The organism is Haloarcula taiwanensis (genome assembly GCA_002844335.1).
Taxonomy (GTDB): domain Archaea; phylum Halobacteriota; class Halobacteria; order Halobacteriales; family Haloarculaceae; genus Haloarcula; species Haloarcula taiwanensis.
In genome coordinates this window covers 230,687-346,029 of record CP019155.1, presented here as the reverse complement: position 1 = coordinate 346,029, position 115,343 = coordinate 230,687, and the positions used below count along the sequence as shown (strand labels likewise).

104 protein-coding genes and 1 pseudogene (2 of these 105 running past the window's edge) are annotated in these 115,343 nt (G+C 61.7%); 55 read left to right on the top strand and 50 right to left on the bottom strand.

Annotated elements, in window-relative coordinates; all coding sequences use genetic code 11:
* The 12 genes from BVU17_16710 to BVU17_16655 all read left to right on the top strand — a co-directional run.
* Positions 1-365, top strand: the end of a protein-coding gene (locus BVU17_16710) for a sugar ABC transporter ATP-binding protein (protein ID AUG49370.1). 733 nt of this gene lie to the left of the window's left edge; the window shows 365 of its 1,098 coding nt (coding positions 734-1,098); its start codon lies off the left edge, out of view; it ends in the stop codon at positions 363-365.
* Position 366: 1 nt separating this feature from the next.
* Complete coding sequence (locus BVU17_16705) at positions 367-1,167, top strand: creatinine amidohydrolase (GenBank protein ID AUG49217.1); 801 nt, start codon at positions 367-369, stop codon at positions 1,165-1,167.
* Between the two features lie 55 nt (positions 1,168-1,222).
* Complete coding sequence (locus tag BVU17_16700; protein ID AUG49216.1) at positions 1,223-2,581, top strand: ABC transporter substrate-binding protein; 1,359 nt, start codon at positions 1,223-1,225, stop codon at positions 2,579-2,581.
* 9 nt (positions 2,582-2,590) lie between these two features.
* On the top strand, positions 2,591-3,529 hold the full coding sequence (locus BVU17_16695; protein AUG49215.1) for a sugar ABC transporter permease: 939 nt from the start codon (positions 2,591-2,593) through the stop codon (positions 3,527-3,529).
* Positions 3,526-4,371: an ABC transporter permease gene (locus tag BVU17_16690; GenBank protein ID AUG49214.1), complete on the top strand. Its 846-nt coding sequence runs from the start codon at positions 3,526-3,528 to the stop codon at positions 4,369-4,371. Before BVU17_16695 ends, BVU17_16690 begins: the two co-directional genes overlap by 4 nt.
* Before the next feature lie 40 nt (positions 4,372-4,411).
* Positions 4,412-5,563: a hypothetical protein gene (locus tag BVU17_16685; protein AUG49213.1), complete on the top strand. Its 1,152-nt coding sequence runs from the start codon at positions 4,412-4,414 to the stop codon at positions 5,561-5,563.
* A 44-nt stretch (positions 5,564-5,607) separates the two neighbouring features.
* Positions 5,608-6,777 (top strand): N-acylamino acid racemase, encoded by a 1,170-nt coding sequence (locus BVU17_16680; protein ID AUG49212.1) that lies wholly within the window; start codon positions 5,608-5,610, stop codon positions 6,775-6,777.
* 49 nt (positions 6,778-6,826) lie between these two features.
* Complete coding sequence (locus tag BVU17_16675; protein AUG49211.1) at positions 6,827-7,669, top strand: 3-oxoacyl-ACP reductase; 843 nt, start codon at positions 6,827-6,829, stop codon at positions 7,667-7,669.
* A 5-nt stretch (positions 7,670-7,674) separates the two neighbouring features.
* Positions 7,675-8,049, top strand: a complete 375-nt coding sequence (locus BVU17_16670) for a reactive intermediate/imine deaminase (GenBank protein AUG49210.1) — start codon at positions 7,675-7,677, stop codon at positions 8,047-8,049.
* 1 nt (position 8,050) lies between these two features.
* Positions 8,051-8,689: a phosphoserine phosphatase gene (locus BVU17_16665; protein AUG49209.1), complete on the top strand. Its 639-nt coding sequence runs from the start codon at positions 8,051-8,053 to the stop codon at positions 8,687-8,689.
* A 330-nt stretch (positions 8,690-9,019) separates the two neighbouring features.
* The gene (locus BVU17_16660; GenBank protein ID AUG49208.1) at positions 9,020-9,952 is read left to right on the top strand and encodes an EamA family transporter; all 933 of its coding nucleotides are present in this window, start codon (positions 9,020-9,022) and stop codon (positions 9,950-9,952) included.
* Between the two features lie 301 nt (positions 9,953-10,253).
* The gene (locus tag BVU17_16655; GenBank protein ID AUG49207.1) at positions 10,254-11,558 is read left to right on the top strand and encodes a dicarboxylate/amino acid:cation symporter; all 1,305 of its coding nucleotides are present in this window, start codon (positions 10,254-10,256) and stop codon (positions 11,556-11,558) included.
* A gap of 190 nt (positions 11,559-11,748) precedes the next feature.
* Here BVU17_16655 and BVU17_16650 read toward each other — a convergent pair whose 3' ends face one another.
* Complete coding sequence (locus BVU17_16650; protein ID AUG49206.1) at positions 11,749-12,612, bottom strand: serine acetyltransferase; 864 nt, start codon at positions 12,610-12,612, stop codon at positions 11,749-11,751.
* A gap of 151 nt (positions 12,613-12,763) precedes the next feature.
* Between BVU17_16650 and BVU17_16645 the strand changes: the two genes are divergently transcribed.
* Positions 12,764-12,964 (top strand): hypothetical protein, encoded by a 201-nt coding sequence (locus tag BVU17_16645; GenBank protein AUG49205.1) that lies wholly within the window; start codon positions 12,764-12,766, stop codon positions 12,962-12,964.
* Positions 12,965-13,000: 36 nt separating this feature from the next.
* On the opposite strand, the gene BVU17_16640 is transcribed toward BVU17_16645, so the two are convergent.
* Positions 13,001-13,894, bottom strand: coding sequence for a bifunctional 5,10-methylene-tetrahydrofolate dehydrogenase/5,10-methylene-tetrahydrofolate cyclohydrolase (locus BVU17_16640; GenBank protein ID AUG49204.1), 894 nt, complete (start codon positions 13,892-13,894; stop codon positions 13,001-13,003).
* 315 nt (positions 13,895-14,209) lie between these two features.
* On the opposite strand from BVU17_16640, the gene BVU17_16635 reads away from it, so the two are divergent.
* Both BVU17_16635 and BVU17_16630 read left to right on the top strand, forming a co-directional pair.
* Positions 14,210-15,721, top strand: coding sequence for an aminodeoxychorismate synthase, component I (locus tag BVU17_16635; GenBank protein AUG49203.1), 1,512 nt, complete (start codon positions 14,210-14,212; stop codon positions 15,719-15,721).
* On the top strand, positions 15,718-16,290 hold the full coding sequence (locus tag BVU17_16630) for an anthranilate/aminodeoxychorismate synthase component II (protein AUG49202.1): 573 nt from the start codon (positions 15,718-15,720) through the stop codon (positions 16,288-16,290). The genes BVU17_16635 and BVU17_16630 overlap by 4 nt, the downstream gene beginning before the upstream one ends.
* Before the next feature lie 20 nt (positions 16,291-16,310).
* Here the strand turns inward: BVU17_16630 and BVU17_16625 are convergent, their stop codons facing one another.
* The gene (locus BVU17_16625) at positions 16,311-18,167 is read right to left on the bottom strand and encodes a glycine/betaine ABC transporter (GenBank protein AUG49201.1); all 1,857 of its coding nucleotides are present in this window, start codon (positions 18,165-18,167) and stop codon (positions 16,311-16,313) included.
* Positions 18,168-18,269: 102 nt separating this feature from the next.
* Entirely contained in the window at positions 18,270-19,514 is a 1,245-nt protein-coding gene (locus tag BVU17_16620; protein ID AUG49200.1) for a potassium channel protein, read from the bottom strand.
* Between the two features lie 172 nt (positions 19,515-19,686).
* Here BVU17_16620 and BVU17_16615 point away from each other — a divergent pair, with 172 nt between their 5' ends.
* A complete protein-coding gene (locus BVU17_16615) occupies positions 19,687-20,097 on the top strand; it encodes an EamA family transporter (GenBank protein AUG49199.1) in 411 nt (136 codons plus the stop codon).
* A 90-nt stretch (positions 20,098-20,187) separates the two neighbouring features.
* Positions 20,188-20,568, top strand: coding sequence for a reactive intermediate/imine deaminase (locus BVU17_16610; GenBank protein ID AUG49198.1), 381 nt, complete (start codon positions 20,188-20,190; stop codon positions 20,566-20,568).
* 21 nt (positions 20,569-20,589) lie between these two features.
* Here BVU17_16610 and BVU17_16605 read toward each other — a convergent pair whose 3' ends face one another.
* Positions 20,590-20,859 carry a hypothetical protein gene (locus BVU17_16605; GenBank protein AUG49369.1) on the bottom strand — a complete coding sequence of 90 codons (270 nt, stop codon included), beginning with the start codon at positions 20,857-20,859 and terminating at the stop codon, positions 20,590-20,592.
* Positions 20,860-21,025: 166 nt separating this feature from the next.
* On the opposite strand from BVU17_16605, the gene BVU17_16600 reads away from it, so the two are divergent.
* Together BVU17_16600 and BVU17_16595 are read left to right on the top strand one after the other, a co-directional pair.
* Positions 21,026-22,549, top strand: a complete 1,524-nt coding sequence (locus tag BVU17_16600) for an NADH dehydrogenase (GenBank protein AUG49197.1) — start codon at positions 21,026-21,028, stop codon at positions 22,547-22,549.
* Complete coding sequence (locus BVU17_16595; protein AUG49196.1) at positions 22,546-25,854, top strand: formate dehydrogenase subunit alpha; 3,309 nt, start codon at positions 22,546-22,548, stop codon at positions 25,852-25,854. Before BVU17_16600 ends, BVU17_16595 begins: the two co-directional genes overlap by 4 nt.
* A gap of 240 nt (positions 25,855-26,094) precedes the next feature.
* Here the strand turns inward: BVU17_16595 and BVU17_16590 are convergent, their stop codons facing one another.
* Positions 26,095-26,826 carry a creatininase gene (locus BVU17_16590; GenBank protein AUG49195.1) on the bottom strand — a complete coding sequence of 244 codons (732 nt, stop codon included), beginning with the start codon at positions 26,824-26,826 and terminating at the stop codon, positions 26,095-26,097.
* Between the two features lie 486 nt (positions 26,827-27,312).
* On the opposite strand from BVU17_16590, the gene BVU17_16585 reads away from it, so the two are divergent.
* Positions 27,313-28,437, top strand: a complete 1,125-nt coding sequence (locus tag BVU17_16585) for a cobalamin biosynthesis protein CobW (GenBank protein AUG49194.1) — start codon at positions 27,313-27,315, stop codon at positions 28,435-28,437.
* Positions 28,438-28,664: 227 nt separating this feature from the next.
* Here the strand turns inward: BVU17_16585 and BVU17_16580 are convergent, their stop codons facing one another.
* On the bottom strand, positions 28,665-29,822 hold the full coding sequence (locus BVU17_16580; protein AUG49193.1) for an aldehyde dehydrogenase: 1,158 nt from the start codon (positions 29,820-29,822) through the stop codon (positions 28,665-28,667).
* A 166-nt stretch (positions 29,823-29,988) separates the two neighbouring features.
* Positions 29,989-30,840: a protease gene (locus BVU17_16575; protein AUG49192.1), complete on the bottom strand. Its 852-nt coding sequence runs from the start codon at positions 30,838-30,840 to the stop codon at positions 29,989-29,991.
* Positions 30,841-31,394: 554 nt separating this feature from the next.
* On the opposite strand from BVU17_16575, the gene BVU17_16570 reads away from it, so the two are divergent.
* Together BVU17_16570 and BVU17_16565 are read left to right on the top strand one after the other, a co-directional pair.
* A complete protein-coding gene (locus BVU17_16570; protein ID AUG49191.1) occupies positions 31,395-32,696 on the top strand; it encodes a hypothetical protein in 1,302 nt (433 codons plus the stop codon).
* Positions 32,697-32,759: 63 nt separating this feature from the next.
* A complete protein-coding gene (locus tag BVU17_16565) occupies positions 32,760-33,371 on the top strand; it encodes a transcriptional regulator (GenBank protein ID AUG49190.1) in 612 nt (203 codons plus the stop codon).
* A 183-nt stretch (positions 33,372-33,554) separates the two neighbouring features.
* Here BVU17_16565 and BVU17_16560 read toward each other — a convergent pair whose 3' ends face one another.
* A complete protein-coding gene (locus BVU17_16560) occupies positions 33,555-34,880 on the bottom strand; it encodes a hypothetical protein (GenBank protein AUG49189.1) in 1,326 nt (441 codons plus the stop codon).
* Between the two features lie 380 nt (positions 34,881-35,260).
* On the opposite strand from BVU17_16560, the gene BVU17_16555 reads away from it, so the two are divergent.
* Positions 35,261-35,539: a photosystem reaction center subunit H gene (locus BVU17_16555; GenBank protein ID AUG49188.1), complete on the top strand. Its 279-nt coding sequence runs from the start codon at positions 35,261-35,263 to the stop codon at positions 35,537-35,539.
* Positions 35,540-35,742: 203 nt separating this feature from the next.
* Here BVU17_16555 and BVU17_16550 read toward each other — a convergent pair whose 3' ends face one another.
* The gene (locus tag BVU17_16550) at positions 35,743-36,333 is read right to left on the bottom strand and encodes a TetR family transcriptional regulator (GenBank protein ID AUG49187.1); all 591 of its coding nucleotides are present in this window, start codon (positions 36,331-36,333) and stop codon (positions 35,743-35,745) included.
* A 179-nt stretch (positions 36,334-36,512) separates the two neighbouring features.
* Between BVU17_16550 and BVU17_16545 the strand changes: the two genes are divergently transcribed.
* The 3 genes from BVU17_16545 (at position 36,513) to BVU17_16535 (ending at position 39,325) form a co-directional block, all read left to right on the top strand.
* Complete coding sequence (locus BVU17_16545; protein ID AUG49186.1) at positions 36,513-37,112, top strand: TetR family transcriptional regulator; 600 nt, start codon at positions 36,513-36,515, stop codon at positions 37,110-37,112.
* On the top strand, positions 37,112-38,581 hold the full coding sequence (locus BVU17_16540) for an MATE family efflux transporter (GenBank protein AUG49185.1): 1,470 nt from the start codon (positions 37,112-37,114) through the stop codon (positions 38,579-38,581). Before BVU17_16545 ends, BVU17_16540 begins: the two co-directional genes overlap by 1 nt.
* 75 nt (positions 38,582-38,656) lie before the next feature.
* Positions 38,657-39,325 (top strand): SAM-dependent methyltransferase, encoded by a 669-nt coding sequence (locus BVU17_16535; protein ID AUG49184.1) that lies wholly within the window; start codon positions 38,657-38,659, stop codon positions 39,323-39,325.
* A gap of 11 nt (positions 39,326-39,336) precedes the next feature.
* Here BVU17_16535 and BVU17_16530 read toward each other — a convergent pair whose 3' ends face one another.
* The 4 genes from BVU17_16530 to BVU17_16515 all read right to left on the bottom strand — a co-directional run bounded on the left by BVU17_16530 (position 39,337) and on the right by BVU17_16515 (position 43,736).
* A complete protein-coding gene (locus BVU17_16530; GenBank protein ID AUG49183.1) occupies positions 39,337-40,008 on the bottom strand; it encodes a hypothetical protein in 672 nt (223 codons plus the stop codon).
* A 140-nt stretch (positions 40,009-40,148) separates the two neighbouring features.
* Positions 40,149-42,662 carry a polyphosphate kinase 1 gene (locus BVU17_16525; GenBank protein ID AUG49182.1) on the bottom strand — a complete coding sequence of 838 codons (2,514 nt, stop codon included), beginning with the start codon at positions 42,660-42,662 and terminating at the stop codon, positions 40,149-40,151.
* Between the two features lie 3 nt (positions 42,663-42,665).
* Positions 42,666-43,376, bottom strand: coding sequence for a serine/threonine protein phosphatase (locus tag BVU17_16520; protein ID AUG49181.1), 711 nt, complete (start codon positions 43,374-43,376; stop codon positions 42,666-42,668).
* 114 nt (positions 43,377-43,490) lie between these two features.
* Complete coding sequence (locus tag BVU17_16515; GenBank protein ID AUG49180.1) at positions 43,491-43,736, bottom strand: hypothetical protein; 246 nt, start codon at positions 43,734-43,736, stop codon at positions 43,491-43,493.
* A 522-nt stretch (positions 43,737-44,258) separates the two neighbouring features.
* On the opposite strand from BVU17_16515, the gene BVU17_16510 reads away from it, so the two are divergent.
* Both BVU17_16510 and BVU17_16505 read left to right on the top strand, forming a co-directional pair.
* Positions 44,259-44,861 (top strand): SAM-dependent methyltransferase, encoded by a 603-nt coding sequence (locus BVU17_16510; protein ID AUG49179.1) that lies wholly within the window; start codon positions 44,259-44,261, stop codon positions 44,859-44,861.
* Positions 44,862-45,065: 204 nt separating this feature from the next.
* Positions 45,066-45,437, top strand: a complete 372-nt coding sequence (locus BVU17_16505) for a cupin (protein AUG49178.1) — start codon at positions 45,066-45,068, stop codon at positions 45,435-45,437.
* Positions 45,438-45,548: 111 nt separating this feature from the next.
* Here BVU17_16505 and BVU17_16500 read toward each other — a convergent pair whose 3' ends face one another.
* The 5 genes from BVU17_16500 to BVU17_16480 form a co-directional block, all read right to left on the bottom strand.
* Complete coding sequence (locus BVU17_16500) at positions 45,549-46,472, bottom strand: LLM class oxidoreductase (protein ID AUG49177.1); 924 nt, start codon at positions 46,470-46,472, stop codon at positions 45,549-45,551.
* Between the two features lie 49 nt (positions 46,473-46,521).
* Positions 46,522-47,268 carry a 3-beta hydroxysteroid dehydrogenase gene (locus BVU17_16495; GenBank protein ID AUG49176.1) on the bottom strand — a complete coding sequence of 249 codons (747 nt, stop codon included), beginning with the start codon at positions 47,266-47,268 and terminating at the stop codon, positions 46,522-46,524.
* 59 nt (positions 47,269-47,327) lie between these two features.
* Positions 47,328-48,323 carry an EamA family transporter gene (locus BVU17_16490; GenBank protein AUG49175.1) on the bottom strand — a complete coding sequence of 332 codons (996 nt, stop codon included), beginning with the start codon at positions 48,321-48,323 and terminating at the stop codon, positions 47,328-47,330.
* 146 nt (positions 48,324-48,469) lie between these two features.
* Positions 48,470-49,261, bottom strand: coding sequence for an aldehyde oxidoreductase (locus BVU17_16485; protein ID AUG49368.1), 792 nt, complete (start codon positions 49,259-49,261; stop codon positions 48,470-48,472).
* Positions 49,262-49,386: 125 nt separating this feature from the next.
* Positions 49,387-49,986, bottom strand: a complete 600-nt coding sequence (locus BVU17_16480; GenBank protein ID AUG49174.1) for a hypothetical protein — start codon at positions 49,984-49,986, stop codon at positions 49,387-49,389.
* Between the two features lie 116 nt (positions 49,987-50,102).
* Between BVU17_16480 and BVU17_16475 the strand changes: the two genes are divergently transcribed.
* The 6 genes from BVU17_16475 (at position 50,103) to BVU17_16450 (ending at position 56,518) form a co-directional block, all read left to right on the top strand.
* The gene (locus tag BVU17_16475; protein ID AUG49173.1) at positions 50,103-50,927 is read left to right on the top strand and encodes a protease; all 825 of its coding nucleotides are present in this window, start codon (positions 50,103-50,105) and stop codon (positions 50,925-50,927) included.
* Positions 50,928-51,075: 148 nt separating this feature from the next.
* The gene (locus tag BVU17_16470) at positions 51,076-52,080 is read left to right on the top strand and encodes an alcohol dehydrogenase (GenBank protein AUG49367.1); all 1,005 of its coding nucleotides are present in this window, start codon (positions 51,076-51,078) and stop codon (positions 52,078-52,080) included.
* Positions 52,081-52,202: 122 nt separating this feature from the next.
* Entirely contained in the window at positions 52,203-53,537 is a 1,335-nt protein-coding gene (locus BVU17_16465) for a phosphoesterase (protein ID AUG49172.1), read from the top strand.
* A 211-nt stretch (positions 53,538-53,748) separates the two neighbouring features.
* A complete protein-coding gene (locus BVU17_16460; GenBank protein ID AUG49171.1) occupies positions 53,749-54,321 on the top strand; it encodes a hypothetical protein in 573 nt (190 codons plus the stop codon).
* Between the two features lie 8 nt (positions 54,322-54,329).
* A complete protein-coding gene (locus tag BVU17_16455) occupies positions 54,330-56,084 on the top strand; it encodes a hypothetical protein (GenBank protein ID AUG49170.1) in 1,755 nt (584 codons plus the stop codon).
* A complete protein-coding gene (locus BVU17_16450) occupies positions 56,072-56,518 on the top strand; it encodes a hypothetical protein (protein AUG49169.1) in 447 nt (148 codons plus the stop codon). Before BVU17_16455 ends, BVU17_16450 begins: the two co-directional genes overlap by 13 nt.
* A gap of 30 nt (positions 56,519-56,548) precedes the next feature.
* Here the strand turns inward: BVU17_16450 and BVU17_16445 are convergent, their stop codons facing one another.
* The gene (locus BVU17_16445) at positions 56,549-59,593 is read right to left on the bottom strand and encodes an FAD-binding oxidoreductase (protein ID AUG49168.1); all 3,045 of its coding nucleotides are present in this window, start codon (positions 59,591-59,593) and stop codon (positions 56,549-56,551) included.
* 25 nt (positions 59,594-59,618) lie between these two features.
* Positions 59,619-61,397: a lactate permease gene (locus tag BVU17_16440; GenBank protein ID AUG49167.1), complete on the bottom strand. Its 1,779-nt coding sequence runs from the start codon at positions 61,395-61,397 to the stop codon at positions 59,619-59,621.
* A gap of 623 nt (positions 61,398-62,020) precedes the next feature.
* Here BVU17_16440 and BVU17_16435 point away from each other — a divergent pair.
* On the top strand, positions 62,021-62,761 hold the full coding sequence (locus tag BVU17_16435) for a trehalose utilization protein ThuA (protein ID AUG49166.1): 741 nt from the start codon (positions 62,021-62,023) through the stop codon (positions 62,759-62,761).
* Positions 62,762-62,851: 90 nt separating this feature from the next.
* Here BVU17_16435 and BVU17_16430 read toward each other — a convergent pair.
* Positions 62,852-63,420, bottom strand: a pseudogene (locus tag BVU17_16430) (hypothetical protein).
* Positions 63,421-63,638: 218 nt separating this feature from the next.
* Entirely contained in the window at positions 63,639-64,217 is a 579-nt protein-coding gene (locus tag BVU17_16425; GenBank protein AUG49165.1) for a thioredoxin reductase, read from the bottom strand.
* A gap of 113 nt (positions 64,218-64,330) precedes the next feature.
* Here BVU17_16425 and BVU17_16420 point away from each other — a divergent pair, with 113 nt between their 5' ends.
* Positions 64,331-65,371, top strand: coding sequence for an IMP dehydrogenase (locus BVU17_16420; GenBank protein ID AUG49164.1), 1,041 nt, complete (start codon positions 64,331-64,333; stop codon positions 65,369-65,371).
* A gap of 455 nt (positions 65,372-65,826) precedes the next feature.
* Here BVU17_16420 and BVU17_16415 read toward each other — a convergent pair whose 3' ends face one another.
* The 11 genes from BVU17_16415 to BVU17_16365 form a co-directional block, all read right to left on the bottom strand.
* Positions 65,827-67,044 carry a ferrichrome ABC transporter substrate-binding protein gene (locus BVU17_16415; protein ID AUG49163.1) on the bottom strand — a complete coding sequence of 406 codons (1,218 nt, stop codon included), beginning with the start codon at positions 67,042-67,044 and terminating at the stop codon, positions 65,827-65,829.
* The gene (locus BVU17_16410) at positions 67,041-68,246 is read right to left on the bottom strand and encodes an ABC transporter substrate-binding protein (GenBank protein AUG49162.1); all 1,206 of its coding nucleotides are present in this window, start codon (positions 68,244-68,246) and stop codon (positions 67,041-67,043) included. Before BVU17_16410 ends, BVU17_16415 begins: the two co-directional genes overlap by 4 nt.
* A gap of 133 nt (positions 68,247-68,379) precedes the next feature.
* Positions 68,380-69,312 (bottom strand): ferrichrome ABC transporter ATP-binding protein, encoded by a 933-nt coding sequence (locus BVU17_16405; GenBank protein ID AUG49161.1) that lies wholly within the window; start codon positions 69,310-69,312, stop codon positions 68,380-68,382.
* Positions 69,312-70,427 (bottom strand): ABC transporter permease, encoded by a 1,116-nt coding sequence (locus tag BVU17_16400; protein AUG49160.1) that lies wholly within the window; start codon positions 70,425-70,427, stop codon positions 69,312-69,314. The genes BVU17_16405 and BVU17_16400 overlap by 1 nt, the downstream gene beginning before the upstream one ends.
* Complete coding sequence (locus BVU17_16395; protein AUG49159.1) at positions 70,427-71,407, bottom strand: thioredoxin reductase; 981 nt, start codon at positions 71,405-71,407, stop codon at positions 70,427-70,429. The genes BVU17_16400 and BVU17_16395 overlap by 1 nt, the downstream gene beginning before the upstream one ends.
* 251 nt (positions 71,408-71,658) lie before the next feature.
* On the bottom strand, positions 71,659-73,119 hold the full coding sequence (locus BVU17_16390) for a beta-carotene 15,15'-monooxygenase (GenBank protein ID AUG49158.1): 1,461 nt from the start codon (positions 73,117-73,119) through the stop codon (positions 71,659-71,661).
* A gap of 52 nt (positions 73,120-73,171) precedes the next feature.
* The gene (locus BVU17_16385; protein ID AUG49157.1) at positions 73,172-74,161 is read right to left on the bottom strand and encodes an EamA family transporter; all 990 of its coding nucleotides are present in this window, start codon (positions 74,159-74,161) and stop codon (positions 73,172-73,174) included.
* A gap of 277 nt (positions 74,162-74,438) precedes the next feature.
* Positions 74,439-74,708: a hypothetical protein gene (locus tag BVU17_16380; protein ID AUG49156.1), complete on the bottom strand. Its 270-nt coding sequence runs from the start codon at positions 74,706-74,708 to the stop codon at positions 74,439-74,441.
* Positions 74,709-74,832: 124 nt separating this feature from the next.
* The gene (locus tag BVU17_16375) at positions 74,833-75,450 is read right to left on the bottom strand and encodes an SAM-dependent methyltransferase (GenBank protein AUG49155.1); all 618 of its coding nucleotides are present in this window, start codon (positions 75,448-75,450) and stop codon (positions 74,833-74,835) included.
* A gap of 140 nt (positions 75,451-75,590) precedes the next feature.
* On the bottom strand, positions 75,591-75,803 hold the full coding sequence (locus tag BVU17_16370) for a hypothetical protein (protein AUG49154.1): 213 nt from the start codon (positions 75,801-75,803) through the stop codon (positions 75,591-75,593).
* A gap of 219 nt (positions 75,804-76,022) precedes the next feature.
* Positions 76,023-76,457: a pyridoxamine 5'-phosphate oxidase gene (locus tag BVU17_16365; protein ID AUG49153.1), complete on the bottom strand. Its 435-nt coding sequence runs from the start codon at positions 76,455-76,457 to the stop codon at positions 76,023-76,025.
* A gap of 102 nt (positions 76,458-76,559) precedes the next feature.
* On the opposite strand from BVU17_16365, the gene BVU17_16360 reads away from it, so the two are divergent.
* Positions 76,560-78,395: a long-chain fatty acid--CoA ligase gene (locus BVU17_16360; GenBank protein ID AUG49152.1), complete on the top strand. Its 1,836-nt coding sequence runs from the start codon at positions 76,560-76,562 to the stop codon at positions 78,393-78,395.
* A gap of 54 nt (positions 78,396-78,449) precedes the next feature.
* Here BVU17_16360 and BVU17_16355 read toward each other — a convergent pair whose 3' ends face one another.
* Positions 78,450-78,923: a hypothetical protein gene (locus BVU17_16355; GenBank protein ID AUG49151.1), complete on the bottom strand. Its 474-nt coding sequence runs from the start codon at positions 78,921-78,923 to the stop codon at positions 78,450-78,452.
* Positions 78,924-79,029: 106 nt separating this feature from the next.
* Here BVU17_16355 and BVU17_16350 point away from each other — a divergent pair, with 106 nt between their 5' ends.
* Positions 79,030-79,800, top strand: coding sequence for a hypothetical protein (locus BVU17_16350; GenBank protein AUG49150.1), 771 nt, complete (start codon positions 79,030-79,032; stop codon positions 79,798-79,800).
* Between the two features lie 209 nt (positions 79,801-80,009).
* Here the strand turns inward: BVU17_16350 and BVU17_16345 are convergent, their stop codons facing one another.
* From BVU17_16345 to BVU17_16335, 3 genes are all read right to left on the bottom strand, one after another.
* Entirely contained in the window at positions 80,010-80,858 is an 849-nt protein-coding gene (locus tag BVU17_16345) for a hypothetical protein (GenBank protein ID AUG49149.1), read from the bottom strand.
* A gap of 83 nt (positions 80,859-80,941) precedes the next feature.
* Positions 80,942-81,862 carry a hypothetical protein gene (locus BVU17_16340; GenBank protein ID AUG49148.1) on the bottom strand — a complete coding sequence of 307 codons (921 nt, stop codon included), beginning with the start codon at positions 81,860-81,862 and terminating at the stop codon, positions 80,942-80,944.
* A 303-nt stretch (positions 81,863-82,165) separates the two neighbouring features.
* Positions 82,166-83,464 carry an N-ethylammeline chlorohydrolase gene (locus BVU17_16335; GenBank protein ID AUG49147.1) on the bottom strand — a complete coding sequence of 433 codons (1,299 nt, stop codon included), beginning with the start codon at positions 83,462-83,464 and terminating at the stop codon, positions 82,166-82,168.
* Positions 83,465-83,606: 142 nt separating this feature from the next.
* Here BVU17_16335 and BVU17_16330 point away from each other — a divergent pair, with 142 nt between their 5' ends.
* From BVU17_16330 to BVU17_16320, 3 genes are all read left to right on the top strand, one after another.
* A complete protein-coding gene (locus tag BVU17_16330; protein AUG49146.1) occupies positions 83,607-84,950 on the top strand; it encodes a dihydroorotase in 1,344 nt (447 codons plus the stop codon).
* Positions 84,951-85,108: 158 nt separating this feature from the next.
* Positions 85,109-86,368 (top strand): threonine synthase, encoded by a 1,260-nt coding sequence (locus BVU17_16325; GenBank protein ID AUG49145.1) that lies wholly within the window; start codon positions 85,109-85,111, stop codon positions 86,366-86,368.
* A 231-nt stretch (positions 86,369-86,599) separates the two neighbouring features.
* A complete protein-coding gene (locus tag BVU17_16320) occupies positions 86,600-88,003 on the top strand; it encodes a uracil permease (protein ID AUG49144.1) in 1,404 nt (467 codons plus the stop codon).
* Between the two features lie 2 nt (positions 88,004-88,005).
* Here BVU17_16320 and BVU17_16315 read toward each other — a convergent pair whose 3' ends face one another.
* The 4 genes from BVU17_16315 to BVU17_16300 all read right to left on the bottom strand — a co-directional run bounded on the left by BVU17_16315 (position 88,006) and on the right by BVU17_16300 (position 92,895).
* On the bottom strand, positions 88,006-89,040 hold the full coding sequence (locus BVU17_16315; GenBank protein AUG49143.1) for a monooxygenase: 1,035 nt from the start codon (positions 89,038-89,040) through the stop codon (positions 88,006-88,008).
* A 98-nt stretch (positions 89,041-89,138) separates the two neighbouring features.
* Positions 89,139-90,131: an ABC transporter permease gene (locus tag BVU17_16310; protein AUG49142.1), complete on the bottom strand. Its 993-nt coding sequence runs from the start codon at positions 90,129-90,131 to the stop codon at positions 89,139-89,141.
* The gene (locus BVU17_16305) at positions 90,131-91,231 is read right to left on the bottom strand and encodes a glucose ABC transporter permease (protein ID AUG49141.1); all 1,101 of its coding nucleotides are present in this window, start codon (positions 91,229-91,231) and stop codon (positions 90,131-90,133) included. Before BVU17_16305 ends, BVU17_16310 begins: the two co-directional genes overlap by 1 nt.
* On the bottom strand, positions 91,231-92,895 hold the full coding sequence (locus BVU17_16300) for an ABC transporter ATP-binding protein (GenBank protein AUG49140.1): 1,665 nt from the start codon (positions 92,893-92,895) through the stop codon (positions 91,231-91,233). Before BVU17_16300 ends, BVU17_16305 begins: the two co-directional genes overlap by 1 nt.
* 308 nt (positions 92,896-93,203) lie before the next feature.
* Between BVU17_16300 and BVU17_16295 the strand changes: the two genes are divergently transcribed.
* Positions 93,204-94,355, top strand: a complete 1,152-nt coding sequence (locus BVU17_16295) for a BMP family ABC transporter substrate-binding protein (protein AUG49139.1) — start codon at positions 93,204-93,206, stop codon at positions 94,353-94,355.
* 194 nt (positions 94,356-94,549) lie between these two features.
* Positions 94,550-95,668 (top strand): BMP family ABC transporter substrate-binding protein, encoded by a 1,119-nt coding sequence (locus BVU17_16290; GenBank protein ID AUG49138.1) that lies wholly within the window; start codon positions 94,550-94,552, stop codon positions 95,666-95,668.
* 85 nt (positions 95,669-95,753) lie between these two features.
* Here the strand turns inward: BVU17_16290 and BVU17_16285 are convergent, their stop codons facing one another.
* A complete protein-coding gene (locus BVU17_16285; protein ID AUG49137.1) occupies positions 95,754-97,466 on the bottom strand; it encodes an urease in 1,713 nt (570 codons plus the stop codon).
* A gap of 149 nt (positions 97,467-97,615) precedes the next feature.
* Here BVU17_16285 and BVU17_16280 point away from each other — a divergent pair, with 149 nt between their 5' ends.
* From BVU17_16280 to BVU17_16240, 9 genes are all read left to right on the top strand, one after another.
* A complete protein-coding gene (locus BVU17_16280) occupies positions 97,616-98,848 on the top strand; it encodes a Zn-dependent hydrolase (protein AUG49136.1) in 1,233 nt (410 codons plus the stop codon).
* 233 nt (positions 98,849-99,081) lie between these two features.
* A complete protein-coding gene (locus tag BVU17_16275) occupies positions 99,082-99,636 on the top strand; it encodes an isoquinoline 1-oxidoreductase (protein ID AUG49135.1) in 555 nt (184 codons plus the stop codon).
* Positions 99,629-102,079, top strand: coding sequence for a hypoxanthine oxidase (locus BVU17_16270; GenBank protein AUG49134.1), 2,451 nt, complete (start codon positions 99,629-99,631; stop codon positions 102,077-102,079). Before BVU17_16275 ends, BVU17_16270 begins: the two co-directional genes overlap by 8 nt.
* A 124-nt stretch (positions 102,080-102,203) precedes the next feature.
* Entirely contained in the window at positions 102,204-102,773 is a 570-nt protein-coding gene (locus tag BVU17_16265) for an isoquinoline 1-oxidoreductase (protein AUG49133.1), read from the top strand.
* Positions 102,770-105,250, top strand: a complete 2,481-nt coding sequence (locus tag BVU17_16260) for a hypoxanthine oxidase (GenBank protein AUG49132.1) — start codon at positions 102,770-102,772, stop codon at positions 105,248-105,250. The genes BVU17_16265 and BVU17_16260 overlap by 4 nt, the downstream gene beginning before the upstream one ends.
* A gap of 101 nt (positions 105,251-105,351) precedes the next feature.
* Entirely contained in the window at positions 105,352-105,723 is a 372-nt protein-coding gene (locus tag BVU17_16255; GenBank protein ID AUG49131.1) for a sulfur oxidoreductase, read from the top strand.
* Positions 105,720-106,073, top strand: coding sequence for a sulfur oxidoreductase (locus BVU17_16250; GenBank protein AUG49130.1), 354 nt, complete (start codon positions 105,720-105,722; stop codon positions 106,071-106,073). The genes BVU17_16255 and BVU17_16250 overlap by 4 nt, the downstream gene beginning before the upstream one ends.
* A gap of 2 nt (positions 106,074-106,075) precedes the next feature.
* Positions 106,076-106,321 carry a hypothetical protein gene (locus BVU17_16245; GenBank protein AUG49129.1) on the top strand — a complete coding sequence of 82 codons (246 nt, stop codon included), beginning with the start codon at positions 106,076-106,078 and terminating at the stop codon, positions 106,319-106,321.
* A complete protein-coding gene (locus tag BVU17_16240; protein ID AUG49128.1) occupies positions 106,318-107,898 on the top strand; it encodes a xanthine dehydrogenase in 1,581 nt (526 codons plus the stop codon). The genes BVU17_16245 and BVU17_16240 overlap by 4 nt, the downstream gene beginning before the upstream one ends.
* 17 nt (positions 107,899-107,915) lie before the next feature.
* Here BVU17_16240 and BVU17_16235 read toward each other — a convergent pair whose 3' ends face one another.
* Both BVU17_16235 and BVU17_16230 read right to left on the bottom strand, forming a co-directional pair.
* Complete coding sequence (locus BVU17_16235) at positions 107,916-108,953, bottom strand: selenide, water dikinase SelD (protein ID AUG49127.1); 1,038 nt, start codon at positions 108,951-108,953, stop codon at positions 107,916-107,918.
* 2 nt (positions 108,954-108,955) lie between these two features.
* Positions 108,956-109,204, bottom strand: coding sequence for a SirA family protein (locus tag BVU17_16230; GenBank protein ID AUG49126.1), 249 nt, complete (start codon positions 109,202-109,204; stop codon positions 108,956-108,958).
* A 94-nt stretch (positions 109,205-109,298) separates the two neighbouring features.
* Here BVU17_16230 and BVU17_16225 point away from each other — a divergent pair, with 94 nt between their 5' ends.
* The 3 genes from BVU17_16225 to BVU17_16215 are packed head-to-tail and all read left to right on the top strand — an operon-like array spanning position 109,299 to position 111,157.
* Positions 109,299-110,084 (top strand): dehydrogenase, encoded by a 786-nt coding sequence (locus BVU17_16225; protein ID AUG49125.1) that lies wholly within the window; start codon positions 109,299-109,301, stop codon positions 110,082-110,084.
* 42 nt (positions 110,085-110,126) lie between these two features.
* Positions 110,127-110,744 (top strand): UDP-N-acetylglucosamine pyrophosphorylase, encoded by a 618-nt coding sequence (locus BVU17_16220; protein AUG49124.1) that lies wholly within the window; start codon positions 110,127-110,129, stop codon positions 110,742-110,744.
* Between the two features lie 32 nt (positions 110,745-110,776).
* Complete coding sequence (locus BVU17_16215; protein AUG49123.1) at positions 110,777-111,157, top strand: reactive intermediate/imine deaminase; 381 nt, start codon at positions 110,777-110,779, stop codon at positions 111,155-111,157.
* Positions 111,158-111,177: 20 nt separating this feature from the next.
* Here BVU17_16215 and BVU17_16210 read toward each other — a convergent pair whose 3' ends face one another.
* The 5 genes from BVU17_16210 to BVU17_16190 all read right to left on the bottom strand — a co-directional run.
* A complete protein-coding gene (locus tag BVU17_16210; protein ID AUG49122.1) occupies positions 111,178-112,512 on the bottom strand; it encodes an ethylammeline chlorohydrolase in 1,335 nt (444 codons plus the stop codon).
* Between the two features lie 119 nt (positions 112,513-112,631).
* Positions 112,632-112,829 carry a 30S ribosomal protein S17 gene (locus tag BVU17_16205; GenBank protein ID AUG49121.1) on the bottom strand — a complete coding sequence of 66 codons (198 nt, stop codon included), beginning with the start codon at positions 112,827-112,829 and terminating at the stop codon, positions 112,632-112,634.
* 145 nt (positions 112,830-112,974) lie between these two features.
* The gene (locus tag BVU17_16200; GenBank protein ID AUG49120.1) at positions 112,975-113,823 is read right to left on the bottom strand and encodes an NAD(+) synthase; all 849 of its coding nucleotides are present in this window, start codon (positions 113,821-113,823) and stop codon (positions 112,975-112,977) included.
* A 471-nt stretch (positions 113,824-114,294) separates the two neighbouring features.
* Positions 114,295-115,119 (bottom strand): hypothetical protein, encoded by an 825-nt coding sequence (locus BVU17_16195; GenBank protein ID AUG49119.1) that lies wholly within the window; start codon positions 115,117-115,119, stop codon positions 114,295-114,297.
* Between the two features lie 156 nt (positions 115,120-115,275).
* Positions 115,276-115,343: the final stretch of an ATPase gene (locus tag BVU17_16190; GenBank protein AUG49118.1), read on the bottom strand. Its footprint extends 1,723 nt past the window's final position; the window shows 68 of its 1,791 coding nt (coding positions 1,724-1,791); its start codon lies beyond the right edge, outside the window; it ends in the stop codon at positions 115,276-115,278.

Here is a 115,343-nt window from a genome sequence, read left to right as displayed (position 1 = left end):
TGAGTGTGACGAACAGCGGCGGGCGCGCGACGGTCCACTCAGGAGCTGTCGAATTCACAGTCGACGTCGACATTCCGGATGGGGAGTACACGCTGGGCGTCCGCCCCGAAGATTTCGTTGCCGAGGACGCCGGCACGTACATCGAGACAGCCGTCGACGTCGTAGAACCCATGGGGTCTGACAATTTCCTCTATCTGGAGACTGAAGGCGGGTCGAAAGAAGTCGTAGCCCGAGTCGATAGCGAATACCGCCCAGAACGCGGCGACGAAATCGCGTTAGGGTTTCATACAGAGGATATGCATCTGTTCGATTCCGATGGCGAACGAGTGGAACTGACTCAGCTTCAGCGGACAGAATCAATCTAATATGTTGTACGATACTATCGGCCGGAAACAGAGCGAGTGGGCCGGAATGACTGCGAGTCAGATCCGCAGAGTCGGTGAACAGTCGGGGTCTGTTCTCGTTATTCCCGTTGGCAGCGTCGAACAGCACGGGGATCACCTCCCGGTCGTCACCGACACACTTCTGGTCGAGGCGATGGTCGACACTGCCATCGAGCGTCTGGACGACGTTCCTGTCGTGATGACACCGCCAGTCTGGAGCGGGTTCTCACCACATCATCTATCGTTCGGTGGGACCCTGTCACTCGAGTTTGCGCACTTGCGGGCGACACTTGAGGATATCGCGCACGCCGGCATCCAGAACGGATTTGATGCGGTGCTGTTCGTCAACGGTCACGGCGGGAACAGTCCGCTCATCGATGCCGTCGTGAGTACCGTGGGCGTCGATACTGATGCGGAAGTGCTCGGGACGACGTACTTCCATCTGGCATCAGAGAGAATCGAGGAACTCCGGACGACCGAGACGGGGGGAATGGCCCACGGCGGTGAGTTCGAGACATCCCTCATGCTTGCGCTCCGACCAGACCTCGTGGGCGACCCGGAGGTCCGCGACGGTATGCCGCTGGACGAACACTACAGATGGGGCGGACAAGACCTGCTCGACGGGGGTACCGTCGCCGTCTATCGGTCGTTCGACGAGTATTCCACATCCGGAGCCATCGGGACGCCGAAGCAGGCGAGCGCGGAAACAGGCGAACGAATCCGCTCAGTTATCGGCGAGGAACTCGCGGCCCTCATGACGGCGATTCACGAACACAATGCGTAACCAATGATGGACACAACACAAAGAATTATGTACATGGAAATAGGTGACATTAATGATGCAGCCCGATAACAACGACAGGTCTGTCGAGGACAGTATCGACCGTCGACGACTTCTTCAAGCACTCGGCGCAGGCGGTGCCATCGCCATCGCGGGGTGTAGCGGTGACGGTGGGAGCGGCGGTGACAGCGGTGATGGTGACAGTGGAAGCGGTGGTGACGGCAGCGGCGGCAGCACGCAGAGCGTGCAGTTCCTCACGATGGGCGTCGGAGACAACATCAAGCAGTTCTTCGAGGAGAACAACACGGCCTTCGAGGACGAGCATGACGTCGACGTGGAATTTACAAGCGTTACGTGGGACAACGCGCGGCAAACCGTGAACAACCGTGTCGACGGCGGCGAAGCGCCCGATGTCAGTCGCTGGCCGGCGCGCTGGATCCCACAGCTCGTGGGGAAAGACGCGCTCGAACCGCTTGACGACATGATGGACGGGGAGTTCGGTGAGCAGTTCTACGACGGCGTGGCCGAAGGGACGATGTACAACGGCTCCCACTACGGCGTGCCGTGGGCCGCCTCGAACAAGTGCCTGTACTACAACAAAGACGTCTTCGAGACGGCTGGGCTCGACCCCGAAGACCCGTCGCTCGATTCGTGGCAGGATATGCTGGATGCCGCAACGCAGATTCGCGACAGTGATGCGAGCGTCCCAGCACTGGGCCTTGCGGGGGCGGACGCAATCGAAACTGGGTCGCAGTACTACCACTACCACTGGTCACACGGCGCCGACCTCGTGAACGACGACGGAATGCCCGTCGTAAACTCAAGCGGCGCTGTCGACGCCCTCTCGTTGTACACCGACCTCCACCTCGAACACGGCGTCACTCAGTCGTCACCGCTTTCCTCGACTCGGCAGGACATCCGGCAACTGTTCGAAAACGGGGACCTCGGGATGGTTATCGGGCACGTGTACACGGGACTCAACATCACCTCCGCGAAAGAAAACGGTGATGTCGACTTCGACTACGGTATCGTGCAGGTGCCGCGTGGCCCAGAGGGCCGGTACAGCCTGTTCACTATCGACACGCTCGCCGTCCTGAGTCAGAGCGAGCACAAGGACCTCGCCCGGGACCTGATTCGGTTCTATTTCGACGAGGAGCGGCGGTTCCAGTACTCGAAGCAGAAAGGGTTCCTTCCCGTCGTTGAGGCCGTTGGCGAGCGCTCGTACTTCTCAGAGTCGAAGAACTGGGGACCGTTCGTCGAGGCGGGGCAGTACGCCCGCGCCCGACCGAAGCTCGGTAATTTCAGCGAGTTCAACGACCGGATGGTCCAGGCCATTCAGGAAGCACTGGCGGATCGGAAGTCACCGCAAAAGGCGCTCAACGATGCCCAGAGTGATCTCGAAGATGCTATGGAGTGACAGACAGGGATGAGTCTGGCAGAGGAATACACCGAGGCGTCCGATGACTCACGGCTCGAACGAGGGTTGGCGTACGTTCAGCGCAACAGCCGCGCGTACCTCCTCATCGCTCCCGCAGCGGTGTTCCTGCTAGCCGTCGTGGGGTACCCGATTATCGAGACGTTTCGGCTATCGCTGTACCAGTCGCCGGCTGACTCGAACATTGAGACGTTCGTCGGGCTCCAGCACTACGTCGAAATATTCAACAGCGATATCTTCTACCGCCTGCTCTGGCAGACCGGGCGCTGGGTCGTCGTCGGCGTCGCGGGCAAGACACTGCTGGGACTGCTTATCGCCGTTCACCTCAAGGGCGACATTCGCGGTCGGAAGTTCTTCCGAACGGCGTTTCTCATTCCGTGGGGCATTCCCTATGCGATCTCTGCCGTGGTGTTCCGGTGGATAGAGCACCCGCAGTTTGGCTACCTCAACGCGATCTTGCTGAAACTCGGCGTCGTCGAACAGGGTATCGGTATCCTCGGGAACCCGAGCATCGCGTGGCTCGGCGTCGTCGTGGCTGATATCTGGATCGGGACGCCGTTTATGGCGATTATTTTCCTCGCGGGGCTGCAGTCGATACCGCAGGAGCTGTACGAGGCAGCCGCCATCGACGGGGCCGAGAAGTGGCATCAGTTCCGGTATATCACGCTCCCACAGCTGAAAAGCGTCGTCCTGATTGCCACGCTGCTGTCGACGATATGGACGTTCGTCAGTTTCGACGTCATCTGGACGATGACCGGCGGGGGCCCGATCAGTTCGACGGCGACGCTCGTCATCCACATTTATCAGGTAGGCCTCCAGAACGGGAACCTCGGTCGCGGAGCCGCTTACAGTGTCATCGGATTTCTGTTCCTGTTCGTCTTCGCCATTATCTACCTGCGCATCTACACGCGCGGAGGTGACGAGCTATGACGATGGCAGGCCACGACCGGAGCAGTCTCCGCAAAGTCCGGCTGTACGGCGTGTTGATCGGACTGCTCGGACTCATGATGTTGCCGTTCTACGCGATGTTCTCGAGTACGCTCAAGCCGGAGTCAGAGATATTCGCTGCGCCAGCGACGCTGGTCCCCAGCGATCCCAGCTTCCAGGCCTATCTGCAGGTCTGGACACAGACCGACGTGTTGCTCTGGGTCGGGAATAGCTTCATCATCTCCGTGGGGACGGTCGTGCTGACGCTTCTGCTGGCGATACCGGCCGCGTACTCGTGTGCCCGGAACGACTTCGTCGGGAAGCGAACCTTCCTCCTCTCCGTGCTGGTCGTGCAGATGTTCGCACCGGTCGTGTTGATCGTCGGCCTCTTCGACGTTATTACCCAGATGGGGCTGTTCAACACCTATCTCGCTGTAATCGTCCCGGCAGCGGCATTCACGCTACCGTTCAACGTCTGGATGCTGTACGGGTATTTCAAGACGATACCCGTCGCGCTCGAAGAATCTGCGCGTATCGACGGCGCGAGCCAGGTACAAATCCTGACGAAGATTGTGCTCCCGCTCACGAAGCCGGCGCTGGTCGCCAGTGTCACCTACACCTTCCTCTATGCGTGGAATCGGCTACTGTTCGTGCTCACCTTCCTCACTGACAGCGCGAAGTACAACATCCCACGTGGGGTCTTCTCCATGGTCGGGGCGCTGCAGACCGACTGGCGGATGATGCTCACTGTGTCTGTCATCGGCATTATCCCGCTCTTGATTCTGTTCGCCTTCCTGGAGGAGTATATCGTGGCTGGCATGACGGCTGGCGCGGTCAAGGAGTAACCGCCTCTACTTTTATTATCGCCGCGATAGTTGTCCGTGTATGGAATTTGCGATGTGGGCCTACCCGTGGGACCTTCTGGACGAAGGGCCAGCCGAAGTGGAAACACGACTGCGCGGCGTCGGCATTGACGAACTGAACCTCGCCACGAACTATCACACGGTGCAGGCGTTTACGCCGCACAGTCCGGAGCGGCGGACGCTGTTTGCCCGGGCGAGTTCGTATTTCGAGCCCGGCTCAGAGTACGAGAACCTCGAACCGGTTCCGTACGAAGGGATGGACGGAGACTGGGTTGCGGACATCGCCGCCGGTTTGTCTGACCTGACGCTCAATTCCTGGACAGTCGGCTGCCACAACTCCCGGCTCGGGATGGCCAACCCCGAATACACGCTGGAATCTGCACACGGTGACGACCTGATCTTCGGCCTGTGTCCCTCCCAGCCCGCGGTCCAGACGTATCTCTCGGCGCTGGTTTCGGATCTGGCGTCCCGCGATGAGTTCGCTCGTATCGAACTGGAAACGTTCGATTACTTCTACGGAACGGGTTTCGGCTGGCATCACCAGAAGATCCACGCGCAACTGGGCACACTCGGCGAGTTCCTGCTTGGGTTGTGTTTCTGTCCACAGTGTCAGGAGAATGCGACGGCCGAGGGCGTCGATACTGAACGAGCGCGCGAGACGGTAGCCGACGCGCTGGACGATATCGTCGCCGGCGACGTGTCACACGAGCATCCACCGGAGGAGTGGCTCGCGGACCACAGCACCGTCGCCGCGTACGTCGATCTCCGCGAACGGACGCTGGCATCGCTGTACACCACGCTGGCTGACGCCGCGGGAACGACACCGCTTGGCTACTACGTCGGCGCACCGGAACCCGGCCGCGAGTGGATCGTCGGGGCCGACCTGCAAGCGCTCTCGAACCACGTCGATTACTACTGTCTGCCGGCCTACGAATCCACAGCTGACGCAGTCATAGAGGCGTACAACGCCGTTGAGACAGTAATCGATGACGTGCCACTCCACGTCGGTCTCCTGCCGGGCCACCCGGCCATCGACGACGAGGATACCGTGGTCGATATCGTGGAGACCCTCGACTCGACGGGAGTGCCGCGGCTCTCGTTCTATAACTACGGACTGCTTCCGGAGCAGTCACTGGAGTGGGTCGGAACCGCTGTCGAGGCGGCGCGCGGATAGGGGCAAGCGGTACTTTGATATCGGTTCCCGAACGACTGGAGTGCATGGAGATAACCGGCGTGTCAGCGGTCACTGTAGATGTACCGTTGGCCGACTTGGATGAGCATCTCGGAATCGGGCCGTACGTGACAAATCACGGGAGACTACACTCGATGGAGCGCGTCCTCGTCCGTGTCGACACGAACGAAGGGATTAGCGGCTGGGGTGAAATGCGTGTCTTCCTGTCACCGGCGGCCACCGAGTCGATTATCGAAGACGGCGTCGGACCGATGATTGAGGGCCAGTCGCCGTTCGAGATCGAGCGACTCCGTCGACAGGTGTTCGTCGAGTACACGAACGTGGATATGTTCTTTGCGGCGGTCGAAACAGCCTGCTGGGACATTGTCGGCAAAGCCCTCGATAGACCGGTGTATGAACTGCTCGGGGGGTGGACAGCACCGACACAGGGTACTCAGCAACACCGGCAGAGCGTCGACGGCAACAGTCCTGCACCCGCTGACGTCCCCGTCGCGTTCTGCCTCGGCATCCTCTCGCCCGAGGAGTCCCGTATCAAAGCACGAGAAGCGCTCGAAGCTGGCTTCACGGTTCTCAAAACAAAGGCGGGGCGGGACTGGCGACAGGATGTCGAGCGAATCAAAGCGATGCATGACGAAGTCAACGGGCAACTGGAGTTCCGACTCGACCCGAATCAGGGCTGGACGCTCGACCAGGCAGTTCGAGTCGGCGCGATGCTTGAGGATACGGGAATCTACCTGCAGTACATGGAACAACCGATTCGGGTCGATGCACACACGTCACTAGCTCGGCTCCGGCAACGACTCCGCCAGCCGATCGCGCCGAACGAGGACACCTATATCTCGCATAATCTGCAGTCGCTCGTGGAGACTGGCGCGATGGATGTCGGCGTTATCGACCTGACTCCGGCTGGCGGTATCAGCGGGATTCGACAACAGGCAGCAATCCTCGAAGACGCTGGAGTCCCCTTCACGCACCACTGTGCGTTCGACCTGGGGATTCGGACTGCGGCGATCCTTCACGCGTTCACCGGTATCCCGGGCTTTTCACTGCCCCCGGATTCGACGTATTACGGCTGGGAGGCAGATGTCATCAAGGCTCCGTTCAGCGTCAGCGATGGCTGCCTCCCAGCCCCGGATGGTCCTGGCCTCGGTATCACTGTGGATATGGCCGCCGTCGAGGAGTATCGAATTACATGAGCGGACAAGAGCAACATTCAAGAGGACAGGTTACGTGGGGGTTCATGTCATGGTAGAGTTATCACTAGCGGACCGACCGGCCATTGTGACCGGCGCGTCGCGGGGTATCGGGCGCGAGATTGCGGCTCGATTCGCCGAAGCGGGTGGCAATGTCGTCGTCTGCTCGCGCACCTACGAGGACGTTGAAACGGTTGCAACGGACCTCACCGACACACACGAGGGCCGCGTTGTTCCGGTCGAGTGTGACGTCACAGACCGGGGGGCAGTGCGGGACCTCGTCGACACGACCATCGAGGAATTCGGGGACGTTCGCGTTCTTGTGAACAACGCTGGCGGCGCAGACGAGTCCGCCAATCTGTTGCACCGGTGTGACGAGGAGACCTTCGAGTCGATGGTCGACCTGAACCTGAAGAGCCAGTTCATCCTGAGCAAAGCGGTACTGCCGGCGATGGTCGCCGCTGGCGGCGGGTCGATAATCCACATGGGCTCGGTCAACGGCCTGTTCGGTATCGGGCTCTCGGGCTACTCAGAGGCGAAAAGCGGACTGCTGGCGCTTTCCCGAAACATCGCCGCCCATTACGGCCAGCACGGGGTCCGCTCGAACGTTATTTCAGCGGCGACCATCGAAACGGCGAACAGGCGGGCAGAGATGGCAAACACAGAGGAACGGACCGGAGAGACGAGCGCACGGGAGCGCTGGCTCGACCAGTATCCGCTCGGTCGGTTCGGCACACCGAGGGAGGTCGCTGATGCGAGCCTGTTCCTCGCCTCCGAGATGTCGAGTTTCGTTACCGGTGAGAATCTGGTGCTTGACGGCGGATTGACGACGAGCCTGCCGACATCATTCATAAATGAGATCTACGACGCGGACGACCAGCCGACAGCTAAGTAACAGCCATGGAAGAACTAACAACTGACGACGCACCCGAGAGTATCGGCCCGTATTCACAGGGAATCGCTAGCGGCGACCGCATTTACGTTTCCGGACAGGGCCCAGTCGACCCGGACACTGGCGAGGTAATCCAGGGCACGCCCGGCGAACAGACACGACGCACACTCCAGAACGTCGCGGCGGTGCTACAGGCCGGTGGCGCGTCGCTCGACGATGTCGTGAAAGCGACGGTATTCGTGAAGGATATGCGGTACTACGACGAGGTGAACGAGGTGTACGGTGAGCTCATGTCACCACCCTATCCCGCTCGCAGTGCCGTGGAGGTCGTTAAATTGCCAGTGGATATCGACGTCGAAATAGAGGTTATTGCAGAACGGTAGTATGTCGCATCTGGTAGTGTTTGACCTCGATGGGACGCTCACTCGGCAGCGCGGTGGGTTCGAGCTATTACACACCCTCTATGGAACGACATCCGAGGCCGAGACGCTGATGGACCGGTTCGAGGCCGGAGAGATTACGTTTGCAGAGTGGTGTCGAGGAGCGGTCGATGTGTGGCGTGCGAACGATGTCACCAGGTCGGACATCGAGCGCGCGACCCGGGCAGTCAAGCCGAAAGCGGGTGCTGTCGACCTCCTCAAACACCTCCAGCAAACGGATTTCGGGTTTGGAATCCTCAGTGCTGGCGTCGCAAACCTTGCGACACGGTTCGAACCATATGACCCGGCGTTTATTCGTGGAAACTGGCTTCGATTCGAGGATAACCGGATTTCGGGTATCGACGTCGGTGTCGGACCCACTCAGAAAGGAGAATTATTGAGAGAGATTCGAACCAAGCAAAAACCCACGTCGATCACCTATATCGGCGATTCCCACACCGATACTGAGGCATTCGTCGAGGCAGATACCGCGGTGTTGTTCGACCCCGACGAACGCGTTCCCGAAACAGCAATCGACGCAGCGGATACAGTCATCGAAGACTCGGATATGAATACGGCACAGAGGCATATTCCTAGCGCGTAGGCTTATACCCTCCTGTGAGAGGTGTTTATCTTCAAATATGCATATTCTGGATTTGATTTTACAATATTTGATTCTACAGCTGCAGTATGCCGTTCCATAGGGCATAGTACACAGCCAGAGCCTCATTCAAAAGAACAAATCGGGTTCGGCGTAAAATCGGACCGCTGTCGACGTTACTCACTGTGGGACGTGACTCAATCAGCCGGCTCCGGGCAGATGCCACCCAACCAGTAACATCGCGTCAGGTGTTCGCTGTCGCAGTGCCAACATCTAGCAATTTGGAACGGGTTTCGACGGTCCTTTTACCGTCGGGTGGTGACCGACAGTCGAATGAGTCGCTATCGAACGACCGGTTGCTTTCTCCTTCTGGCTGCGATCTGGGGCACCGCCTTCATGGCGACAGACGTCGGCCTCGCCGACCTGCCGCCGGTACCCTTCGCTGCCGCACGCTTCGACATCGCCTCCGTTCTCCTGTTTGCCGCGTTGGCTGTCACAGGGTCCCTCGAACGGCCACAGACCCGCGACGACTACGTGTACGTCCTCGCTGGCGGAACACTTATGATCGGAATACATCACGTATTCCTGTTTACCGGGCAACAGTACGTCACCGGGGCTGTCGCTGCCGTGCTGCTCGGCCTCGTTCCCGTCGTGACCCCCGCGTTGACGAAGCTCGCGTCCAGCGATGACACGTTCACCGCAAATACCGGTGTCGGCGTAGTACTTGGGTTCGTCGGCGTCATCGTCATCGCTGACCCTGACCCGGCGAATCTTCTCAGCAGCACTATCGGAATCGCACTCGTGTTCGCGTCGGCGCTGGCGTTTGCCATCCCGGCCGTCGTCACGCACGACACCAGCCCGTCGATGTCATTTCTGGCCACGCAGGCGTGGTTGATGGCTATCGGGGCCGTTGTCCTCCATGTCACCGTGCTCGCGCTTCCCGGGCAGTCGTTTGCAGACGCATCGTGGACGCCGTCCGCATTCGCAGCGCTGTTGTATTTGGCTGTTGTCGCTGGCATCGGTGGCTTCCTGCTGTACTTCCGCTTACTCGACCAGCTGGGTCCTATCGAGATGAGTTTCATCGAATACGTCATTCCGCTGTTTGCTGCGCTTGCCGGCTGGATCGTGCTCGACCAGCAGGTCACGCTCGCTACCGTCGGCGGATTTGCGTGCATCCTCATGGGATTCATTGCGGCAAAGTGGACGGCGTTGCGAGCGGAGCTTCGTCGGGTCGTCGAGCCGAAAACCAGTCGACCGGCCGACTGACCGAGACCAGTCTGCTGAACAGCACTGACTGGGCCATACTGCTGGATCGAGAAAATCGACAGCGAAGCGGAAAACGGTAAGTATGGCCGTCAGACAGGAGTGGCAGCGGCGTCGCACTTCTGAAAACAAGCGAACTACAATCGGTATTCTGCTATCTTTTCAGCGATTCAGCAGTAGCACTTGCCGTTTGCCGATAAACATGCCTGTAAACGGAATGTTCTAAGCGAAGACCGCATCATAGCCGGTTGCACATACTGGCGATGCTGACGGGTTTTTATAAGATCGCCCGTTGCCGTATGATATGATACGATCCGCTCGGACACTGTGGAGCCGGTATCGATCCATCCCGCTCATCTGGCGCATCTTCGTCGCTTTCGTGGTGGGAACAGGTGCCGGTATCGCGTTCGGGGAACAGATGGCCGTAGTCAGACCAGTGGGCGACCTCTTCCTGCGGCTGCTCAATATGCTGGTCATCCCGATTATCGTCTTCACACTGCTGACCGGCATTCGCCAGCTCTCCCCCGCGAAACTTGGGAAGATTGGTGGTGCGACAGTCGCGCTCTACGCCCTGACGACGACCCTCGCAGGCATCATTGGCCTTGCGGTTGCAAACGTGCTTCAGCCGGGCCGTGGGGTCGAGTTCGGCGGCGGTGAAGCGCAATCGAAAGCGCCGCCGTCACTGTTGGATGTGATTCTCGGTATCGTGCCGAACAATCCCGTTGCGGCGCTCGCAGAGGGGAATTTGCTGGCGACGGTTTTCTTCGTCATCGTGTTCGGAATCGCGCTGACGTACGTCCGCTCCCAGCAAGACGCGCTCGCAGAGCGTGTCGATTCAGTGTTCGAGGCCTTTGAAGTGGGTGCTGAAGCGATGTTCGTCATCGTTCGAGGGGTGCTCGAATTCGGCGTACTCGGCGTATTCGCGCTGATGGCGTCCGGAATCGGCACTGAAGGCATCGGCCTGTTTTCTTCGCTGGGCGAGCTCGTGTTGGCAGTCACAATCGCAATCGTCATTCATATCGGCTTCACCTATCTCGTTTTCTTGATGGGCGTGGTCGCAGATGTCTCCCCGATCGCGTTCCTCAGCGGGGCAAGAGACGCGATGGTGACCGCATTCGCAACTCGGTCGTCGAGTGGAACGCTCCCTGTCACGATGCGTAATGCGGACGAAGACCTGCAGATCGCCGAGCGGGTGTATTCGTTTACGCTTCCAGTCGGTGCAACGGCGAATATGGATGGGGCCGCCATCCGACAGGCAATCACCGTGATGTTCGCTGCAAACGTCGTCGGACAGCCACTGGTACTTACTGAACAGGTCTTTGTCTTGATAGTGGCTGTCCTCATCAGTATCGGAACCGCTGGCGTTCCGGGAGCAGGCATTGTCATGCTCACTGTAATTCTCACACAGGTTGGCCTCCCGCTGGAGGTCGTTGGGTTCGTCGCCGGCGTGGACCCAATCCTGGGGCGGATTGCGACGATGAACAACGTCACCGGCGACCTCGCGGTTTCGACCGTTGTGGGGAAGTGGAACGACGGACTCGACCGTGGTGAGGGCGTCTGGTCACAAAACCTGAGCGGCGTCGCTGAGTTCGTTCCCGGCGACGATTAGGGCTCCGGGGAGAGCGATTGAAACAGAACCTAATGCTGGTACAGTTGTTATTCTAATCTATACGCCCCGCGACTGGACTGACAACAGCAGTATGAGCGTTGCTCGGGCCGGATACGCATTTCAGAAGCGTTTGTCGGACCGATTCGTAGTATCACCGCAGTCTCGGAAACCACGCCGTAACAGTTGCAGTTTACTTTGTTCGTTTCCGTTCCTGCGTCGGGTGGTCTGTGACATACACTTTCGTCTCGTCCGGAACGTCGTCAGTGACCCAGGAGTTCGCCCCGATGCTGACGTGGTCACCAACAGTAATAGCGCCCAGTACTTTCGTGCCAGCCCCGATGACGACGTGGTCGCCGATGTCCGGGTGTCGTTTGTATCCCTTCTTTAATCTGTGTTCGTCGCTCTCGTCTGCTTCGAAGTGGAGTGCGCCAAGCGTCACGTCCTGATAGAGGCGGACCCACTCCCCCACGGTGGTGGTTTCACCGATAACGACGCCGGTTCCGTGATCGATGAAGAAGTGATCGCCGATCTCGGCGCCGGGGTGGATGTCGATGCCGGTCTCAGTCTTGGCGTATTCGGTGAGTTCGCGAGCGTACTCGGAGGCCTCGGCCTCGTAGAGAGTATGTGCGACCCGTTGTACGAGTATCGCCATGAAGCCCGGATAGGACCGGATTATCTCCATGTACGTCTTCGCCGCCGGGTCGCCTTTGAACGCGGCCTCGACGTCTTTTTTGAGTCGCCTGCGAACCGCCGGGAGTTGCTCGATGACGGCATCGACTGTTTCAGCGGGGTCCGATCCGGAGTACGGTCTGATACCGGCAAAGAAGAGACCGCCCAGGGTGTCGAGTCGGTCCAGAACGGCGAGTTCGTCCCGGACCAGTTCAGCGGCGTTCCAGCAGGTCGGGAAGAATAGTCGTTTGAGGATGTCGACTTCCGGCCTTCGGTGTTCCCGTCGCGGGAACTCCATCTGTGTCTGGGTCGGGAACGGGTCTTCATCTGCCCGATACGCTGCGAACAGTTTCTCGTGCGCGTCGCCCGTGTAACAGTAGTCCATATCGAGTTGTTGCCCTGAACCACCTTAATCTTGAAACAAGAGCTATCTTTTCTCATACATGTTGTGTTCTCGCTTGCGCAGTAACACCAGAACTAACCAGAATCCCAGACTGAGAGGTAACTATTTGATACTGGCTTATCATCGACTCTGTATGGACGGCGAGTGCTACTTCTGTCATGGCATCGTATCAGCACCCGAAGAAGGCCATATCTGGCTGCGTGAGCACGACAGCCACGAAGTGTACATGCACGAACAGTGTGCCAGTGGCCACAACGCCATCGAAGGAGGGCAGAGCCCGGCCGGTGAACTCCTGATTACGTGCCCGGAATGTGGCGAAGTCGAGACAGTGTAACAGCCCACGCGGACACCCTGTAGATGGACATCTGTCCTACGGGAGTGTAATATCGACGCCGGACTGGAGGCTAGCTGCTTTCACTGTATTGTACATCAACATCGCAATGGTGAGCGGGCCGACCCCACCGGGGACCGGCGTGATGGCGTCCGCCTTCGCTTTGGCGCTCTCGAAGTCTACGTCCCCGACAAGTTTGTATCCCTTGTCCGTGTCAGCATCAACCCGATTGATACCGACATCGATGACTGTCGTGCCCTCCGAGAGCATCGCTCCGTCTATCATTTCTGGAACGCCGGCGGCGGCGATCACGATGTCGGCGTTGCGAGTCTTTTCGGCGAGAGCGTCGGTCCGTGAGTGACACACGGTCGTCGTCGCGTTGCCGCCCGGTCCGTACTGGATGAGCAGGTTCGCCATCGGTTTGCCGACGATGTCTGAGCGGCCGACGACGACAGCGTCTTTCCCCGCCGTCTCAACGCCAGTTTCGGCCAGTATTTTCTGTATTCCGTGGGGCGTGCAAGGCTTGTATCGTGCGTTCCCTGCGACGAGCCGGCCGACATTTTCGGGGTGGAACCCGTCGACATCTTTCATCGGGTCGATGCGCTCCAGCACGTCACGCTTGTGCACGTGGTCGGGGACCGGCATCTGGACGAGGATTCCGTGAACAGCCGGGTCCGCGTTCAGTTCGTCGATAGTCGCAAACAGTGTCTCAGCCGGTTCGGCCGGGCCGATTTCGTGATGGAACCCCTCGATGCCGATTTCCTCGCAGGCCTGTTGTTTCATCGAGACGTACGTCTCACTCGCGCCGTCGTCGCTCATCAGCACAGTCGCCAGCCCCGGTGTGACGCCCTCGCTGACGAGCGTGTCAGCACACGCTGCCACGCCCTCTGTGATCTGGTCACCGATCTCGTTACCGTCGATTATCGTTGTCATTATTGCTGTGTTCGTTCTCAGCCCGGAATCTCCCGGGAAGGTGTTCGGGAGTGGAATCGCTGCTGTCAGTCAGCAGCTGGAGACCGGGCAAGCGTTCGATATCCGTCTCAAACCCAGCGGGTATAGTGGATGATGTGGAATAGTCCAACCGTTGAAATACCATCGGCTATTCGTCCAGCGACCAACCACAATCGGTCGACGATTCAACAGCATATCGGCCGGAGGGGCAAGGGACCGAAAGTTTTTGTCCTGACCCATGCTTGGTCTAGACAACCATACCGGGAGGCATGTGCCTCTCGTTCGGGAAACTGCACTATGACTGATATCCGGTTCAGCACCGACAGAGAATCGTTCCTCGAAACTGCAGAACGGGCCCCCGACGGCGCTCGCGTGCCGGTCGAAGCTCGCCTCACAGTCACCGATCCGTTCGAGGCGTATCGCCGCGCCCGCAGCGGGACCACAGACGGGTTCTATCTCGAAACGACCGGCGGGCAGTCCGGCTGGGGGTATTTCGGCGTCGACCCGGTCGAGCAAATCGAGGTCTCCGCAGGGGCGACATCCGCACAGGACGGCAGCAGTCCGAGCATCGACGCCATCGACGAGCTACTCGACCGCGAACACCTAGAGCGGGGCGACTGTACGGTTCCATATCCGTGCGGCGCGTTCGGCTGGCTGTCGTACGACGTCGCACGGGAGCTCGAAGATATCCCGGAGACGACTGTATCAGACGGTCTCCCACGGCTCCAGTTGGGCGTCTTCGAGTGTGTCGCCGCGTGGGAGGAGCCACATGACGGAGAGATCGAACTGTACCTGACGGCCTGTCCCGTCGTCGACGAGTCGGCCGAGACGGCGTACGAGCGTGGCCGCGGGCTGGTCCGCGAACTGGCCGAGGCCGCCGTTCACGGCGAGGGGCACGTCCAGCCCCAGCCGACTGCGGCAAGTCAGGCCACGTTCGAGAGCGAGTGCGGCGAAGCGGCGTTTGCGGACCGCGTCCGGCAGATAAAACAGTACGTCAGGGACGGCGACACGTTCCAGACAAACGTCTCACACCGGCTGACCGCCCCGGCGGCCGTCCACCCGGTCAATACCTTCGACGCCGTCCGCCGGGTGAATCCGGCCCCGTATTCGGCCCTGCTTGAATTCCCCGGAGTCGACCTCGTCAGCGCCAGCCCGGAGCTGTTGCTTGACGTCGACGGCGACCGGCTGCTCACGGAGCCGATTGCAGGGACGCGCCCTCGCGGCGCGACGCCGGCTGAAGATGAGGAACTCGAGGCGGACCTCTGCAGTGACGAGAAGGAGCGGGCCGAACACGCGATGTTGGTCGACCTCGAACGCAACGACCTCGGGAAGGTCAGCGAGTACGGAACCGTGGACGTCGCCGAGTACCGCCGCGTCGACCGCTATTCGGAGGTGATGCACCTCGTGTCTCTCATCGAAGGAAAACTACGCGACGGCGTGAGCGTCGCCGACGCGGTCGCTGCGGTGTTCCCCGGCGGAACCATCACCGGCGCGCCGAAGCCGCGGACGATGGAGATTATCGATGAGGTGGAACAGACTCGACGGGGGCCATACACCGGCAGTATTGGGGTATTCGGCTTCGACGACCGCGCGACACTGAACATCACCATCAGGACACTGGTCCATTACGACGGCGAGTACCGGCTCCGCGTCGGGAGCGGCATCGTCCACGATTCGGAGCCGGAGGCGGAGTATCAAGAAACGCTGGACAAGGCCCGGGCGCTCGTCACCGCCGTCGACGAAGCGCTGGGCGAGCAGGGGTCCTTTGCGGTCGAGTCCGGGACCGAGCCGATGGAGAAGATGCGATGATACTCATCATAGATAACTACGACTCGTTCGCCTACAATCTGGTCCAGTACGTCGGCGAGTTCGACGAGGTAACCGTCCGCCGGAACGACGCTATCGACGTGGACGGCATTCACGAACTCGACCCGGACGGAATCGTCGTCTCTCCCGGTCCCGGGACGCCAGCGGAGGCCGGCGTGTCAATCGACGTTTTCGCTGCGACAGAGTATCCGGCCCTAGGCGTTTGTCTTGGCCATCAGGCGCTCTGTGCGGCCCACGGAACCCCCGTCGGCCATGCACCGAGTGTGGTCCACGGGAAACCTTCCGAAGTCCGTCACGACGGGACGGAGCTGTACGACGGGGTCGACGACCCGTTCGAGGTCGGGCGGTATCACTCGCTGGCCGTCGAGACTACTGCGCTGCCGGATACGCTCGAGGAGACGGCTCACACTAACGACGAACAGGGGGTCGTGATGGGCGTCCAGCACACTGAGAAGCCACACATCGGCGTTCAGTTCCACCCCGAAAGTATCCTCACCGACGCGGGGAAACAGCTGGTTGAGAACTTCTGTACGGGGATCGCTGAGGGGTGACCACACGGCGGGAGTAGGGCCTACTTCTCTTCGGGCGGGTCCACGTCGTGATGGGTCTGAATATCAGGCAGTTTCCTGACGGCACGTCTGAGGAGTGACGTGTGGCCACGCTCGTCTCGAAGCCAGGTCACAGTCAGCCCGCCGGCTGCCACGAGTGAAATGACGGCGAACGGACCGCCGGTTAGAACAGCCAGCGCCTGTAACGTCTCAGCGCCACCGAGAAGCAACACCGAAACGGCGACCGCTCCCTGGAAAACCCCCCAGAAGACGATATGCGTCGTTGACGGTGCCACGCCCCGTCGCGTCGCCAGTACTGAGACGACGAGTGTCGAGGTGTCCGCTGATGTGGCCATGAACACGATGATGAGCGCGAGAAACAGAAACAGCAGGAGCAGACCCAGCGGCAGCGAGGACAACAGCGGGAATCCAGCGACGGCTTCTGAACCCCCGCGCTGTGCGATAGCGGCGAGAATATCGGCCCGACCCGTTTGCTGGATGAACAGGGATGTGCCACCGAGCAGCAGGAACCAGACCATCGTCGCCACCGAGGTCGCGACGACGCTGGTGAACACGACAGTCCTGACCCGTCGACCGCGGGAGAGGGCGGCCACGAACAGCCCCGCAAACGGAGCCCAGGAGAACCACCACGACCAGTTCCAGACAGTCCACTCCGCGACCCACGCCCCACCGGTGTGGAGACTCAGCGGAACAAACTCCACGATGTAGGTGCCGAGTGCCTGTGTCCCTCGTTGGAGGACGAACGACCGTGGCCCCACAGCGACGATGAGGAGCGTGAACAGACCGAACAAGACAACGTTGAGGCCGGCAATCCGACGGATGCCGCGGTGAATCCCGGTCGCACTGGAGACGACGAATATCAGCGTCAGTCCGCCGACGAACAGGACCGGTCCGACCTCGCCGGCCGCCACACCCCACTGGTAATTGATGCCAGCGAGGAACTGCTCGCTCACGAGTGCGACGGAGGTGGCGATGCCGCCGATAGTGGCAAAGACAGCCAGCGTATCGACCAGTTTGGTCCAGACCGAATCCAGCCCCTCAGTTCCCAGCACCGGTGCCAAGACTGTCGAGACCCGGAGCGGCGCGCCTCGCGTGAACGCGAAGTACGCTATCGGAACGCCGATGACGGCGTACGCGCTCCAGGCCGAGACGCCCCAGTGAAAGAGGGTGTACACCAGCGCACCGTTGATAGCGTCCTGCGACCCGGCGGCGGCCCCGGTGTACGGCGGCGGTTGGGTGAAGTGAAACAGTGCCTCCGTCGGCCCCCAGAACACCAGTCCGGCCGCGATGCCGGCCGTAAACACGAGCGTGAAATAGGTCGGATAGGTGTAACTCGGCTCCGTCTCCGGACCGCCGAGTTTGATATCGCCCCAAGGCCCCAACAGCAGGAACAGGCAGTAACAGACGGAGAGAAAGACGGCAGCGAGAAACAGTGGGCCGCCGCCGCGAAGGGCTGTGGCCGCAGCAGCATCAACAGCACCTGTCGTCCGTGCGGGGAATGCGACCTGAAGCCCGAAGAACGCGGCGAACACGAGCACCGGGAACGCGAGGATGGCTGGTTCGTGCTGGGTGAGAAATCCCCGGACAGCCTGCCGGACGTCGGTCTGTCGGACACGCAGGAAAACATCGGCTGCGGCTGGCGCAGTCGTGTCTTCGGAGTACGGGAGCAGCGCAATGTAACACAGCCCCGAGGTGAAAAACACGAGGGCGACGGTCAACCAGACCGGGCCGGTCACGGCTTCGCCGACGAGCGTCGGAAAAAAGAAGCCCGCAAGCACGAGCGCCCCAGACGCGGCACACAGTGGGATCAGTAGCCGGCCGACTATCTCCGCAATGCCACTTGCGTCCGAGGTGGCCATGCCTCGATATTCAGTATCGAAAACATATATTACTATCCCAGAACGCTGTCGAAGCTGTCGACCGTACCGGTCGAGACTATCGTCGCTGGAGTGGTGGCCGGGTCACTCGGAGTTGGCAGGGTCGCTGTCGTCGGTCCCGATGCTGGTCAGCAACGAGTCCGTTGACCCGCGGCCCAGCACCGACTGTCCAAGAAGCCGTCCGCCGATGGAACGGGGATTGATAACCTCGTCAGCGCCGACGGCGCGGAACTTTTCGACGTGCTTCTGGTCAGTCGCCGCTGCGACCGTACGGATGTCCGGATTGACGTTCTTCGTCGCGATGACGGCCAGTACATCGCGTGCGTCGTCGTTGCTCCCCACCACAACACCACTTGCAGTTCCGACGCGGGCATCTCTGAGAACAGCCTCGTCGGTGGGGTCGCCGGTGAGCAGGTTCACACCTTCGCCCTGCAGCGACGCGACCGTGTCCTCGTCGGGCGTAACAACGACCACCTCAGTTTCGTCGCCCAGTTCCTTGAGCAGCGATGCCGTAACGTCTCCGTGTCCGAGAACCACAACGTGGTCCTCGAGGAGTGTGAGTTCTGATGCGGTCATGACTCCGAACGCTGTCGCCATTCGTGATTCGATAGCTGGCCCGATGAGCGCGCCCACGGCGACGGTGAACGCGCCGGTCCCGAACAGAATGATCGAGAGCGAGAACCACCGTGCCTCCGCCGTTACGGGGGTGATGTCGCCGTAGCCGACCGTCGCGATGGTGACGATGACGTAGTAGACGGCGTCCCCCCAACTGTCGAGTTCGAGAAACTGGCCCCGTAGCCCGTAAGCGCCCACAGTTCCGTAGAGAATGACCCCGAAAATCGCTGACAGCGACGCAATCTGAATCGGCGAGAGGTCGAGCGGCTGGTCGAACCGGTGTCGGTTTCGGAGTAACAGCGGGTACGTGACCAGCGTCATCACCAGCAGGGGGATGTCCGTGGGCTGAAACGTGGCAAGCGGCAAGAACGCCAGCCCGAGAAGCACGACAGCTGCCACACGCCAGGCAAGCCGTTTGCGCCGCTGGAGTCCGACTGTCAGGATGCCGAGTAGGAACGCGAACAACACGCCGCCGAACCGGACGGCGGGTAACGGAAGGGTGGCGACTGTGCTCAGTGGACCATGCATCGCAAGCGACGCCCGACTGAGATTCGAAAGCCCGGTCACGAACGCGAGGAGCGCAACCATGCCGGTCAGGACGACCGTCGGCTTCGCACCAGATAGCTCGTCCCATTCGACGAACGGAACCCTGTCGGCCGGATAGAACACGTCCTCAAGTGTCCGGTCCGACGAGTCTTCTGGGACGTTATCCATTGTCACAGTGTTCTCGGAGTCGACATAAAAAACACGCGGCGAGTGGACACCGAACTCAAGGCAATGGGCTCCGTACGATGGTGTCAATGCGTCGATTGTACGGTCCCAGGTGTCGCTGTTCGTCAGGAGTACGTAAACGGAGTTGGAACCGACGCACGCGGAGGTCGGGCAGATGAACGCCGCCGTCCTGTTCGGACTGGGGACGATGATAGCCTGGGGGTTCTGGATCGCGTTTGGCAACGTCGCATCGAGCACAATGGACCCGGAAACCGCGGCGTTTGTCTCCTATGCAGCCGCGACGGTCGTCACAGGCATCTACGTCGCGGTCTCTGACGCGTCGCTCGTCGTCACGAATCGAGGGCTGTTGTTCGCCGGCGCGGCCGGTGTCGCGGCAGCCGTCGGCGTGGTTTCGACGTTCGTCGGCGTAACAGTGGGATCGACATCGGTGGTCTCTACCATCGGCGGGATGTACTTCATCACTGCTGCAGTCATCGGCGTCATCGTCTTCGGAGAATCGATGACCCTGACCAAAGCCGCGGGCATCGGGCTGGCGCTGACCGCGATTATCGTCATCAATCAATGACGGGACACAACTGGTAAGCGCCCGAGAACGTTGTGTGAGCGTGACCTACAACGGCAGGGATTTATACAACGAGGGCAGGTTTGTCCGAGTATGAAGCGAACAATCAGCACCGACGACGCACCGGCCGCAGTCGGCGCGTACAGTCAGGCCACGTCGAACGGCGACCTCCTCATCACCGCCGGACAGCTCCCGCTAACGACAGACGGCGAACTGCTCGACGACGAACCAGTCGCCGACCAGACACGGCAGTGTCTCCACAACGTCGAGGCGATTCTGGAGTCGGACGGGCTCTCGCTCGACGATGTGCTCAAGACCACTGTCTATCTCGACGACATCGACGATTTCGACGCATTCAATGAAGCCTACAGCGAGTTCTTCGAATCGGACCCACCAGCGCGGAGCGCCGTCGGCGTGGGTGCGGTCCCGAAGGGAGCAGCGGTCGAAATCGAGGCTATCGCCACCACCGACTAGCCAAGGGGGCCGGTTCGTATCTTACCGTAGCTCCATCTGCTCGGCCCGCTCAGTAGCCAGCGCGGTCAATTCGTCGACACTGCTGTCCGAGCGGTCCGCAAGGACGCGGAGCAACATCCCGAGCTGTATGGCCGCTGCCTCGCGGAGTTCCGCGGCCTCCTCGGTGTCGTTGCCGAAGTAGTACTCGTGGCGGCCGTCCTCGTGGATGATACCTGTGTACACCGAGCGCAGGTCGGATTCGGTTATCGCGGCTGACGCCTCCGTCTTGACTTCCTCGAATCGCGGGTTCATGGTTTCGCTTGTGACACCGTTCCGCTCCCTCATTGTTTCGACGGACTGAACTGACCATCGCTCTCTCATCAGTCAAGAGATACGTAATGTTTTGAAGCGGGAAACGATCCCAATGTATCCGATCACTCGGCCGGGGTTTTTAGTCGTTCAGCACGACGCACAGAGTATGACACAGGAAACCACGGCCCTCGCTCATTCGACCGTCGTCCGCGTGTCGGCGGAGAGCCAGTCACAGAGCGGGAACCGGGTTCGCTCCGCGGCACGGGCGGCGGCGGACTCGGTCCCGGTCGTCAGGACGGGGCCGACGGGCATCACAGCGGCCACACCGCTGGTGATGATTACGAGTGACGGGCAGACAGCCTTCTACGGCGACCCGTCGCCAGCGACCGTCCGCGACCTCGTCGATGAACTGGAAGCGGGGACAGTACCGACAGCTGCCGCAGACGCGGTCACCGAACACGACCCCGATACGACGTCGCTTCCCGTCCCGGAGCGGGGGCCGCTCTCTGTCGGCCGCCGTGACGTGCTGGGGCCCTGTGGCTGGGTCGCCCCGCTGGACCCGGCCGACTGGTCGTTCGTCTCGACTGAGCAGACCGCCGACGCTGCAGCGGGAGCCGGGCTGCTGGGCCGAGGCCGCGGGGACGCCGCCGCCGATGAACCGATTGCCGAGACGTGGGAAACAGCCAGCACAGCCGACGGTGACCCGGTGGTCGTCTGCAACGCCAACGACGCCAGCGGCCTCCCGACGGGCGACGGCACCCTCCTCTCTGGCGCACCAATGGCGGTCCTCGACGGTATCGCGGCGGTCGCCGAGCACGTAGCCGCCGAGGACGCTGTCATCTACGTAAACGAAGCGCAGACGGCCTTGCAAGCGGACCTTAGAGAGGCCATAGACGCGGTCGCCGACACGCTGCCAGTCGTTCCGCAACTGGTGGCCGGCCCGGACGAGTTCCGCGCCGGCGAACCGACTGCGGCGCTCGAAGCGCTGGAAGGGGCCGACCGCATCGAGCCGCGGCTCCAGCCGCCATCGCCAGCCAAACACGGGCTGTACGGCCGCCCAACGGTCGTCCACACCCCGCGGACGTTCGCGCAGGTCCAGCGGGCCGTCGCCGACCCCGGAGGCCTCGACGCCGACGCCGCGGACCCCGGGACGCGGCTCATGACCGTCACCGGCGACGTGGCCGCACCGGCGACGGTCGAACTCGGGTCCAGCGCCAGCCTCTCGGCGGCCCGCGAGGCAGTCGAGATGGACGGCTCGTTCAAGATGGCCTGCGTCGGCGGCGTCCTCGGTGGCATCACCCGGAACCTCGATGTCCCGCCGACTGCCCAGTCGCTACGGGCGGCCGGGCTCGGAACCGACGGCGTCGTCGAGCTGTTCGACACCGACCGATGTGCTGTCGAAACGGTCGGGAAGCGGGCCCGGTTCGCGTCAACGGAGAACAGCGGCCGGTGTGTCCCCGGTCGCGAGGGGACAAAACAGCTCGCTGAACTCCTGCGTGACGTGTACGATGGTTCCTTCGAGAGTGACAAAATACGCGAACTGGGCCGGGTGATGCGGCAATCGAGCAACTGCCAGACCGGCGCACACGCGCCGCGGCCGGTGACCACCGCCATCGACGAGTTCGAACCCGAGTTCCGCGCCCACACGAACGGCCGCTGTCCCAGCGGCACCTGCACGGAGAAACTATGAGCACAGACAGATCGATTCCACGAGTGCCCGACCTACACGACCCACAGCCGGAGACGCCAGTCACCCGCGAGTTCGAGACCGGAACCGCCAACGACCCCGACGTGGGGACCGACGCGGACGAGCCGACGACGCTCACCGTCGACGGCGAGCCGGTCACTGTCGACCCCGGCTCGACCATCATCGACGCCTTACAGGACCTCGACGACGAGGTCGTCAGCGTCGACCCCGGTGCCGAGGGCGTCGAAGACGACGCGGACGTGCCGGCGCTGTGTTACTACGACCGCGACGGCGACTGCAGCGACGAAATCGGCCCGCGCAGCGAGTGTCGCACCTGCATGGTCGAGACCGAGCAACACGGCCTCGTCCCGTCGTGTTCGTTCCCCGCCGAAGACGGCCTCACCGTCTCGACGGACACTCCAGACGCCGAGGAGGCCCGCAGCGTCAACCTCGACCTCGTGCTGTCGAACCACAACCTCCGGTGTACCACCTGCAACGGCAACGGCCGCTGTGAGCTGCAGGACGCCGCCATCAGCGAGGGCGTCGATCACCCCCGGTATGGCGTCTTCGACGAGCGCGACCAGTACGAACCCATCGACGACACCTCCTCGTTCATCCAGATAGACCGCAACAAGTGCATCCTCTGTAACCGCTGTGTCGACGCCTGCAACGACGTGCAGGTCGAGGGCGTCCTCCGAATCGAGGGCCACGGCGAGGACACCCGCATCGGCTTCCAGTCCGACGCCGAGACGATGCACGACTCCGAGTGTGTCTCCTGTGGCCACTGCGCCACCGTCTGCCCCACCGGCTCGCTGACCGAGAAGGGCATCGGCGGCGCGGCGACGCTCCCGCTGCCGGGCTTCACGCAACGGAACTCCATCGGGACCGTCATCGAACACGAGGACGCCGAGACCATCGACGACACCACCGCCCCCAACCGCGGGTTCGAGCCCGGTGACCCGAGAGCGACGGAGAAAACAGGCCTCGCCAGGTTCGCCTCGCAGGCTAAGCGCCGGGCCGGCGACATCGCCAAGGACTACGGAAAGAAAGCCTTCCTCGCCGGCGAACACACCGCCGAGAGCATCGCCGCGAACACGATGCCCGAGGGCCGCCTGTTCGACATCGCCAGCGCGGTCAGCGATTACCGCCTCTCGAAAATAGACAAGGAAGAGACCACCTGTGGGTTCTGTGCCGTCGGTTGCCGGTTCGAGATGTGGGGCAAGGACGGCGACTCGCTCGGGGTCGTCCCGGTCGAGGACCCCGACGACGCGCCCGCGAACAACTTCTCGACCTGCGTGAAAGGGAAGTTCGGCCACGAGTTCGCCAACAGCGAGCGGCGGGTCACCGAGCCGCTGGTTCGCAACGACGACGGCGAACTCGAACCCACGAGCTGGGACGAAGCCCTCGACTACGTCGCCGAGCGCTTCACCGAGATTCAGGACGACCACGGCATCGACGCGCTGGGCTGTCTGGCCTCCTCGAAGGGGAGCAACGAGGAGGCGTACCTCGTCCAGAAGTTCGCCCGGCAGGTGCTTGGCACGAAGAACATCGACAACTGCGCGCGCCTCTGTCACTCCTCGACGGTCGCCGCGCTCCAGCAGACGCTGGGCTACGGCGCGATGACCAACCGCATCAACGAGGACATCGGCGAGGCCGACGCCTACCTCATCAGCGGCTCCAACACCACGGAGTCTCATCCTGTGCTCGCCACGCGCATCAAGCAGAACGTCCGCGACGGGGCCGACCTCGTCGTGTTCGACCCGCGGAAGGTCGGCATCGCCGAACACGCCGACCAGTACACCCGAACCAACCCCGGCTACGACGTGGCCTGGCTCAACGGCCTGATTCGCTACATCATCGAGAACGACCTCCACGACGAGGACTTCATCGAGCGCAACACGAAGAACTTCGAGGAGGTCAGGGAGAAAGTCCAGGCCTTTACCCCCGAGAAAGTCGAGGAACTGGCGGGCGTGTCGCCGGAGGAACTCGCCTCGGCGGCCGAGACACTCGCCGCGGCCGACAGCGTCGTCTTCGGCTGGGCGATGGGGATGACCCAGCAGAGCCACGGGACGGAGAACCTCATCGCGATGGCCGACCTCGCGCTCGTGCTGGGCCAGGTCGGCAAGCCCGGGGCCGGCCTCTCGCCGTTCCGCGGCCAGAACAACGTCCAGGGCGGCGGTGGCGACATGGGCACGCTGCCGGGGAGTCTCCCGGGCTATCAGAACCCGGCCGACGACGAGGTCGGCGAGAAGTTCGCCGACGCGTGGGGCGAGCGACCGCCCGAGGAACCCGGACTAAAAGTGCCGGAGATGCTCGCCGAGGCCCACGCGGGGAACCTCCGCGGGATGTACGTCGTCGGCGAGAACCCCGCGCTCTCCGAACCGGACATCCAGCACGCCGCCGAAGCGCTGGAGGACATGGAGTTCCTCGTCGTCCAGGACATCTTCATGACCGAAACGGCGGAGTACGCCGACGTGGTGCTGCCCGCTGCCACCTCGCCGGAGAAACACGGCACGTTTACCAACACCGAGCGACGCATCCAGCGGGTCCGTCCCACGTCCGAGCCACCGGGCAAGGCCCGTCAGGACTGGGAAATCACGCAGGCCTTGGCCCGTCGGCTCGGCTACGACTGGGACTACGACCACCCGCGGGAGGTCATGGACGAGATCAACTCGCTCGCGCCCATCTACGGCGGCGTGACGTACGACCGGCTCGAATCCGGCGAGAAACACGGCCTGCAGTGGCCCTGCTGGGACGAGGACCACGAGGGCACGCCATACCTCTACGACTACGAGGAGGGGAACTTCAACTTCGAGGACGGGAAGGCCCGCTTCGTCCCGGCGGACGGCGGCCACCCCGGCGAGATACCGGACGAGGAGTACCCGCTGACGCTCACCTCCGGGCGGGTGCTGTATCACTGGCACACGGGACAGATAACGCGCCGCGTCGAGGGGCTGATGAGCCACGTCGGCGAGAGCTTCGTCGAGGTCCATCCCGAGACGGCCGATAAGCTCAGAATCGCTGACGGCGAATACGTCCGCGTCGAGTCCCGCCGGGGCGACATCGTCGTCAAGGCCCAGGTCACCGACCGCGTCGGCCCGGGGACGCTGTTCATCCCGATGCACTTCGCGGCGGGGGCGGTCAACAAGCTCACCGGGGAGACGTTCGACCCGACCGCCGGCATCCCCGAGTACAAAGTGTCGAGCGTGCGGGTGGAAGTGCTGGGGCCGGAGACGGACGAGACGGTGCTTCGGACGCCAGATGCCGGCGGAAAACAGGTCCGGAAGCGAGGCGCTGGCGACGACTGAGGCGGCGCGGCTGCTTGCAGCCAACACATTGAGATGTGCGTGGTGTTGTGACATCTCCCAACAGGTGCGGCAAATACAATAGTACTTAGTCCGTATCTGGTTCTATATTCTTCTTTTGAATATAATTTGTCCTGTAGTAAACCCAGTACCGATATTTGCTAAGTAAATAAGCAAGGAATGTTTTGATGTGTGTCCAGATAGTGTTACTTTAAGAGAGTTTATTTTCTTTTGCCTCACCACTTACTCACGCGGTCCAACAGGTCGGTCCGCGATTTCGTCAAGGAGGTCGACGAGCGACTCTGTGGCCAGTTCCAGCAGCGTCTCCCCGCGGCCGGCGCTGCCCTCGCGCGGGTCGCCGACGACGCCGTTCTCCGTGAACTCGTCGGAATCGAACGCGAGATTGACGCCGCTTTGCCACTCTCCCCAGCGGTCGCTGCCGCCGTCTGCGGCCTGGTCCAGCCGATCCTCGTGGACAGTCTCCGGGTTCGTGTGCTGGAGCAGCGAGGTTTCCAGCGGTCCACCGTGGCCCATGTCGGCGCTGTGGTCGCCGACCGCGTTGAACCACGTGAACGGGACAGCGAAGGCCTCGTCGTGGCGGGTTATCCGACCCGACACTTCACGCAATGCGTCGATGTTGCCGCCGTGGCCGTTGACCAGCACCACGCGGTCCCAGCCGTGGCTGGCGAGGCTCCCGACGATGTCCCGGACGTAGGACCGGAACGTCGATTCGGTGGTCCATAGCGTCCCTGAAAAGGCCCGATGCTCCTCGGCGACACCGACGGGAACTGCCGGTGCGACGACGACTGGGTTGTCGTAGCGCTCGGCACCGCGTTCGGCGACCGCCTCGGCGTCGAGCGTGTCCGTCCCGAGCGGGGCGTGTGGCCCGTGTTGTTCTGTACTCCCGACAGGAAGCAGCGCCAGATTCGTCTCCACATCCGCCACATCAGTCCAGGTCTCCGTCTGTAGGTTCATAGTCACATGTCCGGAGGCGGCGAGATAAAGCCCGTTCTCTCGGCGGCTTTTACAGTGGTTTCTGGCGCGATCTCGCTATTCAGGAGCGCACCTGAAACTCGAACACCCAAATTGGTAAGTAGATATGCGAATTGAACATGGCCGATCCAGTCAGAATCCCCTGATGATACGAATCACTCGTTGTCTTCAAGTGACTCTACCGCGTTTTCAAGCGCTTCCAGTGCCTGCTCCAACTCCGCAGAAACTTCGCGGTCGTCTACTTCTTCCTTGACAATTTGAATCTGTTTTATCGCTTCTTTCAGTCTGTTTGGCATTTATGTGCTTGAGTTGTCAGGCTCCAACATGATAATATCTGGGTTCCCTGTACTGACCGGGTGTTCCAACTCTGACATGGGACAAAGAAACGCTGTTGGCAACCACAGTTTACAATTGCGAGCCGGTTCCGGACCCGGATTTATTACGTACTGACACGTGCGTTGTGGTAGCATGTCTACAGACTCGGATTCGATTCCGATGACGGTCATCAGCGGCCCCCTCGGCGCTGGGAAGACGACACTGGTCAACAGGCTGCTGAGCGAGCCCGGCGACAGGCGCATCGCCGTCGTCGTCAACGACATGGGGGAGATAAACGTCGACGCCGAGCTTCTCGCGAACGAGGCGGATACGGGCGAGGAGGGCGTCGTAGACCTCTCGAATGGGTGTATCTGTTGCCGACTGCAGGATGACCTCGTCACCGAGGTGACGCGACTTGCCGAAGAACGGTCGTTCGACTACCTAGTCGTCGAGGCCTCCGGCATCAGCGAGCCGATCCCCATCGCAAGAACGCTGACCGTCGGGCCGGACGGGGGCGACCCCCCGGAGGGGTTCCATCTGGATACGACGGTCTCGGTCGTCGACGCCTACGGGTTCTGGAAAGCGTTCGACCCCGAGGAATCGCTTCCGGACACTGCACCCGATCCCGAGCGGCCGCTCACCGAGGTGCTGGTCGACCAGATAGAGTTCTGTGACGTGCTCCTTCTGAACAAGTGTGACATGGTCCCCGACGACGCGCTTGAATCCGTGGAGGCCGCGATCAGAACGCTCCAGCCCCGGGCGTCCATCCATCGAACCACATACAGCAACGTCGACCCCGACGACGTGCTCGGGACCGGACGATTTGATTTCGAGGAGGCCAGACGAGAGCAGGGCTGGAAACAGGCATTAGCCGGGGCGGAGGGTGCAGAGAGCCATGCCGACCACGAACACGACGACGAGATGTCGGCCGCAGCGGCCCACGGCGTCGAGTCGCTCATCTATCGGCGAGACACACCGTTTCACCCCGGTCGGTTCAATGACTGGCTCGACGACTGGGACGGTGCTATCGTCCGCGCCAAGGGGTTTGCGTGGGTCGCCAGCAGGCCAGAGACGGTGCTGGGCGTGAGTCAGGCCGGCCCGTCTGTTCAGGCGGGACCCATCGGCGAGTGGGGCAACGACGACCCGTCCACGCGGCTCGTCTTCATCGGGCAGGAGATGGACGGGGATGCACTCATCGGTGAACTTGACGACTGTCTGGCCACGGACAAAGAGCGAACGGAACCCTTTGCCAGCGATCCGTTCCCGCGGGAAGGGTGAGTCAGGGTGCGCCGTACCCCACCTCATCGCGGAGTTCGTCCCACGACTCGTGAAACCCATAGGTGGACTCGGAGTCGCCGCCCATCGCGTCCTGATAAACGTCATCATAGGACAGGAGCTGCGTCCAGCCGTCGTGGAACCGGTAGCTACAGTACTGACACATAGCTGCTCATACTGGGGAGCAGGATGTATAGCTATCGCCGAAAAATGGGTCGCTGGCTCTGGTGTCAGGGCTCCAGCAGCACCTTGGTGACGCCCTCTTCTCGGTTGTCGAAGGCCTCGTACATTTCGGGGGCCTTCTCGAGGTCGACACGGTGGGAAACCACCCAACTGGGGTCGGCGCGACCTTCGATGATCAGGTCGCGAAGCTCTCGGTTGTAGGACTTGACATTACACTGGCCGGTCCCGAGGGCCTGCCCCTTCTCGAAGAGCAGTCCGAAGTCGATTCCGAGGCGACCCTGTGCGGCCATGTCGTCCGGAGCGCCCGGGTCCTCAGGAACGTAGAGTCCCGGAATTCCCAGTTCGCCGGTCGGTTTCACCGTCCGGATGAGGTTGTTGATGACCACGGCCGGGTTCTCCCGCGCGGGGTCGTACGCGTCGTCGGCTTCCTTGTCCGGGTCGATGGCCTGGTACCCGACGGCGTCGACACCCTTGTCGACACCGCTGCCGTGTTGCTCTTTGATCTGCTCGACCGGATCGCCCTCCTCGAAGTTGATCGGTGTCGCGTCACAGTGTTCCTCGGCCAGTTCGAGCCGGCTCGGGACGCGGTCGATAGAGTATATTTCGGCCGCACCCTTGATCTTCGCACTATACGCGGCCATCAGCCCGACCGGACCGGCTCCGTAGATGGCGACGGAGTCGCCCGGTTCGAGGTTGGCGAGTTCTGTCCCGTGCCAGCCTGTCGGGAAAATGTCCGCGAGCAGCGAAAACGCGTCTTCGTGCCCGTCACCTTCCGGGAGTTTGAGTGCGTTGAAGTCCGCGTAGGGAATGCGGAGCTTCTCGGCCTGCCCGCCTTTGTACGGCCCCATGGCGACGTACCCGTAGGCTCCGCCAGCGAAGCCGGGATTGACGTTCGTACAGAACCCCGTGTACCCGCTCTCGCAGTTCTCACAGAAGCCACAGGCGACATTGAACGGTGCGACGACGCGGTCGCCTGCTTCCAGTGAGGAGACGGCGTCGCCGACTTCGGTGACGATACCCATGTTCTCGTGGCCGAACACGATACCGGGCTCCGCCGCGGTCCGCCCCTCGTACATGTGGAGGTCGGACCCGCAGATACAGCTCGTCGTGATGTCGATGAGTACGTCGTTCGGATGCTCTATTTCTGGTTCATCGACTTCTTCGACAGCCACTTCCTTCGGTCCCTTGTACACAACAGCGTTCATTGACATTGGTTAGCACAACCATATATCACGTAGTATAGCTGTCACTTATAACTAGTCAATTATAATGTATTATTCGCAGTAAGCTAGTGACAGCGAAGTTCAGGGGGCCGCTCCACATCTATAATAGGTTGGAACGCACCCAGAGAGCCCGAAAACCCCGGTGAATCTATTCCCCAGTCGAGGCAGACATCCCCCTCTGTGACGCTGTAAACGGTGTACTGTCGTGCCCTGACAGACGGAGAGTCAGGTAGACCAGCGAAACCATGACCGTGTTTTCGAGCACACTGACCACCAGATGTAGCTCGGATGGGACGGTCACCGTGACGAGGAGAGGCGGGTAATTCATCGATGCGTGGAACAGCGCGACGAGCCAGAGGTTGCCCGTCAATGCGTACACGCTCCCGTAGGCCAGCCCCATGAGCGTCAATCCGATGAGTCTGCCTGCGAGCGCCGAGCTAACACCGTGCCCCGATGCGAGGAACCACCGCGGGAGGTGAAACAGGGCGAACAGGGCCGCGGCGAGGCCGATGCCAGACAGCACCGCGCGCACAGTCGTCCCGCCGACCAGCCTTGTGAATTTCTGTTGCAGGTACGCACGGAAGAGAAATTCTTCCGGGATAGCGGTGAACAGAAGCGAACTGAAAAGCGCTGCGAGATACAGCAGCGGGTGGGCAGCGGTTCTCGACAGTGAGGCTTCGAACCCGGAGACGCCACCCAGTGCGAGGGCGAGCGCAACAAGGTTGTACAGTCCCCAGAACGCGGCGACGACTCCAATGGCGGGACCGAATGTGCGAACAGGCGGGAACAGAGAGCGCGGTGAGACGGACTCGATACTGAGCGCACCGGCCGTGAGTGCAACGAGGCCGACACCCCACATCATTCCCAAGATAGGGGGCGGCGATGCGCCGGGGGAGATGGTCACCAGTCCGGCGAGGACGGTAATCACAAGGAAGTACGTTGCAACGGGAATCAACGGCCCGCCGCTGAAGCTCGGCAGGCCAGTATCAGGGCGCAACATCAGGTCGGCATCTGATGGCCGAGCCAAAATGAACTTCTATCTCGGATTCCGGTGCGAATTCGTCGAGCATAACTGTTCAACGTGTGAATTGGTCGCGGCCTGTGAGGCTGACGTTTAAAACTGGTTTTTAGTCTCTGATAGCTTTAGTATGCTCCCGCTCAACGGATCAAACGCCGGCGACCGCCTGAGACTGGTCCCGGCTGCCAGCGCCCTCCCCCCTATCGGTTTCCGAGGATCGGAATCCGTCCAATCCGGTTGTCCACACGACAACGGACATAGCCCGTCGACCCCGTTGTCAATTGCGCGACTCACAGTGCGTTTGGAGTCCAGTTTGGAGCCACACCACAGACCGAACGTAATCATGAAACGACGTGTACGCCGGTTAGACTTGTTCTGTGTGAATTTTCGTCTGTCTGTTGTCACAGCCGACGTGTGCTGTGATATGTCGCACCGAGTAGCCGAGCAGTTCCGTACGGCGCTCGATACTGGACCAGTGTTCCCTAAGCGCCCGGCGCTCCACGTGCCGGCGGTACTATCGCGACAGGTGGTCCGCGGTGCGTGATCGGACTGTACTGCTGTTGGCCGTCGTCGCAATCGCGTCGCTCACTGGTAGCATCGCAGTTCTCGCAGTAACAGGGCCGACGGACGCCCGTCCGGATAGGGGAGGTCTCAAGTCAGTATCGATGGCAAACGGTTCCGCCGGCCAGTTCACCGAGCTCCACGCGGCCGGTGTCACGGGTTCGAACGTCTCGGTCGGGATTGTCGACCCAACTGGATTTGATACGGAGTCGAAAGCGATCGCCGGGCACGTCGCCGAGACGCGGGCCTTCGGTGCCGGTCCGGCAGACGAGACCGGCGAGGCCCATGGGACCGCGACAGCTGTCGTCGTGTCACGGACCGCACCGGACGCAGACCTGTATCTCGCCCGGGTCGACAGTGTCGACAGTTATCAGCAGGCAGTCGACTGGCTGGTCCGAGAGGACGTCGATGTGGTCGTCGCACCTGTTTCGTTCTACGGACAGCCGGGCGATGGGACCGGCCCCGTCGCTCGGAGCGCGACCCAAGCGACGGAGCGTGGGACAGTGTTCATCGCCCCGGCCGGTAATCTCGCGGAATCCCACTGGTCAGGGCAGTACGCCGTCGATACCGTCCAGAATCAGACGGTCGCGTTTACCAACGGGAGCAGACAGAATTACATCCGAGGTGGGACCAAAATCGCGGTCTGGCTCTCGTGGGAACAGGCCCACGCAGACGAGGATTACACGGTCGAACTGTATCGAACGAACGGCACCGACGCCCGTCTCGTCGCGCGCTCACAGCCCTACCGCGGCGACGACGTACCAAACGAACGAATCGTTGCTGATGTCAGACCCGGCGACTACTATCTCGCGATTCGCGGGCCGGCATCGCCGACTGGTGCACGGTTGCGGCTCGTTTCACCGACGCACGAGCTCCAGCACGCGTCTACTCGAAACAGCATCGTCGCTCCGGGGACGGCCCGCAAAGCGATTACTGTCGGGGCATACAACAGCCGAGTCGAGCAGCTCGAACCGTTCAGTTCCCGAGGCCCGACGGTCGACGAGCGGACCGGTGTCGACATCGTGGCCCCAGACAGGAAGTTCGCCGCCGCCGCACCTGACGGCTTTGTCGGCTCTTCGGCCGCAGTCCCATACGTCGGCGGGACAGCGGCCCTACTGCTTGAGGCAAACAAGTCGTTAACGCCCCACGAAACAGAACGCCTACTGGAACGGACCGCCAGAGACGTGGGACAGCCGGGACTCGACAACGAAACCGGCCACGGGGCGGTCCGTCCAGTTCGTGCAGTCCGAACTGCACAGAACCGCACTGACGGTTAAATATCGTTTTAACCCAGCCACAGGCCTTTGAGCGTCCCGTGTCATATATCCGATAGTGGCGTTATGTCGAGCCTCATCGAAAGAATACAGGAGCGGACCGGGACAGCTGACGAGTCACCGCGAGTACTCGATGTTGCAGAGAACGAAACCGACGACGTACTCGATGCGCTCGCCTCGGACACCAGCCGGTCGCTGTTCCGTACGCTGTACGACGACCCCGGAACGCCGTCGGAGATAGCGGACCGGTGTGACACGTCGGTTCAGAACGTCCACTACCACGTCTCGAACCTCGAAGACGCAGACCTCATCGAGCCGGTCGAAACGGTGTATTCGTCGAAGGGTAACGAAATGACCGTATACGGTCCCGCGAGCGACCCGATTGTACTGGTCGGTGACCGTGACCTAGCGCCGCGCATCCAGCAGTCGATGAGCAATGTCGTCACGGGGATAGGACTAATCGGCTTTGCGAGTCTTTTCGTCCAGTGGGGTGCAGAACGACTGGCAGACACAACCGCCGGAGCCGAGGTTTTGGCTCCGGCAAGTCCGAATGCAGGGCCAGTCGGTGGAACCAGCACGCTCGCATGGTTCGTTTTCGAAGTCGTCGAGCCGGGCGTGCTGTTTTTCTGTCTCTGTCTCACCGTTCTCGGTATCGCTGCGGTACTGGCTGACAAATAACTCTGGGCGAACTGTGTCGTAAGAAATCCACTCCCGCTGTGGTCGGTTTGAGCGCAGGGACCCATAGCTCACCGGCACTGCTGTCAGAGTCATTTCAGTGGGAGCGAACGTCCGAGCAGAAACATCGCCTCGAACAGTCTCGATATCGTTTCAAAACCAGACGGGGAGACGACTGTCGCGGCGTCAGTTCATGATGGACCGCAAGCACAGCCCCACGCCAGCGATAGCGAGAACGCCGCCGACGGCGATAGCGCCGGCACCGATTTCGAAGTCCCCGTCCTGTGACTGCTGTGCGGCCGTGTCACCGGTAACTGAATCAACCCCATCGGAAGCCGCGTCCGTAGACGAGTTGGCGCCATCGGTAACCACCAGCGTTCCGATTGCGTCGGGCTGGCCGGTCGCGTCAGTCCCACGGTACAGCGACAGGTCGTAGTCGGTTGCAGCGAGTTGCGAGTCAAGGGCGACCTCCGAACCCGACTCGACCGCCACGGCATCGGCATCCGCCGCGGTTTCGAGAGTGGGTTCGTCGTGTCCGGCCGCCGTAGTGTCAAACAGGAGACCGACACGATCATCCCCGTTCCCGTCGCGGACGGTCGCGTTAATCTCGTAGTTGCTGGCCGGGCTGCCAATAGAGATAGTGGCCGCGTCAGCGCTTGTGAGAACGATTGAAATCCGACCGGTGTCGCCCTGCTGAACGTTCGATACCGACTCCTCGAAGCCGAATTCGGCAGTCTCCTCGACCTCGAACTCTTCGGTTGCCGTCTCGTTTGCTTCGATGAGGAGGGTCCCGGTGGTTGGCGTGGCGTCGGTTTCTCGGCTCTCGAACACGCGATAGGTGTACGCTGCGGGAGCAAGCGTCGACGAGAGGTCAGGCTCTGTCGCAGTTACGGTGAGCGAGTCGCCGTCGTCCGCGACACTGAGGGTCTCTGAGTCTGTGCCGGCGGCCGCGGTGTCGAAGAGAACCAGCACTTCACCGTCATCATCCTCATCACTAACAGTCGCGTTGATCTGATAATTGACCGCCTCACTGCCGACGGAGAGCGTTTTGTCGCCGCCGTCACTCATCGAGATCGGGATTTCGGCTGTACCACCCTGGGGGACCGTGACGACCTTGTCGTCGGAGTCAGTCTCTGTCGGAGTCTGGATGTCCGGTACCGGGTCGGTGCAGTTGCCGTCGCACTCAGCGACGGTTCCAGTCCGTTCAAACAGCGTATCGCCGTCGACATGGGCAGAGAGTTCGTAGGACGTGTTCGCCGGCACGTTAGACATGTCGAACTGGGCGACGAACGTCCCGTTGGGCTGCACGCTGACCTCTCTTTGTTTAAGAAACGGGGACGACGCATCTTCCGACACAAGTCTGACCGTCATCTCCGTCCCGGATTCCAGCGTGGTCTCCCCGGTGACCACCTGTTGTTCGTCGGCGTACAGCGGCAGGCTGTCCTCTGAGACCGTGGCTTGCTGCTCCGCAGCGGTAAGGCCCGGACCCGTCGCCGCCACGGCAATAAGCATCGCGGCCAACGCTACCGACCGAACGCTCACAGAATCACCTCCCGAGGTCTGAGCATCTCTGCGTACGTTTGAAAGCGATGCTGCCAACAGTACCGCATCGCAGGTGGAGGGCAATTCGCTGGCATACGGTTAGCAATTATGAGGGGATTGAAAAACTGCCTTCGATAGCTTAAACTCGCGTTGAATTCGGCAGTGCCGGTCCGGACCGGTAGCCCATCGAGGCCGTCCTGATACGAATAGTACTATTTCTGACGGCTCCTCGGCGGCGATAATTTGCGTGATATTCACAGACACACTAGTTTTGTACTATGAGACGGCAGGACGCGGAAAGTTCTGATAGATTCAGTATTTTTATGGTAATTTCGGTATTGTTGACTAGTATGCGAACGGTCCTCGCAAACCAGCTCTCCAACGTCCGGGTCGTGAGTACCGATGGCCGCGAAGTCGGCACACTGCAAAACATTACCGTCGACACGGCCACGGGAGAGCTTCAATCGATCGTCATCGACAGCGACGTGCAGGAGATATTCGGCGTTGAGCGGGATCCTGACGGGGATGTTCGATTACCAGCATCCCTCATCGAATCGATGCGGGACCACCTGACCATTCAGCCGCCTGCACAACAGGGTGTCGCAGGTAGCGGGACTGTGGACTCGTAGGCAACCCGTCAACTGTTTAAACAGTCCGGAACGAATGCAGTGTTAGCCGACTGTATTCAACTGTCGTTGGCTGATGGGGAGGCGTGCCTACGGGACTTAGAGTTGATTTTGCGAGTTCGATACGCTCTGTGCTGTGATTCTATAGAATGGGCAGTCAGCGACTTCGATACGTAGCGACTGGCATCGGTGAGACAGGCGACGGGTCACCGTAACATCGCGTCAGCGTACTCACCCGCCGTCTGTCGGGCCGTTTCGAGTTCCGCAGTGTCATCCAGCATCACCGCGCGGGTCCGGGCACCGTCGATGATCGTCAGCAGCGAACGGGTAACGTGTTCCGCGTCGACATCGTTGAATACACCCTCGTCGATGCCGTGGTTGATGACCGCCTTGAGCAGGTACCGAATATACTCGTCGTTCTGGCGGAACCGGTCGCTGAACGCTTCCTTGTACGGTGCTTGACTCCGCATTTCTAGCAGTGCGACCGAGAGGTCGGGGTTTTCTTGGAGTTTGACCAGTAATTCATCAAGCAAGATGTCCAGTCGTGCTTCGGGGTCCGTCGTCTCGACATCGTGAATCGAATCAACGAACTGCTCCAGCAGATAATCGAGAAAGGCCGCCAGCAGGTCGTCTTTCGTGTCGTAGTAGTAGTGCACTGCAGCCGTCGATTTGCCGTACTCGTCCGCGATCCGTTTTATTGTGAGGTCAGCGTAGCCGTGCTCACGCAGCGCGCGGTAGGTCGCTTGCATTATCTCCTCGGTCTGGTCCGAGAAGGTCCGGTCCGATGGTCCAACCATTGTGTACCGGTTTCTCCTAAGGTTGGATAACCGTTGTGACCCGCATACTATTGCGCGGATGGATTATTAACTAGTTAATCCGATTGTCCCTTTTCTGTCCCTGAGAGTTGTTTATATCTCCATTTTCTGGCATCACAGCGTTTTTGACTAATCGGTTAGTAAGCTCAATCACAGCCGCCATGGATGACGATACAGCTACCGAGATTCTTGGGGCGACGTTCCGCGCCCTCTGCCAGCACGGGTGTGCCGCGCTCACGGTCAAAGACATCGCTGCCGAGGCAGACCGGAGCAAAGCGACGGTGCACTACTACTACGACAGCAGAGAGAACCTCTGTAGGGAGTTTCTGGATTTCTTGTGCGAGCGGTACACTGCAAGGATACTTGACGTGGACGGGAGTACACCGCGGGAAGAACTCGACTCGCTGTTGGATACAGTTCTCACTGATGAGCGACAGACGCCCGGTCAGGAGTTCAGAACGGCAATACTCGAAATAAAGGCACAGGCCCCGTACAACGACGCCTTCCGGACACAGCTCGCCAAGTTCGATGCCGTTCTCTTCGACCGGTTCCGTGAAATCATCGCGGCTGGCATCGAAACCGGTGAGTTCGATAGCGCGGTCGAGCCGGCCGTCACAGCGCAGTTCCTCGTGACCGGGATTACCGGAGCGCATGCTCGACACGTCGCTACGGACCGCTCGATAGACCAATTCAGCGAGGCAATTACGCGATGCGTTGAGACCGATTTCCGAGCGGAGACGCCAGTGGAGGCGACCCGCTGATGGGTGTTCGAAGTCGCGTTAGTGCCCTATTCAAGGGCCCCGAGGAGTTCGATCTCACGTCGGGTGGCATCGGGAAGCCGCTGTTCTTCCTCTCGATGCCGATTGTGATTACTAATCTCTTCCAGACCGCGTACAACCTCGCAGACACGTTCTGGCTCGGCCAGTACAGCACGGACGCGCTGGCGGCGATTAGCTTCGCGTTCCCGATGGTGTTCCTCCTCATCTCGCTTGGGATGGGGATATCCGTCGCCGGCAGCGTCCTCGTCGCGCAGTTCACCGGCGCGGGCGAGGAGCGCGACGCCGAGTACGCCGCCTCACAGACGGTCACGTTTGCCGTCATCGTCTCGTTCGTTCTCGGCATCGCGGGCTATCTTGGCGTCGATACGTTTCTGAGTCTGATGGGGGCGTCCGCAGACGTTCTCCCCATGGCGACCAGTTACATGGAGGTCATCTCACTCGGCCTGCTGTTCATGTTCGGCTTCTTCGTCTTCGTCGCGCTCATGCGGGGCTATGGGGACACGATAACGCCGATGCTCGTCATGTTCGGTTCGGTCGTGCTCAACATCATCATCGACCCGTTTCTGATATTCGGCTGGACAGTCGTCGAGAACGCGCCGCTCGTCGGGACGATTTCGTTCCCCGAACTGGGCATCGAAGGGGCCGCTATTGCGACCGTTTTTTCACGGGCGCTGGCGCTGGTTGTGGGGCTGGCGATCATGTTTCGAGGGAACCGCGGCGTCCAGATTCACCTCCGCGATATGGCTCCGGACCTCTCGTATCTCCGCCGCCTCGTTCGCATCGGTCTGCCCGCGTCCATCGAGGGGACGGGCCGGGCGCTATCGATGAACCTGCTGCTTGTCATCGTCGCAATGTTCCCGGACACGGTCGTCGCCGCCTACGGCATCGGAACGCGCGTGTTCTCGGTCGTTTTCCTGCCGGCGATCGCAGTTGCTCGTGGCGTTGAGACGATGACCGGGCAGAACATGGGGGCCGATAAACCGAACCGGGCAGCGAAAGCGGCCGGCCTCGCGGCGACGGTGCTGTTCGGTGTGCTCACCCTGGCTGGCGTTCTCGTTTGGTTCACTGCCGCACCGATAGCAGACCTGTTTACGACGGACGCCGAGGTCGTCGATATCACGACGCAGTTCCTCCGCTACGTTGCGCTGTCCTTCGGGTTTATCGGGATTATGCGGGCCTACACCGGAAGCTTCCGCGGTGCCGGAAGGACGCTCACCGCCGCAGCGATATCGGTGGTGATGCTCGGCGTCATCCGCTTCCCGATCGCGTGGTTCGCCGCGGCCCCGATGGGTGAATCCGGCATCTGGCTGTCGTTCGCTGTCTCGAACGTCGCAGGGGCGCTCATCGCCTACGGCTGGTATCGGCGCGGGACGTGGCAAGACAGCAACCTCACCGAAGCCAAGGTGGATATTGACGAGGCAGGCATGGAGATATCAGCGGACGGAGACTGACAGTCAGAGACGACAGGCCGTGTGACACCGCGCAAGTGAACCAATGCTTTCAGGGGGGCAAGCGTTACTGCTGCTATGCCCGCAGAATCGAATCCCAACCAAGGCCCCTCATCTCCGCTGTTCGCGGCTATCTACGACCCTGTCACGGCGCTCGTTGAGCGGACGCTCTTACGGCCACATCGTGAGTACCTGGTGGCGAATATGGATGGCACAGTGCTGGACCTCGGCGCGGGAACCGGCACGATGTTTCCGTATTTCGATCGGATTGCGACCGACTCGACAGCGTTTCACGCTACCGAGCCGGACCCGCACATGCGGCGGCAGGCAGAGGAGAAGGCAAACGCGCTGGCCACGCCGATTCGTATCGAGTCGGCACCAGCAGAAGCCCTCCCGTACGACGAGGGCACGTTCGACGTCGTCATCGCCTCAATGGTGTTCTGTACGATTCCGGACACCGAATCCGCGCTGAGCGAAATGACCCGTGTACTCAAGCCCGGCGGCGAACTGCGGTTTTTCGAGCACGTCATCGACGACGGATGGCGCGCCCGGATACAGTCGGCCCTCGCACCGCTCTGGAAACGACTCGCTGGCGGTTGTCATCTCACCCGGCAGACGGGGTCGCGACTCGCCGCGGCCCAGTCGTTCGATGTCGTCGAAATCGAGCGGCTCAATCTCGGTGTCACACCGGTCCGCCCGTTTGTTCGGGGACGGCTCCGCAAGCGCTCGGTGTCTCCGGCGGAGTAACTCGGCGGCGATTAACTCTGGCTCTGTGTGACAGACCCCTCCTCGTTCGGCTGGATAACGACGAACCCGTCGTCGCCGGTGAACTCCATCTGTATCGATTCCCCGGAGGTCTGTCCGATTTCGAACGTCTTGTTCATCTCGATAGACGGCGAGAGGTTCGAACTCCACGCGACGGTCGCGTCAGGGTCGGTGAACACCGGCGGTGTCATCACCAGCGGGTCGCCGTGTGTCGTCAGCGCGACCTCGCCGGGCCCGGTGAGGTAGACGTTCGTCAGGCCGCCGGCAGCCATGCCAGAGAGACTGCCGACAGTGTTGATTTCGTAGTCGACAGTTGATTCGAACGCGAGCACGTCAGTGCCGTTGACCGATATCGATTCTCCGTCATCGAGGGTCAGCACCTGTACCTTCTTGCCGTTCTCGGCTACGTAGAGGTGCCCGCTCCCCTCGGCTTCCATGACCGGCGTCCCTTCACCGCTCACGGCCTCCTTGACAAAGCCCGTGATACCGCCCTCCGCCGAGGACTTGCCGGTGAACGTGACCTCACCGGTGTACGCGACCATCGATCCGGCTTTGACCATCACTGTGCCGTCAAGCGGGATATCGAGCAGCCTGTTGTTCTCTTTCTGGAACCCATCGCCGCCGTCTGCAGGGGCGTTGGAGCGGACGAATTCCTGTAGATCCATAACTACACCGAACCACTGGATAGGCCATACGCATAGGCTTCCTGAAAGATTAAAACGCATTTTGTGCGAAGAGGTACCACATAGATGTGGGCAGACAACACTCGAGAGGGGCGGAGCCGAATAGCGGTATATCCGAATAGCTATTCCGTATCGCTATACAGACGTTTGAGGAGGTCAGTAACGCCAGCTTTGGTTTTGAGATAGCGCCGCTCGCCATCGGGCGTCCGGACAGCGTAGTCGTACACGACGCTGTCCGGGACGTACCACCGGTCGCCGTACTTCGAGAGTATCTGGTCGGTCTCCCCACCATCTGTGACTTCAGACGGTTCGCGGCCGGGTGTCTCGTCACTGGTGGCCGCGTACTGACCCTCGGTTTCGACTTCAGATTCAGACGGCGTTTCCGCCGCCGTCTGTCGAGTGCTGTCGCCTGCGATACAGAGGTCGCTGGACAGTGGGTAGTCACCGGGCATCCCGGCAGCGTGGTCCTCTGAGCGACCGGCCTTCAGCGCTTCGCGCATCAGGATGTCCTGTGCGCTTATCACGCGCTCGCCGTCAGCCGGATAGCGCTGGTGGTACTCGCCGTCGCTATCCATCTCCCACAGCTTGCGGTTATCCGCGAGAACGAGTTCGAGATTGAAGCGGAGCTGTCGCTGGATTTCGGGATTCGCGACAGGTGTGACGGCTTCGACACGGTAATCGAGATTGCGAGTCATCCAGTCGGCACTGCCGATGTAGTATTCCGGCTCGCCCCAGTCGTCTTCCGGGCCTGGCTCGGCCCGTGCGCCGTTCTCGAAATAGAAGATACGGGAATGTTCCAGAAAGCGGCCCACGAGCGAGTAGACAGAGACGTTTTCGCTAATGCCCTCCAGTCCGGGTCGGAGGCGACAGATGTCGCGGACGATGAGGTCGATGTCGACGCCGGCCATCGATGCGCGGTACAGTTCGGCAACGATGGCAGGGTCTTCGAGGCCGTTGACCTTTGCGACAATACGAGCAGGGCGACCAGCCTGCGCGTGCTGGGCCTCCCGGCGGATACACCGGGTGAACTCCCGGCGCATCGTTACCGGCGCGATGAGGAGTTCTCGAAACTCCTCGTCCAGCGACGGGCCAGTGAAGAAATTGAACACTTTGGTCAGGTCGCGGCCGATATCCCGGTCAGCAGTCAACAGCCCGAGGTCGACGTAGCCCTTCGCGGTTTCTGAGTGGTAGTTCCCGGTCCCGATGTGAGAGTACAGCTGGACGCCGTCATCTTCCTCGCGAACCACGAGCGCAGTCTTCGTGTGTGTTTTCAGACCAACCGTCCCGTAGGCGACGTGGATACCGTTTTCCTCAAGTTTCCGCACCCATTCGAGGTTGTTCTGTTCGTCGAAGCGGGCCTTCAATTCGACCATCACCGCGACCTGTTTCCCGTTTTCGGCGGCCGTTATCAGCGACTGGATTATCTGTGAGTCGCTTGCCGTCCGGTAGATAGCCGCTTTCACTGCCAGAACATCGGGGTCCTCTGCCGCTTCCGAGAGGAATCGCTGGACGGTGTCGGTAAAGTCGTGGTACGGATGATGCAGCAGGATATCCCCGTCGCGAATACGGCTGAACACGCTCGCACCAGTCGACTCGGACGCAGTGCTCGGTTGCTGTCGGTGGCTGTCAAGTCGGGGATGGGGCTGTGGCGTCCACTCGTCAAGCGAGAGGTCCGGCCGGTCGAGATCGGTCAGCTCAGCGAAATCTCGGTAGTCCAGCGGTCCCGGGAGGTCGTATATTTCGCGTTCGTCGAGACCGAGTTGTGTGGCGAGCGTCGAGCGAATCCGGGAGTCCGCGTCTTCGGAGATCTCCATTCTGACGACCGACGCGAAACGCCGCTGTTCGATGACATCCTCGACCATATCAATGAGGTCCTCAGCGATTTCCTGATTTCGGCGGACCTCCGCGTTGCGAGTCAATCGGAACAGAGCCGTGTCGACGATTTCGACGTTTGGTAACAGCAAATCGAGGTTCGCGCGGATGACCTCTTCGAGTGGGACGTACCGCGTTTCGTCCCCAATCTGGACCAGACGGGGTCTGTTCGGCGGAATCTTGATCCGGGTGAACGTCGGGTCCTCGGCGTTTGGCTGTCTGGTGAGAACAGCGAGTGACAGCGACCGGTTTGAGATAAACGGGAACGGGTGCGCCGGGTCGAACGAAAGCGGGGTCAGTGTCGGTAGCACAGACTCCTCGAAGTAGGTGCGCAGCTCCGACTGCTCCGCGGCAGTCGCGTTATCGTAATCCAGAATTTCGATGCCTTCCGCGGCAAGCGCGGGGCGAATCGCATCACGGTAGCAACGGGCCTGCGTCGCAAGCATCGGTCGGAGCGTCTCGTGGACTTCCTCCCATTGCTCCCGTGGCGTCCGCCCGTCCGGCGCTGTCTCGGTAACGTCGGCCTCTGTCTGTTGTTTGAGGCCGCCGATACGCTTCATCGTGAATTCGTCGAGGTTTCGGGTGACGATAGCGAGGAATCTGACCCGTTCCAGCAGCGGATTCCGTTCGTCCAGTGCCTCGTGAAGCACGCGCCGCTGGAAGGCGAGCGCACTCAGTTCACGGTTGAGATACAACGACGAGTCGGTCAGATCGACATCCGCCGGCTCGTAGGCAGGAACATTCAGTCCTGAATCTGGGTCCATGGATTACACAGACGTGGGTGGGGCGCGTTCCGGATCGACAATACTGTCGGCCGAGCGGTCTTCGTGAGTTGTCTCCGGTTCGACAGTTATGAAGTCGCCTGTGGAACACTGGTACGCCGTCAGTTGCCCGCCGTACACGCACCCGGTGTCCAGACCGACCGCGTTGGGTGTCTCGAACGGCTCGGAAAGCACCGTGTGACCGAAAAATATGCGAGGACGGTCACGGCGCGTTTCGAACCAGTACGGGCGGTCGTAGCTCCCGTCGGGGACAAGAGACCGCATGTTCAGCAGTTCGGTCAGTTCGTGTTCCGCGATGGGCTTGCGATGGTCGACGCCGCCGTGGACCACCAGCGAATCGTCCCACGATATCGCCGCCGGGAGCGAGGCGATCCACGAGAGGTCGTCGTCAGTCAGCGACGGTATCGATTTGCGGCCGTCGATGAGTTTCTGTTCGTTGTTTCCTCGAACCGTACGGAAGTTCGGCGTTTGCCGGACGATATCGATGACACCGGCGCTGTCCGGACCTTTTCGAACGAGGTCACCGACAAAGACGACGAGTTCGTCCGTAGTGGGGTCCAGCCGGTTCAGGAGTCGTTCGAGCGCCGGGCGGCAGCCGTGGATGTCGCCGACAACGTAGATTTCCTCCCATTCATCGCTGTTGATTCGCTGGTGTGATGCGTCGAGATCCGGGTGAAACGTCGGTGATGCGACCATCTATATGGAGCCGTTGGTGGTACGTCGGTGAATCTGGTATAGGTACTTTATATGTTGTCTATATAGCTGTACGAGAGCGAATATATGCCCGCTACCTGCTGAGAAACTGACCGATTACCCCTCAACAGCATCTTTTGTGTTTTCGACGTCCAGTCCGAACAGTAACCCGGCTAGAAACAGCAGTTCGTTACCCTGATAGTACTGTTCGAGCACGAAGTTTACCAGCCCGATATCCGGCGTGGTCGCCCCCAACAGTACCAGAACGAGCGCGAACGCCGCGGCGAGGCCGGCGATCAACCGGACGACGATGCCTGAGAGCAGCCCCACCACGAAGACGACAACAGCTGTGAAGAGAGTCATAGCCCGCTCCAGCGTGTCAAAACCGTTGATCGGACTGGGATTCGCATAGAGCACACAACGCTTCCGCCGTACTTAGTTCTACCAGCGGCAGGCAAAACAGAGCCGCGTCGCTCGATTTCGGCAACGATAGACGCCAGACAGCCCTCGCCCGGGTCGAAGTATGAGTCGTAGTCAGCAACGAGAGCAGAGACGGTCACGTCTTGCTAGCCGTCGGGGAGCGGCCCAGCGTCACGAACCCAGCGTGGCCGACGGCGTGCGTCCGGCGCGGTATGCCCACAGAAGTCGCCCTGCAGCAACCAGTACTCGTGGGTACTACCACCACCGATCAGAGTGAAGAGACGTCGTCGACCGACGAGTAGCCGCGTCTGGTCACATCTGTTTGCCCTGCCGTAGCTGGTCGCCTGCGGCTGAGTCACAGGTGTACCGATAACTCCGTCGGGAGTAACGCGCTCGAAAGCGGGTCTCGGCGGAGCCTGTGCCACAGCCCGTAGGCTTCATGTCTCGGCCACAAGTAGCAGAGCTATGCCGACCTGGGACGAGCGATACCGAACGGGCACGTACCCGCAGCGCCCGGACCCGCATCCGGTGTTAGAACGATACTTGCCGACCTTTCCACCGGGTCGGGCACTTGACATCGCGACCGGGACTGGGCGGAACGCGGTGCCGGTCGCAGCAGCCGGGTACCGCGTCGATGGGGTCGACCAGTCGCGTGCGGGGCTACAGATTGCCCGCGAAAACGCACACGCCGCGGGCGTCGAAGACAATATCGAGTGGATACAGGCAGACCTCGAGTCGTTCGCATACCCGGCGTCGACGTACGACCTCATCACGGTCAGCTTCTATCGCCCCGTCGACCGCCTCCCCGATATCATCGAGGGGCTGGCCGACGGCGGCTGTCTGTTCATCCAGCACCACCTCCGGACGACCGACGACGTGGACGGCGGCCCCTCTGGGGACCGATACCGGTTTGCTTCCAACGAACTACTAAGGGCCGGACTCGGATTGACTGTGTTACACTACGACGAGCGGACCACGACGACGGACGGAACGACTGCCGCCACCGCGCAACTGGTCGCCAGAAAGACACAGGGCAGTCGACAGTCGTATCCAGACATCGCGGAGTGAGTTGGGAAGCGACCGCCGCCGACAGGACACGGACGCAGGGCGGACGAAGCCGTTCGGGACCGACACTTTCCGTGGTGCGGTCGACCCCACTCGTATGGACTCACAGCGAAGGGAAGCGAGGCCCCCCAGTCGGCACGAACTGTATCGAACCAGTGTACCGAGGCGTCCACAGTCAGTCATAACTCCACGCACGGAGAGTGAGCGATGACGGCGACTGACTTCGACGCCGTCCGGGACTACGACGACGACCAGTTTTCGGCCGTCGAGGTGTTCCGCAGTGACCGACTGAAAGTCGTCTGTGGCTACTTCGAACCCGGACAGTTCATCCCGGTCCACGCGCCCGGGAGCGACGTAGTGATACACGTCCAGTCCGGGACCGGTGTCGTTCGTGACGGGGACACGAATCGGACAGTCGAACCGGGCGACGTGGTAGTCGTCGAGGCTGATACCGACCGCGGCGTCAAAGCGGACGTGGACAGTCGGCTGGAAGCGTTGCTGGTGACCGCGCCGCCGCCGAGCGACGCCGAGCACGAACCGGTTCGGAGAGGGCTCAGGCAGAACGAATTCGACCCATAAGCCAGATCAGAGGGTGGTGCTATGGACGCCCCACCAGAATGCGGCAGTCGGTGGGAACGACGGCAGCGTCACCCGCCGCGGGGTCCACAGAAACGGCATCGACGGCATGCGTCACAACTCATCGATGATTTCGCTGGCGAACGTCGTTATCGCCGCCTGTGGCTCCGCCGCTCGAAGGCCAACGATAACGTGGTCAAGGCCATAGTCATTGAGCCGCCTGAAGTACTCCCGGAACCATTCGACGCCGGCCCGGTATCCCAGATGGAGCGGTTCGGGTTCGGCCGTCGGGTCAGCAGCGAACGCAACCTGAACGGCAATCGTGAACGGCTTCTCGGGTGCGTGACTTCGCCACGTGTCGAGATACGACTCCAGGGTCGACTCTGGGAGGTGATAGAATATCCAGCCGTCGCCGTTCTCGGCAATCCACTCCGTGGACTGTCTGGCGTTCCCGGTCGGAAAGACCGGGAGCGTGTCCGTCGTCGGCTTCGGGAGGACATCCAGTTCGCCGTCGATGTGGCCCCAGGAGCCGTCGAGCGTGGGGTATTCCTCACGCCAGAGGGCACGAAGCGCGGCAACGCTTTCGCGGACGAGATGCCCCCGGTTGTCGGGGTCGACACCGAACGCCGGATACTCCGGGTCGCGGTCGCCCGAGGCAACACCAAGCACGAGACGGCCGTCGGAGAGCCGGTCGACAGATGCGGCCGACTTCGCCACGTGGATGGGATGGCGAAGCGGGAGCACGATACTCGCGGTACCGAGCGCCACCGACTCAGTGTGAGCACCGATGTGAGACAGCAGCGACCATGGGTCGAAGGCCCCGCCTGCGTCCCCAAATCGCGGCCAGTACGTCGGCACATCTCGTGCCCAGAGCGCGTCGAAACCAACCGCTTCGGCGTGGCTTGCGAGCCGGAGTTCCGCGTCGATATCCGGCGTCGACTCCTGTTCGCCTGTGAGCGGGAATCCGAGACCGAACGAGAGTCCATCCTGCTCGTACAGTCGGCGATAGCCGGCGTTCGCGTGGTCCACAGCAGTCATCAGGGTCCTTTCACGCTGGAGCCGTATTTGCACACGGGTGGGTTGCCCACTACGGCCCGTCGTCAGGGGTATCAACCGTCACTGTTCCGCCCCGTTCGTTTCGTGGGAGCTGCCAGTCGATATTTTCCGCGCGCTTCGGGAACGACGGCTTCGCAACGACTTCCAGCGTGCGGTCGGCGGCCGCCGACGTAACGGGCGCAGCAATCATCAGTCGGGCCACGTCGGCCCGCGAGACGCTGCCCCAGAGCTTCGCTCCGGGCTCGGCGACGGAGACGGTGTCAGTTCGCGGCCCGTTCGTGAGCAGGCCCGGTCGGAGGACCGTGTGCCGAACCGGGGCCTCGCGGATCGCGGCCTCGGCTTCTGCTTTGGCTCGTTGAATCGGCTGAATGACGACATCAAACGCCGCTGCGAGCGGACTGGCTGGCTCGTCACCGACGCCGATAGCGGATTCCATGACGAACGCCTCGACGCCGGCGTCGACAGCCGCATCGAGCAGATTGATCGTCCCCGCGCCGTCGACGTACTCGTCCCGGGACCAGACGTCCGTGATGTTCGAGCCGACCGCGCTCAGGACGACATCAACGTCAGAGAGCGCATCGGTCAGCGCAGTCGGGTTCAGCAAATCGTCGACGACAACCTCGTCAGCGCCGGCCGCCTGCAGGTCGTCTGTTTTTGCCGGTGTGCTGGTCAGTGCCCGGACCGTCGGCACGCGCGAACTGAGCAATCGGAGCGTCGCTCGCCCGGTTCCGCCGCTGGCTCCGGCGACAAACACGGTCTGCACATCAGAAGGGTCCATGTCATAGCTAGGGGCTGCCCGTACATGATTGGCCGGGCCTGTGTCACCTGTCGACTTGCTCAGTCGTCACACGGCGGCGTCTGCTTTGGGGCGGTGTCCTCGAACCGACGATAGAGCCTGCGCAGTTCCATCCGAATCGTCACACGCTCGATGAGAGCAAAGCCCGCAACGACGACGAGGAAGCCCACGAACGTCCACAGCGACACCGACGAGCCAAGTAGTACCCATCCCATGAGCGCGGCGAAGATCGGGACGACATACGCGACCAGATTCGCGCGAACCGGGCCGATGCGTTTGATGAGGCCGAAGTAGATGGCGTACGCGACCGCTGTCGACGGGATGCCCACAGCGACGATGCTCGCAATCGTTGCAGGCCCGATGCCGATCACGGCTGTGGGCGGCTCCCCGACCAGCAGGCTCGCAATGTGGAGGAGTACCGCACCGACGGCCATCGCCCACGCCGTCAGCGGTGTACTGTCCATCTGCGGGCTGACACGCTGGAGGAGGACGCTGCCCAGAGCAACGGCCGCGGCCGCACCGAGGACCAGAAGTTGCCCGATAGCGCTCGCATCAGTGAACGTCGACGGCGACGGCTGCACGATGATGATGACGCCGCTCAGCGCGATTCCGATACCGACCGCACCGAGCCACGACAGGCGGTCGCCCAGCAGCCACCAGGCGAACACGGGGGCAAGTATCGGGTTCAGGCCGTACATAACAGACGCCGCCGCGGGCGTCGTCGTGCCTTGACCGAGGAACAACAATCCGTTGTTGAGCGCGATGAGGAACAGCGCCGCCATCCCGATTCCCACGAAGTCGCCGCGAGTCTGCGGTAACCACGTCGACCGGGGCCGGGTAGCGACGATGTAGCCAAGCAGCGTCACCGCTGCCAGGTCAAACCGGAGGCCGGCAAACAGCACCGGTGGCAGCTCACGGAGTCCGGTTTTTATCGCGACGAACGAACCGCCAAACAGTACCGCAAGCAGGACAAACAGCGCACTGTCACGATAGCGGGCCGGGATTGAGGGGCGCTCAGTGACCGCGGACCGCAGCATAGGCCAGGTCAGTTGGACCACCCATTAAAACGAAAATATCTCATTACCTGTTCAATGGGTCGAAATGTGAAGAGGGCTGTGGGAGACGTGGTGTCACGGACCGACAGCCGATTTGGACTTCCCGACCAGGAAACGCCGGCGTCGACTCAGTCCCACGCGGCAGGCGCGAAGTCCGGGTCAACGCGTCGGTCGACAGTATCGATACTGTCGATACGGTCGATTTCGGCGTCCGTCAGCGACAGGTCGAGGCTCGTCAGGTTGTCGGTGATGTGAGCTTCGCTCGTGGCCTTCGGAATCGCCGTCACGCCCTTCTCGCGGAGCCAGGCGAGGCTGACCTGCGCCTCGCTGGCGTCGTGGTCGTCGGCGATGGCTTCGATGACATCGTGGCCGAACACCTCACCGCGTGCCAGCGGGGAGTACGCGACCAGTTCGTAGTCCTGTTCGGCCGCGTGCTCGCGCAGCTCCGACTGCTGGAGGAACGGATGGACCTCGACCTGATTTGCGAACACCGGCGCGTCGAGGACGTCCATCGCCGTTTCGACGTGGTTCGGTTCGAAGTTCGAGACGCCGACGTTGTCGATGAGGCCGCGGTCGACGAGTTCATCGAACGCCGGGAGTGTGTCCTCAGGTTCGTACTCGCGTGCCGGCCAGTGGACGTACAGCAGGTCAACAGAATCGACACCGAGTTTGTCGAGGCTCTCCTCGGTCGTTTCTATCACGTCGTCGTGTGTGAGATTCGAGATCCATACTTTCGTCGCCAGAAAAATATCGTCACGCTCGACGTCAGCCGCGGCAATTCCGTCACCAACGGCGCTTTCGTTGTCGTAGACCTGTGCAGTGTCGATATGTCGGTAGCCGGCTTCCAGAGCCGTCCGAACGCTCTCAGCACACTGTTCTGCGTCGTCGTTCTGCCAGGTGCCGAGACCGAGCATCGGCATGCCGCTCGCTCGCGGGCCGCCTGTCGGGGACTGTTGTTTCGTCATATCCGATATCCGGTGCTTGCGACTTTAAGACGTTTTGAAGACGGCGTGGAAAACCGCCTGTGTAACGGGGGCGCGGGCATTCAGAACCCATAGGTCCCGAACAGCCAGAGCGCGGCGACGGGCGACGCAGCGAGGAGAACGCCGAGGACCACCGTCCCGAGGACCGCGTTCAGCCCTATCTCGGCGAGCGGGCTGTCGTATCGCCACAGCTGAACGACGACGTAGACGGCGGCGACGGCCGCGCCGCCGAGCGTCAGGAACGGCGGAACCCCGAGCCCCGGAAACTGTACCGCCTGTAGTGGGTTCGAGCCGCTCGAAACCGCGAAGTCGATGCCGACGGCGACAGCGCCGACGGCGGTGGCTGCGACGACGTACGAGACGCCGGCGACGGCGTGGCGGAGCGCCGCGGTTGGCGAGAACGGCTCGCCGGCGGCCGGAGCCGCGTAGCTCCCCAGTCCGGCGTAGGGGAACGGAACGGTCAGGACGGCAACGGCGACGGCGTACGGGAGGACCGACGAGACGGCGACGATGAGTACTGCTACGGTCAGCGCGTACGTGCGGGCGGTCGCTTCCCCGAGCACCAGCGGCGGGACGAGAGTTACGGTACCCGCAACCAGAGCGAACAGACAGATGGGGAGAGAGTAGGGCCGGAACCGTCCGACGTAGCGCTGGAGGGACACGTCGGAGCGGTTCCGTACCCAGCTGTATAGGTGTTGCTACCCCGCGTAGAAAGCGGAAACGAGGCCCCGGCATCATCAGCCAGACTGTTTATACGGCCGGGCAGATTTGACCCTGTATGACAGACTTCGGACTACAGGTGCGGATGCTGGTGGTCGGTGCGATTCTGTTCGCGTTCTACGTGTTCGCCGGCACGGCGCTGTCGGTGCTGTTGGGCCTGCCGCTCGTCCCGGTGCTTCTCGTCGGCATCCTCGTCGTGCCAGCGATCCAGTACAAGCTCGGGAAGTGGCTGGCGCTCCGTGGTGCGGAGGATATGCCGGACGACCAGCGGTTCGGCTACGTTCACCAGATGGTTCGCCGGCTCTGCAGAGACATGAATGTCGAGGAGCCACGGCTGATGGTGATGGACATGGGCGTCCCCAACGCCTTTGCGGTTGGGCGGAAGGGTGCAGGCGTCGTCGTCGTGTCGAGCGAGCTGCTGCAGCTCCTCGACGATGATGAACTGGAAGGTGTCATCGCACACGAACTGGCCCACATCAAGAACCGGGACGTCATCACGATGGTCGTGGGCCAGTCCATCGGGATGCTCGTCGGCTACGTCGCCTACTTCGCGGTGCTGTTCGGCGGCGAGCGCAACATCGGCTCCTGGCTCCTGGCGATGGTCGCCTCCTCGCTGGCGAACGGGCTGGTCATGGTGTTCGTGCTTGCCATCTCCCGCTACCGCGAGTACGTCGCCGACGCGGACGCTCGCCGCGCTATCGGCACCGGCGAGCCGCTGGCCCGGGCGCTCGAAAAGATTTCTCGCGGTGCCGAAGGACGCGAATCGACAGTCGAGGACAGCATGAACGCCCTCTGTATCTTCAACGCCGACAAGGGGCTGTTCGAGCGGCTGTTCTCGACCCACCCGCCGACGGAGAAGCGCATCCAGCGGCTCCGGTCTTGAGCGCTGACGGGTCGACCGTCTTCTTCGAATCACCGACACTGTCTCGGAGGTCTCGCGGTCTGATTGTGTTAGCGAATGTCGACAGAGAGATAGCTGCTAACTGGCCGTTTATCAGCATCGAGCCGAAAGTAACGCTATGTCCGACACGATGCAAGCGGCGGTTGTGCCTGAGCCAGGGGCAGACTTCGAGGTCGTCGAGCGGGACATCCCCGACCCGGACGACGGCGAGGTACGAGTCGCAGTGGACGCCTGTGGCATCTGTCACAGCGACGTGTACGCGAAAGAAGGGACCTATCCGGGCGTCTCCTATCCGCGGGTTCCCGGCCACGAGGTGGCGGGTCGCATCGACGCCGTCGGCGACGCTGTCGACGCCTGGGACGTGGGCGACAGGGTCGGCGTCGGCTGGCACGGCGGCCACTGTTCGACGTGTGATCAGTGTCGCCGGGGGAACTTCCTCCAGTGTGAAAACGGCGACATTACCGGGCTAAGCTACGACGGTGGGTACGCGGAGTACATGACCGCACCATCGGAGGCGCTCGCGAAGATTCCGGAATCACTTGATGCGGCGGCCGCGGCACCACTGCTCTGTGCGGGCGTGACAACGTTCAACGCGCTCCGAAACAGTGATGCGAACGTCGGTGACCTCGTCGCCGTGCAGGGTGTCGGCGGCCTCGGTCACCTCGGCATCCAGTATGCACACGCAGCCGGCTTCGAGACGGCCGCCATCTCCCGGACGCCGGAGAAGGAATCGCTAGCGAAAGAGCTGGGAGCCGACCACTTCATCGACGCGGCGGAGACGGATGCCGGCCAGCGACTGCAAGAGCTGGGCGGGGCCGACGTGGTGCTGGCGACGGCACCATCGAGTGACGCGATCAGTTCAATCGTCAGCGGAGTCGGTGTCGATGGCTCTGTCGTCGTCGTCGGTGTTCCCGGCGAGCCAGTTGAAGTGAGCGCACAGCAACTCGTCCAGAGTCGGGGCGCTGTCGAGGGCTGGGCCTCCGGACACGCACGGGACTCACAGGACACGCTGGAGTTCAGTTCGCTCCGCGACATCGCGCCGGAGATAGAGACCTACCCGCTCGAGGATGTTAGTGAAGCGTACGGGCGGATGATCGACAACGAAGCGCGGTTCCGAGCCGTGCTTGAACTGTAATCAGGCAGGTCCAGTACCGGCTGGAGCGGGGCTCTGGCGTACGGTCATAGTTACGATCCCGCTTCCCGTCGTGATTTACCGGAGAGCAACGCCTTTGTCCGTGGGTCAAGAACCCGTATTCAATGGACGGCACCGCCGACGACCGCGTCTATTACGTCATCAGCGACCTTCACATCGGCGGCGACGAGCAGCTAGAGGAAGTGGAATTTCTCGACGAACTGCTCGATTTTCTGACCCGGTTAGAAACCACCGACGAGGACGCCGAGTTGCTCATTAACGGAGACGCGTTCGGGCTATGGGAGTTTACCGGTATGTCGGGACTGGAGAAGTTCGACGCCCTCGAAGAGACCTATCCGACCCTGTTCGAGCAGTTGCGAAAGACCGGCGAGAACATCGAAATAACCCTGATTCCGGGGAATCACGACCACGAACTCGCAGCCTACGACGAGTACGTGGAGCGGTTCGCGGCGTACAACGTCACTCTCGTCCAGTCGAAGTCGGTTACCCGGCCGGTTGGTGACAAGGCCATCCACCTCGAACACGGTAATCAGCAGGACCCAAACAACCGTATCGAGGACTGGGGCGACACCAACGTGACGCCGCTTGGCTACTACTACAACACACTTGTCACGAGCCGGGCCGGTCAGCTCTCAGACCGGGGCCGGTACAACTGGCTCAAGGATGTCCAGGCTGTGACGCCGACGGAGCGGGTTCCGGTGTGGATGCTCTCGAAGTACTTCTATCGCGAGATGAACCCCTTGCTTCGGTATGCGCTGGTACCGTTCCTCTTGCTGTTCAATATCAGCGCACTCCTGGCGATTCTGGCAGCGCTGAATCTCCTCGGCGTCTGGTCCGCGCCGGTCGAAACGACGACATCGTTTCTGGGCCAGTTCGGTACGGTCGGCACCGCCATCTGGGTGCTGCTTGTCGTGAATGCGTCGCTCGCCGGCCTTCTGCTGCTCGTTGGCATCCCGTTGTATCTGCTGCGCCGGGACATCAAGAAGACAATCAACCGCTTCGGGGTCTTCGAAACTGACCTGACAGTCGACACCCAGACGCCATACAGGGAAGCCGCCCAGGAAGTGTTCGAAGAAAAGGAAGACGTTGTTGTCTTCTGCTACGGCCACACACACCGGCCGAGCGTACAGTCGGTCGACGGCGGCTTGGTCGTCAACACCGGGACCTGGCTCAAACGCCTTCACCGTCGGGACGGCATTATCGGGCTTCTGCCCCCGGTGTTTTACCCCTCCTACCAGCTCTGTGCGGTGCGCATCACCGCCGAAGGCAGGCAGGTGGTCGTCGATTACGAGGAGGTTCAGAAACCGAGTCCCAGCCCGGAGGAGTTGACACTCACCGAGCGGCTGCTGACAGTCGGTCGGAGACCCAACCCCGAGCTTCCGGAGCGTGCGGTCGTAGAAACCGAGCAGTCGGTGCCTCCGCCGGAGCCTGCTGAGTGAAAATTAGACCGAACGAAGCGCGATGGCTGCGGCAGTGAACCGATAGAGCGGAGTCTCGGCACCGCATTGTTGCTGAGTCTACTGAGAGGGGTCCGTTCATACCTTCGTGTGTGATTGAGACCTATCGAGCGTCTGACGCCGGGTAAGCGTTCGCTCCCGAAACGGAGATTCGTGCAGAAAAGTCTATTACATACGACTGTAATGGCTACGTATGAGCAATACCGCGGACGATGGTCAGGCTGACGGGTCGCCACCGTCCACGGCAGAGTTCACACCGGAGCGAGTGCTCTCGGTGTTTCAAGACCGGACGGACCAAGCGAAGCCGTTGACGGCAACCGATGTGATGGACGCGCTCGGCTGTTCCCGGAAGACGGCACACAACAAGCTCGACATACTCGTGGAGCGAGGGGAGCTGGAAACGCGAAAAGTCGGCGCACGGAGTCGGGTCTGGTGGATCCCGTTCTCCCAGCTCGTCGGCCCAGGCACGGAACCACAACGGGACCGCGAGCCACCAGTCGAGCACAGTATCGCCGATGCGGACCTACCGGGGACGGGGGATACACTGGACGACCGACGTACGGCGTTGCGGGCCGCGTACGATTATCTTCGTGAAAACCCTGATACCGATGCCGGAAAACTCATTACCGAGGTGTTTCAGGAACATCCGGCGGGCTACAAAACCGCTGACGAGTGGTGGGACGCAATCGGACCCGCTCTAGAGGACCTCCCACAGGTTGACCTGGCTGCCGACCACGAGCACGTCTGGCACTACGTCGGTGGGTGAGTTCATCGATGCCAGAGGAAAAGCCGACGGAACAGTCGGACGTAGCAGACGAGACGGAGTCAGAGACAGAGGAGGTGTACGCCTCTCGCAAAGAGCAGCGGTATCCTATCTCATCGTACACCCCGGTCGCATACGACAATCTCGAAGCGGCACCGGAGAGTGATGCCCATCCGGACACGGGAACAGGCGGGCGGTTCAGAGAACTCTCGTTGCCGAAGGTGCCGAAGCTCCGCCACGTCGTCGGCCCCAGCGCAATCATGCTCGGGGCGTCGCTCGGGAGCGGTGAAACGCTGTTCTGGCCGCATCTGGTCGCCAGCTACGGGTGGGGACTGTACTGGCTGTTCCTCGTGGCTGTCAGCCTCCACTTTATCATCAACACCGAGATACAGCGGTGGACACTTGCGACCGGTGAGAGCGTGTTTCGGGCGTTCGAGCGGGTTCATCCGGTCCTCCCGCTGGCCATGCTACTGGGCGGGTTCGTCAGTCTCGGCTGGCCGGGCTGGGCCGCAAGCGCCGCACGAATCGGGGCCGAAGGGCTCGCACTCGGTACGTATGACTTCGCCGGCGTCGACATCGTCGGCTGGCGACTGTTCGGTATCGGGCTCATGGTGTTCATCTGGATTACCTACCAGGTGACGCCGCTGATGTACAATGTCGTCGAGAGCCTCCAGCTTGTTCTGGTGGCACTGTCCATCGCGTTTACACTGTTGCTGTTCGTGCTCATCGGGTCAGTGGACGTGCTGTTTGGCGTTCCAGGAAGTCTGACAGAAGTCGGGGACTACTCGCCGGTCGGGACCATCGCCGTGCTGGTCGGGGCGCTGGCCTACGCCGGGGCGGGCGGCTACCTCAACCTCTCACAGAGCCTCTGGATACGCGAGAAAGGGTATGGAATGGGCCGGTATCAGGGCCGGATCAAGAACCCCTTCGCCGGCGACGACCCCGAAACCGTCCACGAAGACGGGTTCACGTTCACCCCGGACACGCAGAACCTCAAACGCTGGCGGGGCTGGTGGCGCGTGACACAGCTCGAACACCTCTTGACCTTCCTGCTTGGTCTCCTTCTGGTCACGACGATACTGGTCGTCATCGCCGTGTCGCAGGCACCGGGGACGACGAGTGACGCAGTAGATATGTGGCTCATCGAGATCGCGCCATCGGTCGGCGGGGTCACGACGAGCGTCATCTACGTCACGCTGTTTCTCGCCCTGTTCACAACCGAATACGCGATCATCGAGTCGTTCGTCCGGAACAGTTCCGATATTATCTACGAGCTGTACGGCCGAGAAGCGGGCTGGAGTCTGCCGCGGCTGTTCTGGGGATTGCTGACTGTCTTCTGTGGCTGGGGCGTGCTCATTCTCAGCCTGCCGATATCGATATCCGACCCCTTCGGACTCCTGGTCGTTGGGGCGGCGATGTCCGGGTTGTTGATGTGGCCCTACATCGTCATCGTACAGCTCGTCAACACGGTCCGGCTCCCGGAGCATACGATGCCGGGCTGGGGGCGCATCGTCGCGATGTGGGTCGCTGCCGCGTTCTTCGGCTATTTCAGCGTCCTCTTGATTGGCACGGGGCTGACGACACGACTGGGATTGCGGGTGTTCACCGTCCAGCCAGCCGTACTCGGCAGTGGACCGGGAGGGTACGTCCTCTGGGCAGTCTTCCTGCTCGTCCAGCTGTACACGATGTATCGAGTCGGACGTGCGAAGGTCGCGGCAGACGGAACGGTCGCTGATGCGGCCGCTGCGAAAGGGTGGTTCTCGTGACCGACGAACTCCGCGTCCACTTGCACTATACGATGCGAGGATCGTACCCGCTTCGGCTGGTCGACGTGTTGTTCTGTACGGAACGAGCCTACTTCGTCGAGTACGATTATCTTACCCCCGTCGACCTGGTGTTCGGATCGCCGGGTCAGCGGGCCGCCGCGTTCGCCTCACGGGTGGTCGAAGAGGGCGTCCCGGCGGCCATCGAGACAGCCGAACAGGTCGACACGCAGTCATACGACACACTCGACAGTGTCGATATCCACACTGGTGGCCGAGTCGGTCGGCCGAAAATCACAGCACGGCCCCGAACAGACTCCGCAACGACTCTTCGCGTCCACGGCCAGTTCGACGCCGAACCGTTCACACAGGCGCTTCGGTCAACGGTAGACGGGCACGACGTCACCGTCAGACAAAGGGACGGTATCGGGTTCTGACTGCAGACGGAGGTATCACCAGGCACCCGGTTACCGCATCGCCGCCGCGACCATCTCGATTGGGTGGGGCGGTTTCGCGTCGCCATCGCCGAAATCGTCTATCTGAGACCGACAGGACGCGCCGGGTGCGACGACCTGTTCGGCCGGCGAGTCATCTATCTGGCCCAGCAAGAGGTCAGCGATGGCCTCGCTCATTGAGTAGTGTTCGGCCTCGTAACCGAAGGAGCCGGCCATGCCACAACAGCCCGAATCCAGCGGGTCCACATCGTAGCCGGCCCGCCGGAGGACGCCGACGGCGTGATGGTCCTTCTTCGTCGCCTTCTGGTGGCAGTGGCCGTGGTACGCTAGCGAGTCGCCAGCGTCACCGAAGGAGATAGCCTCCCCTAGCCGGTACGTGTCGATGTACTCGCAGACGCCGTACGTGTTCTCTGCGACGGCGTCGACGTCGTCGCCGGAAAGGAGGTCCCGATAGTCGACCTGGTACATCACCGCGTCGGAGGGTTCGATAGTGACAACGTCCCAGCCCTCACGGATTCGCGGCGCGAGCGCGTCCACGTTTGCCCGTGCCGTCTCGCGAGCGTGGTCCAGCATACTCTTGGAGAACGCGGGCCGACCGCTGTCTGTCACGTCGTCTGGCATGACGACGTGGACGCCCGCCGCCTCGAGCACTTCTACGGCCGCTTTCCCGACATCGGGGTGGCTGTAGTTCGTGTACGGGTCGGCGAGCAAGAGCGCCTTCCGGTCGGCTCTGCTCGCCGCGACAAGCGCCCCGCCGCGGTCGGCCCACCAGTCCCGGAACGTGGTCCGGTGGAAGGCGGGCAGGGTGCGCTCTTCCGTGATGCCGACCGTTTTCTCCATGAGACGGCCCGCCCCCGGCAGGTCCATCAGCCAGTTCGACACTGGAGCGAATGCACTCCCGAGCGAGAGCACCGTCTCGACGTTGGCGAACAGCCGATCTCGCAGTGAGATGCCCTCGCGCTGGTGGTGTTCGTGGACCACCTCGGCTTTGAGCTTCGCCATGTCGACGCCGCTCGGACAGTCCTTCTTGCAGCCTTTACAGCCGATACAGAGGTCCAGCACCTCGGTGATGAACTCCTCGTCGGTGGGGTCGTCGGGGAGGTCACCGTCCATCGCCGACCGGAGCATGTTGGCCCGGCCGCGGGTGCTGGTGATTTCCTCCTCGGCGGCGCGGTATGTCGGACACATGACGCCGCCGGTGGTCTCCTGGTGGCCGGTACAGCCCGCACACCCGTGACAGAGTTCCACCATCCCCTGGAACCCGTTGTCGTTGTCCCACTCCAGCGTGGGCTCGAAGCCCGCGTCGAAGGCGTAATCGGGGTCGTACCGGAGGTCGTCGGCCGGGTCGTGGTCGCCACAGATGTTCCCCGGGTTCAGCCGCCAGTCGGGGTCGAACGCCGATTTCAGGTCGCGGAACGTTTCCCAGAGGTCGTCGCCGTACAGTTTCCGGTTCCACTGGGTCCGGGCGCGGCCGTCACCGTGTTCGCCGGAGACGGAGCCGTCGTACTGGACGACGAGGTCCGTGATGGCGTCGGAGATGGCCTCCATGGTCTCGATACCGTCCTCGGATTTCAGGTTCAACAGCGGCCTGATGTGCAGGACGCCGGGGCCGGCGTGGGCGTAGTAGGAGGCGAAGGTGTCGTGCTCGTCGAACAACTCCCGGATATCGGCGACGTACTCCGGGAGGTTCTCGGCCGGGACCGCCGTGTCCTCGACGAACGGCCAGTGCTTGTCGTCGCCCGTTCGGGACAGCAGAATCGGCAGCCCGGCTTTGCGCATCTTCCAGAACTTCGCCTGCCGGTCCGCGTCGTACGCCTCCAGCGCGTCGACAGCGTGAACAGGGGCGTCGGTGACGGAAGCGGCCCCGTCACGCGGCGATTCTCGTGCTTCGTAGCCCGGAAGCCGGTCGGCGAGCAGGTCGGCGACTTTCTGGGCCCCGTCGTCTGGCGAATCGGCGTAGAACTCGACGAGCAGCGTCGAGTCGGTCTCCTCGGGGAGCATGCCGACAACGTCAGCGAACTCCGGCGTCTCCGCCGCGAGGTCCAGCAATACGTCGTCCATCACCTCGACGGCCGAGGGGTCGTGGTCCAGAATCGGGTCGACATCCCGCATCGCCGAGATGATATCGTCGTATGTCAGCATGGCGACGGCCGTGGCCTCGGGGACGGGCTCCAGCGAGACCGTCGCCTCCGTGACGACCGCCAGCGTCCCCTCGCTCCCCGCGAGCAGACGGGCGAGGTTGACCTCGCCGCGCTCTCTGGCGTTGTCGACCAGTTCGTCCAGGTTGTACCCGGAGACGTTGCGCTTGAGGTCCGGATACCGGGCGTCTATCGCGTCGGCGTCCTCCGAGATGATCTTAGCGACTTCGGCGTAAATCCGGGTTTCAAGGTCGGCGTCGGGGCCGGCCTCGGCCGCTCGCGCTTCGAGGTCGTCGACGTCGACCCAGCCGAAGGTCGTCCGGGTGCCGTCCGCGAGGACGACCTCACACTCTTCGATATAGGCGTCTGTCTTGCCGTATTTCAGCGAGTGCGCGCCGGTCGTGTTGTTCCCGATTGCACCGCCGAGAACGCTCTTGTCCCCCCACGCAGGGTCCGGCGCAAACTTCAGGCCGTGGGGTTCGAGTCGGTCGTTGAGTCGAGCAATCGTGATGCCTACCTGCGCACGGACCTGTTCGGCCTCCGGGTCAACCGACAGCGGTTCGTCCATGTGCCGCTTGAAATCGAGGACGACCGCCTCGTTTACCGACTGTCCGGCGAGACTGGTCCCGCCGCCCCGTGGGAGGACCGGAATATCCTCCTCGGCGCAGTACTCCATCACCGCGACCACATCGTCGGTCGAGACCGGCGAGACGACGCCGATTGGGAGCTGTTCGTAGGCACTCGCGTCGGTCGCGAACAGTTCCCGGGTGTACGCGTCGAAGCGTACGTCGCCGTCAACGCGGCGCTCTAAGGCCGCAACGAGGTCCGGCCGGTTGACGCTGTCGCCCTGGTAGTCGTAGTTCGCGCTCGGGTCTGTCGCCGGGTCGTGCTGTTGGGGGGGTCGGGAGTCGTATGCCATGAGTAAGAACGGAAGAGGAGTCGAGTTAGAACGCGCCCGGTGCCACGACGTAGGCCAGGATGAGCGTCAGTATGCCCGTGAACACGCCGTAGTACAGTACCGGAATCAGTTCGAGGCGGATGACGCGTCCCTCCTCGCCGATGAGGCCGACCACGGTGAGAGCGGCCACGACGTTGTGAATCGCGATGAGGTTACCGATTGCGCCACCGACCGCCTGTGCGGCGACGATGATCTGCGTCGGCGCACCGATCTGCTGGGCAGCCTGGAACTGGAACAGCCCGAACAGGATGTCGCTGACCGTATTCGAGCCAGCGATGAACGCGCCGAACGCACCGATGAAGCCCGAGAAGAACGGGAACATCTGGCCGGTCGTGTTCGCAGTAATCTCCGACAGCAGTCCGAGCATCCCGGAGTTGATCGGCGCAGTCTCCAGCACGACGGCACTGCCGGTCCGTTGCATGATCATGACCGTGGCAACTGCGAACCACAGCGCGACGACGGCTGGTGCGATGTTTCGGAGTGCCTCACTCCACGAGGCTTTGATACCGTCAGTGTCCATCCCGTGGAGCGCGTAGGTGATCACCGCGACGAGAACGAACAGGCTCCCGGGGAGGTAGAACAACTCGACGCCTTCAGAGAACGGCGTGCCGAGGATGTTGTTCCACATAAGAACGCCGGTGGTCGCCAGGAACTCCTGAACCGGACCGACGACACGAGTCACGACGAGCAGCGCAGCCACGAGGAGGTACGGCAGCCAGGCCATCCCCAGCGACATATCCTGCGAGTGAGATTCTTCGAACGTTGCCGTGCCACCGTCGGCTGCAACCGTGCCTTCCCGGCTGTCGCCCGTAGTGGTGCCGACACCCTCTCCGGGTTCGATGCTACCGATCCAGTGGTCCGGCCACTGGTCCTGTGGACCGAAGTCCCACTCATCGTCGGGAAGGAAGTAGCCAGCTCGGAGCGTCGTCGTAACGACGAGGAGCCCGACCATCGCACCCAGCAGTCCCGGGAACGTTGGACCGAGGAAGTACGCGGTCGCGACGTAGGGGATTGCGAAAGACGCCCACGCGAAGAGACACAGCGGCAGGACTTCGAGCGCGGGCTTAATCGACCGCTCTTCGCCGAAGAAGCGGGTCATCATCGCCACGCCGATAAAGGGGATGGCGATGCCGACGATAGCGTGGATTATCGCCGCCCACACACCGATTTGTGCGACGTACGCGCCGACGCTCTCGAAGCCGCCCTGCTGGACCACCTGCTGTGCCGCACCGGTCCCCTCAGCGAACACCACGTCGCGGAGACCGATAATCAGCGGCGTACCGACCGCGCCGAAGGTGATTGCGAGGATGTTCCCCGTGAGCGCGACGACCACGGCGGCGAGCGGCGGGAAACCGAGGCCGACCAGCAGCGGGCCAACGATAGCCGCTGGCGTCCCGAAGCCGGCTGCACCCTCAATGAACGACCCCATGAGGAACACGAGCAGGATGACCTGTACGCGCCGGTCGTCGCTAATCGAGGAGAACCCAGCATTGATCACCTCGAAGGCACCGGACTGTTTCAGCGTGTACAGGAGGAGTATCGCCCCGAAGACGATAACAAGGATTCTGGTCGCTGTCAGCGCGCCACGTATCGACGCGGCGGCGATGAGCGTCGGCGACATCTGCCAGCCGACGAAGGCGGCGATAGCCGCCACCGCCCACGCGATTGGCATTGTCCGTGTCGCAGGCTGGTACAGGCCAACCATCAGCACCGCAATCGTCGCTAGCGGGAGTAGTGCCATGAGCACCAGTGTGTGCTCAGACATCGCGCGTCACCCCCGAGAAACGATGGCGGGCTCTCATTTCGGAACCACCTCGGTACACAGCTCTATCGGTCGAAACCTTCCGAGACAGCGGTTTCTGATGGAATGCATCAGTCACGTCGTCTAGCAGGGAGTATATATACCTATCTACTGTTTACATTATAGTCTATTCAGATTAGCGTCGAAACGGGAGCGAGAGACGTTGATACAACAAAAATCAGGGAGTGTTTTGTACAAACCTCCGAAATCGGATACAGTCGTGTGTATCCGGTATAGCAGTTCTTTACGCCGGGATTTCACTCGACTGTACTCTTGGTGAAGCGCCATACAGTCGTCTGTATTTGACGGTTTCAGAGCGACATTCGCGGTCCTGTGGATGGGGTTGGAGATCGAGTCGCAGTGGCGCTCAGCGTCGGGGTCGTCATAGCCACTGTCGAGCGGAGCTGGCGCGCGCTCGCGAACCGGACACGCAGCGCTGAGCTACACAGAGAGGTATCTGAGGTGCACAGCGGTACTGTAGAGAGTCCCTCAGCGAACAGTCGCGGAGACGAGACCGTATCGCGTTCGCTCGTCGTACGGATTGCCGCTTGGCGAACGCCGTTACGGCGGAGGTGGAAACCACGAGTATGACACGCGTCACAGTCTGGAACGAGTACGTTCACGAGCAGGAACACGAAGCAGTCGCAGACCTGTACCCCGATGGAATTCACGGCGCTATCGCCTCAGCCCTGGAAGAGCGCGGATTCGACGCGGAAACCGCGACACTCCAAGAACCCGAGCACGGTCTCACCGAGGATGTACTGGCAGAAACGGACGTCCTTACCTGGTGGGGACACGCCGCACACGACCAGGTCGCTGACGAAGTGGTCGCCCGGGTGAAAGAGCGGGTCCTCGACGGCATGGGACTCATCGTCCTCCACTCGGGCCACTACTCGAAGATATTCCGCGAGCTGATGGGGACGACCTGCAGCCTGAAGTGGCGCGAGGCCGCCGAAACCGAGCGGTTATGGGTCGTCGAACCCGGCCATCCAATCGCCGATGGGGTCGGCGAGTACATCGAACTCCCGGAGACCGAGATGTACGGCGAGCGCTTCGACATCCCCGCGCCGGACACGCTCGTGTTCAACTCCTGGTTCGAGGGCGGCGAGGTGTTCCGGTCGGGCTGTTGCTACCGCCGCGGCGCAGGTCGTATTTTCTACTTCCGGCCGGGCCACGAGACCTATCCGATTTACCACGACGAAGCTATCCAGCAGGTCCTCGCCAATGCCTGCGAGTGGGCCGCGGCAGGGGACGGACCGGAACCGTCGTTTGGCAACGCCGACCCCATCGAAGACATCGACGAAAGCGACGAGCGGTCGGTCCACTGATTTCAGCCTCGCGTACAGCCGAATCGTGTGTAACAGGTGTTTGATTTCGTTCTATTACATTGTATACGCACAGCAATGGACTCGATGCGGTCACTGTGGAAACACGGGCTGTGGCTTCGCTCGCCACCGTTCAGCACTTCCTGTGTGCTCTACATCGAGCTGTATTCCCGTCTGGAGTGTCGATTCGGGGCGGTCGAACAGCGGCTCAAACGATGTCCCGACCGGCGACAGCACTCGCCATCGGTACGCGCCCCCGGTGCGTTCCGACTCGAATACGACACCATCGCCAATAGAATCGGTAACGACAGCAGGCACGGCACAACACCGGTCAGCCTGCTCGTGATACGTATATACCGTCCTGCTGGCGAGTCGGCAATCAAGGACCTGTGTTCTCGCGTCGCAGAACAGCAGGGTCCGTCGAGACACTCGTTACAGCGTTCAGCATCGAGAAACACGTCATCGAACGCAGCGATGGCGTCAGCGGGACCGTCAACATGGTTGATACGCCAGAGGGCGTTTTCAGTCACGGTACACGTGGCGTTCCGAAGTCGTACCCTCGGATACTCCTGAAACAGGTCCATCACTGGATCAGCACCCGCAGCGAACCTGAGGGTGAACGCGACCTCCTTCATACCAGCTTCACGGCTCTGTGATGTCATAGTGAATCAGTGGATAATGCTAGCTGTCGTCTTCAGAACCTCAGACCGACTGTAGTGGCTGGTATCGGTCGCAGTAGCGTAGAGTACGCACTTGGTTAGAGTCAGGAGATGTGAGGTTACCTATCGTCGAATACAGTCTGTGTTCGCCGGCCAGTGTCCAGCGACACAGTGTCCGGTGGGTAGTAGTGAGATAGGCCTGCCCGAACTCGCTTCGAGGCCTATGCTTCGGGGCCGAACATCTCGTCCGCGTCGGCGGGGGTATCGAAGTCGTGGAAGTGCTCTCCCTTCTCCTTCGTGAGGATATTCAGCGCTGCGGCCGCGCCGTCTCCGGCAGAGATGACGGCCTGCCACTCCTCGGCTCGGACCATACCCCCCGTCGCGTAGGCGTCGTTGACGCTCGTCTCCATCGTCACGTCCACGTCAACGGTATCCTCGTCGGTCATGTCACAGCCGAGCGACGCAGCGAGGTCACGGTTGGCCCCCGTCGCGAGGACGAGATACGCCGCTTGGTACGTGTCATCTTCGGTGGTGACCTCGAATCCGGCGTCAGTTTGCTGTACGTCGGTCACCTCTGTACCCTGCTTTCGGTCGACGCCGAAGCTATCGACCTGTGACCGGGCGGTTTCCATGAACGCGGAGCCGTCTTGGGACCCGACCCCGAGATAGTTGAACAGGTGTGCTTTGTGCATCCACGTCCCGTCAGTGTCGAAGACCGTCGTCTCCAGTCCGTTTTTTTGTGCGAACAGTGCCGCACTCAGGCCGGCGGGGCCGCCGCCGACAATGAGAATGTCTGTCATGTTTCTGCATTTCTATTCGCTCACTGGTAATTGTTTTCATCCAATGAAAGCGGCCAGTCGGATTTGGTGCGCAGTATGAGAACGGTTTTGCACAGCCGACCCGAAGCACGCCCATGCGCGCAGCCATCTACCGTGGCCCCGGTGAGATTACCGTCGAAGAGGTCCCCCGACCAGAGATTGAATCGCCGACCGACGCGATTGTACGCGTGACCCACACCGCTGTCTGTGGCTCCGACCTGTGGTTCTATCGCGGCCAGAGCGACCGTGAGGAAGGGTCACGCGTCGGCCACGAACCGATGGGTATCGTCGAGGAGGTCGGCGACGATGTGCGCTCTGTCGAACCCGGCGACCGGGTGTTCGCCCCGTTCGTTATCAGCTGTGGCCGGTGTGAGTTCTGTCGGAAAGGGCTGCATACGTCCTGTGTCAATGGCGATTCGTGGGGCGGCGAAAACGGCGGCGGGCAGGGTGAGTACGTCCGAGCGCCGGAAGCCGACGGGACGCTGGTCCGCGTTCCCGACCGTCACGCCGACGACGAGGACACGCTGGAAGCGATTCTGCCCCTGACAGATGTTATGGGCACCGGCCACCACGCGGCGGTGAGCGCCGGTGTCAGGGAAGGCGACACCTGTATTGTTGTCGGCGACGGTGCCGTTGGACTGTGCGGGGTGCTGGCGGCACGCCGCTTAGGTGCAGAACGCATCATTGCGATGGGCCACCACGAGGACCGCCTCGAACTCGCCGAGTCGTTCGGTGCGACAGAGACCATCGCCGCACGCGGCCAAGAGGCCGTGGACGCCGCGGACGACCTGACCAACGGCGGGGCAAACCACGTCCTCGAGTGTGTCGGTGCGGCTTCAGCAATGGAGACTGCCATCGATGTCTGTCGCCCGGGCGGGACCGTCGGCTACGTCGGCGTCCCGCACGGGCTCGATGACTCCGGGCTAGATATGTTTTCGCTGTTCGGCGATAATATCGGGCTCAACGGCGGCGTCGCACCGGTTCGTGCCTACGCTGACGACCTGCTGGCCGATGTGTTGCAGGGCACGCTTGACCCGTCGCCGATCTTCACGAAAACAGTCGATCTCGACGGTGTTCCCGAGGGATATCGGGCGATGGACGAGCGCGAGGCGATCAAGGTTCTCGTCAAGTTGTAGTCGGTCTGTGGTGACTGACAGTCATGCGAACCGCGGGATGATTCGCTAAACGGTACGGCTAGTTCTAGACGACTCACACGGCCGAAGCTCCGGCACAAACGATGTGCTCCTGTGGCGAGTTCCCCGTAATCGACAGACCCAGCTAGACGAGCTTTCCACACGAACGACAGCGCGGGCGGTCAGCCGAGGGGTCATACGCCAGCGCAACGTCGTTGCAATGACGGCAGTATCGGTCGGAGCCAGTGGTGTAGGAATGCGTGTTCCCTTCGTGTACTAACATATGTGAGATGATGGCATGGTGGTATAAATTCTTTCTGGACAAACAGACTGTTATACCCTTATATACCATATATACTGGCAGTGATTGCTATAGTTGTAGACCATTCATCCAGATATGTGGGTATCGATCTCAATACAGTTACGCAAGCCGGTTCTAAGAGTGTGGGGGAGAGCGGTTAGATTTCGCCGTTGATGATGGCTGCCACTCGCTGTCGGTCGAACAGTTGCTCCTGGTCCGAGGTAGTACCGAGGCCGTGCCACTCGCCGAACGTCTCAGGGTAGAACTGTTTGGCGGCGGCTTCCGTCTGAAACAGATTAATAATTGGTCCCTGATACGAAGTCCCACCGCGGTAGAGTCGGTCATTCTGAACCGCTGAGAGTTGCTGACCAATAGGGTCTTCTCGCATCGTGGCCATTCGGTCCTCGAACTCCTCGGTCGAAACGTGCGAGAAGCCGTACTGGAACAGGAGGATGTCGGGGTCGACATCGAGGAGTTGCTCGTAGTCCCACTCGGCGTAGCTCCCGTCGATAACTTCGTCGAACGCACCGCGCATCCCAAGGTCACGGTACTGCTTGTGCCCGTTTCCATCGTGGACGGGATAAGCGTAGAACGACCCGCCTTCGAAGTCGGAGTTGATCGAGAGCAGACCGACTGTTGGCCGTTCGTTTTCAGGCGGCAGCCCGTTATTGATTTCAGTGAGCAGCGAATCGTGGAGGTCAGCAAACGCCGCGTAGCGTTCGCGTTCCTGGAACGCATCGGCGATTCGGTCGAAGGCCTCGTACAGCGAGTAGTACCGGTAATCGTGCCAGTCGTCGTTCCGTCGCCGGATGCTGTTCCCGACGATCGGGCCGATGTTGGTTCTGACCTCAGTGAAGTCCGAATCGGACCAGGTGTCGTCAAGCACCCGGACGAAGTTCGGGTCAAACAGGTGGACATCAGAGTCCATCTCGTAGAAGGCCTCTTTGCCGATACTCCCGTCGCGCATCAGTTGTGGAATATCATCGAACGTCACGTCGACGTTCGGGATGGCGTCGAAGAACGCCATCGGCCAGTTCTCAGTGAATATCAGCCCCGCAAGACCCTCAAGTTGCCCCAGCGCGATAGCCATGTCCCCGTAGGTGCTGAAGTAGGCCATCCACCGCTCAGGAGCCGAGTCGAACTGTACCTCGCCCATCGGCTCCATCGACACCGTGTACGAGTCCGCTGCAGTCGGTGTCGTCGCGTCGGGGTTTGCAGTAACTGTCGACGCGTCACTGTCTGTCGATTCCGGCGTCGACTGTGAGTCGGCATCGCCGGTACAGCCGGCGAGCAGCCCACCACTGATGACCGCCCCGCCGTATTTCAGATAGTCTCTGCGCGTTCGTGCGTCGGTTGTCGTGTCGTTATCACTCATGCTTCAAATGCTCCGTTGATGATGTCTGCGACCCGCTGGCGGTCGAACAGCTGTTCCTCGGGCGGAATCTCAGGGTACGGCCCCGAAGTGTAGGTCGGCCACTCGCCGAACTGCTCGGGATACAGTTGCTTAGCCGTCATCTCCAGCTGGAAGAGGTGCAGTATCGGGCCCTGATATCTCGCCCCCTGTGGGTAAATCCGGTCGTTCTGTACGGCCGTAATCTCCGACCCGACCGGGTCAGATTTGAACGCTTCCCGTCGCTCCGGAAGGCTCGTACTCGGTTCGAACCCGCCGAGGTGCAAGATTACATCCGGGTCGGCCTCAAGTAGGGTTTCGAAGTCGACCACAGAGTTCGTTTCGACCGACCCCTCGAAGGCGTCTCGTGCCCCGAATGGGCGGGTATGCGCGGTCAGGAATCCGGGGTTGTCAAGCGTATAGGCGTAGATCTCGTCGAGGTCAGCCGCGGCGAGCATCACTGCCGACGGCCGCTCCGACTCGGGCGGCAGATTCGCGTCGATAGTCGAGCGCATCTCGTCGTGGATCGCCGCAAGCGCCTCGTAGCGGGCCTGTTCCTGAAACGCCTCGGCCACGAGTTCGAACTGCTCCCAGAGGGTGTAGTACTCGTAGTCAGCCCACCCGGACGGGGGTTCGGCGTGCCGGTCGCTCAGTGAGTTGCCGAACCATGGTGAGACGTTGGTGGCGACCTCCTCGAAGTCCTCCCGGTCCCAGTTGTCCTGTTTGGCGATCCAGGCCGGGTCTGCCAGATGGATATCGCTGTCCAGTTCGTACAGTTTCTCCTTGCTCGGCTTCCACGAGGAGTACAGTCCGGTCCAGTCCAGCGACACCCCCGGAAGTCGGTCGACGAACTGGTTCCAGAGCCCGTTATAATATTCAGGGGCGTGCATTGCCGTGACGGTATCCCCACGCCCCAGCGCGAATGCCATGTCGGCGTGGTGTGTGAGCCGCGTAAAGACGGTCTCCGGTGGCGAGTCGAAGGTCACCGCTCCCATCGGTGACATCGACACAGAGTACGAACCGTCGACCGTGTGGGTGTCCGTCTCCGCTCCGGACGCCGTTTCTGTGGCCCCCTGCTCGGCGTCACTGGTACATCCCGCAAGCAACCCGGCGGTGAGAACCGTTCCCCCGTACTTCACATACTCTCTCCGCGTCGGTGTCTCGGCGTCTGTAGCGTCGCCAGCCATTATTTTAGGCTGACCTAAAAAACATATAATTGTTCCGATTTGCCGACCCAGAACAGTCGATAGCAAACGCCGTCTAGCGTCCGTTTCAAGATTCCGTCATTCTAACCGCGGTGGCAAGGTGGTCTCTGTAGCTCTATTCGGCAACGACTTCCTCAGCACGGTCCGAGTCGGCAGAATCGTCACCAGCAGTGTGTTCGTCACCGTCGTGGCGGGGACGGATCGGATTCACGCGTGGGCCGTGTGGCGTGGCCGTGACCTCTGCTTCGATCTCGAAAACGTCCGCGAGTAGTTGTTCGGTGACGACATCCTCTGGCCGTCCCCGTGCCTGAATCTCGCCGTCTTTGAGTGCGACCATCCGGTCGGCGAGGCGAGCCGCCTGCTCGATATCGTGCAGGACGACAACGATGGTAATGTCACTCTCGTCCCGGAGCGTTTCGATTATCTCCATCACCTCAAGCTGGTGGTGCAGGTCGAGAAACGTCGTCGGCTCATCGAGCAACAGCACGTCGGTGTCCTGTGCAAGGACCATTGCGATCCAGGCGAGCTGTTTCTGGCCCCCACTGAGGCTGCCGACTTCGCGCTCACGGATGTGTCCACAGCCGGCCAGATCAATCGCCCGCTCGACAGCAGCCTCGTCTTCTTCGGTGACGCTGTCGAAGAACCCGCGGTGTGGGTAGCGACCGTGATACACCAGATCCTCGACCGATATGCTGCTCGGCGACGTACTCTCCTGAGAGAGGAGGCCGAGTTTTCGGGCAATCGCTTTGGTCTCAAGCGTCTGGATGTCTTGTCCGTCGAGCAGTACAGATCCGGCGTCGGGTTGGAGCTGATTTGCGAGCCCTTTCAGCAACGTGCTCTTGCCGGACCCGTTCGGGCCGACGAGCGCTGTCACGGCCCCCGGTTCAGCGGAAATCGACTCGCCGTCGATGACCGGGTCATCCGCACTGGAGTACGAAAGCACCACATCGTCGCCGACCAGCGGCCGGTCCCGGCGGGCTGACTGGGGCCCAGCAGCGGTGTCGTTGGTCGAGGCGATACCGTCCGAGTTCGAGTTGTTCTGTGGCATTAGATCTCACCCATCTGTTCCTGTCGCCGCATCAGATAGAGGAAGTACGGGCCGCCGACGACGCCGGTGACGACGCCGACCGGAACCTGCGCGGGGTTCAGGGCCAGCCGCGCACCGACATCTGCGACGACCATCAGCGCCGGCCCAACGAACACGCAACCGATGAGGAGCCGGCGGTAGTCGCTCCCGACGATGAGTCGGACGATGTGAGGCACTACGAGGCCGAAGAACCCGATGATTCCCGCGACGGAGATCGCCGTGCTGGCCGCCAGAATGGCGACTCCAGAAAGCAGGAACCGAACCCGCTCGACACTCATCCCGAGCGAGCGCGCGGTCTCCTCGCCGAGCAGGAGGAGGTTCAGTTGGCGTGCGCCGGCCAGCGCGAGTAGTGTCGCAGCCATCGTCGGGATGATAGCGATTCGGAACTCTTCCCAGCCGACGCCGGTAAGCGAGCCGGTAATCCATGCCAGTGCTGACTGAACAACGCCCAGATCGTCGGCGAAGAAGAACAGTCCCCGCTGGAGGGAGGTAAACACCATGTTGACGATGACACCGGCAAGGACCAGTCTGACCGGGCTCGTTCCGCCCTTCCACGCGATCATATACACAAGCAGGAACGCGATGGAACCACCGACCGCGGCAAACAGCGGGAGGAACGGGGCGAGACTACTGAACAGAACGAGGGTTAGCAGTACAGTGAGCCCCGCTCCGGAGCTCACGCCCAGGACAAACGGACTTGCCAGCTCGTTTCGTGTCACGGCCTGGAATATCGCTCCGGAGACGGCGAGACACATCCCCGTAAGCACCGCGACGATGACCCGCGGCATCCGGATGTTCCAGACGATGAGTGTCCGTTTCGGTAGTTCGGGGAGCTCGGCACCGAGGAAAAACGACTGCCACGCCTGAACACTGAACCACACCTTCGGATCGAACACGGCCTGCCACGCCTGAAGGATTGTCATCGAATACGCCCCGAAGCTCACCTGGAGCAGGCCAGCCCCAAAGGCGACGGCAATGCTTGCGACACACAGTCCGAACAGGGACCCATCGAGGGTGTCGAGCCAGGATCTGGCTTGCGACCACGCATCGGTAGCGCCCTGTGTCTCACTGGCCATTACTCGCTCACCTCCGCACGTCCGTCGCTCGCGTCGAGGTAGTCCCGGATTGTTTCGTCGTCTATCGCATCGAGGACAGCAGTCTGATCGAGCCCCGAAACGACCGCTTCGGGGTCAAGGTAGCCCGCTAGTGTTTCCTGCCCTGTTTCGGTCCGGGCGGCTATTTCGTCGGGCGTGATATACGACGACCGGCGTTCGTCGATGACCGCCTCACGGACCCGCTGGAACCGCTCCGACTCCGGCGCAACGGGGGCGTCCTCGGCGTACCGGTCGTCGAAATAGTCGACCCAGGTCGCTCGATCAGTCCATTCGTCGTCTAGCTCGGCCTCGCGACGGACCCAGTCCACACCGTCAGCGACAGCCTCCCACCAGCCGTCGTCTATTCGCACATCCGCGATCACCCGGCGGGCGACCCGCGCGCCCCGGCCGGCTGCAATGATCGCCTGCATATCCGCTTCGTCGGACGGTGACGCCACGTAGAGACCCGGAACCGGTGTCGTGCCGTCCGCGTTGGCATACTCACGGTCGAAGGTTTCGCGTTCCTCGCCGTCGTGTTCGTACGTCTCGAACATCGCCGCGTCGTCGTCTAAGCCACGCATGTACTCGCCGTCGTAGCGGGTCGCCGCGATGACACGACGAGTCGTGGCCGTCTCCCCCGCCTGCGTCTGGACTACGAACCCCTCCCCCTCATCGGTTCTGTCAAGCGATTCGACCAACTCGGAGACGACGGTACAGCCAGCGGTCTCAGCATGGTCCTGAATGCGGTCGTACAGCGTGTCGATGTCAATACCGGCCGGGAAACCGAGGTAGTTTTCGAGGTAGGCACAGCGCTTGAGCGACGACCGGCCACAGTCGTAGATTGCCGTATCGAGGTCCGCTCTGGCCGTGAACACACCCGCCGCACACCCCGCCGGACCGCCCCCGACAATAATGACATCCCGGTCGAAGGTCGTCCCCGTTCGGTTCCCGACTGTCACCATAGTCACGACGCTCCGTTCGGTATCCGTGATATCGACAGCCGGCGCGGCAGTTCAGCGGTGTCGATCAGTGCGTCCAACATACTGTTTAGGGCAGCCTAAATGGATAAAGCGTTTTCGAATTTTAGGCAGACCGAACAATATGTGTGTCGTTCACAATTTCCACCAGAGCGGCACGTCCGGTGTGGTCGCTCGAATAGGACGATTTCTCGACCGACGAGCGGCCAGCGGGAGCAGACTCACCGCTAGTAGCGTCAGTTGCCGGTCGCCACTCGAAGTTCGGGAAAGTATCGACCGTGGAAATCAAACGGGGCTGCGTGGGGAAGCGATGCTCTGGCGCGCTCTTCGAACGTCTGGCCGTCGAGTACGAGCAACCGGGACTGGTCGTCTGCCGCGTTCAGCGCAACGACCAGCACCACGCCGTCATCCTCGGTGTCGCCGTCTGGTGCGGGAACAAACACCGGCTCACCGAAGTAGTCCCCACCGTCGTCGAACGTCTCGACAGCACCAGTGTCAGTGTCGAGTTTCAGCACACGACGGGCCCACTCGGTAACGGGGGTGTCCATCCCCATCGCGTACACGTAGCGGTGCGGGCGACACCACCGCGACGGTGAGACAGTCGGAAGTGCGCTGCCGTCGGGGTACAACATCTCTCGCGCCACCGTCGCGTCGGCAGGGCCGTAGCGGGTCACGCCGCTCCCGGTACCGAGAGCGACAGTGAACCGCTCGATGCGGCCGACGATAGCTCCCATCTCGCCCGCACGAAGGTTATCCAGATACAAGGAGTCGATAGTCGTCGCGTCGGGTACTGTTTCGAGATCGAACACGAGTTCCCTGCCGCCGGCTCGCTCGAACGCGTTGACGTGGTGGAAGCCGAACACGGCGTCGGTGACCGGCTCGGCCACGACCGTCCCGGTAGTCCGGTCCATGACGATGATTCGAGTCCCGCGGTCGGGGTCCCACTCGAACTGCTCGATGAAGGGCGCCTGCCGGCCGGGCTTGAGAAACCGTCGCGGGTCGAGTCGGAGCGGGAACTCCGTCAAGACGACGTACCGGGGCGTAAGCGCGAAACTGTGCATGTACGCCGGCCGGTCGGTGTCGACGCTCCCGACGTGTCGTCGGGTCCCGTCGGGCGACATTGCGGTGACGTGGTACTGGCTGGTCCGTCCGAACGCCGTTTCGACGTTGACAAGGACGCCGCTCGTCGGGTCGCGTTTAACATGGGCACAGGAGAGGTGGCCGGTCGGCACGTCGTCGTCGTGTTCGAGGTGACCTGTCGTTTCGAGCGTGTTCGGGTCGAAACGAACCTTCCGGGGCGATTCAGTCAGTGCGAGGTACTCGTCGCCGAACCGCTCGGCGATGATGTTCGTGTTATCGTAGGGGTCGGTCAGGAACGTAGCCAGCCGCGAGCGAAGCGTCGTCTCGCCCGTCGCAAAGCCGCCCTCGAAGTTGCCACTCGTCGCCGCCCTGTACGCGTCCGTCCGGAGGAAGCGGTTCCGATAGTGTACCGCGTCAGTGTCGGGGTCAAAGGTAAACCGGTACAGCATCGCGAACCCGTCGAACCAGTGGTCGACACTGCTACCGTTCGGGAGGGAGAACGCGCCGGGCCCGTTCCGGATGAGGCTGCCGCGGAGCCAGTCCGGGAGGTCACCGGTCACGGAGATGGATGCCGCCGTCTCATCATACAGGGAGTGGAATCCGGGGTGAGAAGCCATACCGGTACATTGGGTGGCAGCGGCTAAGGCCTGACGCCCCTGCTCAGGGGCATCACTCGCGGGTCGTGTACGCGTTCCCGCTGACGACGACGCAATCGTCCCGTGGCCCGTACGGTCGGTACGATGGCGAGTCCGTCCGGCGACGACGGAGCGACCGGAGCACGTCGGCTTTCACCCACGCGAAGCCGACCACGATTACGGCGAAGCCAGCGATGGTCACCGGGCCGAGTGTCTCACCGAGCAGGAGCCAGCCGCTGATGGCCGTCACTGCCGGAACCACGTAGGACACCAGGCTGGTTTCAGCGGCCCCGACTGTGCTGATCAGGCGGAAGTAGAGGAGGAACCCGATTGCGCTGGCCACGATGCCGAGATACGCGATTGCGGCTATCTGTTCGAGCCCGACCGTGACGGTTCCCAGCTGCTCCGATGGCAGCCCCGCGCTGACAGCGTGCAGGATGCCTGCCCCGAGCAGCGTCATCCAGGCCTGCAGGCTCACGAGCGGGAGCGAACTGGTGTAGCGCTCGGTCAGGACTGCGCCGACGGCGAAGGCGACAGCCGAACTGATGAGCAGGGCGACACCGAGCAGCCGACCGCCGACCGCTCCCGGTGTGGGGTTCGCAATGATGACCACACCGATGAACCCACAGACGGTGCCGATGAGTTCGTGTGGTCGAGCCCTGTAGCTCGGTATCAACGTCGATGCGAACGCCGGCGTCACGACCGGCGTGAGACTGAGCAGGATTGCGCCGAAGGAACTCGGGACGTACTGCTGGCCGAGAAACAGAAGCGCGAAGTGTGCCCCGATGAGGACGGTGCCGCCGATGAAAATCAGCGACCAGTCATCGCGAGTCTGTGGACGCAGCGCCCGCCCTCGCCAGAGAGCATAGCCAAGCAGGACGACTGCAGCGATGTCGTGTCGGACAGCTGCCAGCAACACCGGCGGGACGCTTTCGAGACCAGTCTTGATCGCCACAAATGAGAGTCCCCAGATGAGTGCGAGCGCAGCAAACAGCAAGCCGATATATCGTGTCGAGCGTGTCATTCCAGTAGAGACTATCCGTATGTGCTGGAGGAGTATGAAGCTTCTATCGCCACTGTGACGCACACACACGGCCTCTACGGCCCTCCCCGTTGTTCAGAAATTCCCGAAAACAGTGTGTGTCCGCAGTACTATTGCGGCCACTTGTACCGAGACGTATCGTTCTTCTCGGCTCCGGAACACAGAGCTCTCATTCGGTCACCGGACAACCGTTCAGTATACTGTCAGCAACAGCAAAACGAGGATGATGCCCACGTCAGCAGTCCGACGCAGGCAGGGGTCAGCTTGACATCGTGTCGAAATGCCAGCCCGGGTCGGTCCCGGTCTTGTCGATGTACTCGGACCGACACGCGGGACAGCAGTCAGGAACCGCGGATTTGGACCTGGGAACGTACACCGCGCCGTCGCACTCCACACAGGCGTCTGCGACGACAGTCACGCAGTCAGAACAGAGATTGAAGTCGTCGACTGTGAGGTCTCGCAGGGGTTCGAGTTGTTTGTCCAAGAGGTACTCGTCGATAGCCGCCTGACAGTTTTGGCACAGTTGCATAGCGATCCAACTTGATGCATGATACCGTGACACAAATAGCTGCTGCCTGGTTATCGATTGTGAAGTTATCGGTGGATGGGTATTCGATGACGGCACCACCGAGAAGTGACAGATACGAAAAGAGCTACGGGGCACGGAACACGCGAATGGTGTCCCGGGACGTGGGTTCGCGGATTAGCTGCGCGAACCCGAGTTCCGAAAACACCTGCTTCCAGTTGCGGTGATACAGCGGGAACTCGTCGTCGACGTAGCTCACCGCAGTGTCTTCGCGTCCACGCTCGGGGCTGTTCCCCTCGTTTTCGGCGATGATGAGGAGGTCCCCGGCGATACGGGCGATCTCTTCAAACACCCATGCGTCATCGGGGTGGATGTGCTGGAGGGTTTCGACCGAGTAGACGACATCGAAGGCGTCGGCCTCGAACTCGGTGACGATGTCTTCGAGGGCACCGGTATGGAACGTCCCCGAATCCGCGAGCCGAGGGTAGTGCTCAGCCATCACGTCGAAGGATTCGTCGTTGATGTCGATGCCGGTGAGATTCCCGTATCCGTTGGTCTGCAGATGCGCCAAGTGGCGACCCGAGCCACAGCCCAGTTCGATGATTCGGGCGTCGTCGTGGACGTAGTGGTCGAGTACATTGACCAGCGTCTCACTCACCTCGTTCGGTCCGAGTTCAGCGTAGTACTCCGGCGAGAACTTCCCGGAACGGGAGGCCCAGTCGTTGCGAACGTCGTCCGGGTCCATACCTACCGTTCACCGTTGCGGAATAAATGCACCACGAAGTGCGTGCCGGACAGTCGATGGACGCAAGCAAGGACCATCCTTACTGTGATACAGGTGACACTCTATCCAGACTGGGAGCGGGTAGAACTGCCGGTGACGGGCTATGACTCGTACTGGAGCAATCGGTCAGCCCGTGTTTCAAGCTCCGCCTCGTCAATCTCACCCGATGCGTACTGTTGTTTGAGCGTTTCCAGTGAATCCGGCTCGACGGTCGCCTCCCCCTGAAGCTGTACGTACAGCAGAGCACCGACCGCGATAGCAGCGATGATAAATGCTGCGAACAGCAGCCACCAACCGCCCGGGGTCATGCCCATACCCATTCCCCCACCGTGGGGCCCCATCGGTCCGTGCTGGAGTAGTGCAGTTGTTAGTGAAAGCATCTGGGACACCTCTGTTTGTAGATACGAATCTTATGGCATAATTACGTGCGCTGTTTCCCATAGACTGAGAACACAGCGCGGGCGAAAAGCGGCGGCTTCTCCCCTGGGAGAGGAGTCTGTTCCCGGGAGTGTCCGTGGCTCTCAACACCGGTTTCACCCGACGCGGAATTCACGGCCGTGCCAGTCATCGATTCGAAGTTCATACGGCGTCGTCGTGGCTGTATCGTCCCAGCTAACTGGGTTCGGGGCGAACTGTGTGTTGCTGGCCAGCGAGGCAAGGGCCGGCTCTACCTCGTCGTACGTCGCCTCCACCAGTTCACCCGTGACCACGACGCTCCGCCACACCGATTTAGGTTCGGTTTCCTCGTACACGGTGAACCCGACGGTGGCGTCTGCAGTCAGATGCTGGTGTTTCTGGCTATCGTCGCTCTCTGACAGATGAAACGCCAAGCTATCCGTCGCTGGATCGTATCCGAACGCCACCGGGACCGGATACGGGGCCCCCCCAGTTGGACTGGACAGTGCCAGCACGCCGATTCCGTTGTCGGTGAGGACATCAACGACCGCGTCGTCACTTAGTTCTTGCATCCCGAATACAACGTTATCTGGCAACTACTTGGGAATTAGACCGCATTTTCACTCGGTGGGAACGTGAGAGTTACTTTTCAAATAATGGGTAACAGAACAGGTATGGGCACAGACTCGACGGGGGCGTTCGCCGAGTGGGACGAAGAACGGTACAGCACCAATATCGAGCGGTTCGACGAACAGCACAAGCGCCTGTTCGGGCTACTGAACGACCTCCACACTGCAATGAACGAAGGCCACTCGGAGGAGGAGGTCGGTGACATTCTCCGGGAACTGGAACGCTACACCGAGTACCATTTCGGTGACGAAGAGGAGTTCATGCAGAACTGTGGCTACGCCATGGACTGCAGCGACTGTTTCTACAACCACCGTGAAATGCACGAGGAGTTCGCCGACAAAGTGCGAGAACTCCGCGAGAAACACGAAAACGGGGAGTACGTCACGATGGAGGTCCTGACAGTCGCCCGAGACTGGCTGGATGCGCACATCGCCGCCGGCGACGAAGACCAGAACTACGCGGACTACTTCCAGAACGAGGTCAGCGATGACTACGAGTACGAACCCGGGCAGCTATATCAGGACCGCACGGCATCGGAAGACCCGGTCCCAGTTGACCGGCAGAGCGAAGCCGACGGGGTGCGCCTCGACAGCGACATCTACGACGGGGGCTCGCTTTCGGTCCCGGACGGGTCAGTAGCGGCCTGGTTCGAAGATGTCGTTTCGGAGCACGGGGATCGGACCGCGGCGCTCGTCCGAGATGACGGCGAGTTCGTTGAACGGAGTTTCGATGAGCTGGCCGAGCAGGCGAAAGCAGTCGCTGGCGGACTCCTCTCGACGGAACTGCGTCCGGGGGACCGGCTGGCAATCAGAGCACAGTCCCAGTACGAGTGGTCCGTTCTGGACCTGGCCTCTCACTTCGCTGGACTGGTCCCGGTCGCGCTCTACCCGTCTGCGAGCGACGACCGGGCAGCCCAGATTATCGAACGGACTGGCGCAACCGGACTTGTGGCAGCGGGAGACGTGACCGAAGACCTCGCACTGGCCGTCGAAACCGTGCTTGCTTTCGAGGACCTCCCGACAGCTGAGGCGAGAGTGCTTCCCGGCCTACAGACGGACGGTGACGAGGTTGCGACAGTTGCGTTCGACGTGGCATCCCCTGCGGAGAAGGCCGGTTGCGCGCTGACACACCGAAATCTACTGGCGGCCGCAGAGAGCCTCCGAGAGGCGCTTCCCACAGGCCCCGGAGCGACCGGAACGTGTTCGCTCCCACTGGCACACATCTATCAACGCGTCGCGACGTACTACCTCTGGGCGACCGGGAGCGCCGTCGCCTACCTCGGGACCGATGAGTTCGTCGACCAGCTCGCGGCTGTTGCGCCAGATGTGCTCGTCGGTGTCCCGAAGATGTACCAGCAGCTCTACGGAACGATTCAGGACCGTCTCGGCGATATGGGCTGGATGAAACGGAAGGTCGGCGGTCGAGTAGCGTCCTACGGAGAAGGAGTCGTCGAAGGACAGGGGACGCCGCTGAAATACAGAGCCGCCAATCGCCTCGTCTACAAGCCGCTCCGACAAGACGCGGGGTTATCGAACCTCACTTACGCACTCTCCGGGACCGGCCGGCTGGACGACCATCTGCTGTACTTCTTCCGGGGGCTGGGGGTTCCGATATGCGAGCTCTACGGCTCCGTCGGCACAACCGGTGTGGGGGCACTGAACCCGGCAGACTCCTACGTCGAAGGGTCGATTGGGGACCCGATGCCGGGCGTTGAAATCGCCGTCTCCGAAAACAGAGAGCTACTGGTCCGCGGCCCGACCGTCCTCGGCGGCTTCCTCCACGACGACCAGACCGGCGCGCAGACGCTCCGAGACAACTGGTATCACACCGGCGAAGTCGGTGAAGTGGGACCGGACGGCACGCTTTCGCTCGGTGAGTGAGAGCGGCCGTGAAGCCCGTGGCAGTGCAGTCAAGCGGTGCCGCGGTCACACGGGTCAGACGAGGCGAAACCCGAGCGCGACAAGCGGCACAAGGACGAGTAGGTATCCGGCCGCCGAGATCGCCCAGTCGCGTCTGATGTCTGGGACCCGGGCCGACGGCAGCCGGGAGCGTGGGAGGACGGCGAAGACAAAAAAGCCGACCATCAGCGTGTAGAGGACGGCGGCAGCGAGGACCGCTACGACTATCGACGGCCCGCCCAGCAACCCTTCAGTGGTGAAAAGGACCCAGACGAACAGCGGGCCAGTGAGCCAGCCAGCAATATAGTGGACCACGCTCGCGAGCCGCTCGGGGGCGTTCTGCGGGGCGCTATCGGTCAATACACCGGAGGCAATGAACGGCGGCGTTTCGCCTTCCGGCAGTCTGGCCATCACTAGGTCCATCACAACCGTCGCGACGACACCAGCAGCCACGCCGATACCAAACCGGAGTGACACCGTAAGCGCCGTGACAAGAGGTACCGACTCCATGTACTATTGAGTGGACGGACCCGTATTCTGTCTGACGGTTCGGGCCGACAGCGGTACCGATTTATTGGGTGCAAAAGCCTCTAAGGCCGTCCGTCGTAAACAGCGCATGCGCACACAGGATGCGGGACACCGGGCGGCGGCAGTCGCCGCCATCGCTGACCGCGAGTACCGGCGTGCCGGCGACGAATACACGCGGGCAGGCTGGCGTGTTCTTGCGGACCCGCGGGACGGTATCGAGCCGTTCGCGGCCGACGAGAAGGGGTGGGTCGGTGACGGGCTTCAGTACCTCGCGACGAGCGCGGTCTGTTACCGCGTCGCCGGACAGGATACGCGCGCCACACGTCGCGGCGTCGAGGGCGTCGCCGTGGCCAAGGATGTGACCAACGGGCTCGAACATCCGGTTCAGCACGCCTGTCTCAAGGAATTCGTCGCGGACTTCCGGGCGGTCGGGGGCCTCGACGGGGTCGAGACGGCATACCGCGAGGCTGAGGCGGCATACAACGACGCCGGAAGTGCTGTCGACAATCCGCAGGCGTGGGGGACGACGCCCCTGTTCGAGGCCGCTGCGACCCTCATCCAGCATGTCGCTCGTGGCCCGGCTAACGGCGAGATCGCTATTCCCTGGGAAGACCTCCACGGCGCGGACCCAGACGACGCCGGCAGCTTCCTCGCACAGCGAGCCATCGTCAAGCGCCAACGGTTCTCGACTCTCGTCGAGCAGGTGATCAACGACGGCTTCCTCGCCACTCCTCGTGGAACCACGGAGTACGACACTGACCACCACCGCTGTCCGCACTGTGACTCAACAGATGTGAACTGGGTCGCAGAGAGCGTCGTGTGCCTGCGGTGTTCCCGACCAACAGCCGAAACAAACTAAGACACATCGTCTTCCCCCTGAGTATGACGAAACCTCGCAACGCCTCAGCTATAGTTTGATTTTTCAATAGCCGATGCTATCGTTATAATAGTGTCTACTGATTTGCCGCTTGTTCTGGCACTAGTCAGCCTATTCTGAACAGATTTGTATTTATCAGGCCAGCAAGAATTGACGGATGGAGAAAAACACCTATACAAGGACGGCGTCAGTCACGTTGTCGGTTCGGACGACTCGGGCAGTGAAGCCGAATCAGCACGCGCTTCCATCAGCAATCGGCGACTAACAATGTGGTCGACGACAGTGGTGCTGTCGAGAATTTCTGTTTCACCGGCGTGGGTTTCTGGGTCACCGGCGTACCGCCGTATCTTGAACGAATCCATCGCATTCCGGTTCTCCGAGACTGGTTCGATGACTTCGAGATGCTCGCCGGTGACGGAGTTGCGGTAGGTTTCGCCCGTGGCAAAGCCGACAACAGGGACATCCGCCGGCCATTCCCACGAAAACTGCCGAAGATACTGGTCGAACTGCCAGACGAGATGTGCCGGGTCGAGATCGTCGTCAAGCGCACCGACAGTGGCCGATTCAAGTGTCCGGTCCCAGTAGTCGACGACGCATTCCTTGAGGTCGTCTTGCAGACAGTCTTCGACCAGTTTCTGCTCAATCGGATAGCCGATCTCGATGGCAACGATGGCGTGTCTGTCAAGATGGGTGAGACAGCGCTGGCATTCGATCTCGAACACGGACAGGCCGAGCGGGTTATCAGCAGTCAAGTGCGCCAGTTCGTTCCCGCAACTGGGACACCAGAGAAACAAGACCCCGTTGTCCGCACCGGAGAGTTCGCCGAGCACGGTCAGATCATCGAAGGTAGTGTCGGGGTCTGTCATCCGGGTCTCGGATTGCGACTCCGGAACGGGCTCTGCGGCATCGTCCGCGTACTTGGCCAGCTTCCGGTCTTTCAGTAGCGACTTGATAACCGAGTCATGCGAGGAGTGCGACTCTGTATCACGTATTTTCTCTATCTGTTCTTTCGTCCAGTCGCGTACGCGGATAGTTGCCATTTATCACACATCCAGACCAGACTGCAAAAACATTTTCCTTTTATAATGAAGGTTAATCCTCCGAGCGACCACCGAGAGGGTCGTTACTGACTGGTGGCAGTGATACGGCGCTTGATTTCGGCGTTCGAGACACGGATCTGATTGGCAGCGAGCCGATGAGTGACGAGGTCAAGGAGATCAAGCTCCGACAGTAACCTCCGTGCGTGCGTCTGGCTCAACTCAAGACGCTGGGTTACCTCGTCCAGCGAAGTGGCCTGTGTAACGGTCTGTGCGAGCTCAGCCACGGTGACGTCCCGAGAGATACCGAGTCCATCGGCGACGAGATTGTCGTCGCTGTCCTGCGAGTCCGCCTCAGCGAGCAACTCAGCGACAGATCTGGCTCCCAGTCCGTCCGAACTTTCGGCTTGACTGGTGTCGCTCGGCCTGTCGTCAGAAGGGTCTGAGCCACCAGACGGATCAGAATCGGTATCGGAATCATCTTGCACGTCTGCGAGGGTGAGTCCGCCTGCCTGTGGCGTCGTGTCAGTCGGGTCATGGATATCGTACTCTACCATGTACCGACGGACCGTTTCGGAGGTCACATCGGCGTCAAGCGCCTCGGTCATCTCCGGGAACGTATCGCAGGCGTCGTAGGCCGCCCGGAGTGCCTCGGGGTCTTTGTATGCTGGCACGGAGTCCGACTGCGAGAGGGTGTCCGCCAGTTCGTTGGACGTGTCATTCTCCCCCTCTGATGGAACCGGTATGTCGGTTCCGACGGGGACGGTAACAGTCACGTCAATCTCAATCCGTTTATCAGTTACATCGAACTCCTCCGCGTCAACGGATACGTCATCGTGAATCGAGAGTCCACCGAATACCGGCGTTGCGAGCGTCAGGTCGGCGCTGATTTCATCGTTATCCGCGGTCGTCTGACCCTTCACTGAGACCGACTTGACCTCAGTGTCAGACGAGTCGAGGCATTCGAGTACCTGCGTGAAAGTCTCAAAGGCGTCACTAACTACCATATGCCACTCACGCACACAGCCCCACTATTACATATGGGAACCAGAAACATTTGCTACAATATACTGGGTAGACAAATTTGGCCCCTCATCTACGCTAGAGTGGAAATCCCGTGTGTACAGAATGTGCACATTGGCGGTGGAATCAGAATCCCAACCATTGATATACACCCTCAGGGTGTAAATATGTGCGCTGTCGGAGAGGGTCCTTCAGGAGGGATCAGCGGACTAAATTTACACACTTAGGGTGTTATTGAATTGGGTCAAATGACAACAGATGTGAACTACACCGGTCCGACAACGTGGTTATAACCGTTCCCAGAGTTCGGCACTCGCATCGCCGACGGCGGTCATGTCCGAATCGTCGACACCAGCGACGCCTGAGTTCTGGTCGTACACAGGTACCCCGTCGATAATCGTCCGGGTCACATCCCCACGGCTTGCGGCGCTGACAACGTAGTAGGGAGCACTTTCGTCCAACACAGGGTTCGGACCCAGATCCAGCGTGACGAAATCACCGCATTTGCCGACCTCGATACTGCCGACAGCGTCGTCCATCCCCAGCACCGCCGCACTGCCGATTGTCGCCCATTCGAGCGCGGTCGCCATGTCGAAGCCGCTCGGGTTGCGCTGCTTGAGTTTGTGTATGCCGACGGCCGAACGCATGGTCTCGAACATATCCGGATCCCACCCGTCGTCACCGAGTCCGATTGTCAGCTCGTGGGCTTGCATCGTTTCGACATCGGCGATACCGACAGCGTTGTTGATGTTAGAATAGGGGTTGTGAGCGACGCTCACGTCGTTTTCTGCGAGGATTTCGATTTCGGACTCGGTAGAATGGACGCAGTGGGCGGCGATGACTTCGGCGTCAAAAAAGCCCATGTCTTCTAACGCTGGTACCGGTCGTTTGCCGTAGTCGGCAATAGATTCGTGAACGTCGACCAGCCCCTCTTCGAGATGTATCTGGATAGGGCGGTCGTCGTCGGTGGCCCTGTCGACACACTCTCTCACGATGTCTTCGGTGTTGGTGAACAGCGTGTGGAGGCAGTAGTGGCCAGACACGGAGTCGTACCGGTCTTCCGCTTCGTCGATGAATCGCGTATTCTCCGCGATTCCGTCTCTGGCCTGGGCCTCGGAGCTACGGGCTGTCGTCTCGAAGGAAATCATCCCGCGGATCGGCGTCTGTGACACCCCCTCGGCAACGGCATCGAGACCGCCCGGCAGCGTGTTCGGCCCAGAGTAGTTGTCACAGAAGGTAGTGACGCCGCTCTGCAGCATTTCGGCGCAGGAACCCAGTGCGGACAGGCGAGCGCCACGTTCGGTAAACGCCTCGTCGACGTTCCACCAGATGTCGACAAGCGCTTCGTAAAAGCTCTCAGGTGACGCAGCGAGGGGCGCGCCGCGAATCGGGAGCGCGTACATATGAGTATGGCAGTTCACCAGTCCCGGGATGACGACTTCGTCAGTGGCGTCGATCACGTCGGCCCCCGACGCGTAGCCGTCCTCGATAGCGACGATGTCACCGTCCTCGACAACGACGTGTGCCTCCGACCGGACCGTGCGCGCATCGTCCATGGTGATGAGCGTCCCTGCGTTCAGTATCACAGGTTGGCGGTAACCGTCAATCGACTAAAAGCTACTCCGCCCCAGAACAGCCTTAGCAGCCACCGTAGCACAACAAGCGTGTGCGACGGATGTGGCGTCTCACACACCAACTGTTTTCGTCATTCGCCCGGGCTGTTACAGCATGACAGACATTCACATCAAAGATGCACAGGTGGTAACGGCGTCGGGCGTCCGGAGCGGTGAAATCACGATATCCGACGGGACGATAGACGCTGCCGGTCCCGTGTCGTCGGTCCCAGCCCCCAGTGACCCGGATGCTGTCATCGACGCTGACGGCATGGTCGCGCTTCCGGGCGCTATCGACGTACACACGCATATGCACGACGACGAGCTGTTTCCGGACGGGATCGACTTCGCGTCACAGACCGCGAGTGCGGTCGCCGGTGGAGTGACGACGGTCATCGAGTTACCGACACAGACCCCGATCACAACCCCAGATGCACTGCAGGAGAAAGCAGAGACGTGCTCCGCGCTGGCCCACGTCGATTTCGGCCTCGTTGCGGGCAACGTGCAAGACCCTGAAATCGACGTGACCGGCATCATGGACGCCGGAACAGCAGATTTCAAGACATTTACCGCTGACCCGTATCTGGCTGACGACGAAACCATCGCCCGGCTCATGCGGCGTGTCGGCGATGCCGGGGGAACAGTTCGTGTTCACTGCGAGACGCAAGGACTGCTCGACGACGCACGGTCGACTATCGACGGCGACGAACCCGACGTGTACATGGACTCACGACCGCTGGAGGCCGAACTTGACGCGATCTCTCGGGCGGGCTATTTCGCAGAATACGCCGACTGTCCGCTACACGTCGTCCACATCTCAAGTGGGAGCGGTGCGCGCGAAGCCGGGCGCTTCAAATCACGAGCCAACGTTCCAGTTACGCTCGAAACCTGTCCACAGTATCTAGCCTTCTCGAAAGATGACGTTGCCGACAGGGGACCGTTCCTGAAGGTCAATCCCAGCCTCAAATCCGACACCCAGCGGGAGCGGCTCTGGGATGCAGTACAGGACGGGACAATCGACATCATCGGCACGGATCACTTCCCGACCTACCGCGAGACGCGCGAAGCCGGCTGGGAGGATATCTGGGAGCCCTACGCCGGGCTCCCGGGCGTCGAGACGATGGTCGAGTTCCTCGTCAGCGGCGGCGTCCACGAAGGCCGGATATCTTGGCCGCGGCTCCGCGAACTCGTGTGTGCGGCACCGGCCCGGAGCGCTGGGATCTATCCGAAAAAAGGCTCGCTACAGGCCGGAACAGATGCGGACGTGGTACTCATTCGGACTGAAGAGTACGAGGTCACTGCCGACGACCAAACGTTCGTGGGAGACTGGACGCCATACGAAGGACAGCACTGGAACGCGCGTGTGGACACAGTCATTGCCGGCGGTGAGGTTGTCGCAACGGATCACAAGGTCCACTCAACGGCGGGTCGTGGGCAGTTCCTGGACCGCCCGCTGTAACAGTGGTATCATCGTCTGATATGACAAGCGAGTCACGCATTGATGTGTGGTGTGTGAGCTATGTGTGATGGTGTGCCAGTCACGACAGAGGCGATTCGCCTCACAATCGAGTTGGAGCCACAGTACGGTTTTATGCCCGGTTGTACTCAGGATGTGGTATGGGCATGACGCAAGTCACAACCCTCGAGTGTACACTCTGTGGGGCGGAGTACGACCCGAACCAGATCATCTACACCTGTCCCGAACACGAGGGCGTGAAGGGGATACTTGAAGTAACGTACGACTACGATGCGATTGACGACGCGTTCGACGGTGACCTCGGCGGACCGATACCGAGCCAGTGGAAATACGAGGCCTTCCTGCCAGTCGCAGCGGACGCCGATATCGTGACGCTCAACGAGGGCGGGACAGACCTCTTCGACGCGCCGAACCTCAGCGACGCGCTAGGCGTCGAGACGCTTGTCAAAGACGACGGGCGGAATCCAACCGGCTGCTTCAAGGACCGTGCCAGCGCTATCGCTGTCACGAAAGCCAAACACGCCGGTCGGGACATCATCACCTGTGCCTCGACCGGGAACGCCGCCGCGTCGCTGTCGGGCTACGCCGCCCGCGGGGGGATGGACTGCCGTATTTTCGTTCCCGGTGACGCTCCGACAGGAAAGCTCGCACAGCCGCTCGTCTACGGTGCGGACGTACTCGCTGTCAACGGCAGCTACGACGAAGCCTACGACCTCAGCGTCGAGGTCACCGAGAAGTACGGCTGGTACAACCGCAATGCGGCGATCAATCCGTTTCAGGTCGAGGGCAAGCGCACCGTCGGCCACGAACTCGCCGACCAGTCCGTCGCTCGCGGGCACGTCCCGGACTGGGTCGTGTTCTCGATGGGAGACGGCTGCACGATAGCCGGAGCCTGGAAGGGGTTCAAGGAGTTCTACGACCTCGGCTACGTCGACGACCATCCGAAGATGCTTGGCGTCCAGGCTGAGGGGGCGTCAGCCATCCACGACGCCTTCCACGATCACGGGAACATCGACGAAATCGCCGAAACGCTGGCCGATTCAATCGCGGTCGGACGGCCGCGGAACACCATCAAAGCCTGCCGCGCGCTGGAACAGAGCGGCGGAACGAGCGTGCTGGTCTCCGATGAGGAGATTCTAGAGGCCGAAACGTTACTTGGCAGCACCGAAGGGATCTATTCCGAGCCGGCGGGAGCAGCGCCAATTGCCGGCGTCCAGACGGCACTCGACCGGGGTATCATCGAACAGGATGAAACCGTCGTCGTAGTGTCCACTGGTTTCGGCCTGAAGGACACGAAAAGCGCCGAGAAGGCGACCGGTGGAGTAGACCGAATCGACCCCGAAATCGCGGAGGTCGAAGGCCTGTACGGCACGGCCGATGAAGCCGCGGCCGACGACTGACGCTATCGACGGTTGCCCCAACACTGACCAGCACGCTGTCGTTTTACAATCAGACTCGACACACTGGCAAGCCAAGCAGTTGCAGTTCGAAACTGAAGCAGGTCGCATATGCGACAAATATCACCTGTTCGCGAGACATACGAATAGGTATCCCGGGTAAAGTTAAACACATATATTGGTATAAGGATTCTAGTAGGTGGATTGAAAAGACAGGCGGCTGGATGGCGTCCTATGAGCGGTCCGGAGGGAGAACGGCAGTCAGTCGTACTGTACGATATCGAGGATAAACCGCCGTTAGGGAAGGCAATCCCGCTCGGCATCCAGCACGTGCTTGCGATGTTTCTGGGCAACGTCGCGCCCCCGCTCATCCTCGCCGGGGCCGTCGGCTCCGTTACAGGGGAGACGACGTTTCTCGTCCAGATGGCGCTTATCGTCGCCGGCATCGCAACTATTGTTCAGGCGTACCCGGTCGGCCCCGTCGGCGCGCGGCTTCCGGTGGTCATGGGAACCAGTTTCGCGTTTCTCGGCCCGCTCATCGGCATTGGGAACCAGTTCGGTCTCGCCGCCGTCTTCGGCGCGTCGCTGCTTGCTGCGCCGGTCGAAATCATCATGGGCGTTTCGTTCGACCGGTTCAGGCGGTTTTTCCCGCCGCTGGTCACCGGCATCGTCGTGATGCTCATTGGACTGACGCTTATCCCCACGGGAATGAACTACGCCGCGGGCGCGTCGGCCGGCCCGTCAGCTGAGGGATACGGTTCCTTCGTGAACCTCGGCCTGGCGGGGCTCGTTCTGATTGTCACGGTCGGGCTAAACCAGTTCTTCGAGGGGTTTCTCCGCGTCATCAGCGTGTTCGTGGGCATCATCGTTGGGTACGCTGTTGCGCTCGCGCTGGGCGTGGTCGACCTCTCGGCCGTCGCCGCCGCCGGGTGGGTGACGGTCCCGGTCCCGCTCAAGTACGGACTCGCCTTCGAGCCAAGCGCCGTCGTCACCGTGGCGTTCCTCTACATCATCACCGGCATGGAGACAATCGGCGACATCTCGGGGACGGTGTCGGCTACCGGGCGGGACGCCACCCGTGAGGAAATCCGGGGCGGCCTCGTCGCCGACGGCGTGATGAGCGTTTTCGGCGCAGTGTTCAACGCACTCCCGAACACGTCGTTCTCGCAGAACGTCGGCCTGGTGAATTTCACCGGCGTCGCAAGCCGCTACGTCGCCGGCATCGGGGGCGTTGTGCTCCTGGCACTCGGGTTTGTCCCGAAGGTCGGCGCGGTCGTTTCGGCGATGCCTGACGCAGTGCTGGGCGGCGGCGCACTTATTCTGTTTGCGATGATATTCTCCTCGGGAGCGCGCCTCATCACCCAAAATGTCGAACTCGACCATCGTAACTCGACTATCCTCGCAATGTCGATGGCGCTGGGCCTTGGGGTCGCGTTCCGCCCCGAAATCCTCCAGAACTTCCCGTCGGAGGTCCAGACGCTGTTCGGGTCCGCGCTCGTCACCGGCGGGATGGCTGCCCTCGTTCTCAACATCGTGTTCCCGGGTGGGAGCGTCGGGACGGGGCCGACCGAGTACACCGCCGGGCTGGAGCCGAGTCAGGCTGACCCGGGGACCGGCGCGCCGCCGGTCGACGACTGAGCCTACAGGTAGCCGTCGGCGAACTCGTCTATCAGCAGCCGCCGGTCGTCGCCAAGCGGGTAGAGAATCGGACACTGACAGCCGGTCTCGGCGTACTCGCGGACCTTCTCGCGGCACTGTTCGGGCGTCCCGCTGGCGGTGAGCTTGTGGACCACGTCGTCCGGGATGAGGTGCATCCCCTCCTGGATGTCTTCGTGGTCGGCCGGCCACCCGCCGATGGTCTCGCCCACCTCGTCGATGAGGTCCTGGCTGACGCCGCTCGCTTTCATGATGTGGGGCTGTTGCCCGAGGTACTGCGTGATGAGTTCGCGGGCGTTGTCCAGGGCCGTCTCCTCGTCGTGGTCCATCGAGCAGACGACCAGCTGTGGCCGGTCGATGTCCTCCAGCGTCCGGCCGCCGCGCTCGGCACCGGTCTCTAGGGCGTCGAGGGCCTTCTCGTTGTACTCGGGGCTGACGAGGTAGTTCAACAGCGCGCCGTCAGCGAAGTGACCGGTGAGTTCCAGCATCTTGAACCCGGTCCCGCCGACGTAGACGGGCACGGTGCGTGGCCCGTCGTCGCCGTGAACGACGTCCAGTTCCACGTCGCGCATCTGGACGAACTCGCCGTCGTAGGTGACGTTCTCCATGTCGAGCAGGTCTTGCGTCACCTCGACGCATTCCCGCATCGCCCGCAGTGCGCCGCTGCGGTCGATGCCGACCTTCTCGGCCAGCGGATCCCACCAGGCCCCGATACCGCACATGATGCGGTCCGGGCCGGCGAGTTCCTCCAGCGTGCTCATCGACTGCGCTATCAGCGCCGTGTTGCGCGTCCAGTTGTTGATGACACCGGTCCCGAGTTTGATGTCGTCGGTGACCGCAGCGTACGCCCCGAGTGGGGACACGGCGTCGCGTGCGAGTCGCGATTCTGCTTGCCAGATCTCGTCGATGCCCTGCTCTTCTGCGTACTGCACGAGTTCCACGTTCTCTTCTAGCGAGTGTTTGTCCTGTAAGTAGAGACCGACACGGTCGCCTCTCTCGAAGACCTGATTGGCGCTCATGAGACATGCTGAATTCTCCGAATATGGATAAATAGATTGGCCACACACACGGTCTGTGGAAGGTGTGGCCGCCGATACTGGCGCGCGTCGCGGACCGGTTAGTCCGTCTCGCGGCTATAGGACTGCAACAGCGCCGACGGGACCGCGAGCTGGTCGCTTTTCGTCCGGATGACGGCGTAGGCCAGCACAATAATCGTCGCCAGGTAGGGGTACGTCCCCATGATCTGTGGCGTCATGAGGAACTCGACGATTGGGTTGATGACCCCGGCGAGCGGCGCGTCAGGACCCAGCGTCAGCGAGATGGACTGCGAGCGAATGCGCAACGCGTCGAGCAGTCCGAACAGGTACGCCCCCACGAGCATCCGGCGGGGCCGCCACTGGGCGAAGATGACCAGTGCGACGGCAATCCAGCCCCGGCCCGCGGTCATGCCGGGGACCCAGAGCTGCGAGAAGGCCAGCGAGAGGTGTGCGCCCGCCGCGCCAGCAAACCCGCCACCGATAAGCACCGCGAGATACCGCAGCCTGAACACGGACACGCCCATCGTGTCCGCCATCTCCGGGTCCTCGCCGACGGCTATCATCTCCAGCCCCAGGTTCGAGTGGTGCAGGAAGTACCAGACCACGACCAGCAGGCCGAGTGCGAGGTAGTCCGTCGCCGTGCTCCGGAAGAGCGCCTCGCCGACGACCGGGACGCCGACGAGGTACTGCCCGACGAGCGGGAACGTCATCTGCGGGAAGCCGTCGATGGACTCCTCGACCCAGCCGGACCCGAAGAAGGTCGTGAGACCGGTCCCCAGGAGCGTCAGCATGACGCCGCTGATGACCTGGTTCGACTTCAGCGTGATACAGAGGAAGGCATGCACCAGCGCCAGCACCATCCCCAGGAGGATGCCGACGCCGAACCCGAGCCAGTGGCTCCCAGTGAGGACGGTCGTGATGAACCCGCCGAGCGCGCCGACGAGCATCATCCCCTCGACGCCGAGGTTGAGGACACCCGCCCGCTCACTGATGAGTTCCCCCATCCCGGCCAGCAGGAGCACGGTCGCCGCCTGAACGGTCGCATCGAGCAGGCCGGCGATGAACGTCACCATCAGTCGTCACCTCGCTGTGGCTGGGCAGGCGTCTCTGTTGGCCCGCGTTTGATGTCGATACCGACACGATAGCTCTTGAAGAACTCCGCAGTGATCAGAAAGAGGATGACGAGCGCCTGGATAATCTCGACCAGCGCCGCGGGCACGCCGAAGGCCACCTCCATGCTCGACCCGCCGACGAACAGCACAGCGAAAAACAGGCCGGCGAGCAAGACCTTGAGCGCGCTGTTGCGCCCGAGCAGGGCGATCGGGATGGCGGTGAAGCCGTAGCCGGGTTCGAACCCGGCACGGTACCGCCCCTGTGCACCGGCAATTTCGCTGATGCCGCCCATGGCCGCGAACGCGCCCCCGACGACGAACACGAAGAGATACACGTAGAACTTGCTCATCCCCGCCTGTCGGGCGGCCTCGTGGTTCGAGCCGACGAAGGTAATCTCGAAGCCGAGCCGCGTTCGCGTCATCAGGACGTAGGTCACCACGACCATACAGACGGCGACGAGCAGGCCGGCATGGACGCCGCTTACCAGTTCAGGAATCGTCGCGGCCTCGGAGAACCGCTCCGATTGTGGAAAGTTCCCGGTGCCGCCCTGCATCGGCCCGCGGAGGAGGTAGCTCTGGAGTTCGAGGGCGACGAACGTCAGTAGTAGCGACGTGATGATCTCGTTGACATCCCACTTCGCACGCAGGTACGCCGGGATGCCAGCCCAGATACCGCCGGCTACGGCCGCGGCGACGAACATCAGCGGGACCAGTGCCAACCCCGGGAGCGAGACGTTCAGCCCGATCCACGTCCCGGCAAGCGCACCGGCGACGAGCTGTCCCTCAGCCCCGATGTTGAAAAGGCCCGCCTTCAGCGGGAGATACACCGCCAGGCCAGTGAGAATCAGCGGTACCGCCTTCGTCAGCGTCTCGGTGAGTCCGAACTCGGTCACGAGCGTGTCGACGAACATCGTCGCGTACGCCGCAACAGGGTTCACGTCGAGGACGACCAGCGCGATGGCGCTGACCGCCAGCGCGGCGAGAACCGTGAACACGGGCGTCCCGTACGCCAGCCAGACAGGAATGTCTTCGCGCGCGTCGACGGTTACTGCGACGTTCATCAGCTCTCACTCCCCTGCGTGACTCCGGGCGAGGGCGGCGATGTGTCCACTTCGCCTCCGTCGTCGCCACCACCGCCGGTCATCTCCAGACCGATCCGTTCCCGGTCGGCCTCGGCCGGTGTCGTCTCGTAGACGAACTCACCCTCGTAGACGACGAGAATCCTGTCGCTCAAGTCAAATATTTCGTCCAGGTCCTCCGAAAGCAGGATAATACCGGTGCCTGCCTTCCGCTGTTCAAGCAACGTTTCCCTGATGAACTCGATTGCCCCAACGTCGACGCCACGGGTGGGTTGGTTGGCGACGAGCAGGTCCGGGTCGCGGTAGATTTCTCGCGCCAAGATTAGCTTCTGGAGGTTCCCTCCGGAGAGGTCGCCGGCCTTTGTCTCGGTCACGTCGCTGACACCTCTGACATCGAACTCATCGACCAGCGTTTCGGCGTAGTCACGGAGTGCCCCGTAGTCAAGGAACGGCCAGTCGCCGAACCCGCCGTCTCTGAAGTCCTTCATCGTGGCGTTGTGCATCACCGAGAGGTCCTCAGCACAGCCGTACTGGAGCCGGTCCTCGGGGACGAACGAGACGCCGCTGTCGACGAACGTCTTCGGTTTCGCGCCGGTGATATCTTCGCCGTTGACCAGTATCTCGCCGGCTGTCACGTCACGGATACCAGCCATGACCTCAGCGAGTTCTTTCTGGCCGTTGCCGCTTACGCCCGCGATACCGACGATTTCGCCCTGTCGAACCGTCAGGTCGACGCCGGAAAGAGCTTCGATATTTCGGTTATCAGTGGCCTTGACCCCGCGTGCGCGAAGGACCGGCTCACCGAGGTCGACCGCTTCCCTGTCTATTTCGAACAGGACTTCACGGCCGACCATCATCTCCGCGAGGTCCGCCCGGGAGACTGACGACACCTCGGCGGTCCCGACGTTTTGCCCCTCTCGGAGCACCGTTACCCGGTCGACGATAGCGTCGACCTCGGTGAGCTTGTGGGTAATGAAGATTATCGAGAGTCCTTCGTCGGTCAGGCGTTCGAGCGAGTCGAAGAGCCGCTCGGCTTCCGTCGGTGTGAGGACCGCCGTCGGTTCGTCGAGAATCAAGAGGTCGACATCACGGTACAGCGCTTTGAGTATCTCGACGCGCTGTTGCTGGCCGACATCGAGCTCCCAAATCTTTGCGCTCACGTCGATATCGAACCCGTACTGGTCCGCTAACTCCTGAATCCGTTGTTCGGGCACGTCGAGGCCTAACGAAAACTGCCCGGCAAGCGCTTGGACGAGACTGTTGTTTCGAACTGCCGCCGGAAGCCAGCTGTCCTCCGCATCGCTGCGGAACGCTGTGGCCGGTTCACGTTCACCGAGCACGACGTTCTCGGCGACTGTGAGACGTGGTATCAGCATGAAATGCTGGTGGACCATCCCAATCCCGGCGTCGATGGCGTCCTGTGGCGACTCCAGGTCGAGTCGCTCGCCGTCAAGGTAGATGTCGCCGTCATCCTGCGAGTAGAGCCCGTACAGAATCTTCATCAGTGTACTTTTTCCCGCACCGTTTTCGCCGAGGAGGCCGTGAATTTCTCCGCGCTCGACGGAGAGGTTGACGTGGTCGTTGGCGACGACCCCGGGGAACTCCTTCAGAATCCCCTCCATCCTGAGCGTGGTGTGTTCGGACATGCTCTCTGGTCTTGGGCGGGTATCAACAATGTAGTGGCATAATTGTTTCCAAAGGTAGCTATATTCGCCGTCCAGACCGTGAAATGCCGGACATTTGCCAAGTATCAGTTGTTGTGTGCTAGCGACTGTTGTCGATCTGGGTTGCGTTTGTCGACGCAGACAATAGTATTGACATATAATCCAGATAGTTGCCAGATATAGCTATATTAGTCCAGTTCTACAGCAGATATCTGGATAGTAGGGTAGCGAAAGCTGCGTGAACGGAACAATTTAAGTCACTGATTCTGCAATGGCTACCCGATTAGTCAATGGTTGACAAGAGCCACACTAGATCGAGACGAGAGTTACTGGCAGCGCTTGGGGCAGCAGGAATTACCGGGCTGGCCGGTTGCAGCGGTGGCGGTGATGGCGGCGATGGCGGCGACAGCGGGGGCGGGACCGGCACCGCCGACGGGGGAGCCGCTGCGGGGACCGCGACCAGCAGTGACGACATGGATTCGGTCACCGCCGCGTGGGTGTACAATTCCGAGGTCGGCGACCTCGGGTGGTCCTGGGCCCACAACGAGGGTCGGAAGGCAGTCGCAGCAGAGTACGACTGGTTAGAGACCGAGTACACCGAGGCTGTTGCCCCCGCTGATTCCGAGCGGGTGTTCGAGCAGTACGCGCAGGGTACTGCCGATATCATCTTCGGCTGTACGTTCGAGTATCAGGACCCGATGGCGTCCGTGGCGGAGCGATACTCCGACACCTATTTCGAACACAACACCGGCTACCTGACGATGGAGAACATGGGACGGTACATGGGCCGGATCTATCAGCCCCGGTATCTCGCCGGGCAGGCAGCAGGGACCGTAACCGAGACAGACACGCTGGGATACGTGGCGGCATTCCCGATCCCGGAGGTCATCCGTGGAATCAACGCCTACGCGCTCGGGGCCGCGTCTGTCAACGACAGCGCGACGCTGAAAGTCAGATGGACGAACTCCTGGTTCGACCCGCCGACAGAGAGCGAGGCGGCGAACGCCCTGCTGGACGAAGACGTCGACGTAATGGCCCAGCATCAGGACTCCCCCGCAGCGCTCAGAGCGGCCTCCGATGCAGGTATCTGGGCGACCGGCTACGACGCTCCGATGGGCGACATCGCCGGCGAGAACTATCTCACCTCCCCGATCTGGCACTGGGAGGAGTTCTACGGTCCGACTATCGAGTCTGTCAGGGACGGGACCTGGGAATCCGATGCGTACTGGGAAGGCATCGAGTCAGGCATCTGTAGTCTGGACGACTGGGGGCCAGAAGTGCCCCAGGAAACGAAAGATACCGTCTCGGAGTCACGGTCAGCGATACTCGACGGCGAGCTGGACATCTGGGCCGGTTCGGCGTTCGAAGGCGAGAGCGACGAGTTCCTCTTCCAGGAGATGAGTAGCTACGTCGACGCCGTCGAGGGTGAGGTCCCGAACTGATCCCGACACCGGTTTCGGGCTGTGGTAATCGCTTGGGTATTACTGTGGTCCGCAGGCACATATAACCACGTTCGTAGGACTATTCTGGATTGTATGATATTTTGTCCAACTGTAACCAGATCTATTCGTTCGCTGCAAGGTCAAGAATGGTATCGTTTAAGTAGGAGTTTCCGCTACCTCTACCCAGTTCAGTAATGGTGAATACCAACCGAACGATATCGCGGCGGGAGATCCTGGGCGCGCTTGGGGCAACAGGAGCAACCGCACTAGCCGGCTGTAGTGGCGGGAGCGGCGACAGTGAGACGACTGACGGGACAGCGACCGGCGGCGATGGAGGCTCCGGGTCGGACTCCGTCACCGCCGCGTGGGTGTACATCTCAGAGGTGGGCGACCTCGGGTGGTCCTGGGCCCACGACGAGGGCCGGAAGGCGGTTGATGAAAAGTACGACTGGCTGGAAACCGAGTACACCGAGGCTGTCGCGCCGGAAGATTCGGAACGCGTGTTCGAGCAATACGCGCAGGGCGACGCCGACATCGTCTTCGGGACGACGTTTGGCTACCAGGACCCGATGTTCAACATTGCGGAACAGTATCCCGACACCTACTTCGAGCACGCGACCGGCTATCGAACCCGGGAGAACATGGGGCGGTACATGGGTCGGATCTACCAACCTCGGTATCTCGCCGGGCAAGCCGCCGGGATGGTGACCGAAAACAACACCATCGGCTACGTCGCCGCGTTCCCGATTCCCGAAGTCATCCGTTCTATCAATGCGATGGCGCTCGGTGCGCGGTCGGTGAACCCGGACGCGACGTTCAAGATTCGGTGGGTCAACGCGTGGTTCGACCCACAGACCTCGAAACAGGCCGCCAACTCACTCATCGACGAGGGCTGTGACGTTATCTCACAGGAGCAGGACTCCCCCGCCCCGGTCAGGGCCGCAAACGAGGCGGACGTGTGGGCCTCGGGCTACAACGCGCCGATGGGGGAGTTCGGCGGCGACAACTACCTCATTTCGCCGGTCTGGAACTGGGAAGAGGTCTACGACCCGACCATCTCCGCGGTCCGGGACGGGACTTGGGAATCCGACGCCTTCTGGGGCGGCATGGAGACGAACCTCCCTGCGCTCGACGAGTGGGGTCCGGCGGTCCCGCAGGAGGTCAAAGACACCGTCGCGGAAACGGAAGAGAAGATCGTCAACGGCGACCTCGACGTCTGGGCCGGCTCGCCGTTCGAGGGCGAGAGCGACGAGTTCCTCTTCCAGGAGATGAACAGTTTCGTCGACGCCGTCGACGCCGAAGTGCCGGAGTAGCGCGGTCCGGTTCGCGGTTCGGTTTTCGCTTCGCGTCGTCACGGACCGAGAAGCTACCGACCAGCGCGCAGAGCGTGTCAGTCAGCTATTCGTCGGCGCGGTCGAGTTCGGGACGGGTCCCACCGCCCCACTCCTCGTAGGAGCGAAGCACCGCGCCGTTGCGAGCGCCGGTCTGCTCGCCGTCCCGGACGGCGATTTCGCCGCCGACGAGGACGTACTCCATCCCGTCGGTGTACTGGAACGGCTCCTCGTAGGTGGCGTTCGCGGACACGGAATCGGGGTCGAAGGCCACGAGGTCCGCGACGTATCCCTCGCGGACGTAGCCGCGGTCCCTGAGACCAAGGATGTCGGCGGGGTTGCCTGCGGCCTTGCGGGCCATCAGTGCCGGCGAGAGCACGTCCCGCTCTCGGACGTAGCGTTCGAGGATGCGGCCGAACGCTCCGATGGCCCGCGGGTGGGGTTTCCCGCCGAAGATGCCGTCGGTGCAGAACGTGCCGCGGTCGTCGGCGAGGAACCGCTCGATGTCTTCCTCGGCCATCACGAAGTCCGCCATCGTCACGTCCAACTCTTCCGCGACAAGCAGGTCACACATCGCGTCGACCGGTTCGCTGTCGACCTCCGCGGCGATGTCCGCAATGGTTTCACCCTGATAGCGCCCGCTTCCCGTCCGCGTAATGAGGATGTTATCCCACGAGCCGGCGGCGTACGCGAGGTTCTCCCAGTCGCCCGGCTGAGAGATGTCGGCGGCGATGCGGTCCCGAACTGCTGCGGAGTTGAGACGGTGACGGATGGCCTCCGAGTCACCCTGTCGCGCCCACGGCGGCAACAGCGCAGTGAGCATCGTCGATCCGGCCGTGTAGGGGTACTGGTCGAAGGTGACCCGCTGGCCACGGGCAACGGCATCGTCGAACAGGTCGAGGACAGCCTCTGAATTCCCCCAGTTCTGCTGGCCGCCGACCTTGAGATGGGAGACGTGGGCGTGACAGCCGCCGCGTCGGCAGATGTCCAGATACCGGTCGATGGACTCGACTACGCGGTCCGTCTCGTTCCAGACGTGTGAGATCATAAACGAGTCACGCTTGGCGAGAGTGTCCGCCAGCGCCACCAGTTCGTCGTCACGAGCGTAGGAACTCGGCGGGTATATCATCCCTTTGGACATACCGAACGCGCCCTCTTCCAGCGCAACTTCGAGCTCCTGTCGAATCGCGTCGAGTTCACCGGGCGCTGTGTCGTGGTCCGATTTTGGTCTATCCAGCCGGTGACCGGTGACTGGCCCGGCGGCGACAACGTGTTCACCGCTAAGTGGGCGGTCCTCGAATCCGGCCAGCATCGACCGGATGTTGCCGTGTGGGGCGTAGTACGCACAGTTGACGGCTGGTTCGGCGGATTCAAGCGCTTCGAGGTAGCCGGAAACGGTGTGCCACGGCCACGTTTCGCCCAGCGTGCCGTCAAGTGACTTGACCCGTTCCGCCCACTCGTCGGTGAGGTTCGGCGGCACCGGCGCGACACTGACACCGTCTTGGCCGAGGACTTCCGTCGTGATCCCCTGTGTCAGTTTCTCCTTTGCCCCGGGACGTCCGAACAGCCGCAGTTCCGAATGCGCGTGCATGTCGATGAACCCCGGCGCGAGATACAACCCGTTGAGGTCAACGACGCGGTCGGCGTCCAGCGGGGCGTCGCTGATAGCGTCGATTCGACCGTCGGCGACACGCACGCTCGCAGTGAACGGAGGGCGACCGCTCCCGTCCAGCACCCGCGCGTCTCGAAACGCGATAGACGCGACACTCGGCTCGGTCATGTCTGCCGACTCGCGGAACGGTCGTTTGGCTCTTTCGGTGGTCCCGACCGTGTGTCACAGCGGGCGAGCGCGTGCCACACTGCGTCTGTCAATCTGTGTGGCACCACCCCGACGCAATCTTCAAGACGACACCGCGGAACAGCTACCCAATGCCATCGGTCAGTCTCGACAGCGAGCGGTTCAGACGGCGCTTCGATACGTTCAACGAGATCGGCGCGACGGAACGAGGCGGCGTGAACAGGCCGAGCCTGTCCGACGAGAACAAGGCGGCCCGGGACACGCTGGTCGAGTGGTTCCGCGAGGCCGGGCTGGAGGTCCGTATCGACACGATGGGCAACATCTTCGGTCGGCGGGACGGAGCGGTGGAGGACGCCGCGCCGGTCCTGTTCGGGTCGCACATCGATAGCCAGTACAGCGGCGGGCGGTACGACGGCGTTATCGGCGTCCTCGGTGGACTGGAAGTCATTGAGGCGTTCAACGACGCCGGGGTGACGACCGAACGCCCGCTAGAGGTCGTCGCCTGGAGTAACGAGGAGGGCGTCCGCTTTCAGCCGGATATGCTCGGCAGCGGCGTCTACTGTGATATTTTCGATCTCGACTACGCGTACGAGCGCGAGGACAAGGACGGGAAGCGGTTCGGCGACGAACTCGAACGCATCGGCTACAAGGGCGAAACGCCCTGTGAAGCCGACGACATCCACTGCTACTTTGAGATGCACGTGGAACAGGGCCCGTTTCTCGAACAGCAGGACATCCCAGTCGCCGCTGTCGAAGGCGTGTTCGGCTTTGCATGGCTGAACGTCACCTTCGAGGGGCAGGCGAACCACGCCGGCCCGACGCCGATGGATATGCGCCACGACGCCTTCGTGGCGACGGCGGACGTAACCCGCGCTGTGCGGCGAATCACAGCGACCGAAGGCACGGACCTCGTCGGCACGGTCGGCAGCGTCGACGTCTGGCCAAACGCCATCAACGTCATCCCCGAGACGGTCGATTTCACGCTCGATTTCCGCTCGTACGACGATGCCGTTGTCGATGCGGCTGTCGAACAGATCAGAGAAGAGATTGCCCACGCCGCCGAGCGCGAAGGCCTTGAATACGAGATCGAGGAAATCATGCGAGTCGATGCGGACCCGTTCGATCAGGACTGCATCGACACGGTCGTCGAGGCCGCCGAGACGGTCGGCTGTGAGTACACACGGCTGGTCAGTGGCGCAGGCCACGATGCGAACTACCTCAACAAGATAGCCCCGACGAGCATGATTTTCGTCCCGAGCGTCGACGGGATTAGCCACCGCGAGAGCGAGTTTACCGAGTGGGATGACATCGTCACCGGAGCAGAGGTACTGCTGAACGCCGTGCAGGCGAAGGCCGCCGAATGAGCGGGTCCAGTCACAGAGAGTATCTGTCACAGATATGGCACATACCACACATTACCCCGCACGTCTGTCGTAGCTGTGTCAGTCTAGTGCCTTGTAGTGGGCCGTGGCCGTGATTTCTTCTGGCAATATTGCGATCACGCACCTGTGAAGCATACATATATGAGAGAGTGCTGTACAGTTGTTCACTAAGAGGCGCGTGTGCGTATCGCATACCGAAAACTGGAGGGACCTCTGTGGACATCGAACTCACAATCAACGGCGAGCGGACGACAGTCGAAGCCGGGTCGGCGGACGACCTGGCGACGGTATTGAGACAGCACGGTCACATCGGCGTGAAATGTGGCTGTGACGGCGGAACCTGCGGCGCATCGAAGGTGTTCGTTGACGGCGACGTCCGGATGGCTTGCGGAATGGCCGCAGTGGACGCCGATGGGAGTGAGATACAGACCGTCGCTGCGCTCGGGACGCAGGACGACCTGCACCCGGTCCAGCAGGCGTTCGTCGACAACTTCGCCGTCCAGTGCGGGTTCTGTATCCCAGGAATGGTTATTCAGGCGGTGGCACTACTGGATTCGAACCCAGACCCAACCGAGCGGGAGGTCCGGGAGGCGCTAGACGACAACGTCTGTCGCTGCACCGGGTATCAGAAGCCGGTCGAAGCCGTGCTCGACGCGGCAGAGCGAATGCGCGGGGCGCAGTCGGTCGCCGCCGACGGCGGCCACTCGGCCACTGTGCCGCCGAATGGGAACGAGTCGACCCGCTGCTGCGGAGGTGGCTGCGATGAGTAGCGACGACGAGACACCCACGGCCGACGGGGGGACGGCCTCGCAGTCCGAGGCTGTCGAGGATGGGCAGTCCGAAGAGCACCCGCTCGAATGGGACGAACCCGAGAACAACGACAAGGCACCCGACGAACGGGCCAGTGTCTCCCACCGGACAGAAAAGTACGACGACCGGAAGCTCGTCACCGGACAGGCGAAGTACACCGCCGACTACGAGGAACAATATCCAGATCTCGCGTATGCGGCGGTCGTCCGGAGCGACATCCCACACGGCCGCGTGACCGACATCGACACGAGTGAAGCCGAGGCAATGGACGGCGTCGACGCGGTCTTGACACCCGAATCCGACGCAGTGCCGGACGCAAAATACACCAGCGCCGGACAGTCCTATCCGGAACCGAGCCCGTGGGACATGCACGTGCTGAACGAACACGTCCGGTACATCGGGGACCCGATTGCCGCCGTCGCAGCCGAAAACCGGGCGACCGCGTCCGCCGCCGCCGAGGCTATCGAGGTGTCCTACGAGGAGGACGACTACGTCACTGACCCGGAGGAGGCCTTCGACGACGACGCGCCGCAGTTGTTCGAGGACGGCGAGGTAGAAAACGAAATTGTCGGCCACGACTACGACCGCAACCGGATGGCACATATCGGGGGCGAACTGGGCGACGTGGACGCGGCGCTCGACGGCGAGACCCATGTCCACGAGACCGAATGGGAGACAATCCGGCAGTCCCACGCCAACGTCGAGAAACACACCTCGTTGGCGTACACGAACGAGGACGACCGCCACGTCCTCATCACCAGCACACAGGTTCCCAACCACACCCGGAGACAACTCGCCCACCTGTTCGACATCCCCATCCGTGACATCCGCGTCCAGAAACCCCGCGTCGGCGGCGGTTTCGGCGGGAAACAGGCGATGGTCGTCGAGCCGATTCCGCTCTCGCTCTCGCTCGCCACCGACCGCCCGGTCCTGTACGAGGCCAGCCGCGAGGAGGAGTTCTACGCGATGCGGTCGCGCCATCCGATGAAAGTCAAAGCGAAGACCGCCGTCACCGACGACGGCGACATCGAGGCAATCGACATCTACGCGCTGTCGAACACCGGCGCGTACGGAAGCCACGGCATGACTGTCGCGGGCAACGTCGGCAGCAAGCCCCTGCCGCTGTACTCGAAGGTCCCCAACGCCCGCTTCGAGGCGGACATCGTCCACACGAACACGCCACAGACCGGCGCGATGCGGGGCTACGGCGCGCCACAGGGCACGCTCGCGCTGGAAGGCCATCTCGACGAGGTGGCCCGCGACCTCGGTCTCGACCCCATCGAATTCCGGCGGCGGCATCACATGGAAGTCGGCGACCTCGACGAGATCGCGGGGATGATGGGCGGCGAGGGGGCGAACCGCCGTATCCGCTCGTGTGGCCTTGACGAGTGTATCGAGCGCGGAAAGGACGCCATCGGCTACGACGACCTCGAACAGCCCGACGAGGACCACCTGCACCGCGGCATCGGGATGGCACTATCCGCACAGGGGACCGGCGTCGCTGGCGACGAACTCGGGGCCGCTCAGATAATGATGAACGAGGACGGGAGTTTCCACCTGCAGGTCGGCGGCGTCGACATCGGGACGGGCGCTGACACGGCGTTCCTCCAGATTGCCGCCGAGGTGCTGGGCTGTGACGAGGACGACATAATCGTCAAATCCTCCGATACTGATGTAACGCCCTTCGACTACGGGGCCTACGCCTCTTCGACGACGTACATCAGCGGCATGGCCGTCAAGAAGGCCGCTGAGGATGCGAAAGCGCGGATTCTCGACTGGGGATCGAAACTGCTTGGGGAGCCAGTCGAGGCGCTGGAAACCGGCGACGGGACCGTGTACAGCGAGGCCAGCAGCGATTCGGTCACACTCGAAGACATCGGCTACGAGGCCGCCTACGGCGACGACGAGCGCGAACACATCTTAGGGAAGGGGAGCCACTGCACCGAAGAGAGTCCCCCGCCGTTCGCTGCGCAGTTCGCCGACGTGACGGTGGATGAGACCACCGGCGAGTTCGAAGTTCATAAACTGGTCGTCGCCGTCGACTGCGGTGTCGCCATCAACCCCGGCATGGCCGAGGGCCAGATCGAGGGCGCGAATCACATGAGTTACGAGATGGCCGTCAGCGAGGGCATCACGCTCGACGACGAGGGACGGGCAGAGGTAGCTGATTTCGACGAGTACGGCCTGCCGCCGGCGACTGAGACGCCGCCCATCGAGTCCATTCTGGTCGAGACCCACGAACCGACCGGGCCGTTTGGCGCGAAATCGGTCGCCGAAGTCCCGACGAACACAGTCCCGCCCGCGCTGTCAAATGCCGTCCGGGACGCCGTCGGCGTCCGTGTCCGGGAGATGCCCATTACCGCCGAGAAAATCAAGGCACAGCTGGACGAGCGCAACCCCTGACTCGGGACGGAGTGCCAGTCACGGCAAAACCCGGTGTGGCGGCGTGCCATATCGCAAATCCGCGATAGCTATTTATCGTTCTGTTCGTCACGTACCTGACATAGCCAGCGAGCTGATGAGCCATATGGAAATCGAACTGGAAATTAACGGTGTGGAACGGACTGTCGACGCATCGAAATCCGATTCGCTTCTCGATGTCCTTCGACGGAACGGGTACACCGGCGCGAAGCGGGGATGTGACACCGGCGCGTGCGGCTTCTGTACGGTACACGTCGACGGGGAGCCGGTGAAAGCCTGCGTCGAGCCGCTGACGAAAGTGCAGGACGCATCCGTCGAGACAATCGAAGGGCTTGGTACACAGGACGATCTGCATCCGGTGCAACAGGCATTCGTGGAGAATACTGCGCTCCAGTGTGGGTTTTGCATTCCGGGAATGATTATGCGCTCGACGGCGCTACTGGAAGCGAACCCGGGCCCGACCGAACAGGAGGTTCGGGAAGCGCTCTCGGACAATCTCTGTCGGTGCACCGGCTACAAGAAAATCGTCGAAGCGGTGCTGGACGCCGCCGAAAAGATGGACAGCGGGACAGCCGTCGCCGCGGACGGTGGACGGGCACTCGATAGCGACGACGGCGTCACCACCGAGGCCACGTGTTCACGCACCGACTGCGGCTGCATGGAGGGCGAGCAGTGAGCGATTCCGACCGGGTCCAGGAGACAGGCGAGCAGCCCGACAGGACAGAGAGAGAGGCAGCGGAGTCTGCCGAAGCCGAGAAGGAGGCAGCGGCAGACATCGCACGCGAACCCGACCGGAAAGCCGAATCCGAGCGCGACGCGATTACCGTGAACGAAGAGAAAGACGACGCACGGAAAATTGTCACCGGGCAGGCCCGCTACACGGCGGACTACCGGGACCGGTTCCCGGACCTCGCTCACGGGAAAGTGATTCGCAGTGACATCCCTCACGGCTACGTCGAATCAGTCGACACCAGCGACGCCGAGGCGATGGACGGCGTCGACGCCGTCATCACGCCGTTCGACGACGTGGTTCCGGACAAGCTGTACTCCAGTTCGGGACAGTCCTACCCCGAGCCGAGTCCGTGGGATCTGAAAGTGTTGCGTGAACACGTCCGCTTCGTCGGTGACCCGGTCGCCGCAGTGGCAGCTGACGACCCGGAAACGGCCGACCGAGCCGCACGGAAAGTCGAAGTCGAGTACCAGGAACTGGACGCCGTCTTCGATCCTGAAGAAGCACTCGACGAGGACGCGCCCCAACTGTTCGAAGCCGACGACGTGGAGAACAAGCAGTCAGGCGCAGACTACAGCCGAAACGTCGAATCACACTTCGAAGGGGAACTCGGTGACGTTGACGCGGCGTTCGAACGAGCGGAGAGTGAAGACGACCGGCACGTCATCGAGACAGAGTGGGAGACACCGTACCAGTCCCACTGCGTTCCGGAACCGCACACGACCATCGCGTACACGGACGAGGACGACCGGCACACGTTCATCACAGCGACGCAGGTCCCCTTTCACACCCGTCGCCAGATAGCCCACTTGTTCGACATTCCCATCCGTGACGTGCGGGTGAAGAAACCGCGAATTGGCGCTGGATTCGGGTCAAAACAGGAGATGGCAATCGAGCCGATAACGTTCGCACTGCATCTGGCAGCCGACCGGCCGGTCAAACTGGAGATGAGCCGACAGGAGGAGTTCACCGCGCTTCGCTTTCGACATCCGATGCGGATGCGGATGCAGACCGCAGTGACTGACGACGGCGACATCGAGGCAATGGACCTCTATACGCTGTCGAACGCAGGGGCCTACGGGACCCACGGTATGACCGTCGCGAACAACGTCGGAACGAAGCCGCTCCCGCTCTATCCACGCGTCCCGAACGTCCGCTTTTCCGGTGATGTGGTGCATACGAACCTTCCGATGGGGGCGGCCATGCGAGGGTACGGCGCGCCGCAGGGCCATTTCGCCGTTGAGGCACACATGGACGAGGTGGCCCGCCGCCTCGACTTCGACCCCATCGCGTTCCGTCTCCAGAACGCGGTTCGGGAGGGTGACCGCGACCGAAGCGTCGCCATTCTGAAAGACGATGACCGGTTCACCCGGACGATTCGCTCGTGTGGCATCCGCGAGTGCGTCAAGCGCGGCAAGGAAGCTATTGGCTACGACGACCTCGAACAGCCTGACGAGGACCACCGCAAGCGCGGGGTCGGCATGGCGCTCATCGCCCAGGGAAGCGGCGTCGCGGGAAAGGAACTCGGCGCGGCACAGGTGCAGATGAACGAGGACGGGAGTTTCCACCTGCAGGTCGGCGGCGTCGACACCGGCACGGGCGCGGACACGATGTTCTCCCAGATTACCGCAGAGGTGCTGGGCTGCACGCCGGACGATGTCGTCGTCATCGCCGCCGACACCGACCTGACGCCGTTCGATTACGGCGCGTACGCCTCCTCGACGACGTACATCAGCGGTCGAGCGGTGAAGAAGGCCGCCGAAGACGCGAAAGAACGGGTGCTGGAATGGGGGTCGAAACTGCTCGACGAGCCCCCGGAAGCGCTCGACACCGGCGACGGCGGCGTGTACAGCGAGCAGACCGGGAGCCGCGTCTCGCTGGCAGAGATCGGCTACGAGGCCGCCTACGGCGACGACGAGCGCGAACACATCCTCGGGGACGGCAACCACTCGACCGACGAGAGTCCACCGCCGTACGGTGCGCAGTTCGTCGACGTGACTGTCGATACGGAGACCGGCGAGTACGAACTCAACAGACTGGTGTTCGCGGCGGATTGCGGCGTCGCCATCAACCCCGCGCTGGTCGAAGGCCAGATTGAGGGCGGTGAGCACATGAGCCTCGAATACGCCACGAGCGGCGACCTGACCTTCGACGAGGACGGGAACCCCGAAGTACTCGGCTTTCGACAGTACGGGATGCCGCGGACGACGGACCACCCAGAAATGGAGACCATTCTCGTGGAAACACACGAACCCACGGGTCCGTTCGGCGCGAAGTCTATCGCGGAACTCCCGACAAACGGGGTCCCGCCAGCGCTTTCGAACGCGATCCGCGACGCCGTCGGCGTTCGGCTGACCGAGCTACCGTTCACTGCGGACGACCTGAAGGCGGCACTCGACGACCAGTCTGCCGATGGTAGATAGGTTTGTTTCGGGCAGTTTTCTTCCGTGTAATATCACACACGGAGTGTTTTTTCGGTGTGTCGAGCAAACTATTAAGAGCTGGTCGGGAAAACCTCGACAGTATGGCGTACATCGGTTTTCTGCTGACAGGGGGTCCCTTCGACAGTGAGCGGTGGCGTACCGCCTACGAACTGGGGCGGGCGGCGCTGGACCAGGGTCACGAGGTGAGTTACTTCCACTACCTCGACGGCGCGCTCGTTCCTGTCGCGGACCAGACCCTGCCGGGCTGTTCGGACAGCGGGCTGTACGACGAGATGCCGACAGAGAAGTTTCAGGAACTTATCGCGGACGGCGCGGAGGTTATCTGCTGTGGACTCTGTGTCGACGCACGCGGCATTGACGCGCCCGCCGACTACCCCGATGGCGTCGAAGTCGGACTGCTGCCGGACCTTGCGGACATCATCGGCGAGGTCGACCGGGTGGTCTCGCTATGAAACAGGATGTCGTCGTCCTGCTTACCCGTGCGCCGTGTGGACGTGTCCATATCCCGGAGGGGCTGCGCGCCGCCCGTGGTATCGCGGCCGGCTTCGACATGCACGACGTGACCGTGATATTCACACAGGACGGCGTGTACGGCGCTCGGGAGGCCGTCGACCGCAACGCGCTCAACATGAGCGGGCATGTCGCCGATCTGGAAGAACAGGACGGACAGATGGTCGCGGACGGCGCGGCGATGGCCGAGCGCAGTATCGAAAAGAGCGAAATCGACGACGACGTGGCCGTCTGGTCGGACGACCGCGTTACCGCCCGCATCCGTGACGCCGACCGAACACTGGACTTCTGACAATGCTGTATCTCATCGACAAACCGATGGCGGAAATCGGGCTGCGTACCGCCGCCGGGGACCCCGAGGCACGCGTCGTGCTGATTCAGGACGGCGTCTACCTCACGCCGGATATCGACGCCTCCGTCTCAGCGGTCGCGAGAGACGTAGACGTGCGTGGCGTTTCACTCCCGCCGGACATCGACCGGATATCCTACGACGACGTGGTCGAGTGCCTCGTCGAACAGGAGGTCAAGAGCTTCGTATGAGTCTGTTCGAACGGCTCGACGAACTGGCCGCGCAGGGAGAACCGGCAGCACTCCTGACTATCGTCCGCAAGGACGGCAGCGCACCGCGAGACGTAGGGGACAAGATGATAGTCACAGGCGACGACGAGTACGGGACCATCGGAGGGGGCACGGTCGAGCATCTCGCCGTACAGGACGCCCGGTCAGTGCTTTCAGGAGCCGACGACCCCGGCGTCCGGACGTACGAACTCGAACCCGGCGGCAACACGGGAATGGTCTGTGGCGGCGAGATGGACGTGTTCATCGACCGGGTTCGCGGGCAGGCACGGCTCTATATCGCTGGCTGCGGCCACGTCGGCGTCGAACTGGCCCCGCTGGCCGAGCGACTGGGCTACGCCGTCACCGTGGTCGACGACCGCGAGGCGTACGCCGATCCGGGGCAGTTCCCCGACGAGACGGACGTAATTCACGGCGGCTACGGCGACGTGCTCGGCGACCTCCCAATGGGGACGGAGACGGCGGTGGCTGTCGCGACGCGAAGCGGGACGTTCGATCAGGAGGCCGTCGCAGCGGCGCTGGACGGTGAGGCCGGCTACGTCGGCCTCGTCGCCAGCGAGACAAAGGCCAATCACGTCCTCGACTCACTCGCCGAATCGGGCTACGCCCGTCGGGAACTCAGCCGGGTCCGAACTCCGGTTGGACTCGACCTCGGCGGGAGCGGCCCGGCCGCCGTCGCGCTCTCGATCCTCTCCGAGGTCACCATGGACCGCCACGACGCCACCGGTAAGCGGTCGACACGACTGAACCTCGACGACCTGGTCGTCGTCCGCGGCGGCGGCGACCTCGGGAGCGGCGTGGTCTATCGCCTGCAGCAGGCTGGCTTTCCGGTTATCGTCACAGAGGTCGAACAGCCAACGGTAGTCCGGCGGGCAGTCGCCTTCGGCGCTGCACTGTACGAAGACGAAGTGACGGTCGAGGGACTCACTGGCCGGGCAGCAGCGGACATCGACGAGGCGCTTGAACTGCTTGCCGACGATGTCGTCCCGGTCCTCGTCGACCCTGAGGCGGCCGTCGCCGACGAACTCAACGCTGCAGTCCTCGTCGATGCTATCATGGCGAAAGGGACGTTCGACACCGGCACGCGACGGGGAGACGCCGACGTAGTGATTGGGATGGGACCTGGTTTCGAGGCCGGCGAGGACGTGGACGCGGTCGTCGAGACCGACCGCGGGCACGAGCTCGGCCGGGTGTTCTACGAGGGGGCAGCGAGCGAGTACGACGGCGAGCCCGGCGAGCGGCGCGGCTACACCCACGAGCGGGTGCTCCGTGCACCGACCGACGGTGAGTGGACCCCCACGGTCGCCATCGGCGATACTGTCACAGCCGGCGATGTGGTCGGCACGGTCGGTGAACTGCCGGTCGAGACAGAGATAGACGGGCTGGTTCGCGGCCTCGTTCACGACGGCCTCAGCGTCAGTGAGGGCACTAAGCTCGGCGACGTCGATCCCCGTGGCGAGTCTGTCGACCCAACGAAGATTTCCGACAAGGCACTGTGTCTCGGCGGTGGGGTGCTGGAGGCAGTGCTCCGGTTGCGGTAGCAGGCTCCTACTTGACGTTATGAACGAACTTCTTCGATAGTCGGGTCGTCAATCGTGACGCCGCGTCCGGCCGTAACGCGGCCGACAGCTCGATAGAACACGCCGGCGTCGTCGAACGCCGATTCGACGGCAGCAGTCGCAGCCGGTGGGACGGAGACGAACAGGCCGCCGCTGGTCTCCGCGCTCTCTCCGTCAGTTAGCCCGTATCCGAAAAGCGTCGAGAGACCGGGCGTTCCTGCGATGACCGGGAGGTGCGTCAGTTCGATACCGACATTCGAGCGGGCGGCCATCACGCGGCTCTGGCCGGCGAGGCCGAAGCCGGTAATGTCGGTTGCGGCGGTTGCATATTCGCGGCACGCGACCATTGCGTCCCGGTTCGTAGTCGTCATCCACGCGATGGCTTCCGAAGCAATACTGTCGAGCGGGCGCTCAGCGGCGTCGGTGACTATCTCAACGAACTGCTCGTCGGTTACGCGGGTCGCCCCCATCGCCGGTTGCGTCCCGAGCGGTTTGGTCAGGTAGAGTCGGTCGCCGGGGCTAGCCCCGTGTGAAGTGAGCAGGGCGTCGGGTCGTGCTGTCGCCGAAATCGCTCCGCCGGCGAAGGGCCACGGACTCATGATGGTGTGGCCACCAGCGATGACGCCGTCCATCGTGTCCAGCGCGTCAGCCATGCCGGCGAGGATGGGCGCTGCGCTCTCGGTTACGTCTCGCGGGAGGCCGAGAGTGACCAGACAGTCGATGTTCTCGACCGCACCTGTAGCGAACGCATCGCTAGCGGCATTACAAGCGGCGATACGACCGAAGTCGTACGGGTCGTCGACGATAGGTGTGAAGAAATCCACCGTCGAAACCAACGCGATATCGTCGGTAAGTTTCCGGGCAGCGGCGTCCTCGCCGATGCCGAACAGCAACGAGTCGTTCTCACCGGTGAGGCCGGCATCGGCGAGCAGCGAATCGAGGTCGCTCTGGCCGACTTTGCAGGAACAGCCGTGGAGTTCGGTGTACTCCGTCAGGCGCGTCGTCTCGTCGTCCGCAGTCGGAGCGTCGGTTCCCACACTCAGGCCTCCGATAGCGACGCCATCTCGGTCACCCGGAGTTCGAGTTCGAACTCGTCGGACTCGCCAGCGGTCTCCGCTGTCGTCACGTCGATACCGTGCGTCGTACACATCCTCCGGAGATTCTCTTCAGCGGGGGGGTAATCGCCCCGCACGACGAGCGTCTCACCGGTATCGAGATCCGAAAGCGCCTGTCGGACGATAAGCGCCGGACGGGGACAGATTTCACCACGAACGTCTACGCGAGCCATACCGGTACGTGTGTCATCATGTCACAAAAACACTATCGCCGCCACATACCGTTGCCCCGGTAAGCTATTTGTGTGTCTTCCGCGGAGCGACCGTATGCATCTGGCTGCTGCGCTGGGCTTGGGGTCCAGCGCCGCTGTCGCTTTTGTCGGGGCCGGCGGAAAGAAAACCGCGATGGGACAGTTGACGGTGGAGGGCACCGACGAGAGGTACGACGTGGGCTACACGACGACAACGGCGATGCCACCGCCGTCTGACCTGCCGCTGACGCTCATCGATCCGGACGCGTGGCGCGCTGACCTCGAAGCACACGACCCACCAATTGCCGTCGCTCGCGAGGAAGTACCCGACCCGGCGCGAGTTGACCGGAAGGTTCGCGGATTGGAGGCGAGTATAGTAGAACAACTATCCAGTGTTGGACTGTTCGACTGGCTCCTCATCAAGGCTGACGGGGCACGCAGGCGAGAGTTCAAAGCACCTGGAGATGGGGAGCCAGTCGTCCCGAGCACGGCCAGCCACGTCGTCCCGGTCGCCTCGGTCACCGCCGTCGGTGAACCGCTGACGACGGATGTGGTCCATCGGCCGGAGCGGGTCGCAGACATCACCGATATCAATGTTGGCGAGACGATCACGCCAGACGCTGTCGGAACAGTGCTCACACATCCCGACGGTGGCCTCCGAAACGCGCCAGCCGGGGCGTCTGTGATACCGTTAATCAACAAAGCGGATACCGAGCCACAGCAGCGGACCGCCAGAGACGTACTCACGTACTCGCTTTCACAGACGAAGCGGTGTTCTCAGGGCGTCATCACGTCGTTCACCTCCGATATCTGTGAAGTCGTCTCAGAAGCAGATCTGCAAGAGGCAGAGAGCGATGGCTGACTTCGTGGAAACAGCCAGTCTCGGTTCGAGAGGAAGGTAAGCATGAACTGTCAGGACCATCCCGGAGTCGGCGGTGTTATCCTCGCCGCTGGTCGGAGCGCACGGTATGGACCGGGTAACAAATTGCTGGCGACTATCGACGGAACAGCGGTCGTCCGACAGGTGGCCGAAACCGCCAGCCAGTCATCATTGACGGACGTTGTCGCCGTCCTCGGCTACGAGGACGAGGCTGTCGCTGAGGCGCTCGATGGACTCTCGCTGTCCCACCGCCACAACAGCGATTACGCGGCAGGCCAGAGTGCATCAGTTCGACACGGCGTCGAGTTCGCCCGTTCGGCCGACTGGGACGCCGCCCTGTTCCTGCTTGGCGATATGCCGTTCGTACGCGTCGAAACCATCGAGACACTTATCGAAACGTACCGTACAGGCTCGGCAAGCATTGTCGTTCCCAAATACGATGGGCAGCGGGGTAATCCGGTGCTTTTCGACGGCTGCCACTTCGATGCCCTCGCCTCGGTCTCCGGCGACCGCGGTGGCCGAGACGTCATCGAAGCCAACGAGGAGACAGCGTTCATCGATGTTGCAGACCCTGGCATCCACTGGGATATCGACACTGCTGCAGACCGTGCCGAGTTCACCGACCGCCGCGACGGCCTGTGAATTTAAGATGCTGATGGTGGAACTCCAGATTGATGAAACGGATACTCAGCACGACCGATGCTCCCGATGCGGTCGGCGCGTACAGTCAGGCAACGACGAACGGCTCGCTCGTGTTCACCGCGGGCCAGATTCCGATGACGCCCGACGGCGACCTGCTCGACGACGAACCGATAGCGACACAGGCCGAACAGGCGCTATCGAACGTCGAAGCGGTGCTGGCTTCCGAGGGGCTTGCAATGAGCGATGTGTTGAAGGTGACCGTCTATCTCGACGATATCGACGATTTTGAGGCGATGAACGACACATATGCCGGCTTCTTCGACGACGCGCCGCCGGCCCGGAGCGCAGTTGAGGTCGCTAACCTGCCAAAGGGTGTCGGCGTCGAAATCGAAGCCATCGCAACGAGCGAGTAAGGGCACCCGCCGAGGGCCACTCAGGGCTTTTGTTCCTGTGCGGACTTGCGCTCGTCTTCGAGGTCCATCTCCAGCCCCATCGTCGAGGCCCGAGAGCGGACGGCGTCGGCGTCGATAGTCGTTACGTCACCGTGTTCCATGAGGACGTTCCCGTCGACCATCGTGAACCGAACGTCGTCGCCGTGTGCCGCAAACACCAGATGGGAGAGCACGTCGTGCAGCGGCGTCGCGCGCGTGAGGTCCGTATCGAGACCGACGATGTCAGCGCGCCATCCCTCCCGAATCGCGCCGAGTTCCTCGAACCCAGCGGCTTTCGCGCCGTTTCGCGTCGCCATCTCGAAGATTTCTGCCGCCGGCGTCACCGTCGGGTCCAGCTGGTCGACTTTCTGGAGGAGACTCGCCTGTCGCATCTCGGTGAATGCGTCGAGCGTGTTGTTACAGGGCGGGCCGTCGTTGCCGATAGCGACGTTGATACCGCGGTCGCGATAGTCCCAGACGGGCGCGATGCCGCTGGCGAGTTTCATGTTTGATGACGGGCAGTGTGTGACGTGGGTTCCCGTCTCAGCGAGGACTTCGCGCTCGCTCTCGTCGGTCCAGACACAGTGCGCAAGGACCACATCCTCGCCGGTGAGTCCCACCTCGTCGAGCCAGTGGATGTTGCGCATCCCGGTATCCTCTTTCACCGTCTCGATTTCGCTCTGATTCTCACTGGCGTGGGTGTGGATGCGGACGCCGTCGTATTTATCCGCCAGTTCGCGCACGCCCCGGAGACAGGCCTCACTGCAGGAGACGGCAAAACGCGGGGTGACGGCGTACCGGATCCGGTCGTTGTAGGCACCGTGATACTGCTGAATAAGGCGCTCAGACTCGTCCAGTGCGGCCTGTGTCTCCTCTAGCAGGCCGTCCGGTGAGCGCTGGTCCATCAGCACCTTACCGAGCACGCCACGAATACCGATCTCGCCCGCTGCTTCGAAAGCGCGGTCCGCGTGTGCGACCGAGAGGTGGTCGATACAGGTCGTGGTCCCGCTTTCGATCATTTCCAGATAGCCAAGTTTCGCCGCGACCTCCATCTCCGCAGCGGTCAGGGAGGCTTCCATCGGCAGAATGTAGTCGAACAGCCAGTCGAGCAGTTCCGTGTCGTCGGCGATGCCGCGGCCGAGACTCTGTACGGAGTGGATATGGCCGCCGACGAGTCCCGGCAATAACACGTCGTAGGACTGGTGTTCGTGATCGGCGTACTGCGATTCGAGTTCGGCCCGTAAACCAACAGCCTCGATACGGTCCCCGGAGACGACGACCGCCCCGTCCTGCAGGACAGTCTCGGAATCTGCAACGACAGTCCCAGTGAGTAGCATACGTTCTGCAAGACGGTCTCTGTATAAAGAAGGTCCTCATATAGGGGCGACCACCGAGTGCAGACAAGCCGGGCACAGACGTGTGGCACTCCGTGTGTCGCGTGTGGTTCGCGGTGGTCTCACGTTTTCGGGCCGTTTCGTGTCCGTTTCTCACGGGTGATGTATCTGGTGAGTCGGGTCTGGGTACGAAACGAATCCACGCTGGCAAGTCGCTGAACGAGTCGAGTGTTTGTCTCGTACTGCTCAGTAAACAGTTCGGGATACTCAGACAGTAGCCTGTCGCCGGTGTCGATTATCTCCTGGGGGTCGGCCTGCATGGGTGTGAGAATCGCGGAGTATAGCTGTTAACTGCTTTGCTCACAGACGTACCACGGCGTGTCTCATACTGTTGGCCATCCCTCTTGCGGGAGATTTGCGGCCCCCGGGGTGGCGCAATACATCACAGGCCGACGGATGAAAGTGTCAGGTATCCATCGACGGCTTTGGCGGCGTGTGTCGCTTGTGGCGCGTGCTGGCACACCACTGAATCGTACGCTCGACGACAGATTCGCCAACACCGACTTTGTCGGCCACCATCGACGCGGAATAGTCTCTATCAATCGCGAAGTGGAGGATGCTATCGAGAGCTTGCTGGTCTATGCCCAGTTCCGCGGCATCGGTTGCACCAGTGTCTTTCACCGGATGTGTGGACTGGTTGAGGAGGTCCGATGGGACCGCAAGTGCAGCAGCCAGGGACTCGATCTCAGTCCGATAGAGATCGCCAAACAGTGAGAGATCCACGCCGTTCTCGCCGTGTTTCGCAACGGAGCCCAGCAGCCGGTCAGTCCGTGAGACCGTCCCGACGACCAGCTCATTTTTGCTGTTTGCGACGTAGTACTTACACGCCATTCGGACGCGCTCGCTGGCGTTTTGCATCGCCACGAGGTCGTCGGTCGGCTCACCGGTCTCACCGACGGCTCGTTGGAACGCCGTAAGCACTGGCTGCAGATGGATTCGGTGGCAGTCGATGTCAAGCAGCGACGCGACGGTTTCAGCCGTCCGGGCAGGTCCTTCGTCGCTTAACTGTACCGGCATCACGAGTCCAGTCACGTGTTCGGCCCCGATGCCGTCGACGGCCAATGCCGCCGCAACCGCCGATTCGACACTGCCGTCAAGGGGCACGACAAGTCCATTGGCCTCCGCGTCGATGAGCTTCTTTTCCAGAAACGCTGGGAGAATCCCCTGTATCCGTCTCGTCGCTGCCGTCGACGTCGCCAATCCGTGTTGCTCACGCGGGAGTTTGAGCGTACGAGGGTGCGTTGATTTACTCACTGCTACGCTCCCGCCTCCGACAGACACACGGAGATGCGACTAACGAAACGCCTGCATCCAACCGGCCTAATCATACTGTGACGTAGGTCACTGGTACGGTATAACTGTTGTCGACAAACGTCATGGGTGTCTTCGGAAGCCTCGATATTCCTTATATCCGACGAGAGAATATCCACTAGGATACCGAGAATGCTACTCAGTGTCGAACCCGTCCGGGTATATGAGTTGAGATACGCTACACGGTACTCAGAGTGTTGTACAGAGTGCAGATCCCGGATCGGGCGAAGAGGGGGCCTTTCGGAGAGGGCGCTCATCTCGGCTCCCACCAGACCAGTTCTGAAAGCTATAGTAGCCATTGGAAATCAATACACACTTGATCGCACGATGGCAGTGCGAAGTGTGTAAATCGTTTCAGTGTTACTATAGACCAGATCCACTGGCAATGAGCTAAGACAGGTACCGCGCGGTTCGCTACGTCGTGAGTTCGGTCGTTTCGATGGACTTATCGGTAACAACCAGCTCTCGGTTGACAATCCAGTCGACGAGCGTACTGCTGTCAAGCTGGTCCGAGATGACACCACCGTCCGCAGTGTAGCGTCTGATTTTGTAGGAGTCCATCGCGTTCCGGTTCTCGGTGACAGCTTCGACAGCTTCGATTCGCTCGTCAGTCACAGTGTTGCGATACGTGACGCCGGGAACAAAGCTGACGGTCGGGACAGCAGTCGGACAATCCCAGTCGAACTGCTTGTGGTACTGGTCGAACTGCCAGACAAGACGGGCAGCGGAAGGCTCTGTTTCGACCGTCTCAGTAGTTGCCGTCTTCAGTGTCCGGTCCCAGTAGTCCATCACGCAGGATTTGAGATCCGCCCCGAGCTGTCCCTCGATCATCTTTTGTTCGATTGGATACCGCAACTCGATAGCTACGATGGCTTGGCTGTCAAGGTGGGTAAGACACCGCTGGCACTCCATCTCAAACACAGAAAGACCAAGCGGCCGCTCGGCTGTGAGATGGACGAGTTCGTTCCCGCAGTTTGGACACCACAGGAACAACACATCGTCGTGACTCCCAGTCAGTTCCGCCAGCACAGTCAGGTCGTCGAACGCTTTGTCGATGTCCGCATCCTGTGACTGGGCGGACTCGCCTATCGCAGTGTTGGAGTCCTCGTCCGCGTACTTCGCGATTTTGCGGTCTTTCAGTATTGTTTTGATAACCGAATCGTACGATGAATGCGACTCCGCGTTCCGTATCTTTCTCAGCTTTTCTTTTGTCCAGTCTTTTACCCGTATGCTCGCCATTTGGCGGAAGAGTATGCCAAACACCCATAGTTCCTTTGTATAATTATCCTAAAACTTGAGTTACACCTAGGAGTGTCCAGTCGTTTCTCAGACAACAGCGGTGTGCAGCCGAGCAAGAGACTGGGCGTCGATAATGAGATTCAAGGGCGAGAGAACTCAGTCAGCCGACGCCGCTTTCTCGTTCGCAACAGACCACTGTGTCGGGTCGATCTCGCGTCCGTCGA

Bases quoted from the DNA above. Each gene is read 5' to 3' on its own strand.
- BVU17_16360 (AUG49152.1), top strand. From the start codon at position 76,560: ATGGGCACAGACTCGACGGGGGCGTTCGCCGAGTGGGACGAAGAACGG.
- BVU17_16410 (AUG49162.1), bottom strand. From the start codon at position 68,246: ATGGCTGGCGACGCTACAGACGCCGAGACACCGACGCGGAGAGAGTAT.
- BVU17_16500 (AUG49177.1), bottom strand. From the start codon at position 46,472: ATGACTGCTGTGGACCACGCGAACGCCGGCTATCGCCGACTGTACGAG.
- BVU17_16495 (AUG49176.1), bottom strand. From the start codon at position 47,268: ATGGACCCTTCTGATGTGCAGACCGTGTTTGTCGCCGGAGCCAGCGGC.
- BVU17_16680 (AUG49212.1), top strand. From the start codon at position 5,608: ATGGAGATAACCGGCGTGTCAGCGGTCACTGTAGATGTACCGTTGGCC.
- BVU17_16245 (AUG49129.1), top strand. From the start codon at position 106,076: ATGCTGTATCTCATCGACAAACCGATGGCGGAAATCGGGCTGCGTACC.
- BVU17_16590 (AUG49195.1), bottom strand. From the start codon at position 26,826: ATGAACCTACAGACGGAGACCTGGACTGATGTGGCGGATGTGGAGACG.
- BVU17_16390 (AUG49158.1), bottom strand. From the start codon at position 73,119: ATGGCTTCTCACCCCGGATTCCACTCCCTGTATGATGAGACGGCGGCA.
- BVU17_16685 (AUG49213.1), top strand. From the start codon at position 4,412: ATGGAATTTGCGATGTGGGCCTACCCGTGGGACCTTCTGGACGAAGGG.
- BVU17_16550 (AUG49187.1), bottom strand. From the start codon at position 36,333: ATGGTTGGACCATCGGACCGGACCTTCTCGGACCAGACCGAGGAGATA.
- BVU17_16340 (AUG49148.1), bottom strand. From the start codon at position 81,862: ATGGTAGTTAGTGACGCCTTTGAGACTTTCACGCAGGTACTCGAATGC.
- BVU17_16270 (AUG49134.1), top strand. From the start codon at position 99,629: ATGAGTAGCGACGACGAGACACCCACGGCCGACGGGGGGACGGCCTCG.
- BVU17_16555 (AUG49188.1), top strand. From the start codon at position 35,261: ATGCGAACGGTCCTCGCAAACCAGCTCTCCAACGTCCGGGTCGTGAGT.
- BVU17_16295 (AUG49139.1), top strand. From the start codon at position 93,204: ATGGTTGACAAGAGCCACACTAGATCGAGACGAGAGTTACTGGCAGCG.
- BVU17_16705 (AUG49217.1), top strand. From the start codon at position 367: ATGTTGTACGATACTATCGGCCGGAAACAGAGCGAGTGGGCCGGAATG.
- BVU17_16395 (AUG49159.1), bottom strand. From the start codon at position 71,407: ATGGTGACAGTCGGGAACCGAACGGGGACGACCTTCGACCGGGATGTC.
- BVU17_16645 (AUG49205.1), top strand. From the start codon at position 12,764: ATGGACGGCGAGTGCTACTTCTGTCATGGCATCGTATCAGCACCCGAA.
- BVU17_16415 (AUG49163.1), bottom strand. From the start codon at position 67,044: ATGAGTGATAACGACACGACAACCGACGCACGAACGCGCAGAGACTAT.
- BVU17_16695 (AUG49215.1), top strand. From the start codon at position 2,591: ATGAGTCTGGCAGAGGAATACACCGAGGCGTCCGATGACTCACGGCTC.
- BVU17_16325 (AUG49145.1), top strand. From the start codon at position 85,109: ATGGGCATGACGCAAGTCACAACCCTCGAGTGTACACTCTGTGGGGCG.
- BVU17_16485 (AUG49368.1), bottom strand. From the start codon at position 49,261: ATGCCGATGCTCGGTCTCGGCACCTGGCAGAACGACGACGCAGAACAG.
- BVU17_16625 (AUG49201.1), bottom strand. From the start codon at position 18,167: ATGGCCACCTCGGACGCAAGTGGCATTGCGGAGATAGTCGGCCGGCTA.
- BVU17_16210 (AUG49122.1), bottom strand. From the start codon at position 112,512: ATGCTACTCACTGGGACTGTCGTTGCAGATTCCGAGACTGTCCTGCAG.
- BVU17_16225 (AUG49125.1), top strand. From the start codon at position 109,299: ATGCATCTGGCTGCTGCGCTGGGCTTGGGGTCCAGCGCCGCTGTCGCT.
- BVU17_16405 (AUG49161.1), bottom strand. From the start codon at position 69,312: ATGCCACAGAACAACTCGAACTCGGACGGTATCGCCTCGACCAACGAC.
- BVU17_16355 (AUG49151.1), bottom strand. From the start codon at position 78,923: ATGGAGTCGGTACCTCTTGTCACGGCGCTTACGGTGTCACTCCGGTTT.
- BVU17_16310 (AUG49142.1), bottom strand. From the start codon at position 90,131: ATGGTGACGTTCATCGCCGGCCTGCTCGATGCGACCGTTCAGGCGGCG.
- BVU17_16580 (AUG49193.1), bottom strand. From the start codon at position 29,822: ATGAACGCTGTTGTGTACAAGGGACCGAAGGAAGTGGCTGTCGAAGAA.
- BVU17_16380 (AUG49156.1), bottom strand. From the start codon at position 74,708: ATGCAACTGTGCCAAAACTGTCAGGCGGCTATCGACGAGTACCTCTTG.
- BVU17_16330 (AUG49146.1), top strand. From the start codon at position 83,607: ATGACAGACATTCACATCAAAGATGCACAGGTGGTAACGGCGTCGGGC.
- BVU17_16305 (AUG49141.1), bottom strand. From the start codon at position 91,231: ATGAACGTCGCAGTAACCGTCGACGCGCGCGAAGACATTCCTGTCTGG.
- BVU17_16655 (AUG49207.1), top strand. From the start codon at position 10,254: ATGATACGATCCGCTCGGACACTGTGGAGCCGGTATCGATCCATCCCG.
- BVU17_16370 (AUG49154.1), bottom strand. From the start codon at position 75,803: ATGGGCATGACCCCGGGCGGTTGGTGGCTGCTGTTCGCAGCATTTATC.
- BVU17_16505 (AUG49178.1), top strand. From the start codon at position 45,066: ATGACGGCGACTGACTTCGACGCCGTCCGGGACTACGACGACGACCAG.
- BVU17_16520 (AUG49181.1), bottom strand. From the start codon at position 43,376: ATGGTCGCATCACCGACGTTTCACCCGGATCTCGACGCATCACACCAG.
- BVU17_16530 (AUG49183.1), bottom strand. From the start codon at position 40,008: ATGGATCTACAGGAATTCGTCCGCTCCAACGCCCCTGCAGACGGCGGC.
- BVU17_16620 (AUG49200.1), bottom strand. From the start codon at position 19,514: ATGGATAACGTCCCAGAAGACTCGTCGGACCGGACACTTGAGGACGTG.
- BVU17_16690 (AUG49214.1), top strand. From the start codon at position 3,526: ATGACGATGGCAGGCCACGACCGGAGCAGTCTCCGCAAAGTCCGGCTG.
- BVU17_16455 (AUG49170.1), top strand. From the start codon at position 54,330: ATGCCAGAGGAAAAGCCGACGGAACAGTCGGACGTAGCAGACGAGACG.
- BVU17_16635 (AUG49203.1), top strand. From the start codon at position 14,210: ATGACTGATATCCGGTTCAGCACCGACAGAGAATCGTTCCTCGAAACT.
- BVU17_16385 (AUG49157.1), bottom strand. From the start codon at position 74,161: ATGACACGCTCGACACGATATATCGGCTTGCTGTTTGCTGCGCTCGCA.
- BVU17_16525 (AUG49182.1), bottom strand. From the start codon at position 42,662: ATGGACCCAGATTCAGGACTGAATGTTCCTGCCTACGAGCCGGCGGAT.
- BVU17_16215 (AUG49123.1), top strand. From the start codon at position 110,777: ATGAAACGGATACTCAGCACGACCGATGCTCCCGATGCGGTCGGCGCG.
- BVU17_16475 (AUG49173.1), top strand. From the start codon at position 50,103: ATGACAGACTTCGGACTACAGGTGCGGATGCTGGTGGTCGGTGCGATT.
- BVU17_16195 (AUG49119.1), bottom strand. From the start codon at position 115,119: ATGGCGAGCATACGGGTAAAAGACTGGACAAAAGAAAAGCTGAGAAAG.
- BVU17_16435 (AUG49166.1), top strand. From the start codon at position 62,021: ATGACACGCGTCACAGTCTGGAACGAGTACGTTCACGAGCAGGAACAC.
- BVU17_16300 (AUG49140.1), bottom strand. From the start codon at position 92,895: ATGTCCGAACACACCACGCTCAGGATGGAGGGGATTCTGAAGGAGTTC.
- BVU17_16220 (AUG49124.1), top strand. From the start codon at position 110,127: ATGAACTGTCAGGACCATCCCGGAGTCGGCGGTGTTATCCTCGCCGCT.
- BVU17_16290 (AUG49138.1), top strand. From the start codon at position 94,550: ATGGTGAATACCAACCGAACGATATCGCGGCGGGAGATCCTGGGCGCG.
- BVU17_16465 (AUG49172.1), top strand. From the start codon at position 52,203: ATGGACGGCACCGCCGACGACCGCGTCTATTACGTCATCAGCGACCTT.
- BVU17_16445 (AUG49168.1), bottom strand. From the start codon at position 59,593: ATGGCATACGACTCCCGACCCCCCCAACAGCACGACCCGGCGACAGAC.
- BVU17_16660 (AUG49208.1), top strand. From the start codon at position 9,020: ATGAGTCGCTATCGAACGACCGGTTGCTTTCTCCTTCTGGCTGCGATC.
- BVU17_16630 (AUG49202.1), top strand. From the start codon at position 15,718: ATGATACTCATCATAGATAACTACGACTCGTTCGCCTACAATCTGGTC.
- BVU17_16515 (AUG49180.1), bottom strand. From the start codon at position 43,736: ATGACTCTCTTCACAGCTGTTGTCGTCTTCGTGGTGGGGCTGCTCTCA.
- BVU17_16610 (AUG49198.1), top strand. From the start codon at position 20,188: ATGAAGCGAACAATCAGCACCGACGACGCACCGGCCGCAGTCGGCGCG.
- BVU17_16365 (AUG49153.1), bottom strand. From the start codon at position 76,457: ATGCAAGAACTAAGTGACGACGCGGTCGTTGATGTCCTCACCGACAAC.
- BVU17_16400 (AUG49160.1), bottom strand. From the start codon at position 70,427: ATGGCCAGTGAGACACAGGGCGCTACCGATGCGTGGTCGCAAGCCAGA.
- BVU17_16510 (AUG49179.1), top strand. From the start codon at position 44,259: ATGCCGACCTGGGACGAGCGATACCGAACGGGCACGTACCCGCAGCGC.
- BVU17_16540 (AUG49185.1), top strand. From the start codon at position 37,112: ATGGGTGTTCGAAGTCGCGTTAGTGCCCTATTCAAGGGCCCCGAGGAG.
- BVU17_16350 (AUG49150.1), top strand. From the start codon at position 79,030: ATGCGCACACAGGATGCGGGACACCGGGCGGCGGCAGTCGCCGCCATC.
- BVU17_16565 (AUG49190.1), top strand. From the start codon at position 32,760: ATGTCGAGCCTCATCGAAAGAATACAGGAGCGGACCGGGACAGCTGAC.
- BVU17_16615 (AUG49199.1), top strand. From the start codon at position 19,687: ATGAACGCCGCCGTCCTGTTCGGACTGGGGACGATGATAGCCTGGGGG.
- BVU17_16640 (AUG49204.1), bottom strand. From the start codon at position 13,894: ATGACAACGATAATCGACGGTAACGAGATCGGTGACCAGATCACAGAG.
- BVU17_16600 (AUG49197.1), top strand. From the start codon at position 21,026: ATGACACAGGAAACCACGGCCCTCGCTCATTCGACCGTCGTCCGCGTG.
- BVU17_16670 (AUG49210.1), top strand. From the start codon at position 7,675: ATGGAAGAACTAACAACTGACGACGCACCCGAGAGTATCGGCCCGTAT.
- BVU17_16205 (AUG49121.1), bottom strand. From the start codon at position 112,829: ATGCAGGCCGACCCCCAGGAGATAATCGACACCGGCGACAGGCTACTG.
- BVU17_16595 (AUG49196.1), top strand. From the start codon at position 22,546: ATGAGCACAGACAGATCGATTCCACGAGTGCCCGACCTACACGACCCA.
- BVU17_16230 (AUG49126.1), bottom strand. From the start codon at position 109,204: ATGGCTCGCGTAGACGTTCGTGGTGAAATCTGTCCCCGTCCGGCGCTT.
- BVU17_16420 (AUG49164.1), top strand. From the start codon at position 64,331: ATGCGCGCAGCCATCTACCGTGGCCCCGGTGAGATTACCGTCGAAGAG.
- BVU17_16250 (AUG49130.1), top strand. From the start codon at position 105,720: ATGAAACAGGATGTCGTCGTCCTGCTTACCCGTGCGCCGTGTGGACGT.
- BVU17_16585 (AUG49194.1), top strand. From the start codon at position 27,313: ATGTCTACAGACTCGGATTCGATTCCGATGACGGTCATCAGCGGCCCC.
- BVU17_16255 (AUG49131.1), top strand. From the start codon at position 105,352: ATGGCGTACATCGGTTTTCTGCTGACAGGGGGTCCCTTCGACAGTGAG.
- BVU17_16280 (AUG49136.1), top strand. From the start codon at position 97,616: ATGCCATCGGTCAGTCTCGACAGCGAGCGGTTCAGACGGCGCTTCGAT.
- BVU17_16425 (AUG49165.1), bottom strand. From the start codon at position 64,217: ATGACAGACATTCTCATTGTCGGCGGCGGCCCCGCCGGCCTGAGTGCG.
- BVU17_16545 (AUG49186.1), top strand. From the start codon at position 36,513: ATGGATGACGATACAGCTACCGAGATTCTTGGGGCGACGTTCCGCGCC.
- BVU17_16650 (AUG49206.1), bottom strand. From the start codon at position 12,612: ATGGACTACTGTTACACGGGCGACGCGCACGAGAAACTGTTCGCAGCG.
- BVU17_16700 (AUG49216.1), top strand. From the start codon at position 1,223: ATGCAGCCCGATAACAACGACAGGTCTGTCGAGGACAGTATCGACCGT.
- BVU17_16535 (AUG49184.1), top strand. From the start codon at position 38,657: ATGCCCGCAGAATCGAATCCCAACCAAGGCCCCTCATCTCCGCTGTTC.
- BVU17_16605 (AUG49369.1), bottom strand. From the start codon at position 20,859: ATGAACCCGCGATTCGAGGAAGTCAAGACGGAGGCGTCAGCCGCGATA.
- BVU17_16320 (AUG49144.1), top strand. From the start codon at position 86,600: ATGAGCGGTCCGGAGGGAGAACGGCAGTCAGTCGTACTGTACGATATC.
- BVU17_16375 (AUG49155.1), bottom strand. From the start codon at position 75,450: ATGGACCCGGACGACGTTCGCAACGACTGGGCCTCCCGTTCCGGGAAG.
- BVU17_16460 (AUG49171.1), top strand. From the start codon at position 53,749: ATGAGCAATACCGCGGACGATGGTCAGGCTGACGGGTCGCCACCGTCC.
- BVU17_16490 (AUG49175.1), bottom strand. From the start codon at position 48,323: ATGCTGCGGTCCGCGGTCACTGAGCGCCCCTCAATCCCGGCCCGCTAT.
- BVU17_16440 (AUG49167.1), bottom strand. From the start codon at position 61,397: ATGTCTGAGCACACACTGGTGCTCATGGCACTACTCCCGCTAGCGACG.
- BVU17_16560 (AUG49189.1), bottom strand. From the start codon at position 34,880: ATGCTTATTGCCGTGGCGGCGACGGGTCCGGGCCTTACCGCTGCGGAG.
- BVU17_16265 (AUG49133.1), top strand. From the start codon at position 102,204: ATGGAAATCGAACTGGAAATTAACGGTGTGGAACGGACTGTCGACGCA.
- BVU17_16315 (AUG49143.1), bottom strand. From the start codon at position 89,040: ATGAGCGCCAATCAGGTCTTCGAGAGAGGCGACCGTGTCGGTCTCTAC.
- BVU17_16470 (AUG49367.1), top strand. From the start codon at position 51,076: ATGCAAGCGGCGGTTGTGCCTGAGCCAGGGGCAGACTTCGAGGTCGTC.
- BVU17_16240 (AUG49128.1), top strand. From the start codon at position 106,318: ATGAGTCTGTTCGAACGGCTCGACGAACTGGCCGCGCAGGGAGAACCG.
- BVU17_16575 (AUG49192.1), bottom strand. From the start codon at position 30,840: ATGTTGCGCCCTGATACTGGCCTGCCGAGCTTCAGCGGCGGGCCGTTG.
- BVU17_16675 (AUG49211.1), top strand. From the start codon at position 6,827: ATGGTAGAGTTATCACTAGCGGACCGACCGGCCATTGTGACCGGCGCG.
- BVU17_16345 (AUG49149.1), bottom strand. From the start codon at position 80,858: ATGGCAACTATCCGCGTACGCGACTGGACGAAAGAACAGATAGAGAAA.
- BVU17_16665 (AUG49209.1), top strand. From the start codon at position 8,051: ATGTCGCATCTGGTAGTGTTTGACCTCGATGGGACGCTCACTCGGCAG.
- BVU17_16285 (AUG49137.1), bottom strand. From the start codon at position 97,466: ATGACCGAGCCGAGTGTCGCGTCTATCGCGTTTCGAGACGCGCGGGTG.